At 69.3% G+C, this 114,843-nt stretch carries 97 protein-coding genes and 1 tRNA gene (2 of these 98 cut by a window edge); 41 read left to right on the top strand and 57 right to left on the bottom strand.

From position 1 onward, the window contains the following. Positions 1-347: the end of an amino acid transporter gene (locus tag WFH44_RS01540; RefSeq protein ID WP_336711206.1), read on the top strand. 1,630 nt of this gene lie to the left of the window's left edge; 347 of the gene's 1,977 nt are visible here — the last part of the coding sequence; its start codon lies off the left edge, out of view; its stop codon occupies positions 345-347. Between the two features lie 27 nt (positions 348-374). Here the strand turns inward: WFH44_RS01540 and WFH44_RS01535 are convergent, their stop codons facing one another. Both WFH44_RS01535 and WFH44_RS01530 read right to left on the bottom strand, forming a co-directional pair. After that, positions 375-1,073, bottom strand: coding sequence for a maleylpyruvate isomerase family mycothiol-dependent enzyme (locus tag WFH44_RS01535; RefSeq protein ID WP_336711205.1), 699 nt, complete (start codon positions 1,071-1,073; stop codon positions 375-377). Positions 1,074-1,162: 89 nt separating this feature from the next. Next, positions 1,163-2,617 carry an amino acid permease gene (locus WFH44_RS01530; protein ID WP_336711203.1) on the bottom strand — a complete coding sequence of 485 codons (1,455 nt, stop codon included), beginning with the start codon at positions 2,615-2,617 and terminating at the stop codon, positions 1,163-1,165. Positions 2,618-3,005: 388 nt separating this feature from the next. On the opposite strand from WFH44_RS01530, the gene WFH44_RS01525 reads away from it, so the two are divergent. From WFH44_RS01525 to WFH44_RS01515, 3 genes are all read left to right on the top strand, one after another. Next, complete coding sequence (locus tag WFH44_RS01525; protein WP_336711201.1) at positions 3,006-3,512, top strand: DUF2231 domain-containing protein; 507 nt, start codon at positions 3,006-3,008, stop codon at positions 3,510-3,512. Positions 3,513-3,633: 121 nt separating this feature from the next. Continuing rightward, complete coding sequence (locus WFH44_RS01520) at positions 3,634-3,861, top strand: hypothetical protein (RefSeq protein ID WP_336711199.1); 228 nt, start codon at positions 3,634-3,636, stop codon at positions 3,859-3,861. A gap of 101 nt (positions 3,862-3,962) precedes the next feature. Next, positions 3,963-4,199: a DUF1059 domain-containing protein gene (locus tag WFH44_RS01515; RefSeq protein ID WP_264796377.1), complete on the top strand. Its 237-nt coding sequence runs from the start codon at positions 3,963-3,965 to the stop codon at positions 4,197-4,199. Positions 4,200-4,265: 66 nt separating this feature from the next. Here WFH44_RS01515 and WFH44_RS01510 read toward each other — a convergent pair whose 3' ends face one another. Then, positions 4,266-5,528, bottom strand: a complete 1,263-nt coding sequence (locus WFH44_RS01510) for an alpha-hydroxy acid oxidase (RefSeq protein WP_336711197.1) — start codon at positions 5,526-5,528, stop codon at positions 4,266-4,268. A 51-nt stretch (positions 5,529-5,579) separates the two neighbouring features. Beyond that, positions 5,580-6,884: an MFS transporter gene (locus WFH44_RS01505; RefSeq protein WP_336711195.1), complete on the bottom strand. Its 1,305-nt coding sequence runs from the start codon at positions 6,882-6,884 to the stop codon at positions 5,580-5,582. Between the two features lie 156 nt (positions 6,885-7,040). On the opposite strand from WFH44_RS01505, the gene WFH44_RS01500 reads away from it, so the two are divergent. Then, positions 7,041-7,433, top strand: coding sequence for a hypothetical protein (locus tag WFH44_RS01500; protein WP_336711194.1), 393 nt, complete (start codon positions 7,041-7,043; stop codon positions 7,431-7,433). Positions 7,434-7,461: 28 nt separating this feature from the next. Here WFH44_RS01500 and WFH44_RS01495 read toward each other — a convergent pair whose 3' ends face one another. Continuing rightward, positions 7,462-7,821, bottom strand: coding sequence for a hypothetical protein (locus WFH44_RS01495; protein WP_336711192.1), 360 nt, complete (start codon positions 7,819-7,821; stop codon positions 7,462-7,464). Positions 7,822-8,080: 259 nt separating this feature from the next. Between WFH44_RS01495 and WFH44_RS01490 the strand changes: the two genes are divergently transcribed. After that, positions 8,081-9,244, top strand: a complete 1,164-nt coding sequence (locus WFH44_RS01490; RefSeq protein ID WP_336711191.1) for a glycoside hydrolase family 3 N-terminal domain-containing protein — start codon at positions 8,081-8,083, stop codon at positions 9,242-9,244. A gap of 31 nt (positions 9,245-9,275) precedes the next feature. On the opposite strand, the gene WFH44_RS01485 is transcribed toward WFH44_RS01490, so the two are convergent. Then, complete coding sequence (locus tag WFH44_RS01485) at positions 9,276-9,956, bottom strand: FadR/GntR family transcriptional regulator (RefSeq protein WP_336711189.1); 681 nt, start codon at positions 9,954-9,956, stop codon at positions 9,276-9,278. Between the two features lie 38 nt (positions 9,957-9,994). Next, the gene (locus WFH44_RS01480) at positions 9,995-10,459 is read right to left on the bottom strand and encodes an OsmC family protein (RefSeq protein WP_336711187.1); all 465 of its coding nucleotides are present in this window, start codon (positions 10,457-10,459) and stop codon (positions 9,995-9,997) included. Between the two features lie 116 nt (positions 10,460-10,575). Here WFH44_RS01480 and WFH44_RS01475 point away from each other — a divergent pair, with 116 nt between their 5' ends. Further along, positions 10,576-11,940, top strand: a complete 1,365-nt coding sequence (locus WFH44_RS01475) for an APC family permease (RefSeq protein WP_336711185.1) — start codon at positions 10,576-10,578, stop codon at positions 11,938-11,940. A 27-nt stretch (positions 11,941-11,967) separates the two neighbouring features. Here the strand turns inward: WFH44_RS01475 and pyk are convergent, their stop codons facing one another. The 5 genes from pyk to WFH44_RS01450 form a co-directional block, all read right to left on the bottom strand. Continuing rightward, positions 11,968-13,383, bottom strand: coding sequence for a pyruvate kinase (gene pyk, locus WFH44_RS01470; protein WP_336711184.1), 1,416 nt, complete (start codon positions 13,381-13,383; stop codon positions 11,968-11,970). After that, a complete protein-coding gene (locus tag WFH44_RS01465; RefSeq protein ID WP_336711183.1) occupies positions 13,380-14,525 on the bottom strand; it encodes a glycerate kinase in 1,146 nt (381 codons plus the stop codon). Before WFH44_RS01465 ends, pyk begins: the two co-directional genes overlap by 4 nt. Then, positions 14,522-15,997: a C4-dicarboxylate transporter DctA gene (dctA, locus tag WFH44_RS01460; RefSeq protein WP_336711181.1), complete on the bottom strand. Its 1,476-nt coding sequence runs from the start codon at positions 15,995-15,997 to the stop codon at positions 14,522-14,524. The genes WFH44_RS01465 and dctA overlap by 4 nt, the downstream gene beginning before the upstream one ends. A 158-nt stretch (positions 15,998-16,155) precedes the next feature. Continuing rightward, complete coding sequence (locus WFH44_RS01455) at positions 16,156-17,253, bottom strand: tartrate dehydrogenase (RefSeq protein WP_336711180.1); 1,098 nt, start codon at positions 17,251-17,253, stop codon at positions 16,156-16,158. 130 nt (positions 17,254-17,383) lie between these two features. Further along, positions 17,384-18,316 carry a LysR family transcriptional regulator gene (locus tag WFH44_RS01450; protein ID WP_336711179.1) on the bottom strand — a complete coding sequence of 311 codons (933 nt, stop codon included), beginning with the start codon at positions 18,314-18,316 and terminating at the stop codon, positions 17,384-17,386. A 163-nt stretch (positions 18,317-18,479) separates the two neighbouring features. On the opposite strand from WFH44_RS01450, the gene WFH44_RS01445 reads away from it, so the two are divergent. The 5 genes from WFH44_RS01445 (at position 18,480) to WFH44_RS01425 (ending at position 23,778) form a co-directional block, all read left to right on the top strand. Then, positions 18,480-19,583 (top strand): LacI family DNA-binding transcriptional regulator, encoded by a 1,104-nt coding sequence (locus WFH44_RS01445; RefSeq protein WP_336711177.1) that lies wholly within the window; start codon positions 18,480-18,482, stop codon positions 19,581-19,583. 88 nt (positions 19,584-19,671) lie between these two features. After that, the gene (locus WFH44_RS01440; protein ID WP_336711176.1) at positions 19,672-21,006 is read left to right on the top strand and encodes an MFS transporter; all 1,335 of its coding nucleotides are present in this window, start codon (positions 19,672-19,674) and stop codon (positions 21,004-21,006) included. A gap of 27 nt (positions 21,007-21,033) precedes the next feature. After that, positions 21,034-21,798 (top strand): SDR family oxidoreductase, encoded by a 765-nt coding sequence (locus WFH44_RS01435; protein ID WP_336711175.1) that lies wholly within the window; start codon positions 21,034-21,036, stop codon positions 21,796-21,798. A 27-nt stretch (positions 21,799-21,825) separates the two neighbouring features. Next, positions 21,826-22,758 carry a 3-keto-5-aminohexanoate cleavage protein gene (locus tag WFH44_RS01430; protein WP_336711174.1) on the top strand — a complete coding sequence of 311 codons (933 nt, stop codon included), beginning with the start codon at positions 21,826-21,828 and terminating at the stop codon, positions 22,756-22,758. Between the two features lie 75 nt (positions 22,759-22,833). After that, entirely contained in the window at positions 22,834-23,778 is a 945-nt protein-coding gene (locus WFH44_RS01425) for a 3-hydroxyacyl-CoA dehydrogenase family protein (RefSeq protein ID WP_336711172.1), read from the top strand. 62 nt (positions 23,779-23,840) lie between these two features. Here WFH44_RS01425 and WFH44_RS01420 read toward each other — a convergent pair whose 3' ends face one another. Next, on the bottom strand, positions 23,841-24,341 hold the full coding sequence (locus WFH44_RS01420; protein ID WP_336711171.1) for a winged helix-turn-helix transcriptional regulator: 501 nt from the start codon (positions 24,339-24,341) through the stop codon (positions 23,841-23,843). Between the two features lie 70 nt (positions 24,342-24,411). Here WFH44_RS01420 and WFH44_RS01415 point away from each other — a divergent pair, with 70 nt between their 5' ends. Then, positions 24,412-25,752, top strand: coding sequence for an MFS transporter (locus tag WFH44_RS01415; RefSeq protein ID WP_336711169.1), 1,341 nt, complete (start codon positions 24,412-24,414; stop codon positions 25,750-25,752). A 68-nt stretch (positions 25,753-25,820) separates the two neighbouring features. Here the strand turns inward: WFH44_RS01415 and WFH44_RS01410 are convergent, their stop codons facing one another. Further along, positions 25,821-26,999, bottom strand: coding sequence for an AI-2E family transporter (locus WFH44_RS01410; RefSeq protein WP_336711168.1), 1,179 nt, complete (start codon positions 26,997-26,999; stop codon positions 25,821-25,823). Positions 27,000-27,143: 144 nt separating this feature from the next. Beyond that, positions 27,144-27,464, bottom strand: coding sequence for a hypothetical protein (locus WFH44_RS01405; protein ID WP_336711167.1), 321 nt, complete (start codon positions 27,462-27,464; stop codon positions 27,144-27,146). Between the two features lie 81 nt (positions 27,465-27,545). Here WFH44_RS01405 and WFH44_RS01400 point away from each other — a divergent pair, with 81 nt between their 5' ends. After that, positions 27,546-27,680: a hypothetical protein gene (locus WFH44_RS01400; RefSeq protein WP_336711165.1), complete on the top strand. Its 135-nt coding sequence runs from the start codon at positions 27,546-27,548 to the stop codon at positions 27,678-27,680. 9 nt (positions 27,681-27,689) lie between these two features. Further along, positions 27,690-28,310 (top strand): maleylpyruvate isomerase family mycothiol-dependent enzyme, encoded by a 621-nt coding sequence (locus WFH44_RS01395; RefSeq protein WP_336711163.1) that lies wholly within the window; start codon positions 27,690-27,692, stop codon positions 28,308-28,310. 86 nt (positions 28,311-28,396) lie between these two features. On the opposite strand, the gene WFH44_RS01390 is transcribed toward WFH44_RS01395, so the two are convergent. The 3 genes from WFH44_RS01390 to ppk2 all read right to left on the bottom strand — a co-directional run bounded on the left by WFH44_RS01390 (position 28,397) and on the right by ppk2 (position 31,480). Then, on the bottom strand, positions 28,397-29,362 hold the full coding sequence (locus WFH44_RS01390) for a cation diffusion facilitator family transporter (protein WP_336711162.1): 966 nt from the start codon (positions 29,360-29,362) through the stop codon (positions 28,397-28,399). A 268-nt stretch (positions 29,363-29,630) separates the two neighbouring features. Continuing rightward, positions 29,631-30,461, bottom strand: a complete 831-nt coding sequence (locus WFH44_RS01385; RefSeq protein WP_336711161.1) for a phosphatase PAP2 family protein — start codon at positions 30,459-30,461, stop codon at positions 29,631-29,633. A gap of 83 nt (positions 30,462-30,544) precedes the next feature. Further along, the gene (gene ppk2, locus WFH44_RS01380; RefSeq protein WP_336711160.1) at positions 30,545-31,480 is read right to left on the bottom strand and encodes a polyphosphate kinase 2; all 936 of its coding nucleotides are present in this window, start codon (positions 31,478-31,480) and stop codon (positions 30,545-30,547) included. 327 nt (positions 31,481-31,807) lie between these two features. Here ppk2 and WFH44_RS01375 point away from each other — a divergent pair, with 327 nt between their 5' ends. Then, on the top strand, positions 31,808-32,395 hold the full coding sequence (locus WFH44_RS01375; RefSeq protein ID WP_336711159.1) for a hypothetical protein: 588 nt from the start codon (positions 31,808-31,810) through the stop codon (positions 32,393-32,395). A 134-nt stretch (positions 32,396-32,529) separates the two neighbouring features. Beyond that, positions 32,530-33,138, top strand: coding sequence for a hypothetical protein (locus tag WFH44_RS01370; protein ID WP_336711158.1), 609 nt, complete (start codon positions 32,530-32,532; stop codon positions 33,136-33,138). A gap of 104 nt (positions 33,139-33,242) precedes the next feature. Here the strand turns inward: WFH44_RS01370 and WFH44_RS01365 are convergent, their stop codons facing one another. Then, complete coding sequence (locus WFH44_RS01365) at positions 33,243-33,929, bottom strand: response regulator (RefSeq protein WP_336711157.1); 687 nt, start codon at positions 33,927-33,929, stop codon at positions 33,243-33,245. A 392-nt stretch (positions 33,930-34,321) separates the two neighbouring features. After that, the gene (locus WFH44_RS01360) at positions 34,322-36,397 is read right to left on the bottom strand and encodes an ATP-binding protein (protein WP_336711156.1); all 2,076 of its coding nucleotides are present in this window, start codon (positions 36,395-36,397) and stop codon (positions 34,322-34,324) included. Between the two features lie 152 nt (positions 36,398-36,549). On the opposite strand from WFH44_RS01360, the gene WFH44_RS01355 reads away from it, so the two are divergent. The 4 genes from WFH44_RS01355 (at position 36,550) to WFH44_RS01340 (ending at position 42,648) form a co-directional block, all read left to right on the top strand. Further along, positions 36,550-38,670 (top strand): amino acid transporter, encoded by a 2,121-nt coding sequence (locus WFH44_RS01355; protein WP_336711155.1) that lies wholly within the window; start codon positions 36,550-36,552, stop codon positions 38,668-38,670. A gap of 562 nt (positions 38,671-39,232) precedes the next feature. Continuing rightward, a complete protein-coding gene (locus tag WFH44_RS01350; protein WP_336711153.1) occupies positions 39,233-40,756 on the top strand; it encodes a TrkH family potassium uptake protein in 1,524 nt (507 codons plus the stop codon). Continuing rightward, positions 40,749-41,444, top strand: coding sequence for a potassium channel family protein (locus WFH44_RS01345; RefSeq protein ID WP_336711150.1), 696 nt, complete (start codon positions 40,749-40,751; stop codon positions 41,442-41,444). Before WFH44_RS01350 ends, WFH44_RS01345 begins: the two co-directional genes overlap by 8 nt. 262 nt (positions 41,445-41,706) lie before the next feature. After that, on the top strand, positions 41,707-42,648 hold the full coding sequence (locus tag WFH44_RS01340) for a hypothetical protein (RefSeq protein WP_336711147.1): 942 nt from the start codon (positions 41,707-41,709) through the stop codon (positions 42,646-42,648). Positions 42,649-42,770: 122 nt separating this feature from the next. Here the strand turns inward: WFH44_RS01340 and WFH44_RS01335 are convergent, their stop codons facing one another. From WFH44_RS01335 to WFH44_RS01325, 3 genes are all read right to left on the bottom strand, one after another. Next, on the bottom strand, positions 42,771-43,163 hold the full coding sequence (locus WFH44_RS01335) for a hypothetical protein (protein WP_336711145.1): 393 nt from the start codon (positions 43,161-43,163) through the stop codon (positions 42,771-42,773). A gap of 69 nt (positions 43,164-43,232) precedes the next feature. After that, entirely contained in the window at positions 43,233-43,853 is a 621-nt protein-coding gene (locus WFH44_RS01330) for a J domain-containing protein (protein ID WP_336711143.1), read from the bottom strand. 163 nt (positions 43,854-44,016) lie between these two features. Next, positions 44,017-44,439 carry an Hsp20/alpha crystallin family protein gene (locus WFH44_RS01325; protein ID WP_336711142.1) on the bottom strand — a complete coding sequence of 141 codons (423 nt, stop codon included), beginning with the start codon at positions 44,437-44,439 and terminating at the stop codon, positions 44,017-44,019. A gap of 110 nt (positions 44,440-44,549) precedes the next feature. Here WFH44_RS01325 and WFH44_RS01320 point away from each other — a divergent pair, with 110 nt between their 5' ends. Beyond that, complete coding sequence (locus tag WFH44_RS01320; protein ID WP_336711140.1) at positions 44,550-44,996, top strand: MerR family transcriptional regulator; 447 nt, start codon at positions 44,550-44,552, stop codon at positions 44,994-44,996. A gap of 104 nt (positions 44,997-45,100) precedes the next feature. On the opposite strand, the gene WFH44_RS01315 is transcribed toward WFH44_RS01320, so the two are convergent. The 4 genes from WFH44_RS01315 to WFH44_RS01300 form a co-directional block, all read right to left on the bottom strand. Then, positions 45,101-47,962: a GH25 family lysozyme gene (locus WFH44_RS01315; protein WP_336711138.1), complete on the bottom strand. Its 2,862-nt coding sequence runs from the start codon at positions 47,960-47,962 to the stop codon at positions 45,101-45,103. A 282-nt stretch (positions 47,963-48,244) separates the two neighbouring features. After that, on the bottom strand, positions 48,245-48,475 hold the full coding sequence (locus WFH44_RS01310; protein ID WP_336711136.1) for a hypothetical protein: 231 nt from the start codon (positions 48,473-48,475) through the stop codon (positions 48,245-48,247). A gap of 154 nt (positions 48,476-48,629) precedes the next feature. Beyond that, positions 48,630-49,109, bottom strand: a complete 480-nt coding sequence (locus tag WFH44_RS01305) for a DUF4383 domain-containing protein (RefSeq protein ID WP_336711133.1) — start codon at positions 49,107-49,109, stop codon at positions 48,630-48,632. Positions 49,110-49,225: 116 nt separating this feature from the next. Then, positions 49,226-51,721: a hypothetical protein gene (locus WFH44_RS01300; protein ID WP_336711130.1), complete on the bottom strand. Its 2,496-nt coding sequence runs from the start codon at positions 51,719-51,721 to the stop codon at positions 49,226-49,228. Between the two features lie 508 nt (positions 51,722-52,229). Between WFH44_RS01300 and WFH44_RS01295 the strand changes: the two genes are divergently transcribed. After that, on the top strand, positions 52,230-52,406 hold the full coding sequence (locus WFH44_RS01295) for a CsbD family protein (protein ID WP_336711128.1): 177 nt from the start codon (positions 52,230-52,232) through the stop codon (positions 52,404-52,406). A gap of 209 nt (positions 52,407-52,615) precedes the next feature. Here WFH44_RS01295 and WFH44_RS01290 read toward each other — a convergent pair whose 3' ends face one another. After that, positions 52,616-53,164 (bottom strand): hypothetical protein, encoded by a 549-nt coding sequence (locus WFH44_RS01290; RefSeq protein ID WP_336711126.1) that lies wholly within the window; start codon positions 53,162-53,164, stop codon positions 52,616-52,618. Positions 53,165-53,439: 275 nt separating this feature from the next. Next, positions 53,440-55,395, bottom strand: coding sequence for a hypothetical protein (locus WFH44_RS01285; RefSeq protein ID WP_336711123.1), 1,956 nt, complete (start codon positions 55,393-55,395; stop codon positions 53,440-53,442). Between the two features lie 405 nt (positions 55,396-55,800). Between WFH44_RS01285 and WFH44_RS01280 the strand changes: the two genes are divergently transcribed. After that, positions 55,801-56,514 (top strand): hypothetical protein, encoded by a 714-nt coding sequence (locus tag WFH44_RS01280; protein WP_336711121.1) that lies wholly within the window; start codon positions 55,801-55,803, stop codon positions 56,512-56,514. Between the two features lie 124 nt (positions 56,515-56,638). Here WFH44_RS01280 and WFH44_RS01275 read toward each other — a convergent pair whose 3' ends face one another. The 4 genes from WFH44_RS01275 to WFH44_RS01260 form a co-directional block, all read right to left on the bottom strand. Further along, the gene (locus WFH44_RS01275) at positions 56,639-57,619 is read right to left on the bottom strand and encodes a ribose-phosphate diphosphokinase (RefSeq protein WP_262103571.1); all 981 of its coding nucleotides are present in this window, start codon (positions 57,617-57,619) and stop codon (positions 56,639-56,641) included. Then, positions 57,616-59,124: a bifunctional UDP-N-acetylglucosamine diphosphorylase/glucosamine-1-phosphate N-acetyltransferase GlmU gene (glmU, locus tag WFH44_RS01270; RefSeq protein WP_336711119.1), complete on the bottom strand. Its 1,509-nt coding sequence runs from the start codon at positions 59,122-59,124 to the stop codon at positions 57,616-57,618. Before glmU ends, WFH44_RS01275 begins: the two co-directional genes overlap by 4 nt. A 103-nt stretch (positions 59,125-59,227) precedes the next feature. Next, positions 59,228-59,299 (bottom strand) — tRNA-Gln (locus WFH44_RS01265). 127 nt (positions 59,300-59,426) lie between these two features. After that, positions 59,427-60,050 (bottom strand): SRPBCC domain-containing protein, encoded by a 624-nt coding sequence (locus WFH44_RS01260; RefSeq protein WP_336711117.1) that lies wholly within the window; start codon positions 60,048-60,050, stop codon positions 59,427-59,429. A gap of 55 nt (positions 60,051-60,105) precedes the next feature. On the opposite strand from WFH44_RS01260, the gene WFH44_RS01255 reads away from it, so the two are divergent. Then, entirely contained in the window at positions 60,106-60,258 is a 153-nt protein-coding gene (locus WFH44_RS01255) for a hypothetical protein (RefSeq protein WP_336711116.1), read from the top strand. Here WFH44_RS01255 and WFH44_RS01250 read toward each other — a convergent pair. The 7 genes from WFH44_RS01250 to WFH44_RS01220 all read right to left on the bottom strand — a co-directional run bounded on the left by WFH44_RS01250 (position 60,239) and on the right by WFH44_RS01220 (position 71,677). Beyond that, the gene (locus WFH44_RS01250) at positions 60,239-60,469 is read right to left on the bottom strand and encodes a hypothetical protein (protein ID WP_336711114.1); all 231 of its coding nucleotides are present in this window, start codon (positions 60,467-60,469) and stop codon (positions 60,239-60,241) included. The genes WFH44_RS01255 and WFH44_RS01250 overlap by 20 nt on opposite strands. Positions 60,470-60,473: 4 nt before the next feature. Beyond that, the gene (locus WFH44_RS01245) at positions 60,474-60,656 is read right to left on the bottom strand and encodes a YegP family protein (protein WP_336711112.1); all 183 of its coding nucleotides are present in this window, start codon (positions 60,654-60,656) and stop codon (positions 60,474-60,476) included. 76 nt (positions 60,657-60,732) lie between these two features. Then, positions 60,733-61,476: an MBL fold metallo-hydrolase gene (locus WFH44_RS01240; protein ID WP_336711111.1), complete on the bottom strand. Its 744-nt coding sequence runs from the start codon at positions 61,474-61,476 to the stop codon at positions 60,733-60,735. A 66-nt stretch (positions 61,477-61,542) separates the two neighbouring features. Then, a complete protein-coding gene (locus tag WFH44_RS01235; protein ID WP_336711108.1) occupies positions 61,543-61,905 on the bottom strand; it encodes a YciI family protein in 363 nt (120 codons plus the stop codon). A gap of 308 nt (positions 61,906-62,213) precedes the next feature. Then, positions 62,214-65,153 (bottom strand): helix-turn-helix transcriptional regulator, encoded by a 2,940-nt coding sequence (locus tag WFH44_RS01230; protein WP_336711107.1) that lies wholly within the window; start codon positions 65,151-65,153, stop codon positions 62,214-62,216. A 771-nt stretch (positions 65,154-65,924) separates the two neighbouring features. Then, on the bottom strand, positions 65,925-68,903 hold the full coding sequence (locus WFH44_RS01225) for a helix-turn-helix transcriptional regulator (RefSeq protein ID WP_336711105.1): 2,979 nt from the start codon (positions 68,901-68,903) through the stop codon (positions 65,925-65,927). Positions 68,904-68,908: 5 nt separating this feature from the next. Continuing rightward, positions 68,909-71,677 carry a helix-turn-helix transcriptional regulator gene (locus WFH44_RS01220; protein WP_336711103.1) on the bottom strand — a complete coding sequence of 923 codons (2,769 nt, stop codon included), beginning with the start codon at positions 71,675-71,677 and terminating at the stop codon, positions 68,909-68,911. Between the two features lie 186 nt (positions 71,678-71,863). On the opposite strand from WFH44_RS01220, the gene WFH44_RS01215 reads away from it, so the two are divergent. From WFH44_RS01215 to WFH44_RS01185, 7 genes are all read left to right on the top strand, one after another. Then, complete coding sequence (locus tag WFH44_RS01215; protein ID WP_336711100.1) at positions 71,864-72,361, top strand: hypothetical protein; 498 nt, start codon at positions 71,864-71,866, stop codon at positions 72,359-72,361. Between the two features lie 128 nt (positions 72,362-72,489). Continuing rightward, a complete protein-coding gene (locus tag WFH44_RS01210) occupies positions 72,490-73,161 on the top strand; it encodes a TetR/AcrR family transcriptional regulator (protein WP_336711794.1) in 672 nt (223 codons plus the stop codon). A 571-nt stretch (positions 73,162-73,732) separates the two neighbouring features. After that, positions 73,733-74,743, top strand: a complete 1,011-nt coding sequence (locus tag WFH44_RS01205) for an NAD(P)-dependent alcohol dehydrogenase (RefSeq protein WP_336711099.1) — start codon at positions 73,733-73,735, stop codon at positions 74,741-74,743. Positions 74,744-74,802: 59 nt separating this feature from the next. After that, positions 74,803-75,891 carry an ABC transporter substrate-binding protein gene (locus tag WFH44_RS01200; protein ID WP_336711098.1) on the top strand — a complete coding sequence of 363 codons (1,089 nt, stop codon included), beginning with the start codon at positions 74,803-74,805 and terminating at the stop codon, positions 75,889-75,891. A 116-nt stretch (positions 75,892-76,007) separates the two neighbouring features. Then, positions 76,008-76,979, top strand: coding sequence for an ATP-binding cassette domain-containing protein (locus WFH44_RS01195; protein WP_336711792.1), 972 nt, complete (start codon positions 76,008-76,010; stop codon positions 76,977-76,979). Beyond that, complete coding sequence (locus WFH44_RS01190) at positions 76,976-78,232, top strand: sugar ABC transporter permease (protein WP_336711097.1); 1,257 nt, start codon at positions 76,976-76,978, stop codon at positions 78,230-78,232. Before WFH44_RS01195 ends, WFH44_RS01190 begins: the two co-directional genes overlap by 4 nt. A gap of 20 nt (positions 78,233-78,252) precedes the next feature. Further along, positions 78,253-79,737: an FGGY-family carbohydrate kinase gene (locus tag WFH44_RS01185; RefSeq protein ID WP_336711095.1), complete on the top strand. Its 1,485-nt coding sequence runs from the start codon at positions 78,253-78,255 to the stop codon at positions 79,735-79,737. Positions 79,738-79,964: 227 nt separating this feature from the next. On the opposite strand, the gene WFH44_RS01180 is transcribed toward WFH44_RS01185, so the two are convergent. After that, positions 79,965-80,543, bottom strand: a complete 579-nt coding sequence (locus WFH44_RS01180; RefSeq protein WP_264793779.1) for an NADPH-dependent FMN reductase — start codon at positions 80,541-80,543, stop codon at positions 79,965-79,967. A gap of 103 nt (positions 80,544-80,646) precedes the next feature. Here WFH44_RS01180 and WFH44_RS01175 point away from each other — a divergent pair, with 103 nt between their 5' ends. After that, positions 80,647-81,141 carry a MarR family winged helix-turn-helix transcriptional regulator gene (locus tag WFH44_RS01175; protein ID WP_336711093.1) on the top strand — a complete coding sequence of 165 codons (495 nt, stop codon included), beginning with the start codon at positions 80,647-80,649 and terminating at the stop codon, positions 81,139-81,141. Positions 81,142-81,249: 108 nt separating this feature from the next. Here WFH44_RS01175 and WFH44_RS01170 read toward each other — a convergent pair whose 3' ends face one another. The 5 genes from WFH44_RS01170 to WFH44_RS01150 all read right to left on the bottom strand — a co-directional run bounded on the left by WFH44_RS01170 (position 81,250) and on the right by WFH44_RS01150 (position 88,203). Next, a complete protein-coding gene (locus tag WFH44_RS01170) occupies positions 81,250-83,127 on the bottom strand; it encodes an ABC-F family ATP-binding cassette domain-containing protein (RefSeq protein ID WP_336711090.1) in 1,878 nt (625 codons plus the stop codon). Between the two features lie 30 nt (positions 83,128-83,157). Then, entirely contained in the window at positions 83,158-84,093 is a 936-nt protein-coding gene (locus tag WFH44_RS01165) for a 4-(cytidine 5'-diphospho)-2-C-methyl-D-erythritol kinase (protein WP_336711087.1), read from the bottom strand. 30 nt (positions 84,094-84,123) lie between these two features. Then, a complete protein-coding gene (gene rsmA / locus WFH44_RS01160; RefSeq protein ID WP_442892860.1) occupies positions 84,124-85,020 on the bottom strand; it encodes a 16S rRNA (adenine(1518)-N(6)/adenine(1519)-N(6))-dimethyltransferase RsmA in 897 nt (298 codons plus the stop codon). 766 nt (positions 85,021-85,786) lie between these two features. Continuing rightward, complete coding sequence (locus WFH44_RS01155) at positions 85,787-86,914, bottom strand: ubiquitin-like domain-containing protein (RefSeq protein ID WP_336711084.1); 1,128 nt, start codon at positions 86,912-86,914, stop codon at positions 85,787-85,789. A 335-nt stretch (positions 86,915-87,249) separates the two neighbouring features. Next, complete coding sequence (locus tag WFH44_RS01150; protein ID WP_336711082.1) at positions 87,250-88,203, bottom strand: TatD family hydrolase; 954 nt, start codon at positions 88,201-88,203, stop codon at positions 87,250-87,252. 127 nt (positions 88,204-88,330) lie between these two features. Between WFH44_RS01150 and WFH44_RS01145 the strand changes: the two genes are divergently transcribed. The 3 genes from WFH44_RS01145 to WFH44_RS01135 are packed head-to-tail and all read left to right on the top strand — an operon-like array spanning position 88,331 to position 93,185. Beyond that, positions 88,331-89,380, top strand: a complete 1,050-nt coding sequence (locus tag WFH44_RS01145) for an AAA family ATPase (RefSeq protein ID WP_336711080.1) — start codon at positions 88,331-88,333, stop codon at positions 89,378-89,380. A gap of 8 nt (positions 89,381-89,388) precedes the next feature. After that, positions 89,389-90,804 carry a DUF58 domain-containing protein gene (locus tag WFH44_RS01140; protein ID WP_336711078.1) on the top strand — a complete coding sequence of 472 codons (1,416 nt, stop codon included), beginning with the start codon at positions 89,389-89,391 and terminating at the stop codon, positions 90,802-90,804. Further along, positions 90,801-93,185 (top strand): DUF3488 and transglutaminase-like domain-containing protein, encoded by a 2,385-nt coding sequence (locus WFH44_RS01135; protein ID WP_336711076.1) that lies wholly within the window; start codon positions 90,801-90,803, stop codon positions 93,183-93,185. The genes WFH44_RS01140 and WFH44_RS01135 overlap by 4 nt, the downstream gene beginning before the upstream one ends. Positions 93,186-93,241: 56 nt before the next feature. Here the strand turns inward: WFH44_RS01135 and WFH44_RS01130 are convergent, their stop codons facing one another. From WFH44_RS01130 to WFH44_RS01115, 4 genes are all read right to left on the bottom strand, one after another. Further along, on the bottom strand, positions 93,242-93,826 hold the full coding sequence (locus tag WFH44_RS01130; protein ID WP_336711074.1) for a sugar O-acetyltransferase: 585 nt from the start codon (positions 93,824-93,826) through the stop codon (positions 93,242-93,244). 195 nt (positions 93,827-94,021) lie between these two features. After that, complete coding sequence (locus tag WFH44_RS01125; protein ID WP_336711071.1) at positions 94,022-95,509, bottom strand: NAD-dependent succinate-semialdehyde dehydrogenase; 1,488 nt, start codon at positions 95,507-95,509, stop codon at positions 94,022-94,024. Between the two features lie 205 nt (positions 95,510-95,714). Then, complete coding sequence (gene rsmI, locus WFH44_RS01120) at positions 95,715-96,581, bottom strand: 16S rRNA (cytidine(1402)-2'-O)-methyltransferase (RefSeq protein ID WP_336711069.1); 867 nt, start codon at positions 96,579-96,581, stop codon at positions 95,715-95,717. Positions 96,582-96,646: 65 nt separating this feature from the next. After that, positions 96,647-98,743, bottom strand: coding sequence for a transglycosylase domain-containing protein (locus WFH44_RS01115; RefSeq protein WP_336711067.1), 2,097 nt, complete (start codon positions 98,741-98,743; stop codon positions 96,647-96,649). A 183-nt stretch (positions 98,744-98,926) separates the two neighbouring features. On the opposite strand from WFH44_RS01115, the gene WFH44_RS01110 reads away from it, so the two are divergent. From WFH44_RS01110 to WFH44_RS01100, 3 genes are all read left to right on the top strand, one after another. Continuing rightward, a complete protein-coding gene (locus tag WFH44_RS01110) occupies positions 98,927-100,561 on the top strand; it encodes a dolichyl-phosphate-mannose--protein mannosyltransferase (RefSeq protein ID WP_336711066.1) in 1,635 nt (544 codons plus the stop codon). 42 nt (positions 100,562-100,603) lie between these two features. Next, positions 100,604-102,421: an AMP-dependent synthetase/ligase gene (locus tag WFH44_RS01105; RefSeq protein WP_336711064.1), complete on the top strand. Its 1,818-nt coding sequence runs from the start codon at positions 100,604-100,606 to the stop codon at positions 102,419-102,421. 113 nt (positions 102,422-102,534) lie between these two features. Continuing rightward, a complete protein-coding gene (locus WFH44_RS01100) occupies positions 102,535-103,158 on the top strand; it encodes a pentapeptide repeat-containing protein (protein ID WP_336711063.1) in 624 nt (207 codons plus the stop codon). Positions 103,159-103,184: 26 nt separating this feature from the next. Here the strand turns inward: WFH44_RS01100 and WFH44_RS01095 are convergent, their stop codons facing one another. After that, entirely contained in the window at positions 103,185-105,263 is a 2,079-nt protein-coding gene (locus tag WFH44_RS01095; protein WP_336711061.1) for a TIGR01906 family membrane protein, read from the bottom strand. Positions 105,264-105,446: 183 nt separating this feature from the next. Further along, the gene (locus WFH44_RS01090) at positions 105,447-106,439 is read right to left on the bottom strand and encodes a stage II sporulation protein M (protein WP_336711059.1); all 993 of its coding nucleotides are present in this window, start codon (positions 106,437-106,439) and stop codon (positions 105,447-105,449) included. Positions 106,440-106,558: 119 nt separating this feature from the next. Between WFH44_RS01090 and WFH44_RS01085 the strand changes: the two genes are divergently transcribed. Next, positions 106,559-107,362: an RDD family protein gene (locus WFH44_RS01085; RefSeq protein ID WP_336711057.1), complete on the top strand. Its 804-nt coding sequence runs from the start codon at positions 106,559-106,561 to the stop codon at positions 107,360-107,362. Positions 107,363-107,520: 158 nt separating this feature from the next. Here the strand turns inward: WFH44_RS01085 and ahcY are convergent, their stop codons facing one another. From ahcY to WFH44_RS01070, 3 genes are read right to left on the bottom strand one after another with little or no spacing between them, the layout of a single operon-like run. Further along, positions 107,521-109,014, bottom strand: a complete 1,494-nt coding sequence (ahcY, locus tag WFH44_RS01080) for an adenosylhomocysteinase (RefSeq protein ID WP_336711056.1) — start codon at positions 109,012-109,014, stop codon at positions 107,521-107,523. Between the two features lie 45 nt (positions 109,015-109,059). Next, entirely contained in the window at positions 109,060-109,275 is a 216-nt protein-coding gene (locus WFH44_RS01075) for a Trm112 family protein (RefSeq protein ID WP_264793796.1), read from the bottom strand. A 31-nt stretch (positions 109,276-109,306) separates the two neighbouring features. Next, the gene (locus WFH44_RS01070; protein ID WP_336711054.1) at positions 109,307-109,696 is read right to left on the bottom strand and encodes a DUF3499 domain-containing protein; all 390 of its coding nucleotides are present in this window, start codon (positions 109,694-109,696) and stop codon (positions 109,307-109,309) included. A gap of 198 nt (positions 109,697-109,894) precedes the next feature. Between WFH44_RS01070 and WFH44_RS01065 the strand changes: the two genes are divergently transcribed. Continuing rightward, positions 109,895-110,380 carry a metallopeptidase family protein gene (locus WFH44_RS01065; protein WP_336711052.1) on the top strand — a complete coding sequence of 162 codons (486 nt, stop codon included), beginning with the start codon at positions 109,895-109,897 and terminating at the stop codon, positions 110,378-110,380. Between the two features lie 173 nt (positions 110,381-110,553). Here WFH44_RS01065 and WFH44_RS01060 read toward each other — a convergent pair whose 3' ends face one another. Then, a complete protein-coding gene (locus WFH44_RS01060; protein ID WP_336711051.1) occupies positions 110,554-112,662 on the bottom strand; it encodes a DUF5719 family protein in 2,109 nt (702 codons plus the stop codon). A gap of 2 nt (positions 112,663-112,664) precedes the next feature. Further along, positions 112,665-114,843 carry the 3' portion of a glycosyltransferase gene (locus WFH44_RS01055; RefSeq protein ID WP_442892859.1) on the bottom strand. It continues 1,460 nt past the right edge of the window, so the window shows 2,179 of its 3,639 coding nt (coding positions 1,461-3,639); its start codon lies off the right edge, out of view; it ends in the stop codon at positions 112,665-112,667.

Raw genomic sequence — 114,843 nt, 5'->3', positions numbered from 1 at the left:
GCCAGCTGCCCCTGACCGACGAACCGCTCTTCCTCGAAGTGGTCGTCGACGACTCCTCCGAGTTCGAGACGGAGCTGCGGGTCAAGGGCGTGACCCGGCACGGCTACCGGATCCTCGAGGTCCACGGCCCGGGCGTCCCGAATACCATCGCCTCCGTGCTGCTCCACATCCGCGACGTCACCGGTCTGATGCCGCACATCTACTTCCGCTGGACCGAGGGCAGTCCCCTCGCCAACTTCCTGCGCTTCCTCTTCCTGGGCGTCGGGGAGATCGCTCCCCTCACCCGCGAAGTACTCCGGGAAGCGGAACCAGACGTCGCGCAGCGCCCGCAGGTCCACGTCGGCTGAGCAGCAGGCGGCCCCTCCGGGCGGGCCTTACCAGGACGGTAGTGCCGGCAGTGCGCCGTCCGCCCGGACATGTTCGGCGTCGCCGCGTGCCAGCCACTGGAGCAGGCCCTCGCGGTCGGACTCGATGCGCACGCCGCCGTCGCCGATGACCCACTCGTCGCCCTCTTCGGTCACCAGCGTCATGCCCGGCGCATCCTTGGCGGACAGCGTACCGATGACGGAGTCGAGGGCGTTCAGCAGGGAGTCCGGGTCCGCTTCCTCGATGGTCCAGGCGGTGTCCAGGTCATGATGGTGGACCACCACTTCGGCGATCCGCAGCGCGACGATGGACGTCGAGGGAAGCACCTTGGTGTGGACCCGCACCTCCTGGGCCGCGAGCTCCCCGCCCAGCCGCTGGGCCTGCTCGGCGAAGTTCCGGGCGGACTCCCGCACTTCCTGGATCAGCTCCTCCCGCGGCAGCGCCGCGAGGGCGGCGATGGCCTCGGCGCGGGCCTCCGGGGAGGCATACAGCGGTCGTTCCTCGCCCGTCGTGGCCCAGTCGATGAGGTTGAGCAGGGCGTGGCTGTTGGAGGCGACGTGGGCGATGACGTCGGCCCGGGTCCACCCCTCGCACAGGGAGGGGGCGGCCAGCTCGTCGTCGGACAGGGACCCTACGGTGGCCAGGAACATGCCGGTTTCCCGGTCGAGGCGGGACAGGTCCGAGTGCAGAAGTGATCGATTGCTCATGCCGCCAGCCTAGCCACCGGCCCGCGGCCAAACCATTATCCCTGCCGCGCTGTTCCATATCGGGCTGATATGGAACAGCGCGGACACGGTTACTTGCGGAGCGCGGGCTCCGGCTCGGCAGACTCTGCCGGCTCGGCCGCAGGGGCGTCCACCTTGATCCAGGCGTTCTCGCCGCGGCGGTAGCGCCAGACGCCCAGTGCCACAACGACGACGGCGAGCCCCACCGACAGGATCAGCGACTCGCGCGTCTCCTCGAGGATCACCATGCCGATCAGCAGCGCGATGATGCTGGCGATCGCCAGCCAGGTCAGGTACGGGAAGAACCACATCTTCAGCGTGAGGTTCTTGGCCTCGGCCCCGAGGCGCCGGCGCAGGATCAGCTGCGAGGCGGCGATGACCAGCCAGACGAACAGGGCGATGGCCCCCGAGGTGTTGACCAGGAACAGGAACACGGTGTCGGGCGAGATGTAGTTCAGGCCCACGGTGATGAAGCCGACCACGGTCGAGGCCAGCACCGCACCGGCGGGCACGCCGCGCTTGGAGATCTTGGTCCAGGAGCGCGGGGCGTCGCCGCGGGTGGAGAGGGAGAACAGCATGCGGCTGGCGGTGTAGAGGCCGGAGTTCAAGCAGGACAGCACGGAGGTCAGCACGATGACGTCCATGATGACGCCGGCGCCCGGGATCCCGTACAGCTCCATGACGGCCACGTACGGGCTCTTCGCCACGGAGGCGTCGTTCCACGGCAGCAGGGTCACCACGATGGCGATCGAGCCGATGTAGAACACCAGGATGCGCCACACGGTGGAGCGCACGGCCTTCTTGACCGCGGCGACGGGGTTGGCCGATTCGCCCGCGGCAATCGTGGCGATTTCCGCGCCGAAGAAGGCAAAGACGACGACGAGGATGCCCGACAGCACTGCGGCGCCGCCGTTCGGGAAGAACCCGCCCTGGCCGGTCAGGTTGGACAGGCCCGGGGCCTCGACGCCGGGCAGCAGGCCGAGGATCGCGGCGATACCGAACAGCAGGAAGCCGACGATCGCGGCGACCTTGATGGAGGCGAACCAGAACTCGAATTCGCCGAAGGACTTCACCGAGGCGACGTTGGTCAGGGTCAGCAGCACCATCAGGATGAGCGCCCAGACCCACTGGTCCACGCCGGGAACCCAGCGGTGCACGATCGCGGCGCCGGCGGTGGCCTCGATGCCGAGCACGATGATCCAGAACCAGGCGTAGAGCCAGCCGATGCTGAAGCCGGCCCAGCGGCCGAGGGCCTTGTCGGCATAGGTGGAGAAGGACCCGGTCTCCGGGTTGGAGGCGGCCATTTCGCCGAGCATCCGCATCACGAGGATCACCACGAGGCCCGCGGCGGCGTAGGCCACGAGGATGCCGGGGCCGGCCTGCTGGATCGCGGCGCCGGAGCCGACGAACAGCCCCGCGCCGATGACGCCGGCGATGGCGATCATCGACAGATGCCGCGGCTTCAGCGACTTGGACAGGCCGGGCGATGCGGCACCGGCCGTCTGGGTAGGCGCGTCAGAGCGCATGAAACGTACTCCTTGATTGGCAGAACTTCGGCCCCGCGGCAGCGTCAAACGGGCGCGGTCGGCCCGGCGAAGACGAGCGGCGGACCGGAAGTTTCGTAAAGGGGATCCCCGCAGCCGCTAGGACGGGCGGTCGGGGGCAGGCATCTTTGTCCCGATCAAGTATGCACCCTCACGCCCGTCAGCAAAATCGGCGGATCCTGACGGTTATCGTTCGGTTTAGCTGACGGATTGCCGCTCTCCCCCGCTGGCGGCGCCACCCGGCCAAACGCCGTCGCACGTCTCCCCGCCCACCCAAAGCTGGGCGATGCGCGTTGGGCCCTGTTGCTTCCGGGCAGGTGGTGCTTGGATTGCCGCAGGTGTATCGGAAACTCCATCCGCAGGAGGAGCCATGGCAGACCAGTCGGCCCAGCAGCAGGCCAAACAACCGAAAACCGCCCTGGCCGGACCGTACGGCCACCCGTTCCACCCCATCCTGGTCACCGTGCCGATCGGCGCGTGGATCGCCGTGCTCATCTTCGACGTGGCTGCCATCGTCACGGATGACCCGGAGGTCTTCGCCCGCGGGGCCGTGTGGCTGACCGGGATCGGCATCGTCGGTGCGCTGGTCGCCGCGGTTTTCGGGTTCCTCGACTACTCCCAGCTGGCCGCCGGCACGAAGGCCAGGGAGACGGCAACCATCCACATGTCGCTGAACCTGCTGGTCACGCTCCTGTTCCTGATCGCGTTCCTGGTCCGCCAGTTCGCCGGCTACCGGGACCTGAGCCTGGTCGGCTTTATCCTCACCGTCATCGGCCTGGGCCTGCTCTCGGCTTCCGGTTACCTCGGCGGAATGCTCGCCTACCACTACGGCGTCCGGGTGGCGGACGAGCAGACCCAGAGCGAGGGGTTCCGGTAGGTGGTGCGCCACCGCAGGAATAACGACGGCGGAGGCGGTCGGCACGCCGTCGAAAGCGTCTCTCCCCGACAGGGCGACGGTTACTATCACTGAACGACGCACCAAAGCATGGGAGAACATCATGGCTGGAAACGGGATCAAGGCCGCGGCTCTTATTCGCGATGGGGGTGCCAAGGCAAAGCTGACCGCGGCCAGGTTCTATGCCATCGCCAAGGACCCGGCTACGCAGGAGAAAACAAAGAAGCTGGTCGACGACGGCAAGAAGGTCTACGAAGCCCTGACCAGTCCTGAGGCGAAGCGCCTGTACCGCCAGGCAGCGGATCTGGTCAAACAAGCGCGCAAAAAGTAGACGGCCGGCACCCCCGGCGGGGTCAGTTAGGCTCGTCGCGCGTCGATCGTCAGACAGGCGAACACCAATATACGAAGCAGATCGCAGGAAGGGAGCCACACATGAAGACCATGACGTGCCGGCAGCTGGGAGGACCTTGCGACCTCGAACACCGCGGCGAGACCGCCGACGACGTCATCCAAGCCCAGGACCGCCATCTCAAGGAGGCAGAGAAGGCCGGTGACGCGTCCCACCAAGAGGCCCGCGACGCGATGAAGGGCCGCTGGCGCCACCCGAAGAAGTCGCTGGGCTGGTACCGCGACATGAAGGAGGCCTTCGCCGGTCTCCCCGAGGACTGATCCCGGCCCACCAGACCTGACAGCGAAGGCGACGCACCGGCCTTAGCCGGGCGCCGCCGTCGATATTTAGGCCAGGCTCCCGGCCGCGGTGACGCTGCCCTGCGACACGGGCACGAGGCGGCTGAGCTGGGTGACGTGGCGCGGTTCGAGTTCCTCGAGCGAGGAGACGCCGAGCAGGGCCATGGTGCGCTCGATCTCGCTGCGGAGGATCTCGATCATGCGGTCCACACCCTGGCGGCCGCCGGCCATCAGACCGTAGAGGTAGGCGCGGCCGACGAGCGTGAACTTGGCGCCGAGGGCGACGGCGGCGACGATGTCCGCGCCATTCATGATGCCGGTGTCGACCATGACCGTGGCGTCGCGGCCGACCTCGCGGACCACCTGGGGCAGCAGGTGGAACGGCACGGGGGCGCGGTCGAGCTGGCGGCCGCCGTGGTTGGAGAGCACGATGCCGTCGACGCCGAGGTCGATCAGCTTGACCGCGTCCGGCACGTTCTGCACGCCCTTGACCACGAGCTTGCCCGGCCACATCGCGCGGATGATCTCCAGGTCCTCGTAGGAGATGGTCGGGTCCATCGCGGAGTTCAGCAGGTCCCCCACGGTGCCGCCGGTCGACGACAGCGAGGCGAATTCGAGCTTGGGCGTGGTCAGGAAGTCGATCCACCACCACGGGCGCGGAATCGCGTTCAGGACGGTGCCGGCGGTGAGCTGCGGCGGGATGGAGAAGCCGTTGCGCTTGTCCCGCATCCGGTGGCCGGCGACGGGGGTGTCGACCGTGAACATGAGCGTGTCGAAGCCGGCGCGGGCGGCGCGTTCCACCAGGCCGTACGAGATCTCACGGTCCCGCATCACGTAGAGCTGGAACCAGTTCCGGCCGGCCGGGTTGGCGGCCTTCACGTTCTCGATGGAGGTGGTGCCCAGCGTGGAGAGCGTGAACGGGATGCCCGCTGCCCCGGCGGCGCCGGCACCCGCGATCTCGCCCTCGGTCTGCATCAGACGGGTGAACCCGGTGGGTGCGATGCCGAACGGCAGGGCCGAGAGGCCGCCGAGGATGGTGGTCGAGGTGTCGACGTGGGCCGCCGGCTTAAGGATGTCGGGGTGGAACTCGATGTCCTCGAAGGCCTGGCGGGAGCGCTGCATCGAGATCTCGCCCTCGGCCCCGCCGTCGGTGTAGTCGAAGGCGGCGGCCGGCGTGCGCCGCTTGGCGATGCGCCGCAGGTCGTACGTGGTGAGCGCCGCGTCGAGCCGGCGCTTCTTGCCGTTCAGTTCGGGCTTCTTGAACTGCATCAGTTCGAAGAGCTCTGCGGGTTTGGGAAGCTGGCGGTTCATAATACTGATCCTCTCTGGAAACTGCCTGGTCCGGAAGCGGGTCCGGATGCCTTAGCTGTCCTGGTGGGCGACGCGCTTGATGAAGAAGGACGCGGTGATCGATACCGAGGCGCAGGCGGCGACGTAGACGGCGATCGGCCACCACTGTCCGCCGCTGATCTCGAAGAGCCAGGCCGCGATGATCGGAGCGGTGCCGCCGAAGATCGCCGCGCCGAGCTGGTAGCCGAGCGAGGCGCCGGTGTAGCGGACCTCGGGGGCGAAGTTTTCGGCAATCAGCGTGCCGAGGATCGCGTTGACGCTCCCCCACAGGATGCCGAATCCGACGACGGTCGCGGCGAAGAGCGCCCAGGTCGCCCCGGTGTTGATCACCAGGTAGTAGGGCACCACGAGCAGGATCGTTGCGGTGGCGGACCAGCGGTAGAGCTTGGCGCGCGGGATGCTGTCGGAGATGCGGCCGAAGATGGGCATCCAGATCGTGGCCACAAGCGCGGCCGCCGCGACGGCGAGGAGGACGGTGTTCTGCCGCGCCCCCAGGACGCCGGTGGCGTAGGCGATGACATAGGTGCCGAAGATGTAGAAGGGGCCGGTTTCGGCGGCCTTCGCGCCGATCGACACCAGCACGGCGCCACGGTGCTTCGTGACGACCTCCTTGATCGGCAGGCGCAGCTGGGCGCCCTTCTCCCGAATCCGCTTGAACTCGGGCGTCTCGTCGAGGCCGTTGCGGATCCAGAGGCCGATGAAGACGAGCACCACGCTGCCGACGAACGGCACGCGCCAGCCCCACGTCATGAACTGGCCGTCCGGGAGCATGGTCAGGAGCGCGACGACGCCGGCGGCGAGCAGCATGCCCAGGCTGATGCCCATCTGCGGCACCGCCCCGTAGAGCCCGCGTCGATTCTTCGGTGCATACTCGTAAGCGAGCAGGAGCGCGCCGCCCCATTCGCCGCCGATGCCCAGGCCCTGCAGGATGCGGAAGGCGATGAGCAGGATCGGTGCGGCAATGCCGATGGCCGCGTAATCGGGCAGCAGGCCGATGGCGACGGTGCCGCCGCCCATCAGCATGAGCGTGATGAAGAGCGTCTTCTTCCGGCCGATGCGATCACCGATGTGCGAGAAGATGATGCCGCCCAGGGGGCGGAAGAAGAAGGTCAGCGAGAACGAGATGTAGGCGAGCAGCGTCGACACGAACTCGTTGTCGCTCGGGAAGAACAGCTTGTTGAAGACCAGGGCGGCGACCGTGCCGTAGACGAGGAAGTCGAACCACTCGATGACGCTGCCGCTGAGGCTGCCCAGCAGCACGCGGTAGTTCAGCTTCTCTGCGCTCTGGGTTTTATCTGGGGACGTAGTGACCGTCACGAATCTCTCCTATGGGAATCGGAGCATGTGTGGCCCTACCATGTGGTCCGACCACAGAAAACTGTAAAGGTGTGACTGCTGCCACGTCAAGGTGTGGCGCAGGAGACCTCCCTGCCAGCTATCGACTTCCCGTTCGGCCGCTGTCATCCTGTTGCCATGACAGCGAGCCGGAATGCGGTGGTCAAGGAACCGTCCATTGCTCTGTGGCGCCTGCTGGTGCACACAGGGGCAGGCGTACTCGTGGGCCTTGCAGCCTATGCCCTGATCGCATGGCTGGATGAGCCACCACATCAGCTGGTGGCGATCATATTTGCCGTTCTGGGCGGCGTGGCCGCGTTTGGGGTCAGCCGGATGAGGATGCGGGCCGCCGTGCAGCGCCATCTCTGGGAGAAAGCCGGCGACGCCGCTGACTTCGGTGTCCTTGCCGTCCTGCTCGGGCTCAGCCAGTCGTCCGGCGCCGGGGGCGTTGCGCCGTCCGGATTCTGGGGCGGGTCGGCCGAGGTCGGTGGCGGGTTTGACGCCGGGGGCGGCGGGGACAGCGGCTGTTAGCCTCCGCCCACCATGCCCGGCGTCCGAATTAGCGGAGTGTTCCGCCGATCACCAGCATGAGGAAGAGGGCCACCGGGAATGCCACCGCTGCCATGGCCGCAGCAAGCAGCGAGGATGCCGTCAGTGCAATGACTCGCTGACGCCTGATCCACCGGGGATTGGCGCGGTGCAGAATCAGCGCTGCGTAGAGGCCGAGCACAGCGACGGCGGCGGGGAAGCCGAGGAACAACACCGCCTGCCCCACGTTGGAAACAGGGTCGCTTGCCGTGTACATGGACGCCGCGTTGATTGTGTGCGGCCCGAACACATTGACGAGGATCAGCAGCAGCGGGTAGACCGTCAGGCTGAGCGCCATGATCGCCAGCCCGGCCTTCCTGAGCGTGATCATTGGCCCGCCCTGTCCACAACGGCCGCAAGGGCTCTGGCCCATCCGGTCCTGCGGGGACGCGCCTCCGTGGCTAGGCTCTGCATGGCAGCACTCTACCGACGTGCGGCGTTGAGGCTTGTGCCGCTGAACACACATCTGCCAGCTGCCGGCGCCCACGCGATCGTGTCCGATTTGGAACCTTTTGCCCGGCTCGGGACAACGCGCCCGCGCGTAGAGTGCTGCTTGGATCTCCGTCCGGTCCGTCCTGAGGAGCAGGGATATGTCACTTCGTTGGTCTGCGGCCGTTGCGGCCGCCGTGGTGCTCGGCCTGACCACAGCGGCACCCCAGGGACTCGCGCAGGCGAGCAGTCCGCCGTCGTCCGTTGCCGTGGAGAGGACAGCCGCGGTTCCCACACCGGCGCAGCAGCTGGCCAAGCTGACCCTGGACCAGCGGATCGGCCAGGTGGTGATGGGCGGCGTTCCGGCCACCGGTGCCAGCAGCAGTGATCTGGCCATGATCAAGCGCTACCACATGGGAAACATCTTCCTGTCGGGCCGCAGTTCCAAGGGCGTCGCCGCCACGCGCAAGGTGACCAGCGCCCTGCGCGCCACCGTATCCGCCCGTTCCACCGGTGGCGTTCCCCTGTTCATCGCCACCGACCAGGAAGGCGGATACGTCCAGGTGCTCAGCGGTCCGGGCTTCGAAACGATTCCCACCGCGCTGCATCAAGGCCGCTGGCTTCCGCGTTCGGTGCAGGTCAGCGCCAAACGCTGGGGCGCGCAGCTGCGCTCGGCCGGGGTGAACGTGAACCTGGCGCCGGTGGCGGACACCGTTCCGGCCTCTATCGGGACCAACAACCTGCCGATCGGCTACTGGAACCGCGAGTTCGGCAACACGCCCGGTCCCGTCGCCGCCGACGTGGTCGCGTTTTCGAAGGGCATGAAGGCGTCTGGAGTCGCCCCGGTGGTCAAGCACTTCCCCGGGCTGGGGCGCGTCCACCTGAACACCGATATTTCGAGCGGCGTCACGGACACCGTCACGACGCGCCACGATGCCTACCTGCGGCCCTTCAAGGACGCCATAGACGCGGGCGCCCGCTGGGTCATGGTTTCCAACGCCTACTATTCGAAGATCGACGCCCGCCACATCGGCCCGTTCTCGCCTACCATCATGCGCACCATGCTGCGCTCCGACCTGGGCTTCACCGGCATCGTGATCTCCGACGACCTGTGCAATGCAAAGCAGCTCTCCCCCTGGTCCCACAGCACTCGGGCGCGCGCCTTCTTCAACGCCGGCGGCACCATGCTGCTGTGCACCGACGCCCGCGACCTGCCGGCGATGCAGCGGTACCTGCACGACTACGCGCTGGCCCACCCGGCGTTCCGCGCCAAGATCGACGCGGCGGCGCTGAAGGTGCTCGAGGTGAAGCACGAAGGGACCTAGGCCAGTCGCTCGAACGACGCGAGCGGGCGGACTAGCCGGCTGTTTCCAGGTAGTACCCGCGGATGTGGTCCCGCACGGCTTCCGCGGCCCGCCGGCGGTCCCCGCCGCGGAGGGCGTCGAAAATCGCGCGGTGTTCCGAACGGAGCCGCCCGGCAGTAGTCGCCCAGTCCGGAAGCGCCTGGGCCCGGGCCAGGGTGTGGTCGGCAATGGCGGTGCGAAGGGCGTCCATGAGCATGCTGATCAGGGGGTTTCCGGCGGTCCGCGACATCGTCACGTGGAATTCGGCGTCCAGCTGGAGGAAATCCTCGACGGCGATGTCCGGGTCATCCATTTGCTTTAGGAGCCGCTCGGCGGAGTCCCAGTCTCCCCGCTCGGATTCGGAGTGCTCCGCCGCCCACGTCTCCAGCAGCAGGCGCATCTCGTACACGTGCGAGTGCTCGACATGGCTCGTCGCGATCTGCAGGTTGAGCAGCAGCGCCATCGCCTGCGCGGGTGCCGCGGTGACAACGGTGCCCGACCGCGGGCCGGAGCCTGTCGAGGCCTGGATGGTTCCCAGCGCCTCGAGGACCTTCAGCGCCTCGCGCAGGGAGCTGCGGGAAACCTTCAGGGTCTCGGCAAGGGCCCGCTCGCTCGGCAGGTGGTCGCCGACGCGCAGGCGGCCGCTGGAGAGCTCCTCGGTCACCCAATTCATCACTGCTTCGTGCGCTTTCATCGCCACCGATTATCGCAGGTCAGGCAGGACGATCCCGGTTACTTCGCACCGTCCGCGGCGCCGTCGATGCCGAGGCTGATGTCATGCCCGACGGCGGTGCCGTGCTCCACCGTCCGGGAGACCGTGCAGTACTTGTCGTGGGAGAGCGCGACGAGCCGCTCGACCATGCCGGCCGCCTTGCGCCCGCCGTCGTCGTCCGGGAAGGAAAGCTTGAAGGACAGGTTCAGGTCCTCCATCCGGTTCGCCCCGCCTTCCTCGACGATCTTGTTCCCGGTCGCCTCGATCCGGAATTCGGAAGGCTCGGAGCTGCGGGAGGTCGCGATGTCCACGTCGATCGCGGAGCAGCCGGCGATGGCTGCCAGCAGCAGCTCCACGGGAGAGAGCAGGCCCTCACCCTGGCCGAATTCCACCTCGGCCCCGGCGGCATTGCGGGCGGTATAGCGGCCGGTGGCGGTGCGGGACAGCTCGATGGAACGCAGGGCGGGATCCGGGTTTTGGCTCATGGGCCCATCATGCCACCGCGGCCGACGGCCGCCGGCATCGGATCCCTGCGCGGGCTTTGCCCGATCTCCTTGGCCCGACTGGCGCCACCGGGCCGCATCTGCGCCAGAATGGCCGCATGGATGTTCATGCGCCGGTTCCCGTGCCGGACTCCGGTTCCCTGAAGCGCACCCTTTCGCTGGGCCAGCTGGTCTTCTTCGGCCTCGTGTTCATCGGGCCGGCGGCCGCCGTCGGCATCTTCGGGACGCTGGACGCCAAGTCCGGCGGCGCCGTCGCGTCCGTCTACGTCGCCGCCACCCTCGTCATGGCCTTCACGGCCTCGAGCTACATGCGCATGTCGCGGGAGATTCCGCGGGCCGGATCGGTGTTCGCCTATGCCAGCGCGGGGATCGGGCCGCGGTCCGGCTACGTTGCGGGCTGGATGATCCTGCTCGACTATCTGCTCATCCCCTCGGTCGCCTACATGTTCACGGGCATCGCCCTGAACTCCCTCTTTCCCGCGGTCCCGGTCTGGGTCTTCGTCGCCGTCGCCGTCGTCGGCACCACCGCCCTCAACCTCGCCGGGGTGCGGGTCGCCTCCAAGGTGATCACCGCCGTCGTACTTTTGGAAGTCCTCGTCCTGCTGCTGGTGCTGGTCATCGGCGCCTATGTGCTGGCGACCCAGGGACCGTCCCGGCCGTGGCTGAGCCCGTTCGCCGGCGTCGGCGGGTTCTCGCTGGCCGCCGTGCTGGCCGCGGTGTCCGTCGCGGTCCTGTCCTTCCTGGGCTTCGACGCGCTGGCCACCTTCGCGGAAGAGACGAAGGGCAGCGCGCGGCTGGTCGGCCGGGCCACGCTGCTCTGCCTGGTCGCCGCGGGCTTGCTCTTCGTGGCGCAGACCTATGTCGGGGCGCTGCTCTCGGCGGCGACCCCTGCCGATCTGGCGGCCGATCCGGAGCTGCAGGGCGCCGCCTACTACACCGCGGTCCAGGACCGTCTCGGCGAATGGCTGCACTGGCTGCTCGCGCTCTCCAAGGCAGCCGGCGCCGCCTTCGCCGCCATGGTCGGCCAGGGCGCCGGCAGCCGCATCATCATGGACATGGCCCGGGAACGCCGGCTTCCGGCCGCCCTCGCCCGCGTCTCTGACCGGACCGGCGTGCCCGTGCGCAGCATCCTCATCACCGCGACGGGCAACATCGTGGTGGCGGTGTGGGCCGCGACCCGGGCGGACGGCCTCGACATCCTCAGCTCCGTGGTCAACGTCGGCGCCCTGACCGCCTTCATCCTGCTTCACCTCTCCGTGATCGGCTACTACCTGGTCCGCCAGCAGGCCGCCGAGCGCGGCACGTGGTTCGCGCACGGCGCCATCCCCGCGGTCGGCGCGCTGCTGCTGGCGCTGGTGCTGGCCTCGGCCACGCACATCGCGCTGCTGGTCGGCCTGATCTGGTTCCTGGTGGGGCTGGCCATGGCCGCGCTGGTGAACGGCCGGCGGGCCCGCTCCGCCTAGCGGCCGGCGCTCTCCCTCGGGTCTCCGTCAGTCCGCCTGCCCGACGCGGTGCACCTTGAGCAGGTTGGTGGAGCCGGGGGTGCCGGGCGGCGAGCCGGCAACGACGACGGTCAGGTCGCCGGTGCCGGCGAGGCGGAGTTCGCGGAGCCGGCGGTCCACCTCGAGGGTCATTTCGTCGGTGTGGTGCTGCGCGGGAATGAGCACGGGTTGGATGCCCCAGGCTAAGGCGGCGGCGTGCATGGTGGCCAGCGACGGGGTGAAGGCGAAGACGGGCCGGGCCGGACGCAGCCGGGAGAGCCGGCGTGCGGTGTCGCCGGTCTCTGTGAAGGCGCAGATGCAGGCGGCGCCAAGCTGGTCGGCGATGTCCACGGCGGCGCGGGTGACGGCGCCGGCCCGGGTGGCGGGTTTGCTGCCCAGCGGCGGCACCAGGTCCCGGCCCTGCTCCTCGGCGGCCTCCATGATGTGCGCCATGGTCCGGACGGCTTCGACCGGGTAGCTTCCCACGCTGGTCTCGCCCGAGAGCATGACCGCGTCGGCGCCGTCCAGCACGGCGTTGGCGCAGTCCGAGGCCTCGGCGCGCGTGGGCCGCGGGTTGCCGATCATGGACTCGAGCACCTGGGTGGCGACGATGACCGGCTTGGCCCAGCGGCGGGCCAGGGCGATGGCGCGCTTCTGCACCAGCGGCACGTCCTCCAGCGGGACTTCGACGCCGAGGTCGCCGCGCGCCACCATGATGGCGTCGAAGGCGTCGACGATCTCCTCGAGCGCGTCGACGGCCTGCGGCTTCTCGATCTTGGCGATCACCGGGACGCGGCGGCCCTCCTCGTCCATGATTTCGTGGACGCGGCGGATATCGGCGGCGTCGCGCACGAAGGACAGCGCGACCATGTCCACGCCGGTCTTCAGGGCCCAGCGCAGGTCCGCCTCGTCCTTGTCGGTCAGCGCGGGCAGGCCGACGGCGACGCCGGGCAGGTTGATCCCCTTGTTGTTCGACACGTGGCCCGGCACGGTGGCTTCCGCCAGGACCTCGGTGGCGCCGACCTCGAGGGCCCTCAGCGCCACCTTGCCGTCGTCGATGAGCAGGGTGTCCCCCGGCCGGACGTCCTGCGGCAGCCCCTTGTAGGTGGTGGAGCAGATCCGGTCCGTGCCGTCGACGTCCTCCACGGTGATGGTGAAGCGCTCTCCCTCGGCCAGGTAGTGCGGGCCGCCCGCGAAGCGCCCCAGCCGGATCTTCGGCCCCTGGAGGTCCGCGAAGATGGCGACCGGCCTGTTGAGCTCGGCGGCGGCCTTGCGGATGTGGGCGTAGGTCTGCTCGTGCGCTTCGTGGTCGCCGTGGCTCATGTTCAGCCGGGCGACGTCGGTGCCGGCCTCGAGGACGGCCAGGGTCTTGGCGTAGGTGTCGAGGGCGGGGCCGAAGGTGGCGACGATCTTGGCGCGTCTCATGAGGGGATGGCGTCCTTGCTGGGCTGTAGGGTCTGGGCGATGTCGCGGCCGAGTCCGGCGAGCAGCCGCCTGGACAGCTCGGGGTCCGCGGCGCAGTCCCGCTCGGTCATGGCGCTGAGCGCGTGGATCCGGCCGATGCCGTGTTCCGGCAGGGCATCCTGCGCCAGGGCATTGTGACCGACGACGGCGACCACCGGCGTGGGTGCCGAGCGCCGGGCCACGACCAGGGGAAGTTTTCCGGACAGGGTCTGGCCGTCGAGCTTGCCCTCGCCGGTGATGACGAGGTCGCAGCCGGCGGCGGCCCGCTCGAAGCCGAGGAGGTCCAGGAAGAAGTCGGCGCCGGAGACCATGCGGGCGCCGAGCAGCATCGCGGCGAACCCGAGCCCGCCGGCGCTTCCGGCGCCCGGCGCTTCTGCGCAGGCGGCCGCCGCGGAGCCGGCTTCCTCCAGCCTGCGGACCAGGTTGGCCAGCCCGGCTTCGAGAACCTGCACGTCCTCGGGACCGGCCCCTTTCTGCGGCCCGTACACCGCGGCCGCGCCGTCCGGACCGAGCAGCGGGTTCCGGACGTCATTGGCGGCGACGATGTCCACGCCGGCCAGCTCCGGCAGGCCGGCGAGCTCGATCCGGTCGATCAGGGCCAGGGTGCCGCCGGTCGGGGCGAAGGCCCGTCCGGCGGCGTCCAGAAACCGGGCGCCGAGGGCGTGGAGCATGCCGGCTCCCCCGTCCGTGCTGGCGCTGCCGCCCAGCGCCAGCACCAGCTGGCGCGGCCCCTGCCCGAGCGCCGCCCGGATGGCCTCGCCGAAGCCGGCGCTGCTGCTGGCCAGCGGGGCCAGCCCGCCGGCCGGCAGCATCTGCAGCCCCGAGGTCGTCGCTACCTCCACCACGGCGGCGTGTCCGTCGAAGGCGACGATGGCGGAAGCGGGGTAGCCGGTCGGGCCGGAAACCTCCACCGCCAGCGGCCGGAAGCCTGCGGCGAGCGCGGCCTGGACGCTGCCGTCCCCGCCGTCGGCCAGCGGGAGGAGGCTGCAGCTGATCTCCCCGCCGCCGGCCAGGAGGCCGGCCTCGAGCGCCTGCGCCACCTCGGCCGCGCTGAGCGAGCCCTTGAACTTGTCGGGAGCCAGCAGGATCTTCATCGTGCTCATCGGACCCCGGCCTCGGCGGGAACGGCGTCGGCCTCGGTTCTGGAGATGGCCTGGGCGTCGGCGTCAGCGCGCCGGCCGGGAAGCTCCTCCCCCGCCAGTACACCGGACGGAACGGGGCCCTCGGCACCCGCCGGGGCACCGCCGTCGTTAGCCGTTGCCGCACCCAGCGGGGGCACGTCTTCCCCGTTGAACACCCGGCGCACCCGGTCCACGTCCAGCGACTTGTCCCACCAGGCGATGAAGAGCGTGGCCACCGCGTTGCCGCAGAAGTTCACCAGCGCGCGGCACTCGGACATGAACTTGTCGATGCCGAAGATCAGCATGATGCCGGCCGCGGGAATGGTGCCCAACGTGCTGAGCGTCGCGGTGAGGGCGATGAAGCCGCCGCCCGCGACTCCGGCCGCACCCTTGGAGGTGAGCAGCATGACCGCGAGCATGCCCAACTGCTGGCCGATGGTCAGGTTCGTGTTGGTGGCCTGCGCGATGTAGACCGCGGCGAGCGAGAGGTAGATCGCGGCGCCGTCGAGGTTGAAGCTGTAGCCGGTGGGAACCACTAGGCCGACGGTTTCCTTCTTGACGCCGGCGTGCTCCAGCTTTCGCATGAGCCCCGGCAGGGCCGGCTCCGCGGTGGACGTGCCCAGGATCAGCAGCAGCTCCTCCTTGAAGTGCTTGAACATCTTGAAGATGTTCAGCTTCAGGAAGGCCATCACGCCGCCGAGGACCACCACGACGAAGATGATCGAGGTGGCGTAGAAGAGCAGGATCAGCCAGCCGAGGCTGGAGAGGGTTTCCACGCCGTACTTGCCGACGGCGAAGGCCATGGCTCCGAAGGCGCCGAGCGGGGCGGCCTTCATGATGAAGTTCAGGACCTTGAAGACGACCTTGGTCAGCCGCTGCACCACGTCCAGGATCGGCGCCCCGGCCTTGCCGACGGCGTTGAGCGCGATGCCGAAGATGACCGCCATGAAGATGATCTGGAGGATGTCGCCCTCGACGAACGGACCGGCCACGCTGCCCGGGATGATGTGGGTCAGGAACTCCCACCACTGCTGGTTCTGGCCCTTTTCAATCAGCTCGGCGGCCTTGCCGGTGGTTTCGATCTTGCTGGCGTCCGCGTTGACGCCGTCGCCGAGCCGGAAGATGTTGATGGCGACCAGGCCGATGACCATCGCGCAGATGGTGCCGATCTGGAAGTATGTCAGGGCCTTGAGCCCGGTCATGCCGACCTTCTTCAGGTCCGCGACGCTGGCGATGCCGCCGACGATCGTGAGGAACACGATCGGGCCGATGAGCATCTTCATCGCCTCGACGAACGTGGTCCCGATCGGCTGCATGGCTTCGCCGGTTGACGGGGCGAGCCAGCCGAGGAAGATGCCGACGACGATCGCCACCAGCACCCAGAAGTACAGCTGCCGGTACCAGCGCTTGGGCCGGGCCGGGCGGCGGGTGCCGCTGTCCAAAGTGTGGTCCATGGTTCCTACCTCGTTGTTGGAAGATCATGCTCCGCGGGACGTTCTGGATGCCGCGGACGGGAAGTGCGGGCCTGGGGCATGCCGGAGGACGGCGTGCCGGGCTTTGGGACGGGTCCGGCCGGCGTGCGTGCCGGCCGGCCGGACCCGGGAAGGGTGGATCAGATGGCGGCGAGCTCTTCGCTCAGCGCCGCGACAATGGACTCGGTCACGGCCTTGGTGTCCGCCGTGCCGCCGATGTCGCGGGTCAGCTGGCCGGAGGCGGTGGCGGCCTCGATGGCGGCCTCGACGCGGCGGGCCTCCTCGTGCAGGCCGAAGTGGTCCAGCATCAGCGCGGCGCTGGCGATGGCGCCGATCGGGTTGCTGATGCCCAGGCCGGCGATGTCCGGAGCGGAGCCGTGGACCGGCTCGAACATGCTCGGGAAGCGGCGCTCCGGGTTCAGGTTGGCGCTGGCGGCCAGGCCCAGGCTGCCGGCCAGGGCGGAACCGAGGTCGGAGAGGATGTCCGCGTTGAGGTTGGAGGCAACGACGACGGAAAGGTCCTCCGGGCGCAGGATGAACTTGGCGCTCATCGCGTCCACCAGCACGCTCTCGGTCTCCACGTCAGGGTAGTCCAGCGCCACGCGGTTGAAGACTTCGTCCCACAGCACCATGCCGTACTGCTGGGCGTTGGACTTGGTGACGCTGGAGACCTTCTTGACCGTGCGGGTCCGGGCCAGGTCGAAGGCGAAGCGCATGATCCGCTCGCAGCCCTTCTCGGTGAACAGCGCGGTCTGCAGGGCGACCTCGTTGCCCTGGCCGCGGCCGCTGAGGTTCCGGCCGCCCAGGCCGGCATACTCGCCCTCGCTGTTCTCGCGGACCACGATCCAGTCCAGCTCGGTGTTGTCGGCCTTGCGCAGCGGCGACTGGACGCCGGGCAGGAACTTCACCGGGCGGATATTGGCCCACTGGTCGAAGTTCTGCGTGATGTTGAGCCGCAGCCCCCACAGGCTGATGTGGTCCGGCACGTTCTCCCAGCCGACGGCGCCGAAGTAGATCGCGTCAAAGGCCTTCAGCACCTCGAGGCCGTCCGGGTCCATCATGATGCCGTGCTTGGCGTAGTACTCGCAGCCCCAGGGGAACTCGGTCCAGTCGAACGAGAACCGGCCGTTGGACTGCTCGGCGAGGGTGTCCAGGACCCGGCGGCCGGCCGCGACGACTTCCTTGCCCACGCCGTCGGCGGGGATGGAAGCGATTTTGAAAACCTGGTTGTCGCTCATGCGTATTTCACTCCTGCTTGATCTTGGTTGACCTGTGCTCCGCATCACAGCTGCGGTGTCGAAATCAATTAGACCGGCGGCCGAGTGATCGCGTCCAAGACCGGATTTGCATACGCTAAATAGGCTCTACCTATCCATCGCTGTCCGTTCCGCCCTCGTCTGCCCCGTGGTCCGCCCGCGCCGCATGCTCCGCCGCGACGGCCAGAAACGCCTGCGCGGCCGGCGTCAGCGCCGCCGCCTCCCGGCTCAGCACGGCGACATGCAGCTCCGTGACCGGCTCGATCCGCGCCACCCGCAGCCCCGACTGGCGCGCCAGCGGCGACCAGGAGGACGGCATCACCGCGTGGCCGACGCCCGCCAGCACCAGCGGCAGGATCGACGTCCGGTGAGCCACCTCGACCGCGATCTCCACGTTCACCCCGCTGGCCACGATGTCATCCACCAGCCAGCGCATCAGCGACCCGCGCTGCGAGGCAACCACGCGGTGCCCGTCCAGGTCCTCCCGCCGGATGGCCTCGCCCGGGCCGAATGTGTCCGCCTCCGGATTGATGATCAGCACCAGCGGCTGGCGCTCGAGCTGCATCACCTCCACGCCGGCCGGCCTGATCGGCCGGTCCGAACCCAGGATCCCGATCTCGGAACTCCCGCTGCGGATGGAGGCAACGACGTCGTCCGTGGTGAATGCCGCGTCCACGTTCACCACCACCGCGGGATACCTGCGGGAGAACGCCGCGATCATCGAGGTCAGCGGCTCGATCCCCGGCGACGGCATGGCGGTCAGGTCCAGCCGCCCGCTGCGCAGACCCTTCACGGCAACGACGGCGGACCTCGCCACCTCGAGGTCCCGCACCACCGCGCGGGCCGGGCCCACCAGTTCCCGGCCTGCCTCGCTGAGCACCACCCGCCGGCCGACCCGGTGGAACAGCGGCACGCCGACCTCCTGCTCCAGCGTCTTGATCGTCTGCGACAGCGACGGCTGCGCGATCAGCAGCTGCTCGGCCGCGCGGTTGAACCCCTCGTAGTCCACCACCGCAAGGAAATACTTCAACTGCCTAACGTCCACGCCCGCTCCCGGCTCGCCCTGGTCCACCTGGTCCTGCAGGTGCTGTCCGGTCCCATTATGCGGGCCGGGCCGCTCAGGGCTCCGGCCCGAGGCGCTGCCCTCGGCGAGGGCCGCGCCCGCCGGCGCTTACTTAACGTTGCTTAAGGGTTTTTGGCTTCGTAAAGTGACGGTGTTCACATCAGCACAACAGCGATCCAAGGGAAGGAGGCGGGTGCGATTGGAGACTTCCGTCAATGCCGAAAAGCCCAGGAACTTTGTTTCCGCCGCCTCGGTTGCCCGGGCCGCCGGGGTTTCTGCAGCAACAGTTTCCTACGTTATCAACGGCAAAACGGGAGTTTCCCCGGAAACGCGTCGGCGCGTTATCTCGGTGGCGAATGAACTGGGATTCCGGCCCCGCTCCTCCGGCCCGGGCCTGAATCCGCAGCGCACGCGGGTAATCGGCCTCGTTCTGCCGAACATCCTCAATCCCATGTACACCCGCTGGGCGCAGGGAGTCATCAGTGCGGCTGCCGCGGCCGGATACGAAGTCCTGACAGCTATTACGCAAGATGATGTCGACACCCTCGGCCAAACCACCTCGACGCTGGCCAGCCGGAATGTCGACGGCGTCATCATTGCGGCCGCCTTGAGGGAAGACGCATCTGCCCTGCGGACTTTGCGGACAGCAAGAATACCGTTCGTCTATCTCTCACGGAGATCCAAGTACCTCGAAGGAGACTATGTCGGCATCGACGACAGCGCCGCTGCCGCGCTGATCATGGGGCACGTCCTCGGCCACGGCTACACGGACATCGCTACCGTCATCGGACCGCGGTTCTCCAGCGCATCCCTGGCCCGCGAGAAGGGACTGGTCCGGGCCGCCGCAGAGGCCGGCCTGACGATCCCGGGCGAATGGAGGATCAGCACCCAGCTGAATAACGTGGGGGGCCGGATGGCGGCCAGGAGCTTGTTCGATTCGAAACGCCCGCCCCGCGTGATCCTGTGCGGTAGCGACGACATCGCCATCGGCATCATGGAGTACGCCGTGTCCCAGGGCCTCCGCATCCCGGAAGACATCGCCATCACCGGGGCGGATGGCCTCCCCCACAGCATTTCGGGACTCATCAATCTCACGACTATCGTCCAGCCGCAGCAGGAAATGGCCAGCGAGGCATTTGCAATGTTGCTGAAGCGGATGGAAAACCCTTCGACCTCGTACCAATCGCTGATCTGTGCGCACAAACTGCACATCGGCAGGACCTGCGGCTGCAATCCAGCGGCCGATTAATCAAATTTCCTAAAGGCAATCCAGCACAAATATGCGGCGGCAATGAGGCCGTGTAATTTTCCGCGACCAAATCCATGTGAGGAAAACTATGCCCAATTCCACTACAGCGGTGATGCGCTCACCCCAGGAAATCAGCAGCCTTATCCTGCGCAAGCTGATGCCCCTGCTCATCATCGCCTACATCATGAGCTTCCTGGACCGCACGAACATCGGCATCGCCAAGGAACGCCTGGAAATCGACCTCGGCATTTCGGCGACCGCCTACGGCATCGGCGCGGGCCTGTTCTTCCTCACCTACGCCCTGTCCGAGGTGCCGTCGAACCTCATCATGCATAAGGTGGGCGCCCGGTTCTGGATCACCCGGATCATGGTGTCCTGGGGTTTGATCTCCGCCTGCATGATGTTCGTCCAGGGGGAATGGTCCTTCTACATCATGCGGATGCTTTTGGGCATCGCCGAGGCCGGTCTTTTCCCGGGAGTCATGTACTTCCTGACCCAGTGGTTCGTCCGCAAGGAGCGGGCCAAAGCCAACGGCCTGTTCCTGCTCGGGGTGTCCTTCGCGAACGTTATCGGTGCGCCGCTCGGCGGGGCACTGCTGAACATGGAGGGAGTCGGCGGCCTGCACGGCTGGCAGTGGATGTTCCTGATCGAAGGCATCCCGGCCTGCTTCCTGGCCATCGTCGTCTGGAAAATGCTTCCGGACCGCCCGACCCAGGCAAAGTTCCTGACCTACGAGGAAGCGGCGTCCCTGGAGGCCAGGATCGCCGCAGAGGATGCGGCGGGCGCCGAAGCCTCCGGCACCCACAAGCTGACCGGAGTCTTCAAGGACAAGCAGATCCTCCTGGTCGTCGGTATCTACCTGTCTGAACAGATTGCCGTGTATGCCCTCTCGTTCTTCCTGCCCTCAATCATCGGCACCTACGGCGAATTGTCTTCGTTCGAAATCGGCCTGCTGACAGCCGTTCCCTGGATCTTCGCGGCGCTCGGTTCCTACTTCATTCCCCGCCACGCAACCAACGGCACCAAGGCGCGGAAGCTGGTCAGCACGACGATGATCGGCATCTGCGTGGGGTTCACCCTGGGAGCGGTCTCGGGTCCGGTGGTGGGGCTCATCGGATTCTGCCTCGGCGCGTTCTGCTTCTTCGCCATGCAGCCGATCCTGTTCACCTTCCCGGCGAGCAGGCTCAGCGGTTCGACCCTTGCCGGCGGCATTGCCTTCGTGAACACCATCGGCCTCTTCGGCGGCTTCCTCGGCCCGTACGTCATGGGCTTCATGGAAGACGCCACGGGCAGCAAATTCGCCGGCCTCTGGTTCGTCGTCGCCGTCTGCGCCGTCGGAGCGTTCCTCTCCTTCTTCCTGAAGTACGGAGAACTGGACGAGACGGAGTCCGAAACGGCAGTCGTGGCCGCCGCCGCGAAATAGAACCAACACAGAATTTAGGAGACACGCATGGATTTCACCGGACGCAAGGTACTGGTCACGGCCGGAGCAGCCGGAATCGGACGCGCCATCGCTGACCGCTTCCGCGGCCTCGGAGCGGAGGTCATGGTCAGCGACATCAACCCGGAGGCCGTGGACGCCGCCAAACAGGATGGGTTCGCCGTCGCCCTGAGCGACGTCTCGGACGAAGCCCAGGTCCGCAGCCTCATGGAGGAGGCCGGCAACCGGCTCGGCGGACTGGATACCCTCGTGAACAACGCCGGGATCGCCGGCCCCACCGGGCCTATCGAGACGCTCGATTCCCAGGCGTGGAAGACGACCTTCGACGTCAACGTGCACGGACAGTTCTTCTGCATCAAGCACGCGCTGCCGCTGCTGCGTGAGGCAAAGGACGCCAGCATCATCAACCTCTCGTCGGCCGCGGGCCGGCTCGGCATGGCCGGACGCAGCCCCTACTCCGCTTCCAAGTGGGCCGTTGTCGGGCTGACGAAGACGCTCGCCATCGAGCTCGGCCCCGAAGGCATCCGCGCCAACGCGATCTGCCCCGGCGCCGTGAACGGCCCGCGCATCGACGCCGTCATCGAGGCCAAGGCGGCCATGCTGGATCGTCCGGTCAAGGAGGTGTCGGAGCTGTACCACAAGCAATCCTCGCTGGAACGGCTCGTCGAGGCCGACGACATCGCCAACATGGCCGTCTTCCTGGCCAGCGACCTCGCCCGCAACGTCAACGGCCAGGCGATGGCCGTCGACGGCAACACCGAAAAGCTTTACTGACCCGCCTGCAGCAACCGAGGAGCCACCATGCCCACCAAACGCAAAGTCATCATCACCAGTGCCGTCACCGGCGCCATCCACACCCCCTCGATGTCGCCGCACCTGCCGGTTACTCCGGAGGAAATCGCCGATGCCGCGATTGGCGCCGCTGAGGCCGGCGCCGCCGTCGTCCACATGCACGCCCGCGACCCCAAGGACGGCCGCCCCTCGCAGGACCCGAAGCACTTCGAACCCATCCTGGCCAAGCTCAAGGCCAATACGGATGCGGTCATCAACATCACCACCGGCGGCTCCCCGCACATGACGGTGGAAGAACGGATGCTCCCGGTCGCCACGTTCAAGCCCGAACTCGCGTCGCTCAACATGGGCTCGATGAACTTCGGCCTCTACCCCATGCTGGACCGCTTCCCCGAGTTCCAGCACGAATGGGAGCGCCAGGCCTTGGAGAAGTCCCGCGACCTGGTCTTCAAGAACACCTTCGCGGACATCGAGACCATCCTCGGCATTGGGAACGGCAACGGCACCCGCTTCGAATTCGAGTGCTACGACATCTCGCACCTGAACAACCTGGCCCACTTCCACGGCCGCGGCCTGGCCCGGGGCCCGCTGTTCGTCCAGTCGGTCTTCGGCCTGCTCGGCGGTATCGGCTCGCATCCCGAGGACCTGATGCACATGCGCCGCACGGCGGACCGGCTGCTCGGCGATGACTACGAGTGGTCCATCCTCGGTGCGGGCAAGAACCAGATGCCGCTGGCCACGATCGGCGCCGCCATGGGATCCCACGTGCGGGTGGGTCTGGAGGACTCGCTGTGGATCGGCCCGGGCCAGCTCGCCGCCTCCAACGCGGAACAGGTCACCCGCATCCGCACCATCCTCGAAGCGCTGAACTTCGATATCGCTACCCCTGACGAAGCGCGCGAAATGCTGCAGCTCAAGGGCAGGGACAACGTCGGTTTCTAGTCCAGCAAGCACGGTTCCGGTGACGGGTTCGCCTGGCGCGAGCCCGTCACCGCCCCACATCATTCAGGAGCTCAGATGAAGATTGCAGTCGTAGGATCCGGGTACATGGGCGGCGGCATCGCCCAGACATTCGCGCTGAGGGGTCATCAGGTGTCGATCGCTGATGCAAGCGTCGAGATCGCGGACCGCAACCTGGCCAGGCTGTTGGAGGAATCGGCCCTGTGGGAAAGCCGGGGCCTCTTTGACCCGTCCAGCACGGCGCAGCTCTCCGCCTCCCTGTCGGCGGCCGCCATCCCGGAAGCTGTCGCGGGCGCCGAGCTGGTCATCGAGGCCGTCACCGAAAGGGTCGAGGTCAAGGAGGGTGTGCTGCGGGATATCGCGGCCTCGGCGGCACCGGACTGCATCATCGGGACCAACACGTCCACCATCTCCATCGGCACGCTGGCAGGATTCGTCGCAGGCCCCGGCCGCTTCCTCGGCCTCCACTATTCGAACCCGGCGCCGTTCGTGCCCGGGGTCGAGGTGATTCCCCATGCGGACACGGACCCCGCCGTTGTCAGTCGTGCCCGGGACATCATCGAAGACACGGGCAAGACCACCGCCGTCGTCAAGGACGTACCCGGCTTCGTGCTGAACCGCTTGCAGTTCATGCTGTTCCAGGAGGCCGCGAAGATCGTGGACGAAGGAATCGCGTCAGCCGAAGACGTGGACAAGGTCGTGCGGTCGACCTACGGGTTCAGGCTGCCGTTCTTCGGCCCGTTCCAAATTGCCGACATGGCTGGCCTGGACGTCTATGGCATGGGTTTCGACACGCTCGAAGCCGCATTCGAGGAGGGGAAGTTCTCGAAGCCGGAGGCACTCAGGAAGCTGGTCGAGTCCGGACACTACGGCACCAAGTCGGGAAAGGGGTTCTACGAAACGACCGAAGCGGGCGCCACGGAACTCGCCCTGTTCCGGAACGACGCCTACAGCCGGCTCGCCAGGCTGCTCGGTTCCGTGGGCGGCAGCCCGACCGCGTAGCCAATTCCGCTTGGGCCGGGCATGGTCCGATTCGGACTGTGCCCGGCCGTTGGGCACCCGCGTCACAGTCCGGACAGCACCCCGGCGGGGACCAACGTATCGCGGGTGTTCTTCCACGGCTTGACCCACGTCATGTCCTCAGGGACAAGCACTTCGCCGCAGGCACTGCATGCCTCCCCGCGCGTGGTCTCGTTGCCGCACGTCCGGTGGATCATGGCCATGTGTCCGCCGCCGGCAGGCATGGAGGTGTGCCGCTCCCCCCACAGCGCGAGCTGTTGAAGCACCGGCAGCAACTCCGCCGCGGCCTCCGTCGCCGCGTATCCCTGGCGGGTGCGGCCGCCGTTGTCGTAGTCGACGCGCACCAGCAGGCCCGCCTCGACCATGCCCTGCAGGCGGCGGCTCAGCACGGCCTCGGAGATGCCAAGGTTCTCCCGCAGCGAGTCGAACCGGCCGCGGCCGTGCAGCACGTCCCTGACAATCACCAGCACCCAGGGATCGCCGAGCACGTCGAGGGAGCGGCGGATCGGGCACACGTCGTCGGACCAATCGGATCGCAGCGGCATTCTTTTCGCCACCTCACTTCTCATGTAGGGTTACCACCAGCTTATAACTTCCTTCAAGAAAGTCAGAGCCATGGCGACAAGAATTCCGGAACCCGCTCCCACGTCCCGCCGGCCCCGCGTCCATCCCGCATGGTGGGTCGCGGGTGCGGCCTTCGTGGCGCTGCTGGCCGCTGCGGGCTTCCGCGGCGCACCGGGTGCCCTGATGGTGCCGCTGCACGAGGAGTTCGGATGGTCCATGAGCATCATGTCGCTCGCGGTGAGCATCAACCTGGTGCTCTACGGGCTCGTGGCCCCCTTCGCCGCCGCCCTGATGGACCGCTTCGGCATGCGCCAGGTGGTCTCGAGCGCCCTGTTCCTCGTAGCGCTCGGCGCAGGCGGAAGCGTCGTCATGACGGCCTCGTGGCAGCTGCTCGTCTTCTGGGGCCTGCTGATCGGCACCGGCACCGGAGCGATGGCGCTGGTATTCGCCGCGACGGTCGCCAACCGATGGTTCGTCAACCGCCGCGGCCTCGTGATGGGGGTGCTCACGGCCGGGGCGGCGACCGGGCAACTGGTGATCCTGCCTCCCGTGGCAGCCATGGCCGAGGGTATCGGGTGGCGGCCCGCTTCACTGGTGATCGGGGCGACCGCCCTGGCTGCCGTGCCGCTGGTGTGGCTGGTCATCCGCGACTATCCGGAGGACCGCGGCGTCCGGCCCTACGGAGCCGACCCGAGCTCCTACGTCGGTCCGGCCCGCGCAGCCGGCGGCGCGCTGAAACGCGCCACCGAAGGGCTTGCCTACGCCACACGCCAACGCGCGTTCTGGGCCCTAGCGATCGCCTTCGCGATCTGCGGCGCAACCACCAACGGGCTGATCGGCATCCACTTCATCCCCTCCGCCCACGACCACGGGATGTCCGCCACCACCGCAGCGGGACTACTGGCCGCCGTCGGAATTTTCGACATCGCCGGCACCATCGCCTCCGGCTGGCTGACCGACAAGTTCGACCCGCGCAAGCTCCTGGTCGCGTACTACGCCTTCCGCGGCGTCAGCCTGCTCATGCTCCCCTGGCTGCTCTCGGACCAGGTGCATCCCAGCATGATCCTGTTCATCGCCGTCTACGGCCTCGACTGGGTGGCCACCGTTCCTCCGACCGTGGCCCTCTGCCAGAGGATCTTCGGCGACCGCGGCACGATCGTCTTCGGTTGGGTCTTCGCCTCGCACCAGATCGGCGCCGCCGTGGCCGCCTTCGGCGCAGGCATGGTCCGGGACGTGTTCGGGACCTACACCTACGCCTGGTGGGGCGGGGCCGCGATCTGCGCCATCGCCGCCGTGCTGTCGATCAGCGTCACCGCCACGCGCCGCCGTCTCCCGGCGCAGCCGATCAGCACCCAAACTCCGGACCCCGAGGCCCGCGCCGAAGCACGCTGACCGGCGCCGGCACGTTCATGGGCCGGCAGCGTCCCGCCCAAGGGGCATCGCCCCGCCAGCTGGCGGACCTACGGCGCCTCGGCCCTGGACTCGGGCTCAGGATCCTGCTCCGGCTCGGCCGACTTTTGCACCAGCGCGGGCTGTTTCCGGCTGTCCGGCCGCGGCGGCCGGCTCGAGATGAGGATGTTGATCCAGCTGGCCCGCGGGTCCGCGTCCACCAGCAGCGCCTTCAGCAGCAGCGTCGCCGGCAGCGCGAGCAGCGCGCCCAGCCAGCCGAGCACCCAGTACCAGAACAGCAGGGACAGGAAGGACATCGTCGCGGTGACGCCCACGGCTTCGCCGGTGAACTTCGGCTGGATGATGGACTGCACGGAAAAGTTGAGGAGGCTGTACGCGGCGACCACCGCGATCGCGGGGCCCGGCCCGCCCTCCAGCAGGGCGAGCAGGGCGGGCGGCACCAGGCCGATCACAAACCCGATGTTCGGAATGTAGTTGGTCAGGAACGCCAGCACGCCCCAGACCCAGACCAGCGGGACGCCGATGATGGCCAGCGCGGCGACGTCGAGCAGCGCCACGATCAGGCCGAACACCGTGGTGACCACCCAGTAGCGGCGGACGCCGCGGCTGAAGGTCACGATGGCCGCGGTGAAGCGCGGATTGACGGGCTTGATGGAGGCCAGGCGGCGGCGGATCTGGGTGGAATCCATCGCGAGGAAGAACACCGTAATGATCAACGTGACCAGCACCGACATGACCGAGGTGACGTTGCCCAGCAGCGGGCTCACAACGCTCATCACGTTGCTCGCGTCGATCTGCCGCAGCTGGTCCAGCAGCATCGACTGGCTGATGCCCACGCTCGCCAGCAGCCCGATGACCTCGGACCACAGCTCGGTGAACTCCCGGTTGTACAGCGGCAGCTCGCGCAGCAGTTCGGTCGCCGCCCAGGTGGTGGCCCCGAAGAACACCAGGATCAGCGCCAGCACCACCAGCAGCGTGATCACGGCCGCCAGGTAGCGGTGTATCCGGCGCGTCAGCAGCAGCTGCAGCGGGTAGGCCACGATCATCAGGTTCAGCCCGAGGAAGACCGGCGCGATGATGCTGCTGAGGTCCCGCACGAAATAAAGGAACACGGCCAGCCCGGCCAGCCCCAGGCAGATCAGCACGAAGCGGGGCATCGGCGCCCTGGCCGGCGTCGGCTCCTTGGCGGGCGGCTCCCCCGCAGCGGCGTCCGGCGTTGTCGGTTCCATCGTGTTCTCCTCCAGTGCTCCGCGGCCCAGTGTACGGGGCCGCGGCCGCAATTTCGTGGCCGGCCGGGGTGCCGAAATGGCGTTGCCGTTCAGCCGTAGTTCGGGGAGAACGACGGCGGCGCCCGGGTTGCGCTTCTTCGGCGGCTACAGCGACCCGTAGATTGTGCCGGCAAGACCGACGACGGCGAGGGCCGCCACCGCGCCGACGCCGTACTTCCACGCCGAGGACCCCGGCCGCAGCACGCTCCACCCCACCAGCACCGGGCCCGCCATGAGAAGGACCGCCGCGCCCGCGGCCAGCGAACCCGCCCACGGGTCCGGCTCCGAGCACTCCAGGAAACAGCCGCTGAAATACACCATGGCAGCCACGCCCAGCAGGAACACCGGATAGCCGACGATCACCCAGCCGAGCAGCACGGCCAGCATCGCCGAGACCACCCGCGCGCCCTTCCCTTTTACCCCCACCCCGCCATTCTCCCTGATGAGGAGCCATTTCGCCGCTTGCCGCTCTGCATCACGCCTGCCGCAGCGGGCATACTGGGACGCATGGAAACCACCGCTGCCCTCGTGTTGCTCGGCTTGGCCCTCGTCTTCAGCCTGGTCGCCGTCCTCGTCGTCAACAAGCGCAGGCAGGCCGCCCGCCCGGATCCGGCCGACCAGGGCGACGGGCAGGTTCCCTAGGCTGTCGGCATGGACTCCCTGTGGCCGCTGATCCACGCCGAGCGGAACGCCCTGTACCGCGACCTAGCTGACCTTCCCGACGGCCGGTGGGCGACGCCGTCGCTCTGTTCCGGGTTATCCGTACGCGAAGTGCTGGCCCACCTGACCGCCGCGGCCAGCCTCAATCCGGTCCGGTGGATGGCCGGGGTGATCCGCTGCCGGTTCGATTTCGACCGGCAGGTAGCCATGCGCCTGGCCGAGCACCTCGGAGCCACTCCTGCCGAGACGCTCGCCCGGTTCCGCAGCGTGCTGGCCAGCACCGTTTCACCACCGCTGCCGCGGATCGCCATGCTCGGCGAGACCATCGTGCACGGCGAGGACATCCGCCGCCCCCTCGGCCTGCGGCACCCGTACCCGCCGGAAGTCCTCACCAAGGTCGCCGCCTACTACCAGCAGTCCGACATGGTGGTCGTCGCCAAGAGCCGCGTTGCGGGACTCCGGCTGGCCGCCACGGACGGCCCCTTTGCCGCCGGCACCGGCCCGCGGGTCGAAGGACCCACGCTCGCCCTCATTATGGCGACGACCGGCCGCTCCGCCTACCTCGACGACCTCAACGGCGACGGCGTCGCCCTCCTGCGTGAACGCAGCTGACGGCAAGCCGGCACCAAGGTGAAGTAGCCGCCCGCGGGGAGCGCCGCCGTCGTTGTTTGGGAAAGGGCCGGGCAGCGGCCACCGGGTCAGCGGCCGGGCCGCAGCGAGGGCTCGTCCGACGTGGCGAGCGTCAGGACGGCCTCTTCGATCAGGTCGCGCGATTCGAGCTCGCGCTCGACCAGGCGCAGCGCGAGGGCTACCTCCCTCTCGCGGCGGTTGCCGGCAATGTCGACGGCGGCGACCAGGTAGAGCCTGTCGGGTCCGACGAACTCGAGGTGGAGGTAGGTGACCCGCTCGATCTCCTCGTGGGTCAGCAGCATTTCCAGCGCGAGCTGCTCGGTCTGCCCGGAGACGGACTGGCCGACGAGGAAGCGGCGGTTGCGGTCGATCAGGATCACGGCGATGACGCCGAGCAGGATGCCGACCAGGATGGAGCCGACGGCGTCCGGCACGGTCGAGCCGGTGACCTGGTGCAGGAAGATGCCGGCGAACGCGATGGCGATGCCGATCAGGGCGGCGGAGTCCTCGGCGAACACGGCCCGCAGCGTGGGATCCGAACTCTTGACGACGTGCTCGAGCGTGTTGCGGCGGTAGCGTCCGGCCATGGTCCTCGCCTGCCGGAATGCCTGCACGAAGGAGATGCCTTCCAGCACGAACGCGATCGCCAGAACGATGTAGGCAATGTGGAAGTCGCCGGCCGGTTCGGGCGCAATCAGCGTCTGGATGCCGTGCATGATGGACACGACGGCGCCGGCGGTGAAGAGCCCGAAGGCGGCGAACATCGACCAGACGTAGGCCTCGCGCCCGTAGCCCATCGGGTGCGTCTTGTCCCGCGGCTTGTCCGAGCGCTTCTCCGCGATGTACAGGAAGACCTGGTTACCCGTGTCGGCCCACGAATGCGCCGCTTCCGCGGTCATCGAGGCCGAGCCCGTGAGCACCGCGGCGCCGGATTTCGCCACGGACACCAGGAAGTTCGCGCCCATCGCGATCAGCACGGTCAGTATGCCCGCGTCGCGCTGCTTGGTGCCCATCGGGGCCTGCGCCGAAGCCATAGGCACACAGTACTCGCGGGCGGCGGAACTGTGGACGGAGTCCGGCATATGCCGCCCGCACCTGCCAGCCCACACCTGCCCGCCCACACCCGCCAGCCGCCCGGCCCCGTCTGAAACGATTGGCCTGTAATGGCTCTTTAGGACCCTCTATCGAGCCATTACCGGCCAATCGTTTTCCTGGCGGGTCCGAAACGGGGCGGCCCGGCACCCTGACGGGTGGAACAGGCCGGCCTGACTCCCCGAGGGGTCGGAAACGGGGCGGCTCGGGCTATTTAGGGGCTCGGGTCTTGTGCCGCACCGTCAGGTACATGCGGTGGGCGGTGATGACGACGGCGAGCCAGGCGGCGCCAAGGGCCCAGGCGGCGAGGACGTCGGTGAACCAGTGGTGGCCGAGGAAGACCCGGCTCAGGCCCATGAGCAGGGCGAAGCACGCGGCGGCGGCGATGGTCAGGTACTGGCTGCGGCGCGAGCGCAGCCGCAGGATGATCAAGTAGGCGACGATGCCGGCGATGACGATCGAGTTCAGGGCGTGCCCGCTGGGGAACGACGCCGAGTGTTCGTAAGGCGGGACGGCGTCGCTGAGCGCGGGGCGGGACCGGCCGAAGAACGGCTTGCCGGAGACTGTCATCAGCAGGGACCCCAAGGCCGCGGCCGGGATGAGGATGACCGGCGTCCAGGAGCGGCGCCGCCAGGCCAGGGTGATCGTCGCCAGGACGGCCAGGATCGGCATGCCGACGGTGCCGCCGAGGTCTGTGTAGGCCGTGGCGAGCAGGTCGAGCCCGGGCGACCGGAGGGTCTTCGCGAACGCCAGCAGCGGGTGGTCCAGCTCGGCCACGCCGTCGCCCTCGGTCACCGCGTCGTAGACTCCGGCGAACGCGGTGGTCAGGACGACGGCGACGATTAGCCCGCCGGCGAGCAGCAGGATCAGCGTCGGGATTGAGCCGAGCCGGGTCCCGACCGCCTCGGCGGCGCCGGCCAGGAAGCGCCCGAACCGGCTGTGCCAGCTGGCTGGGTCCCGCCCGCCGGGCAGCCTGTCGCCCCGCAGCTCCCCCTTTACGCCTTGCCCGCCCGGCGGTTCATGGTGGTTCCTCGACTCCATTACCAAAGGATGTCGCACGAAGCTGGCAAAGTGCGGTCAACCCCCGAATTCGTGCAGCGCTCTGCGGGTCCCCGGGCCGTGAATCAGTCGCCGACGGCGTCGCGGCCTCGGCGGATGATCTGTGGGTCCGCCGCATAGACCACGGAGGTGTCCTTGCCCTCGTAGTCGAACTGGTTGAGGAAGAAGCGCATGGCGTTGATGCGGCCGCGCTTCTTGTCGTTGGACTTGATGGTGGTCCAGGGCGCGTGGTCCGTGTCCGTGCGCAGGAACGTGGCTTCCTTCGCGTTCGTGTAGTCCTCCCAGCGGTCGAGGGACGCGAGGTCCATCGGCGAGAGCTTCCAGCGGCGCACCGGGTCGATCTGCCGGATGGCGAAGCGGGTGCGCTGCTCGTGGCGGGTGACGGAGAACCAGAATTTGGTCAGGTGGATGCCGGAGTCGACGAGCATTTTCTCGAAGACCGGGGCCTGTTCCATGAACGTCTCGTACTCCTCGTTGGTACAGAATCCCATGACGCGCTCGACGTTGGCGCGGTTGTACCAGGAGCGGTCGAACATAACGATCTCGCCCGCCGTGGGCAGGTGCTGGATGTAGCGCTGGAAGTACCACTGGCCGTGTTCGCGGTCCGAGGGCTTGGTAAGTGCGACGGCGCGGGCCGCCCGGGGGTTGAGGTGCTCGGTGAAGCGCTTGATGGTTCCGCCCTTGCCGGCGGCGTCGCGGCCTTCGAAGACGATGACGTGCTTATGCCCCACGTCCTGGCCCCAGTACTGGAACTTCAGCAGCTCGATCTGCAGCTTGTACTTCTCCACCTCGTATTCCTCGCGGGTCATCCGATGCTCGTACGGATAGTCCTCGCGCCAGGTTTCGACGGCGGAGCCGCCGGGGTTGATGAGCTCGGGGTCCTCGCCCTGGCTGCCGTGGACCTCGTAGCCGAGGTCGACGAGCTGGTCGATGAACTCACGCAGGTTGTCGCGGACCAGCCAGCGGTCTTCCGGCGTCCATGTCCTGCCACCCTCGGTCATCGGGACCTCCTCCTGGTCGCGGCGGCCTCCCCAAGACGTCTCTGATGCGCCGGGCCGCCCTTGCCCGCATTTTAACAGGGCCTCTTGGCCGGAAGGTGAACACTGTTGACGTCTTCCTCAACGGCGATTGCCCCGCTGCAAGAACTATGCGTCCGACGCCGGGGATGTGTCCGATTCATAGGGAGCCCGGTGCCGGCGCCGCCTGCCGTTTTCGCGCCAGGTCAGGACCACCCTGACCGCGCCATGGGCACGAGGCGGCTGTACCGCGACGGCGCCCGGCCTCGGCAGCTGTGGCCAACCCGTCCGGCGGCGTGTGAGGATTACGGCATGGCGAAGAAGACTCAGTCGAAGAAGAACATCCGCTCGCTCCTCGAACAGTCTGCTAAGGAGTCGCTGCCACTGCGCATCAGGCGCGGCGTCCAGAAGAACGAAGTGGTCCACGGGACGGTGCTGGAGATCGGGACGGACTGGATCCTGCTCGCTTCCCTCCGTGACGGCGGCTACCTGGACGGCTACACGGCGCTGCGGATCGAGGACCTGCGCCTGGTCGAAGCGGAGGAGACGTTCCTTCCGGTCCTGAAGAAGGACGCCCAGTGGCCGCCGAAGAAGCCGTCGACGCTGGACATCGCCAATCCGCGGACCATCATGGAAACCGCGGCGGCCAAGGAAACACTGGTCGCCGTCTTCCAGGAAGCCAGGCGTCCCGACACCTGCCTGATCGGCGCGCCAATGGACTGGGGCAAGAAGTCCGTGTGGCTGTTGACCGTCGACCCCGCGGCCCAGTGGGAGGACTTCCTGGTCAAGCTGCCGTTCAAGGACATCACCAGGATCAGCTTCGGCGGGGACTACGAGACGGCCCTGCTGCGCGTGGCCGGCGCGGCACCCAGTCCCAAGACGCTGGACAACGGGCAGTAGGCAGCCGGCAGTAGGCGCCGCCTTCCCGGCAGCGGCCCGCTCCCCCGTTCCCATTAAGTGCGCCAGCCCATAGACTGTGAGCTCCGGAAGATCATCAGCTTCCTTACTATCCAAGAGTGCGAAGGAGAACAACAGTGTCGGGAAATCTCATTGCACGCTCCGTCCACGATCTGACCGCGGGGGCTTGGTTCGGCGGATCCCTCATGGGCGCCATCGGCCTGAATGGGGCGACCGCGGAGGCCAAGGACCCGAGGGAGCGCACACGTCTGTCCAGCCTCGGCTGGAAGAAGTGGGCCCCGGTCCAAACGGCTGCTTTTGCCGCCCACCTCGGGGCCGGCATTCCGCTTATCCTCAAAAACCGGGATCGGCTTGCTGAACAGCATGGCGTCATGCGGCTCACCACCTACAAGGCCGTCGTCACCTTGGTTGGCGCCGCGGTGACCCTGTACGCGGGCCTGGTGGGCCGCAAGGTCGACCTGCTTTCGGCCGAAGGGGCCGAGGGTGCAACCGAGCCTTCGCCCTCTTCGTCCGAGGAACTGGCGTCGGCCCAGAAACAGCTCAAGGTCCTGCAGTGGACCATCCCGGTCATCGCCGGCTGGGTCATGGTCCTGGGCGCCAAGGAAGGCGAGATGCAGCGGGTGCAGAACGTTGCCCTCGGCGTGAAAAAGGCGCAGGCCGCCAGCGGCGTCATGGCGCTTCCCGGTCTGAAGATGCTGGCCGCACGCTCCGCCTGCAGGCATTAGCGGTCCGGCTGGAGGCTCCTGCTTCGTTAGGCTTCCAACGATGCAGGAGCCTCCGCTTTGCGACTGGGGCGACGGAGCCGCTGGCCCGCCAAGGCCGGAACCGGTCAGACAGCCGGGCCGGGCTCGAAGCGGTAGCCCATCCCGGCTTCCGTCAGGAGGTAACGCGGCTTGGCGGGATCGGGTTCGAGCTTCCGGCGCAGCTGGGCGATGTAGACGCGCAGGTACTGGGTTTCCTTGAGGTACGCCGGCCCCCAGACGTGCGTCAGGATCTGCTGCTGCGAGACGAGGCGTCCGGGGTTGCGTGCGAGCAGTTCGAGGATGTTCCACTCGTTCGGGGTCAGCCGCACGGCCTGCCCGTCCCGCATGACGCGCTTGTCGTTGAGGTTGATCTCGAAGTCCGCGGTGGCCACGGAAGGTCCTTGCGCCGTGCTGCCGATCCGGCGGTCGGCCGCGCGCAGCCGGGCGAGCAGCTCGTTGAGGTCGAACGGCTTCGTCACGTAGTCGTCCGCACCGGCGTCCAGGGCTTCGACCTTTTCAGCGGAGGCGTGCCGGGCGGAGAGCACGATGATCGGGACGTCGCTCCAGCCGCGCAGGTCGCGGATGACGTCCACGCCGTCCATGTCCGGCAGCCCGAGGTCCAGGATGACCAGGTCGATCGGCGACTTGGCGGCCTCCGAGAGCGCGGCCCCGCCGGTGGCCGCTGTGTAGGTGCGGTAGCCCCGGGCGGCGAGGTTCAGCTGCATGGCGCGAAGGAGCTGCGGCTCGTCGTCGACGATCAGGACATTGGCCATCCCTGCGGCATCCTCCCTGCTTTGCCGGCTGCTACGCCTATTCTGCCCTGCCTGCCCGGCTCCGCGCCGCCGTCACCACCACTTGGACCTTCTCTTCTCATGGAGCAGGGCGCGGACCAGCAGCCACAGGACGGCTCCCCCGGTGGCGAAGAGTCCCGTCATCTCCCAAAGCTCGAGCTCGTTCATCAGTTACAGGTCTCCCCCGTCAGGCGGCATCGAAGGTGCGTGCGCATGACTCCAGCAAACCGCAGATGCAGGCCGCCGCCGTCGTTCTTGACGCTTTCTTCACGCCTGAGGGCCGGATCTTTACGGGATCGCAACGGCCGCGGACGGGAAGCTAACGACGGCGGCGGGCCGGCGTTCTGCCGGGGCTGCCTGCCGCAGGACTCGTGTCACGCGCCGGTGGACAGCGGCAGCTTGATCACCATGGTGAGTCCGCCGCCGGGGGTCTCCTCCGCCGCGAGCCGGCCGCCCATCGCGTCGGTGAAGCCCTTCGCGACGGCCAGGCCCAGGCCGATCCCGGTGCCGGCGGGTTTGTCGTCGAGGCGCTGGAAGGGGCGGAACATGCTGAGCACCTGGTCGGCGGGGATGCCGCGGCCGTGGTCGATGATCCGCAGTTCGCCGGCGGGGCTGCCGTCCACGGTGGCGCTGCCCATGCCGGTGGCGGAGCCGGTGATGACGACCTCCGGGCCGGCGTACTTCAGGGCGTTTTCTACGATGTTGGCGATGACCCGCTCGAGCATCCCGGGGTCCGCGTCCACCGGCGGCAGGTTGTCCGGAAGGTCCACGCGCACGCCCTCCGCCGGCAGCCCGCGCAGCGCGTCGCCGATGGCGTCGGTCCAGTAGGTGGGCTGGATCAGCGGGGTGACGGAGTCGGCGGTGAGGCGGGACATGTCCAGCAGGTTGCCGACGAGGATGTCGAGCCGGTCGGTGTAGTCCTCGATGGTGGCGAGCAGCTCGGCCTCGACCTCCGGCGGGAACTGCACGGCGTCCTGGCGCAGGCTGCTGACGGCGAGCTTGATGCCGGCCAGCGGCGTGCGGAGGTCGTGCGAGACGGCCCGCAGGATCGAGGTGCGCATCCGGTTGCCCTCGGCGAGCCGGACGATGTCGCGTTGGCTCGCGCGGAGTTGTTCCCGCTGGAGCAGGGCGAGCAGGTGCGCCCCGAAGGCGGCGAGCAGGTGCCGCTCCTCCTGGCTGAAGGGGCGGCCGGACAGGGCGAGCGTGTGCTCCGGGTCGAGCGGCTCGATGATGTCGTTGCCGCTGGGTTCCGGGGCGGGCTTGCCCGCGGCGGCGGCGAGGCGCCAGCGGCTGGCCGCGCTGTTTTCGGCGGCCGCGCCGTCGGGACCGTCCGGATTGTCCGGGTCGTCCGGGTTCCCGCCGGCCTGCTTGAGGACGTACAGCCCGGCCCCCTGGCTCTGGAAGTACTCGCGGATCCGCTCCATGAACTCGTCCACCGTGTAGTGCTGCGCGAGGGTGCTGCGGCTCAGTTCGCCCAGCGCCGCCGCCTCCGCCCCGGCCGCGTCCGCTTCCCGGCTGCGCCGCGCGGAGAGCCCGACGACGAGGGAGACGGCGATCGCGACGGCCAGGAAGATGAGCAGCGCGAGCACGTTTTCCGGATCGCTGATGCCCAGCGTGCCCACCGGATGCACGGCGGAGAGATTGACGACGGCGCTGGACAGCACGGCGGCAAGGACCGCGGGCCAGAGTCCGCCGACGAGGGCGACGGCAATAGTGCCGCTCAGCTGGACGAGCATGTCCGTGGCGAAATGGCCGTGCTCGAAGAGGCCGAGCACGAACTGGAGCAGCACCGGCAGCAGCACCGCCAGCACGAACCCGGCGATGAGGCGGCCGCGGCCCAACGGCGAGCGCGGCCTGGGAACCGCCGTGGTGGCCGGGCCCTGCCCGTGGCTGACCAGGTGCACGTCGATGCCGGCGGCCAGGCGCAGCAATCGCGCGCCGACCCCTCGGCGCAGCAGCGGAAGCCGTCCGTGCATAGGGACACCGACGACGATCTGCGTGGCGTCGATGCCGCGGGCGAAGTCGGCCAGCGTCGCGGCGACGTCGGTCCCGCCGACCGAGTGGTAGCTGCCGCCCAGCCGCTCCACCAGCGCGCGCTGCCGGTCCAGCTCCCCCTGCGAGCCGCCGCCGGCCCGGGAGGTCCGCACGTGCACGGCATGCAGTTCGGTCCCCTCGCCCCCGGCAAGGATCCGCGCCGCCCTCCGCACCAGCAGCTGCCCCTCGGGCCCGCCGGACAGGCCGACCACGGCCCGCTCGCGCACGCTCCGCTTGGCCTGCGGCACGTGCTTGCTCCGCTTCGCCGAGGCGGGCTCGCGCGCCGCGCCCTTCGCCCCGCCGGCCGGCTGCCTAAATCCTGTCCGCGGCCGTTCGCCCGGACGCGCCCGCTCGCCCGGCCCGGCCTGCTCCCGCGGACCGGCCTCGCCGCCGGTCCCCCGGCTCCCTGTTTCCATGGCTCCATTGTCGGCGCAACCCGGGCCCCCGCCGTCGTTATTTTTGATGTTTTCTTAACGCCAAACCGCCCGTCAGGCCTGCCGGGCCGGAGTAGTGTGGTCAATCGCTTCGGAAACCGGAGCCCTTGCACCGCACCAGAAAGAAGACCGCTTTGGGTGCCTCAACCCAGTTCTTTGTCCCCTCCAGCGTCCCCCGCCCCACCGGGCACGGGAAGCCGGGCGGGACGTTCACCCGCTGGCTCATGGAGCACCGGGTCCAGCCTGTGGGGCCGGAAAGCGCCGAGGCCGGCGCGCACGAGCACCCCTGGTGGAAGGTCATGTGCCTGACCGGCGTCGACTACTTCTCCACACTCTCCTACCTGCCGGCTATCGCCGCCCTGGCCGCCGGCGCGCTGTCGCCGCTGGCGACGCTGCTGATTGTCATCCTGACGGTCTGCGGGATGCTGCCGATGTACCGGCGGGTGGCGCAGGCAAGCCCGCACGGGCAGGGGTCGGTGGCGATGCTGGAGAAGCTGCTGCCGTTCTGGCGCGGCAAGCTGTTTGTGCTGATCCTGCTGGGGTTCGTGGCGACATCGTGGATCATTACGATCACGCTGTCCTCGGCCGACGCGACGGTCCACCTGCTGGAGAACCCGCGGGCGCCGCAGTTCCTCGAGGGCCAGCAGCTGCCGGTAACCATCGGGATGCTGCTGGTCCTGGGCGGGGTGTTCCTGCTGGGCTTCACCGAGGCCGTGGCGGTGGCGATCCCCGTGGTGGCGCTGTTCCTGGCACTGAATGCCGTGGTCATCGGGGTGGGAATGTACGACGTCGTTGCCACCCCCGGTGTGATGGCGGACTGGACCACGGCGCTGACCGCGAGCTCCGGCGGCCCGGGCGGGCTGATCCTGCCGGCGCTGCTGGCGTTCCCGCTGCTGGTGCTGGGGCTCTCCGGGTTCGAGACGGGCGTGAGCATGATGCCGCTGGTCGCCTCCCGGGGCGCGACCCCGGCCGAGCGGATGGCCTCCCGGGTGAAGAACACCCGCCGCCTGCTGACTTCCGCCGCCGCGATCATGAGCGTCTACCTGCTCGGCAGCAGCCTCGTGACCACGCTGCTCATTCCGGCGGCCGAGTTCCAGGAAGGCGGGGAGGCGAACGGACGCGCCCTGGCCTACCTGGCGCACGAGCGCTTCGGCGAAGGCTTCGGCACGATCTACGACATCTCCAGCATCCTGATCCTCTGGTTCGCCGGAGCATCAGCGATGGCCGGGCTGATCAACATCGTGCCGCGCTACCTGCCCTCCTACGGCATGGCCCCGGAATGGAGCCGCGCCATCCGGCCGGTGGTCCTGGTCTACACCGGCGTCAGCATCATCATCACCATCGCGTTCAAGGCGGACGTGAACGCCCAGGCCGGGGCCTATGCCACCGGCGTACTAGCCATGATGGTTTCGGCCTCCGCCGCCGTCGCCATCTCATGCTGGCGGGCCGCCGGCAAAGGTTCCCCCACAGAACCGTCCACAACCGGCGGCCCGCCTTATCCTTCCCCCGCCCGGCAGGCCGATGACGCCCCGGCCGGCCGGCATCCCGGCGAGGCTCAGGAGCGGCAGCCTTCCCCGCCTGCCCCCGCCCGGCGCCGGATCCCCGTCGTCGCGTATTCCCTCCTGACGCTCGTGCTCCTCTACGCCCTCGTGGACAACATCCTGGAGAAGCCGGACGGCCTGATGATCTCGCTGCTGTTCATCGGAGGCATCGTCGCCATTTCGTTGGTTTCCCGCGTCACCCGGACCACGGAGCTGCGCGCCGACCACATAGTGTTCGACGACGAGGCCCGGCGCTTCATCCGGGACACCCTCGAGTACGACGGCCGGATCAACCTGATCGCGCACAAACCGCGGGCGACCGGCACCTGGGCCTATGCCGACAAGGAGGCGACCCAGCGCCGGATCAACCCGGTCCCCGGGCTGGCCGACGTGATCTTCCTTGAGATCGAGATCAACGACCCCTCCGGCTTCAGCGACACGCTGTACGTGCGCGGCGAAGAGGCCGGCGGCCACCGAATCCTGAGGGCGCAAAGCCCCGCGGCACCGAACGCCCTCGCCGCCATCCTGTTCGCGCTGCGCGACGCCACCGGCGTGATGCCGCAGGCCTACTTCGAATGGTCCGAGGGCAATCCGCTCACCCATCTGATGCGCTACATGCTCCTCGGGCAGGGCGACACCCCTCCGGTGGTGCGCGAGATCATCCGGCAGAACGAGCCCAACCCGCTCCGCCGCCCCGGCGTCCACGTCGGCTGACCCCGGCCTCGCCGTTCACACAGCACCCACCCCCTCTTCCCGACGTCGCCCTCCACCCAGCGCCCGCCCTTCACCACGACACCCGTCCTTCCCCCGACCTCGCCCCTTCACCCAGCACCCGCCCTTCACACAGCACCCAGCCCCTCTTCCCGACCTCGCCCTCCACCCAACACCCAGCGCCTCTTCCCGACCTCGCCCTCCACCCAACACCAAGCCCCTCTTCCCGACCTCGCCCTCCACCCAACACCAAGCCCCTCTTCCCGACCTCGCCCTCCACCCAGCACCAACCGCCGCCCCACGCCATCCCTGCAAACGATTGGCCGGAAACGACCCCTTTAGAGGATCTATCGAGCCATTTCGGGCCAACGGATGAGAGGCCAACGGATGCGGGGCCAACGGATGCGGGGCCGGGCCATCCCGGCGTTCGGGGCGCGGCGGAGCCGAGTTGCTCGGATCTGCCAGCCAGCGCCGCCCCGGAGCCTTGGATGCCGGCGCTCTCCGGCAGCCTCTGCCCCAGGACCCGGGCGGGCTCCAATCTGCAGCACAGGAAAGGAAGAACCCTATGGCCGCCAAGGCCCCACCGGCCCGCCGGGCCTGCAAGGCGCGCCGGCAGCAGCTGGCCCGCGGCGCCGTCGGGGTGCGGGGGAAACAGCTGCCCCGGGGCGCCGGCATGGCAGGACGCGCCGACCGGCCCTGGCTCCCCCGGCTGACCGCAGCGCTGGCACGGCTGGCGCGCGCCGCCGTCGTCCTTGGCGCATGGCTCCGCCCGCGGCACCCGGCGCAGGTGATCGCCCTCGGTTTCGGCGGCGCTACCCTGGCCGGCACCGCGCTGCTGATGCTGCCGATCTCGAAGCAGGGCGAGGGCGGCGGCACTTTCCTGGAGGCGCTGTTCACGGCCACCTCCTCGGTGTGTGTGACCGGTCTGATCATCGTGGACACCCCGGTTTACTGGACCACGTTCGGGCAGGTCGTGATCATGGTCCTGATCCAGCTGGGCGGGTTCGGCGTGATGTCCTTCGGGGCGCTGCTCGGCGTGCTGATGGCCGGGCGGCTGGGCCTGCGGGCGAAGATTTCGGCCGCCGCAGAGACCAAGAGCACCGGGTTCGGCGACGTCCGCACGGTCCTGCTGGGCGTCCTGAAGGTCTCGCTGCTCACGGAGGCCGTGCTGGCGCTGGTGCTCACGGCACGCCTCATGGCCGGCTACGGCTACTCGCCCGGCAAGGCCCTTTGGAACGGTGTGTTCCTCGCCGTCTCCTCCTTCAACAATGCCGGCTTCGCGCTGTACTCGGACAACCTGATGGGGTTCGTGTCGGATCCGTGGATCTGCCTGCCGATCGGCGCCGCCGTGATCGTCGGCGGGCTCGGCTTCCCGGTGCTGTTCGAGCTGGCGCGGCAGTACCGGCGCCCGATCCACTGGTCCATGAACACCAAGCTGGTGCTGGCGGGGTCCGGCGTGCTGCTGGCCGGCGGATCCGTCTTCCTCACCGCGGTCGAGTGGACGAACAAGGCGACGCTCGGCGCGCTGGACCCGGGCTCGCGGGTGCTGGCCGGGTTCTTCCAGTCGGTCATCACGCGCACGGCCGGGTTCAACAGCATCGACATCGGCCAGATGCACCCGGTTTCCTGGCTGGGCATGGACATCATGATGTTCATCGGCGGCGGTCCGGCGGGCACCGCGGGCGGCCTGAAGATCACGACCTTCGGGGTTCTGTTCTTCATCCTTTACACGGAAATCCGGGGCGAGGGGGCCGTCAACATCTTCGGCAAGCGGCTCTCCCGGTCGGTGCATCGTGAGGCCATGACGGTGGTGCTGCTGGCAATTGCCCTGGTGGTCGGGTCCACGATGGCGCTGATGTTGATGTCCGACGCCGGGATGGAGCGTCTGCTGTTCGAGGTCGTCTCCGCGTTCGCAACCGTGGGGCTGTCGACGGGCATCACCGCCGGCCTGCCGCCCGCGGGCCAGGTGATCCTCATTATCCTCATGTTCGTCGGCCGCCTCGGCCCGGTCACGCTGGCGTCCGCGCTGGCGTTGCGGCAGCGGCCCATCCTGTACGAATTCCCGAAAGAGAGGCCGTTGATTGGCTAGGACCCCCTTCCCCGCACGCTCCTTTGACCGCATCGCGGAGGCGGACTCCGTCGTCGTTATTGGCCTGGGCCGCTTCGGCGGCGCGCTGGCCCTCGAGCTCGAGTCGCAGGGCACTCAGGTGCTGGGCATCGATGCCGTGGAGGACACCGTGCAGGCGTTCAACGGGCGGCTCACGCACGTGGTCCGCGCCGACTCGACCAAGGAGGAGGCGCTGCGGCAGCTCTCCGTGCACGAGTTCGACCGGGCCGTCGTCGGCATCGGCACGGACGTGGAAGCCAGCATCCTGACCACGTCGCGGCTGCTCAAGTTCGCCAAGCCGGTGATCTGGGCCAAGGCGATCAGCGAGCCGCACGCGGAAATCCTGGAGCAGCTCGGCGTGCACCACGTGATCCGGCCCGAACATGACATGGGCCGCCGCGTGGCCCACCTGGTCCGCGGCGCGATGCTGGACTACGTCGAGTTCGAAGACAACTTCGTCATGATCCGGACTACTCCGCCCAGCCTCGCCCAGGACCGGCCCCTCGAGGTGCTGCAGCTCCGCTCGAAGTTCGATGTCACCATCGTCGCCGTGAAGCGCCAAGGCGGCCATTGGGAACACACAACCCCGCAGACCGTGCTCTACGACGACGACCAGATCATCGTCCAAGGCACCAAGGAGAAGGCCGAGTCCTTCAGCGCCCTCATCTGACCCTGCCTCTACAAATTCAGGAGACGCTCAGTTTTGGCTATGGCTGTGGCGGTGGCCGGCTCCCCACGGACGCCCTGGGTCCACTCCGACCCGTCCCCTCTTTGGACCAGCCCCTGACCCCGACCTCCCGTGCCCGCCCCATCCCTACAAACGATTGGCCGGAAACGACCCCTTTAGAGGATCTATCGAGCCGTTTCGGGCCAATGGATGAGGCTGTGGACAACTTCTGCAAGGAACCCGACAGCGTCGGCATACTGTCGGCATGCGCAAGCCATATCCGCTTCCCAGCCATCTGCAGCAGTCAGCCTTCACCCTCGAGGACGGAAGGAAGGCAGGTCTGAGCCGCGGCCGGCTGCGCAACGACACTGTCGTGAAAACGAGCCGCAGCATTCGGTCGCCCAAGCATGCAGAGCTGGATTTCCCCGGTCGGCTCAGGCCGTACACCCGGATCAACGAGCGCAGCTGCGCATCCCACGCCAGCGCGGCCGCCATCTGGAACTTTCCGGATTCCGGCGGCGGCTACCCGGTAGAGCCCATCCACCTCACGCGCCCCTCCGGAGCCGCCCGAATCCGTCGGAAGAACATCGTCTGCCACCGCTCGCGGCTCTTTCCGGATGAGGTCCAGCAGCTGGACGGCATCTTCCTCACCTCGCGGGCCCGCACCTGGCTCGACCTGGCCGAATGCTCGGGCCTTGATCTGCTCGTCGTCGTCGCCGACCATCTGATCCGCATACCCCGGCAGCGGTTGGAGAACCGGAGGAAGCCCCACTGCACTCTCGGTGAGCTCGCCCTCCTGATCGAGCGCCATCCGGGAAAGCCCGGCATCCGGCTCGCCCGCGAAGCCCTCAATCTTGCCCGCGTCGGCGCCGATTCCCCGCCCGAGACCCGCCTCCGGCTTGCCCTCGTCCGAGCCGGCCTGCCCGAGCCGCTCCTGAACTGCCCGATCGTGGACGACGCCGGAAAGGAATGGCACAGCCCGGACATGTCGTATCCGAAGTACCGGCTCGCCATCGAATACGAAGGCGAGCCCCACACCCAGCCCCTGCAGGTGCGCAGGGACATCCGCCGGGCCGAGAACGTCGCTGCCGCCCGGTGGGACGAGATCCGGATTTCCGGCGACCACATGCTCCACGGCGCGCGCGAGGCCGTGGCGAAGATCAGGACGGGGTTGATCGCGAAAGGCTGGGACGGTTCCAGCGCGTAGAGGCAGGGCCGTCCGCGACGCCCAAGATCCGGCCGGCCCCAGCGTACAAAGCCAGGAGCCGGGCGATCGAATGAAGTTATCCGCCACCCGGTGCCTGGGCGCTAGCCCAATTCAACGGCCGCTCAGTCCTGGCTGTGGCGGTGGCCGAAGATGAATTCCTCGGCATGCGCGATCGCCTTCTTGAACGAGTCGTTCCGCAGCGCAACCTGGTCGAAGCCGCCGTTCGCCTCAGCCTCGACGTAATCTGTGAAGCCCGGACGAAGCGCCCAGATCCCGCCCGCCGGAGGCAGGTAGAACACGGCGAAGGAGCGGTGCTCGCGGTCGTCTTCCCACACGGGAACGACGGCGACGGCGGCACCTGTGTCCACATTGATCCATTGGGCGCGTGGCCGGGGCTGGTCCTCCTCGTAGACGCTCGGGTCCAGGAAGGGCGCCGTCCCGGGCCCCCAGCGCTCTTCGAACCTCTCGTGGAAGATCGGGAAGAGGTGGTAGTCATAGCGGCGCCAACTGGACATTGGTCCTGCTCCTTTCTGTAGTGCTCACGGGATTCTTGGGTGTCGATCGGAAACCGGGCTGCTACCCGGCTACCGGAAGAACCAGCGCCACAGCAGGCGCTCGAAGACGTCGGGCGGCGGGCGCAGCGCCGATTCCTCCGGACACAGCGAGATGGCGTCGTCCTGCCGCGGCCGGAGCCAGGCCTGCGAGACCCAGACCTCGTCCTGGCGTTGCCGCACATCGTCCGGGACAACCCAGACCCCGTCCTGCCGCTGCCGCGGATCGTCCCGGACAACCCAGACCTCGTCCCTTTCCGGCGGCTCCGCCCCGGCGGGTTCGGTCTCCGCGGGCGACTCGGGCGTCCCGGATCGCCGGGGCGTCCCGGATGGCCGAGTCGGCCCGGGTGCGCCGGCCGCGTCACCGCTGCGGTGGACCCGGACATGGATGTTCCGGCCCCGCGGCACCGGCTTGGCCTGCGGACGGCGGCGCCACCGATCATAGGCTGCACGCCGGAGGGGGTCCGAGAGGACCTCGTAGGCGTGGTGGATCGCCGCTACGTTCCGAGCCAGCCGACGGGCTTCGACGGCGTCGCGCGGTTTGTGCATGTCCGGATGGTGTTTCCGCAGGAGCGCACGGTAGGCACGGCGGATGTCCTCCGGGCCCGCGGTCGAAGGAACCTGGAGGATGTCGTAGAGATCCGGCTCTTCCATGGCAACCTCGCTGATGCGGCGGACGCCGGCCGGAGTCCGGTGTAGAGACCCGCACCGATAGACCCTCCGATCGGTGCAGGTCTCTCCTGTGGACGGCAGGCCGGGCCGCTAATCCTCGGCCCGGCCCGGGGAGTCGCCGGCCGTGTCCGCTTCCATCTGCAGATCAGGCGTTGATCTGCTGTGTCGTATCGCTGCTGCTGATCTCGATCTTGCGTGGCTTGGCCTGCTCACGGATGGGGATGCGCAGTGTCAGCACCCCGGCGTCGTAATTGGCCGTGACCGCATCCGTGTCCAGCGTGTCGCCGAGGATCAGCTGGCGGCTGAAGGTGCCCGCCGGCCGCTCGGCCGCTACCACGTCCTGGCGGTCCTCCACCCGCGACTTGCGCTCGGCGCCGACGGTCAGGACATTGCGTTCAACGTCCAGATCGATCGTCGAGGGATCGACGCCGGGCAGGTCCAGTTCGACGACGAACTCGTCGCCTTCGCGCCATGCATCCATCGGCATTGCCGCGGGCCGGCCCTGCGTCCCGAAGACCTGCTGAGTCAGGCGGTCCAGCTCACGGAAGGGATCTGTCCTCATCAACATGACTGCCTCCTTCAGTTCTTCTTGTAGATGCCGGAAAGATTATCTATGTCTTCCGACACAGAAATTATGACTCGGGAGTATCCTGCTTTCAAGTGGTTTTGGAGGACGAATTGGCTGAAGAACGGCACAGCGCCGACCGCGGCGTTTATGGCATCTCCGTCGCTGCCGATCTGCTCGGCGTCGGCGAGCAGACCCTGCGGCTTTATGAGCGCAAGGGCCTGGTGGAGCCGGCGCGGACCGACGGCGGCACGCGCAGGTACAGCCAGAACGATGTGGACCGCATGCGCAGGATCGGCGAGCTGGTCGGCGACGGGCTGAACCTGGCGGGCGTGGGCAAAGTGCTCCGGCTCGAGGAGGACAACGCCGCCCTGCACCGGGAGCTGGAGGCCGCTAGGAAGAGGGCCGGCAAGCGCGCCGCACAAAGCGGCGGCGTCACACCCAGCGGGGGCAACACACCCAGCGACGGCAGCACACAGAACCACGACGACAAGCCCAGCGACGGCAGCACACACAACCACCGCGACAAACCGAACGATGACGGCGGTCCCGAGGGCTGATTACCCTCGCCTGGTGGAGAGGTTTCCACAGGCGAAACGTACGAGGGCCCCGCCACGGAATGAGATCCCGTGGCGAGGCCCTCGCCAGTGAGTGGTTGGTGTAACTAGAGCGTGTCGGTGTTGATGCCGGACTGGACGGCATGTGACACCTTGAACTGCGTGCCGGCGTAGAACCAGGCCGAGCCGTCGGAGCGGGTGCCGACCATGTCCGCCTTGGCGTCGCGGTTGAAGTCGCCGGTGCCCACCACGCGGGTGTAGACGTTCCAGCCCGAGCCGATCCGCCGTTCGCTGGACAGCCAGGCGCTGCCGGAGCGCTGGGCCAGGCCGGTACGCAGCCAGATGGTGCCGTCGGCCTTGCGGAACACGACGTCCTTGGTGCCATCGCCGTCGTAGTCCCCTACCGGTGCGACGCCGGTGTAGCCGGTCCAGCCGCTGGCTATAAGGGTGCGCGGTCCGTGGCTCTTGCCGGTGCCCGGGCCGGCGTAGAGGTAGACGTTGCCGTTGGGCTGGACGGCCAGCAGGTCGTTCTTGCCATCGCGGTTGAGGTCGCCGACGCCCTCCAGGTAGGAGAACGCGGCCCAGCCGCTGCTGCCGATCTTCACCCGCGGGCGCAGGCCCTCGCTGCCGGAACCCACCTTGCCGGTGCCGGCATAAAACCAGAGCACGCCGTTCTTGTCCACGGCCGCCAGGTCGTTGCGCCCGTCGCGGTTGTAGTCCCCGACCGCCAGCAGGTGCTTGTAGGTCTGCCAGCCGCTCTTGCCGATCAGGACACGCGCGCCGTAGCCGCCTTGGCCGTCACCCGGCGCGAACCACAGCTGGCCGTTCGGCTTCGAACCGATGAGGTCGGCGACGCCGTCGCCGTTGTAGTCGCCCGGCGCGACCATCTGGCTGAACTCGTCCCAGACCGGGTCGCCCTTGGCAACCGCCCGCTTGTAGCCCTCCGGCTCCGAGAAGCCGGTGCCGGCGTAGAACCGCAGTGTCTTGTTCGAGTAGACGCCGAGGATGTCGCTCTTGCCGTCGCGGTTGTTGTCGCCGACGCCGAGCACCTGCTGGAACGCCTGCCAGCCGCTGCTGCCGATCTTCTGCGAGGTGTTGAAGAGCTTGCCGGAGCTGGTCGCCGCACCGTTGCCGCGCAGCAGCCAGAGCGAGCCGTCCGCCTGCGTGGCGGCGACGTCCTCGCGCCGGTCGCCGTCGAAATCCTGCATGGCGATCAGCTGGGTGAACTTGCCCCAGCCGGTGCCGGCGGTGCTGCGGGTGCCGAGCGAGCCCGTCCCCTTGCCGGAATACAGGTAGGCAGTCCCATTGGTGTGCTGGGCCAGTAGGTCCTGCCTGCCGTCGTCGTTCAGGTCGCCGGTAACAACGACGTCGGTCATCGAGTTCCAGCCACTGGAACCTACCTTGACGCGGGCCTTGAACTTGCCGTCGCCCGTGCCGGCGTAGAACCAGAGCGAGCCGTCGTTGTGGCGGGCGAGCAGGTCCGGGTACTGGTCGCCGTTGAAGGTGCCGGCGCCGATCAGCTTGTTGTAGACCTGCCAGCCGCTGCCGATCCGGACCGGCGTGCCGTAGCCGCCGGAGCCGTTGCCCGGGTAGAACCACAGGTAGCCGTCGGTGCGGCGGGAAACCAGGTCGGCGTGGCCGTCCATGTTGAGGTCGCCCGGCGCGGCCGAGGTGGCAGTGGTGCTGATGGGCTTGGGAGTCGGTGCCGGCGTGGGTGTCGGCGCCGGGGTCTGCGTTGCAGCCGGCTTGACGCCGGAGGGGTACTTGGCGAAGTCCTTCAGCTGGGTCAGCGTGCCGCGCCACAGGTTCGAGTCGCCGAGGAACGGGCCGGATTCGCTGTACTGCCAGATGTCGAACCGCTTCCAGCCGGCCGGCAGGTACGGGGAGGTGATGTTGCCGTAGGAGAAGTGCGCGACGTGCAGCGGGTGGTCCTTGAAGGCCGTGCTCGAGCCCAGGCACTGGTTCCACCAACTGCCGGTGGTGTAGATGGCGGGGACGCGGCCGGTCCGGGCCTTGATCTGGTTGGAGAAGTCGCGGACCCAGTTGACCAGCTGAGACGGGCTCATGTTGTAGCAGGTGTTGCCGAGCGTCGGGTACGGGTTGTACTCGATGTCCAGCAGCGGCGGCAGCGTCCGGCCGTCAGCCGACCAGCCGCCGCCGTTGTTCACGAAGTAGTCCGCCTGGGCTTTGCCGCTGGTGACGTTCGGGATCGCGAAGTGGTAGGCGCCGCGGATCATGCCGACGTCGTACGAACCGGTGTACTGGTTGCCGAAGGACGGGTTCTTGTACGTGGTGGACTCGCTGGCCTTGATGTAGGCGAAGCGGGCACCGAGGTTCCACTCGTACTGCCAGTTCACCGTAGGCTGCCAGCCGGAGACGTCCATGCCCTGGACGCCCGAGGGCTTCCAGTGGCTCCGGTCCGTTGCGGCGGCGATAGTGACGGCGGCGGTGCGGTCGATCTCCAGGACGTCGAGGGTCTCGGCCAGCTTCTCCTGGCCCTCCTCCGTCTTCAGTTCCGCCTCGGCCTCCCGGCGCATCTCCAGGCCCTTGCCCATCTCCGCGCCGTGCTCGCCCTGCACCTTTTCCAGCAGGGCCAGCTTCTGCGCCTGGGTCATCTCATCCAGCGGGATGTCCTCGACCGTGGCCTTGTCGGTTTCCTCGGCCGGGGCCGGCTCCTCGGTGGGAGCCGCGGGTGCCGGCTCGGCGGGTGCCGGATCGGCAGGCACGGTGGCCTCCGGCGCCGCCGGCTGTGTAGGAACAGTCGTGGCGGGGGCGGGAGAGGCCTCCTCCGGTGCGGGCTCGGGCAGCGCGCTGCTGGTCGGCTGGGCGGTGCCCTGCGCGGCCGGCGCGGTTTCGGCGGCCTGCTGCGGCGCGCTTTCAGTGGCGGATGCCGGCGCCACGAGAATACCGCCGACGGCCACGGACAGGACCGTGGCAGCGGTCAGCACACGGGTGCAGGAGCCGGTCAAACGTTTCTTCCAAAAAGGCGCAGAGGTCTGGTCTAAGGTTGAATGTTTCATGAGGAAGCGCTCCCCCGGGCGCGCGTGAAATATGAGGCTGCAGTGACGGCTGTGGTTAAAGGGTAACCCAGACCGTCAAGCCCGTCCCCGGGACTAAAGTCCTATGCAAGGCCGACACGCCGCAACGTGTCTGACGTCACCCTGCAACTGAGAAATTGATCTGCAAGCGTTACATTCATCCGCCCACGTCAGGGGCACGCAGCCTTGGCTGCCCCTCCCCGCGGTGGCCTCTCAGTCGCGGACTTCGTCCGGCGGCTCGGTCCCGTCCGCAGGGGCGCGGATGTCCATGCGCCGCTCGTCCTCAATGATGCGCAGCATCTGCCGCTCGATCTTCGCCGCGGCCACGGGGCCGATCTTCGCGCGCAGCCGCCGCAGCTCCTCGGCAGCGATCCGCCGGCGCAGGGCATCGCGGTCGGCGACGCTCGCCGCGTTCTCCAACGCCCAACGGTGCTGCTCGAACATGTGGCTGTCCCGCTCTCCCTGCCGCCGCCCGCCCCGCCGAACCGCCCTGCGGCAGCCGGCTCCCCGGCGTCGTTCCTGGCTGTGGTTATCCCGTTCCCGGAACGGGCACAGAGTTGGGCCGGCTCCTCCCTAATGGGACAGCCGGCCCGTTCGATTACGGATGCGCCGTCCGGTGTCCGTGACCTTCGACCTTGCGGTCGCCGCTGGTGAGCAGCAGGCCGATGGCGATCATTGCGACGCCAAGGACGAAGTGCAGCCAGTCGTCCGCGGTATTCAGCGGGACGAAGTTGGCCGTGGCCTCGGGGCCGACGATCAGGCCGTAGATCCACAGCGCGAGGTACACCGCGCCGCCGTAGACCAGGTAGTTGCGGGCTCCCCAGGCGTTCCGGGCCGCCGCGACACCGACGATGCCGTACAGCAGGTGCACGATGTTGTGCAGGACGGAAACCTGGAACACGCCAAGCAGCATGGCCCCGGACATGTGCCCGGCGAAGGCCATCTCGTCATAGTTGGTAGTGATCCCGGGGATGAAGCCGAGGACGCCGACTACCAGGAACACGATGCCGACAGTCATCGCTGCCGTCCGGACTGCCGGATGCGCGCCGTGTGCATGAATGCTTTGTGATGCGGTCATAGCCGTCTTCCCATCTGTGGCCGCCTCTCCTGTCAGGATGGGCAGGACCCATGAGGCGTCCGCTGCTTTAAGGATAGATTCTGGCGGCGCGGGTGCAAGGGCAGGCGCCGCGCGGTCTACCGAGGGCTGCCTGCGTTTTCCAAACCGTTACCGGGAATGGCTGCACATGCACGGGCGGTGACGGTCCGTTCCAGCGTGGCGGTGTTCGCCAGCCCGGTGCGGTTGCCGCCGAAGCAGTCCAGCGCGGCGGCGGGCGTCTCCTTGTCGACGCGGATGCGCACGTCGATCAGGTAGACATGGGTGTCCATCACGCCGATGGTGCGGTCCAGCGCCAGCAGCTGTGCGGGATTCCGCAGCGGCCGGATCCACTCACCGGCATTGTCCGAGCCGAGCAGCATCCACTTCGCGGAGATGATGTTGATGCCCGGCCCGAAGTCCAGCGTGTCCATCAGGTTGTAGTTGGTCCCGGACATGACGGACGGGTTCTGCACGGCGACCTCGTAGGACACGTCCCACACCCCGTCGCCGGCCTTCTCGGACCGCACCGGTTCGCGGGCGCTGGTGGTCACGCGCAGCTTCGGCGCGTGCCAGTCGCTGGCCACCTGGCAGGCGATCTGCTGGCCGTAGCCGGGCGTGACGGAGGTTTCCCCGTACACCAGCTGGCCCGTCCCGCCGGTCAGCTCGCAGTTCCAGCGGCCGGGCGAGAATTCGGCCCCGCCGACAAAGCGCGGGCTCTCCCCCAGGTTGTACGTGGTTCCGGCGGCCACCTCGGCGGCGACGCCTGAGGTGCCGGCGACGGCGGGGTTGGCTTCCCCGCGGGGCGTCGCGGAGAGGTTCCAGTCGGCAGGGCTGACGCCGCGGACGGGTTCCGCCGAGGGGACCTTGACCAGCGTCAGCAGCTGCTGGCACTTCACCGAGGCAACGATGGTGACGGTATTGATCGACTTGAGCCGGCCGACCCGCCCCGCGCCGTCCATGCCGGCGGCCTCGCAGCCGGTGGGAAGCTCAAGGTCCTCGGCCAGCGAGACCGGAGTGCCGCCGTCGTACGCGTACCACGCGCCCCACTCTCCCTTGGCGACGCCGCCAGGACCGGCGGGCATCAGCAGCGCGGAGTCGAACCCCTTGGGCTGGGTGCCGCCGCGGTAGTGGGTGCCGTTGATGTTCCAGTCCTGTTCGACGGCGACACGCACCGGCAGCGGCTGGCAGGCCTTGGCCGTGAGGCCGTTGAGCTGCGCGCTGCTGGTCAGGCCGGTCCCGCGGCCGGAGTTGAAGCGGCAGTCCAGGTCCGCCGCGGGGGTCCCGGACGGGACCGAGACGACGGCCTCCACGTGGTAGGTGTGGACGATGTCGCGGTCCGTGTCGAAGCCGAGTTTCGTGCCGGCCGGAGCCAGCGTGGCCGTCCGGTTGGTGTCCGGCGCGGGCCAGATTCCGGACGCCGACGGCCCGTCTCCGGTGCGCTCCCAGCTGGCCGAGATGATGCTGACACCGGGGCCGAAGTCCAGGGTGTCCCGGAGGCCGTAGGGCTCGCCGGCGTCGTCCGAGGTATTGGTGACGGTGATGTCGTAGCCGACGGTCCAGACACCCGGTGCGCGTTCCTCCGGCGTGCCGGCGGTCTTCATCAGCTCCAGGTCGCCCTCGCTTTGGCCGCACTCGAGGTTGTTGCGGATGGTGTAGCGGTTCAGGCCATCGTCCAGTTCCGTGGTGAGGCCGGCGTCCGTCATGGACTCGGTCCCGTCGCCGTCGATCATGCTGCGGGAGACCAGCCGGCACTGCTTGCCCGTGGAGATGCTGCCCTTGATGGCGACCTCGCTGCCGTCCTCATAACCGGACTGCGCGACGCCGACGCGGGCGGGGTTGTTGGGGTCCGGGGAAATCAGCAGGCCGCCGTTGACGCCGAGGCTGGCGACTTCCTCGGAGGTGGCGGCGCGGCCGTTGATCTGCCAGGCCAGGTCGACCAGCAGCTGCGCGGCGGGACCGTCGCTGCCGGAGTCGTCCCCGGCGGCACCGTCCACGACGTCCGGGGCCTCGGTGACGGGCTTCTTGATGACGTCCGGGGTGCTGCCGTCCGGGTCCTCGTCGGAGCCGGGCTGGCCGCCGTCGTCCTTCTTGCCGTCCTTATCCGGATCTGCCGGTGTCGGCGGGTCGGCCGGATCCGCCGGTCCCGCGCCGGGATCGGTCGGCTCTGCCGGCGGGACACCCGGGTCCGTGCCGTCGGTGCCCGTGGCCGGCGGCACGACCGGCGGGTCCACGGCCGGCGGCGTCGTCGCAGGTGGAGTGGTGGCCGGCGGGGTGGTGGCCGGCGGAACCTCAGGGGCGGTCGACGGCGGGACCTCGGCCGGGGCAGGTGCGGGCGTCTGCGTTGCCGGCGGCGTGACCACGGGGTCGACGGCGGGCGGCTGCGGCGACGGGGATGAGGCCGGCGGTGTGACACCGGAAGGCGCGGGCGGGGCGGGAGTTGGCGAGGTGGACTGCGTCGGCGCAGAAGAAGCCGGCGCAGAAGACTCGGGCGCCTCGGGCGGCGACGGAACTGCCGTCGCCGATGCCGAATCGTCCCAGTACTCAGCCTGTTCCGTCGGCTCCGCCTCGGTGGCGCCGGCCCCCTGCCAGCCCATCAACAGCAGGGCACACGTGAGCAGAGCGGCGAGTACGGCCCTTAAGCCGAACGCCGAACGCCGTCGTCGTTGCCTCATGTACGCCCCCAACTGGCTGTACGTCACCCAAGTCCTGCAACGCCGTCGCCGGCGCCGCTGGCCCAGGCCAACCTCTACCTCTTCAAGACCCGGCGGTCCGGGTTCTCCGCCGCTTCCCCAAGGGGCCGCGGCGGAAATGGTGGCCGGAACGGTGCGCGTTCCCGGTCCACACCAACTGGTGCCGCCCCAACACCTTCGTGCGAGCCTTCCCGCCCCCAGCGGGAAATGCGTAGGTCCAAAGTATCAATGCGCCCTTGCAAACACCATAGGACCAGCTGGTGGGCCGCGGATTGGGGACAACATTTCCCTTCACCGAGGGCCCGGATCGAATTTCGGCCTTCGGACCACAGCGGCCGATCCTCCGGTTAGAGTAAAAACTAAGCCGACTGACAAACCGCCAGCCGGTACGACCAAACGAAGGGAGAAAACCATGGGTTTGGACGACAAGATCGAGAACGCAGCGGAACGCCTGGGCGGCCAGAGCAAGGAAGCCGCCGGCAAGGCCACCGACAACGAGAGCCTTGAAGCCGAAGGCAAGACTGATCAGAGCAAGGCGGACCTGAAGGACGCCGGCGAGAAGATCAAGGACGCCTTCAAGAAGGACTGATCCTTCCGGGCTCCGGATGAGGGGGTGCGGCCAGCGGGCCGCACCCCCTCATTTGTGTCCGTTTGCGACGGCGGCATCCCGGCTTCGCGTTCGTCCGCGACGGCCGCATCCCGGCTTCGCGTTCGTCCGCGGCGGCGGTGTCCCGGCTTCGCGTTCGTCCGCGGCGGCGGTGTCCCGGCTTCCCATCCGCATGCGACGGCGGGCGCGGCCTACGGCGCGTCAGCTGCGAGGCGCCGGACCCACTCTTGTGTCGGGCGGCCCAGGCGCCGGTCCGCCGCGACCTGCAGCTTCGCGGCGCGCCGGACAATCCGGTCCTCAGTCTCAGGCGACCAGTCCTGGCGCTGTTCCCGGTCCGGCCCCGGCTCCCGGTCCGGCCCTTGCTCTTTGTGGCCTAGCCCGTGCTCCGGCAGGGCCGACGGCCGCGACGCCCGGGCTAGGGGTTGTACCGCCGCCACCGAGAGGATTTCGATCTCCTCGTCCGTGGCGAGGCTGCTCGTGGCCAGGATGCCCAGGATGCCGAGTCCGGTTTCCTTCAGGGCCGGGTCCTCGGAGAGCGCCGCATTCAGCGCCCACTGCGCCCGACCCCACCACTCGCCGCGGCGGTCCGCCAAAGCCCGCTGCTTCAGGGCCTGCCACGCGATCGTTCCGGCGATCGCCGCCGCCAGCAGCGTGGCCAGCGGCGAGAGCGCACTCACGACCTCCCACCAGGCGACGTCTTGGTCGCCTGCGGCCTGCGCGACGATGATCAAGTTGTCCACGGCTCCATCATGCCCCCTCCGAACCGATGGCTGCGCCCGACTCCCCACCAGAAACCGTTGGCCTGTAATGGCTGGATAGGGGGCTCTATCCAGCCATTACAGGCCAACGGATTTATATACGAGTTTCCCGCTGCATAAGCGGGCCCCGGCACGCCGAGGCCGCCGGCCGGTTTCCCGGACGGCGGCCTCGGTTCTCGAAAGGCCGGCTCACGCGAGCCGGTCAGGCCGGCTCCGCAGCGTCGGCCGTTCCCCGGCCGGCCGCGGAGCCGGGTTGATCAGCCTTTCCTGCGCGACAGCCGCGTCGCCGCAGCACCGCCGAGGATCAGCAGCGCCGCGCCGGGCACCAGCCAGAGGCTGTCCGTGCCGGTCTGCGCGAGCTGCGGCCGAACCACCGGGGCCGGCTGCGGAGCCGCTGCACCGGGCGCCGGGGCGGCCGGGGCGGGAGCGGGCGACGGAGCCGGGGTCGGGGCCGGCGACGGAGTCGGCGCGGTTTCCTCTTCCTCTTCCTCGCCGTGCTCGTACTCCTCTTCTTCCTCGCCGTGTTCGTACTCTTCCTCCGGGACCTCGACTTCGGCGCAGGCCTCGGCCTCGTACTTGTGGTTCAGCACGGCGCGGTTCAGCAGGCCGGTGCCGTCGTCCCCGTTCAGCTCGCAGTCCAGCTGGTCCTCGTCCGCGTCCTCATCAACCTCGACGCGCACCCAGACGTTGTAGGTGTGGACGGAGTCGGCCTCGATCTCGCGATCGTCCGCCAGAGTCGCCGTCGGGTCATCGGACGGATCGGACCAGACGCCCTCCTCGTCGTCGGAATCCAGGAGCCACGCCGCATCCGTGGCGGTAATGCCCTCGCCGAATTCCAGCGTGTCCGCGAGGTCATAGTCGCGGTCGGCGAACTTGGACGGGTTGGTCACGGTGACCTCGTAGTCGATCTCCCAGATGCCGGCGCCGACATCGATGGCGTCCCCGGCGCTCTTCTCGATCTCGAGGTGCTTGGCATGGAGCTCGTTGGTGGCGGTGCAGGTGACGCTCTGGCCATGATCCGGGCTGACCGTGTCGCCGTCCTGCCGCACCTCGCCGTAGTCGGCCTCGCAGGACCAGCCGCCCTCCTCGAACTCGTCGCTGCCGTCGAAATCGGCCTCCTCGTCGAGCGTGTAGGTGGTCCCGGCGTCGACGCGAGCGGACACCCCGCTGTGGCCCTCGACGGTGGCATCCTCGCCCTCGACGGTGGCGGTGAGCCAGAACCAGCCCTCTTCTTCCGAGTAGCCGTACGGCTCGATCTTCTTGACGAGCTTCAGGGTCGTTTCGCAGTTGACTGTATTGACGACGACGAACTCGTTGGCGCCATGGTCCAGCTCGAAGGTTCCGACGCCGTCCTTGCTCTCAAGCCAGCAGCTGTCGGGGAGGTCGGTCTCCTCCTTGATCGTCACGTCCTTGCCGTGCCGGTAGTCGCCGTAGGCGTAGCCCCACTCGGCGTCGCTGAACTGATCCTCGTCCTTCGGCTGCGAGAGCTTCAGGTCGGCGTCGAAGCCGTCCGGCTGCTCGCCCTCGGCATAGTACTCGCCGTCGATGTACCACTTCTTGTCCACGCGGACGGAGGCCTCTTTGCCGTGGCCGCCGGACTCGTCGTGCTCGGATTCTTCCTCGTGCTCGGACTCTTCCTCGTGCTCGGACTCTTCCTCGTGCTCGGCTTCCTGCTCGCCTTCGGCCTCCGACTCCGTCTCGGCCTGCTGCCCGGAGTCCTCGCCCTCGGCGCCTGCTCCGGCGGGGCCCCCAGCCTCGTCGACCGCTGCCTCGGGCGCCGGGGCCGTTTCCGGCTCTGCCGCGTCGGGTCCCGGTGTCTGTACAGCCTCCGGTGCGGGCACTGGGTCCGCCGGCGCGGGAGCAGGAGCCGGTTCCACCGCGGCCGGTTCCGCAAAAGTCTGTGCCGCCGGGGCCTGCTGTGCCACAGGCTCGCTTGCAGCCGCCGGCGCGGCCGGCTCTGCTGCCGCGGCTTCGGCAACCACGGCTCCGGCCGGTGCGGCCGCCGCCTTTTTGACCAGCTCGGCCGCACTGTCGACGGGAGGTGAGCCCCCGCCGTCGTCCGCTATAGCCGCCGGCATCACGCCGCCGACGGTCAACGCGCACACCGCCGCGGCGCCAAGCGCCCCTCGCAGCCGCCTGCGCGCCGTAGTGCCGCCGGACCGGCTTCCACCGTCCCCGTCCGGCCGGCCGTACCAATGCATGGAATCACCCATATCGAAGTTCCCTCTCGCCGGCCCGTCAGCGGGCCGTCCCAGGTGCGAATGTGCGGACCCGTTCCCCCGTCCGCCTGACACATGAGCGCGCCGAAGCACGCTGCGGCCGCCCCTCCGGCCGGCCGCACCACGCAGCCTCCCCCAGGGGCTGCGTCCCCGACGGCCGCCTCCGCCCGCACTGCAGTGCGCGCAGAAACCACCGACCGCCGGCCGTCCTGACGGAGAGGATCCGGCGAGGATCCGGCGGTATTCGAAAGCGTAGTGGCGCACCCGCGGCGGGGCTAGGTGAATCCATTAGTTAGTTGGCCGCGGGGCCGGATTCCCAAGGATTTTTCAAGGTTCCGCCCGGCCCGGGCGGGGCAAAGGGCCCATGACACCCGGGGCGCCGATTGGAATACTGGGGCCATGCAGGCGAGCGGCAAGGACCAGCGCGGGATGTCGGACCGGAGCCTCGGCCTGCTGGCCGACGGCTTGCTCGCGGCCGTGGGGTACGACGCCGTGCTCCGCCCGTGGATGCGCAACTGGGGAAGCACAGCCGCCGAGCGGGCAATGCGGCTGGCGGGCGACGACGTACCGGCGGACGTGCCCGAGCACTACACGAAGGGCGTGACCATCGAGGCCGACCCCGAGGACGTGTGGCCGTGGCTGGTGCAGATCGGCGACCGGCGGGCCGGGTTCTACAGCTATGACTGGCTCGAGCGGCTCCTCTTCCCCGGGCTGGTGCACTACGCGGAGCGGACGCATTCGGCGCGGCGGATCCACCCGGAGCTGCAGGACCTGCGGGTCGGCGACCGGATCAATACCGGCTCCGTTGGGAAGCTGTCGGTCGGCACCGAGGTTACCGTGCTCGAGCCCGGCCGGGCGCTGGTAGTGGGAACGTGGGCATTCATCCTGCAGCCGATGCGCGGCGGCCGGACGCGTTTGCTGGTCCGGGACCGGGACACCGGCTGGCTCAGGCTGCTGGTGCCGCGGCGGTTCGCGCTGGCGCGGCTGGGGCTGGGCCTCGTCGACTACCTGGTCGGCGATCCGCTGCACTTCGTCATGGAGCGCCGCATGATGCTGGGGCTCAAGCAGCGGGCGGAGTGCAGCCGCCGGCTCGAGACCCTGCTGAGCGCGTAGCGGCAAAAGGGCCGCTACCTCGGACGAATCCGCCCGGCAAAGGGCCCAACGACTGAGCAGCTGAGGCCCGCTTTCCGTTCAGGAAGGGGCCTCAGCTGCTCAATCGATGCGGTGTGGCAGCCTGTCAGGCCTTGCCGTCGAACAGGCTGGTGACGGATCCGTCGTCGAACACTTCGCGGATGGCACGGGCGATCAGCGGGGCGATCGACAGCACGGTCAGCTGCGGGAACTGCTTCTCCGCCGGGATCGGCAGCGTGTCGGTCACGACGACCTCGCGCGCACCCGATTCGGCGAGGCGGCGTGCGGCCGGGTCCGAGAACACGGCGTGCGTGCAGGCGATGATGACGTCCTTGGCGCCGGCGTTCTTCAGCACCTGCACGGCGCCGGAGATCGTGCCGCCGGTATCGATCATGTCGTCGATGAGCACGCATTCGCGGCCCTCGATCTGGCCGACGACCTGCTTGGACACGGCCTGGTTCGGCACGTTCACGTCGCGCGACTTATGCACGAAGGCCAGCGGTGCCCCGCCGAGCCGCTCGGCCCACTGTTCGGCGACGCGGACGCGGCCGGTGTCCGGGGAGACGACGGTGACGTTGTCCAGGTCCACGCGGGTCCGCATGTAGTCGGCCAGCAGCGGGATGGCCATCAGGTGGTCCACCGGACCGTCGAAGAAGCCCTGGATCTGCGCGGTGTGCAGGTCCACCGAGATCAGCCGGTCCGCGCCGGCCGTCTTGTAGAGGTCAGCCACCAGGCGGGCGGAAATCGGCTCGCGGCCGCGGTGCTTCTTGTCCTGCCGCGCGTACGGGTAGAACGGGGCGACCACGGTGATGCGCTTGGCCGAGGCACGCTTGAGCGTGTCCACCATGATCAGGTGTTCCATCAGCCATTCGTTGATCGGGGCCGGGTGCGCCTGGATCACGAAGGCGTCCGTGCCGCGCACGCTCTCTTCGAAGCGGACGTAGATCTCACCGTTGGCGAAGTCGTAGGCGCTGGTGGGGAGCAGATCGATCTCCAGCTCCTTCGCGATCTCCCTGGCGAGCTCGGGGTGGGCCCTGCCCGAGGCAAGGACGAGCCTCTTTTCGCCTTGGGACTTGATTCCGGTCATGAATGATCACTTTCTGATGGGGTGGGGGTGGGGGAAGTCTGCTGGGCGGATTGCGCTGCGTCGGCGGCCGTCGCGGCGGCGGTTCCGGCGCGGTTCTGCTGGACCCAGCCCTCGAGGTTGCGCTGGGCGGCCACGTTCAGGGCCAGCGCGCCGGGCGGCACGTCCTTGCGGATCACGGCGCCGGCACCGGAGTACGCGCCGTCGCCGATCTGCACCGGTGCCACGAACACGGTGTTGGAGCCGGTGCGCACCTCCGAGCCGATGACCGTGCGGTGCTTGTTCACGCCGTCGTAGTTGGCCGTGATGTTGCCGCAGCCGATGTTCGAGTTCTCCCCGATTTCGGCATCCCCGGCGTAGCCGAGGTGGCTGAGCTTGGAGCCCTTGCCGATGACCACGTTCTTGGTCTCATAGAAGGCGCCGATCTTGCCCTTCTCCCCCAGCTGCGTGCCCGGCCGCAGGTACGTGAACGGGCCGACCTTGGCGTTCGGACCGATCCGGCTGTCCGAGCCGTGGGTGCGGGTGACGGTGGCGCCCTCGTCGATGACCACGTTGGTCAGCGTGCAGTCCGGACCAACGACGGCGTTGCCCGCCACGTGCGTCGCCCCGTGCAGCTGGGTGCCGGGCAGCAGCGTCACGTCCGTACCGAAGGTCACGGTGGAATCGATCCAGGTGGTGGCCGGATCCACGATGCTCACGCCGGCACGCATTGCCGCCTCGCACACGCGGCGGTTGTGCTCCGCGCCGAGCTGGGCCAGCTGGACGCGGTCGTTGGCGCCCTCGACCTGCCACCGGTCCGTGGTGACCACCGCGGCCACCCGGCCCCCGGCGTCGTTGGCTATGGCCAGCACGTCGGTGAGGTACTTCTCCCCCTGCGCGTTGTCCGTGGTGATCTGCTTCAGCGCGTCGCGCAGCATCTTCGCGTCGAAGGCGTAGATGCCCGAGTTGATTTCGCGGATGGCGCGCTGTTCCTCGGAGGCGTCCTTGTGCTCGACGATCCCCTGCACGGTGCCGTCCGCGCTGCGGATGATCCGTCCGTAGCCGGCGGCATCGTCCAGCACCGCGGTCAGCACGGTCACGGCGTTGCCGTCCCGGTCATGGGTGGCGACAAGTTCGCGCAGCAGGTCCGTGGTGAGCAGCGGCACATCGCCGTAGGTGACGACGACGGTGCCGTCCAGCTCCGCGGGCAGCGCCTCGAGGCCCACCTCGACCGCGCGTCCCGTGCCCGGAACCTCGTCCTGGTCCACGATCAGCGCGTCCGCGTCCAGGTCCTGGATGTGCTCGGCGACGCGGTCCCGTTCGTGGCGGACGACGGCGGCGAGCACCTGGGGTACCAGCCCGCGGGCTGCGGCGAGGGCGTGGCCGACCATGGAGATGCCGCCGATCTCGTGGAGGATCTTCGGCTTTTGCGACTTCATCCGGGTGCCGGCGCCTGCGGCGAGAACGATGACCGCCGCCGGATTCTGCGCCGGCGCTGGGTTGGCTGGACTGTTGTCTGTGGGGCTCACTAAGTGGCACTCCTACCCGGATAGGGATCCGTCTTGAAGCTCAGCAGGGACTAAAGCCATGCTACTTGCCGGAAGCGGCACCGCCCGCGGCGGGCCGTCCGCGTTCCGCCCCTAGGACTCGAACCTAGACTCCACGGCTCCAAAGGCCGGGGTGCTGCCATTACACCAGGGCGGACCGTGCCGCGCTGCGCAGGGCGGCACACCCCGTGCTGCTTGGCACAAGAAATCATTTTGCCACGTTTGCCGAGCCCGATGCGACTTGGGACCGGCGCGGCGCAGATACCGGGCCGGCCGGATCCGGGTCAGTTTACGGCGCCGGGATCATCGGTGAACTGCGCCGTGGCGACCGCGACGCCCTGCTCGATCTCCTCGGCCGTCGCGGTGCCCGAGGCTTCGGCGGCGGCGGCCCAGGCATCGATCGACTGCTGCGAGGCCTCCCGGACCTCCCGTGAGTTCTCCCACTCGCTCGGATCTCCGGTGAACCTTCCGGCGAGGAACAGGCCGAGGGCCACGAGCGCCAGGTCCCAGCCCGGTCCGACGAAGAGCGCGCCGGCACCGCTGCCTGCGGTTTCCAGGTCCACGGTGTGTTCGAATTCCAGGGCCGTGTGGCTCCCGCGCTCGGCGAGCCGGATCTCCACCACGCTGGTCGGGCTGCCGAAGGTCAGCCGCAACAAAGCCGGAGCCTCGCATTTGAGGATGTTGCCGGCTGCGTTCCCCTCCAGCTGGAAGGTTCCGCCCGGCTCGAGCTCGCCGGAGACCGGCAGGAACCAGCGCCGCAGCATCGCTGGATCCGTCAGGGCCTTCCACACGTCCTCGGCGGCGGCCTGGTACTCACGGCGCAGCAGCAGGCCGATCCCCTCGAGGCCGTCGGCCCGGATCTGGTGGACGGAACGCTGCAGATCGTTGAGTTCGCTGGTGATATCCATGGTTCCATCCAAACATGCGGCACTGACGCCAACGCCGGCAAGGCATACTAAAACCATGAAGCAGCTGCTCATCTTCCTGGCCATTGCCGCAATCGTCCTGCTGGTCCTTGGCCTCGCTGTGCAGACGGTGCGGCTGCTGGTCTACCTCGGCACCGGCGTGCTGATCGTGGCCGGAATCCTCTACTTCCTCAGGCGGGACCGGGACTGACCGAGCGCTCCAGGTTGCGGACCGAGAGTTCAAGTTCCACCAGCGACTGCCGCAGCAGCGTCTGGTCGGAGGCGATGCCGGCCCGGCCGTTGCATTCCCGGAACACTTCCTCCTGCAGCCGTCCCGCCAGCTGCTCCAGCTCGGCGTTGGACAGCGCGGCCAGGTCGGTGGGGAACGGGTCCTTCGGCGTCAGTGCCCTGCCTTTGTTCACCGTGCTACCTGCCCGTCCGGTCCTTGATCAGGGAGCTGGCGGCGCAATTGCGCGTGATGTCGATGGCATCGACGGCGTCCGATTTTGACGTATGGGGAACGGATTCGGCGACCAGGCGGCCGTCGTCGTCGATGATCCTGAAGCGGAACTTTGCATCGGAGTCCTGATACAGCTCGAATGCGCCCATGTCGGACCTTTCTTCGCGTACTCGCCGGTGAGTAGGGGAAGCCTAGCACTACCCACCGGTAGCTCCGCTAGGGGCTCTAGCTGGCGCCGCGTTGCACGGCCTGTTCGACGGCGCCTGCCACCCCGTCGCGCCAGGGTTCGCCGTGGCCGGGCAAGGCGGCCCGGGCGCCGGTCGCGGCCAGCGCCGCGAGGGATTCCAGCGCCCGGCGGGTATCGGCCGTCGCCGCCGCCGAGACGATGTGCGCCCCCTTCGTTCCGGTGTAAGGGTCCAGGGTCACCAGGGCGTCGCCGGTCAGGACGGCGTCCCGATCGGGAAAATGCAGGGCACAGTGGCCCGCGGTGTGGCCCGGCGTGTAAATGATCCGGGGCCTTCCGGGCAGGCCCCCGACAGCCTCGTCCTGCAGCCGGCGCACCTTGCCGACGCCCTTGACGTTCAGCGCGCCGCCGGCCGCCATGCGCGCCAGGATGGGAATACAGCGCGGGTACCTCAATGGGTACAGCAGCCGGCTCGTTTCGTGCCTGTAGCGGTAAGGATGGGCGGCTATGTAGGCGTCGCCGGAGTGGACATAGATGGGGATGTCGAGCTCACGCTGCAGCCTGGCGGCGAACCCGACGTGGTCGAAGTGCCCGTGGGTCAGGATGAGCGCTTCGACGTCCCTCGGCGAGCGCCCGAGTTCGCGGATCGCCTGTCCGGTCATCCGCCACATCGCGGGCAGGCCTGCGTCGACGAGGAGCAGGCGGCCTCCGTCCTCGACGATGTAGCAATTGACGTCTGCATGCTCGATCAGGTGGATGCCGTCGGCGACGCTGCGGTGGAACATGTGCTTCTCCTGCTTCCCGGGGTGTGATGGTGCAGCCTTCTCCCCATCGTGGCAGCAGAGCGGGCTCTAGGGCAGATGATCGAGCATCTCGCCTTGGAACTCCCGGACCTCCACCGGGAGCGTGGTGGCCCGTGCAAGCTTGCGTGCCCAGCCGAGGGCTTCCTTGAAGTCCCGCGCCTTCAGGATGGTCAGCCCGCCGACATGTTCACGCCCTGGATCGTACGGCCCCTCGGCTATCACGACTTCGCCCTCCCGGAGGCGGGCGACGGCCGCGGCGGCGGGCGGCTGCAGGCCCCCGGCAAAGACCCAGGCGTCCGCGGCCTTGAGCTCGGCATTGAACGTCTCGACGTGCCGCATGATCGGCTCCAACACCTCGGGCGCGGGCGGACCGCCGTCGGGCTGCTGGATGGCGAGCAAAAAGTGCTTCATGCGTGCAAAGTACTCCTTCTTGCTTGGAGCCACCTTGCTCGTGCCGGCCGGCCGTGCTGCCGCCATGATTCCCGCCCGGGGGTATGGGCGGCAGGACCGGCGGTGCTGGGGCAAAAGTCTCGGTCTCAAGAGACTTCGTACACCGCCGGTCCTGCCACGTTATGGACTGCGTGAGCTGCGGCTGCCCCTGCCGGCGCAGTCCATAAGGAGGCCCGCCCGCGCCAACGCGCGGACAATTGCCTCCGGCCTGAAGAACGCGGCCATGAGGCCGCCTGAGTGAGGCCTGCGGATCCCGGCCATCGGCGTACCTACCTCGCCCCGGAGACTTCGCGGGCGGGCTCAACCGCGGCCTGCCCAACCGCGGCCTGGCCAACAGCGGCCGCCAGCGCCGGCACGGGCACCGCGAGGGCGGCCTCGGCCCGGTCGATGGCAGCCGCGAGCGCCGGTGCCGGGTCGCTCAGCGCGGCGGCGAGCGCCCGCCGGCTTCTGACGTGCAGCTTGTCATAGATGCGGTAGAGGTGGCCTTCCACGGTCCGCACCGGGCTGCCGAGCTGCTGGGCGATGTCCGGGGCGCGGAGCCCGCAGGCCGCGTGCATGGCAACGGCCCGTTCCCGGACCGTGAGCCGGCCAGGGGCATAGACCTCATCCAGCTGCAGTGACGAAACCACCCCGGGCAGCTGCCGGCGCAGTTTCTGCAGCAGCCGTACCGCATCCCCGGAACGGCCGTCCATCCCCTGCCCGGCCAACAGCCGGGCTGCGTGCCGGGCCGCCTCCGCCGCCAGCAGCAGGTAACCGGAGGCCGCTGCCGCCTGCGCCATCTCCAGCAGCGCCTCGGCGTCCCCCGCCAGCAGGGCCTCGGCAAGGACATGCAGCAGACCCTGCTCCGTCCCGCCTGCGCCGGCGGTGATGTCCCGCAGCCGCGGCAGCGCATCCGCATCCCCCAGGCGAAGGCGCAGCAACTGGACCTCGGCCTCTTCGGTGATCCGGCCGGCGCCGGCCAAAGCGGCGGCCAGGACGGCCAGCTCCCGTTGGCAGTCCGGCCCTGCATCGGCCAGGGCCCTCTCCGCGGGTGGAGCTACCGGCGCGGTTTTGGGGGCGGAAGGAACACCTGCCGCGGAACCGGCGGCAATGATCCGTGCACGGGCCGTCACCGGCATCGCCGCGTGGACGTTCCGGCGGCCGTGCAGGAGCAGATCGTGGAACGCCTCGGAGCTGACCGCCACGATGTCCGGTTCGTCCAGCTGCCCGGCCGCATCGGCGGTCAGCCCCAGCGCATACTGCAGCAGCTGGTGGGGATCCTGCAGCCGCAGGGCCTGGACGACGGCGGTCAGCATCTGGAGTGCCTCCTGCAGCCGGCCCTGCCTGAACGCGATCCAGGCGCGCAGGAATTCCACCGTGCCGCCGAAAACCCCCAGCGACTCGATGCGCTGGTGCTCAAACCGGTCCAGCTGCGCGGCCGCCGCCGCCAGGTGCCCGGCCCGCACCAGGCACCGGATGTTCCGCAACGCCAGCGAGTTGTGCAGGATGGCCTCCGTCCCGGCCGGCGCCTGGAGCCGCCAGAGAGTCTCCGCGGCGAGCTCGGCCGCGGCGGAGTGGCCGCCGATGGCGAGCTCGGCTTCGGCGAGCAGGGTGCGGGCGACCAGTGCCGGATCGCCGTCGTCGTTGGTTTCCGCGGTCACCTGCCGCAGCCCGGGGATGCTCTCCGCGTAGCGCCCCTCCAGCTGCATGGCGTGGTGGCGCAGCAGCCGCCCGATGCAGCGCTCCCCCCGCAGCTCCGGCGTGCGGGCCGCCGCGCGGGCCCATGCATGGTCCAGCCGCTCCAGCTCGGCGGTGCCCCCGCCGCTGCGCACCACGGCTTCCTGGCCCAGCAGCGCCGCCCGGCGGAGCAGCTCCGGCTCTGTTGCCCGCGCCAGCACGTCCACCAGCCGCACGGCCGCCCGGCCCGCGTAGCCCTGGCGGAGGTAGAGCCGGACGATCTCGACCTCGGCAGCCGGCCTCAGCCCCGGCGCCGACACGAGCGCCGCACTCCGCAGCGCCAAGGCGGTGTCGCGGCTCCGGTTGGCCTGCCGCGCCGTCTCGACCAGCACAGGGTCCGGCAGCGTCAGGTGCAGATCCAATGCCCAGCGGGCCGGCCCGACACCCTCCGCCGCCAATTCCGGGGACGCCGAGACCGCCGCACCATACCGCTCGAAGAGTTCCCGGCTCAGCTCGGCGGGCACGATCCGGCGCAGCGGCGGCGCCGGGAATGCCGGCGCCAGCCGAACCGCCGGTCCCCGGACCAGCTGCGCGTCGTCGTCCGCCGGCTCGAAATCCAGGACGCCTTGGGCCTGCAGCGTCTCGAACAACCGAGGCCCGGCAATCCTGGCCAGCAGCGGCAGCCGCAGCGGGCCGGCCAGGGCTACCGCGTAGACGGCGCGGCGCTGGGCAGCGGACAGCCGCTCCAGCTCCCGGCGCAACACGTCCTGCAGCACTCCGCCGGACTCCGGCAGCACCCCGGCCGGCACCCAGCAGCCATCGCGCTCGACCAGGCGGTGCTGCCGCCGGCTTTCATCGAGCAGCGCCACCAGATTCCGCGGCGACCCGCCGGCGGAACGGGACAGCAGCAGCGCGACGGCCGGCAGCACCGGTCCGCCCAGGACCTGCCGGCACAGCGCCAGTGCCTCCCGCTGGTCGAGCGGATCGAGGGTGTGGCGGCTAAGCAGCCCCTCGTTCGCCAGTTCCGCCAGCCCGTCGTGCAGTTGCGTGCCCGGCCGGGCCGACAGCAGGACCTGGACCGCGCCGCTGCCGGCCAGCCTGGCCAGCAGTTCGGCGCTTCCCTCGTCGAGCTCTGCCGCGTCGTCGACCACCAGCACCGGCGCCTGCGGCAGCCCGGACAGGTGGTCGAGCATCTGCCGCAGCACCGCCAGCGAGGGCACCGCGTACGCGGGCTTCCGGTCTCCGAGCAGCGGGGCCAGGGTGCCGAACGACGGCGGCACAGGTGCTGGTGCAGGCGCCTCCGCTGCCGGACCTGACGGACGGGCCGAGCCAGCCGGCCCTGCCGGGACGGGCCCCGGCACCAACTCCGGCGCCGGCGGGGACCCCAGGCGGATGAACCGGAACTCGCCGGCCAACTGCCCGGCGACGTGCCGCAGCAGGGTTGTCTTGCCCGCCCCGGGTGCCCCGACGATCAGAGCGCCCCGGACGGCGTTATGGTGCAGGCTCGCGGCCAGTTCCGTGGCCGCGCGAGCACGCAGGATGTGCTCCCCCATGATGATTCCCCAACATTCCCCTTCGAAGATGCGTGCCGCCCGCCGTCGTCGCTTTGAAGCCGTACCGCGGCCGGCGTGCCTCCCCCGGATTCAGGTGGACGGACCGGCCGATGGAGCCGGCGGTCCAGCCTGCAGTTTCCGATAGTTCCGCGGCAGTTGGTCCGCCGTGCTGGTGGGCAGCTGCCGCCGTGCCGCGATGGCCGCGTTGCCGGAACACTCCGCAGCGGCGGCGGCGTGCCGTTCCCGTCCGCCCGGCGTGTTCCGCGTGCTGCCGGCCCGCGGGGCACATTCCCGCGGCCGGCCCGACATCCTGTTCGCCGCACGCAGGAGCCGGCGCGCGGAGTGCAAAAGCTGGTCCTCCTGGAACCGGCCGATGGCCCCGCCCCGGGCTCCGAGGGTGGGCGGGGCCATCGCGGCGAGGATCCGGATCCCGCGCGGGAGGCGTGAGGATCCGGGCCGCTGCGCCGGTTTTTCGGGAGAGGCCTGAACCCGCCCGCCCACCGGTAGGAGAACCGGGGGCAGGCCGGGCGGCATGGATGGTGGCTGTTGTGGGTGCGAGTGGTTGCTCAGCATCGTACGACCCCAATGGCTAAAGCTCTGTGTTTCGAGCCTAGGACCGGCAGGGCACCACGTCTTGCGTATGACCTACCGGTCCTTGGAACCGATGGAAGCACGGTACTCGGCAGTTCTTGCAAAAACCCGGGCGCCGCCGCGGGCCGGTACTCGACCGGATACCTGCGGTCCGGCCGGCAGCGCGGGCGAGCGCGCCCGTCAACCCAGATGCGCCACATCGAGTTCGTCCCGGCTGCCGATGTGCAGCTTGGCGAACATCCGGTAGATGTGGCCCTCCACGGTCCGCACGGAGAGGCCCAGCCGCTCGGCGATGTCCGCGTTCTGCATTCCTTCCAGCACGAGCGTGCCGATCTCGTGCTCCCGCCGGGTCAGCTTCACGGGCGGGGCCTGGGGCATGTCCCCGGCGCTCCCGGCGGCCACGGTTCCCACGGCTCCGGCGGGGGCCGCGGTCCTCCGTCCGGGGTCCGGACGCCCCGCGCTGCCGGCCCCGGCAACGCCCGTTCGCCTTGCACCGGCCATCCGACGGCCCGACCCGGCCCGTCCTGCCCAGGCGGCCCCTGCTCCCGCCGCGCCGGTTCCCCCGGCACTGGCTGCAGCCGCGCCGGTTCCAGCGGCAGCGCCGCCAGCAGCACCGCCGCCGGCAGCTTTAGATGCGCCGCCAGCGGCTCTTGCCCCGCCGCCCTTGCGCCCGCCGCCACCAGCACCGGCCGGGCCCGCGTCCGGTTCCACAGGCAGGGACTTCTGCAGCTGCCGCCTGGCCTGCGCCAGGAACTCCCGCTGGCTCGAAGTCCCCCGGGCTTCCTCGGCCGCCAGCACCGGCGAGCGCAGGCTGAGCAGCGTCGCGTGGAGCAACGGGCGGGACGCTGCGCCGTCGATCATCCGCAGCAGGGCGGGCATGTCCTCGTCGCGCAGGGCACGCACCAGCGCGGTCAGCTGAGCCGCGGCGGCTCCCTCGGTGAACTCGGCCAGCTTGACAAGCTGGTCGAGCCCGCGCAGGCTGCCCAGCCGCAGCGCCAGCACCCGCAGGTCCAGTTCCTCGCTGAAGTAGCCGCGCCGCCTGGCGTCCTCGACGAGGTCGAACAGCCGGTCCAGTTCCGCAGGCTCTTTCCGCAGCCGGAACCCGGCGGCCGCCGCAAGCCCGTCGCACATCAGGCGCACGCGCTGCCGCGGCTGGTCCGCGACCTCCGCGTAGCCCGCCAGGTATCCTTCCGCCAGCCCGTTCCGGCCAGCGGCAGCGGCGGTGTGGGCGCCGGCTGCGAAGGCCAGCGGCAGCAGGTGCTCAAGGTCGAGCTGGCGCAATCCCTCCACCGCCGCGGCCAGCAGGGCCAGTCCCGGCACCGGCCTGGACTGCAATATCTCCAGCGCGGCGGAGGCCAAGGCGACCGTGCCGCCGAAGTAGAAGAGGCCGCGCAGTCCGGTGCCGGCGTAGCGTTCCAGCTCGCGGGTGGCGTCGTCGTACTCCCCCAGCCGCAGCAGCGCGGTCAGGTGCGGGACCAGCACGAATTCGTAGTACCCGAGCAGCGCGCCCTCGTGCGCGTGCAGCAGCTCCAGCCCGCGCCGTGTCAGGGCCGCCCCGGAAACCAGCCGCCCGGTGGCACCGTAGACCTCCGCCAGCAGCGTCCGCGCCACGAGCTCGATCTCGGGGTCCGGCTCCGGGCCGTCCAGCACCTGCAGCAGCTCCGTTTCGGCGCCCGCCAGCTGCTCGTCGCCTACCATGCCGCGGATCCGCAGCAGCCGGCAGCCGGTACGGGAATGTACGACGGCGGGTGTCCCGGCCAGGCGCGGGTGTTCGGCTTCCAGCCGGTCCAAGGTGGCGGACCACTCGTCGGCGAGGCCCTCCAGCCCGGCGGCCCCTCCGCGCCGGAACAGCAGCAGCTGCGCACTGAGGACGGCCGCCGACTTCGCGGTCGCCGGATTCCGGGCACGCCGGAGCACCCCTGCGAGCAGTTCCTCGGCCCGGGCGAATTCGCCGTTGTGGTAATGCGCCCAGGCCATTTCCACCTGCGCCGCCGCCCGGTAGGGTCCGGGCTGGACGGCGGCGGCGGCACGGAGGGCGAAGCGCGAGTTGAACAGGCCGTTGGCCAGCCGCGCCGCCTCCAGCAGCCGGCTCGCCGGGACCGGGAGTCCGCACTCGAGCGACCAGTCGACCTGCCGCAGCAGCGACTGGAGCGTGTGCCGGCCGGAAAACAGGCGGGGAGTCAGCTGCTGCCGCAGCCGCAGGCTCCGGGATGCCGGCACCATCGCCCGCAGCACCTGGCCGTACAGCGGGTGCGCCACCCGGACCAGCCGCTCCGCGTCCTCGCCAACGGTCACCAGCCGCGATTCCACGAGCCCATCCACCAGGCCGCCGTCGGCCGAGTCCAGCAGCAGCCGAAGCGGGATCGGGTCGGCCAGCGCCACCGTCTCCAGCACTTGCCGCTGCTGGGGCGTGCAGCCGCTGAAGTGTCCCTTGATCAGGTCGGTCAAACGCCGGTCCGGCCGTGGCGGTTCGCCGGTGAGCAGCCAGACGCCGTTGCGTTCCACCAGCGTTCCGTCGCGGCGCTCCTGGGCCAGCAGCGCCAGCATGAACATCGGGTTTCCGCCGGAAGCCTCAACCAGTGACTCGCTCAGGCAGGGCAGGATCTGCCCGCCCAGGGCCTGCCGGCAGAGCTCGAGGGCCGCGCCCGAGTCCAGCGGCTGGAGCGGCCGGCGCACGATCAGGCCGTCCGAGGCCAGCGACTCCAGTTCCGGCGGCACCGCCGGTACCGTCCGGCTCATCGCCAGCAGCTTCACCGCCCCGGAGGCAACCAGCTGCGCGGCCAGCATGGCGCTGGACTCGTCCAGGTCGTGCGCGTCCTCGACCACCAGCAGCACCGGCGTCTGTCCCGGCGCCAGGGCGTTGATGTGCGCAAGCACCGAGCGCATCGCGGCCAGCACCGAGTTGGTCTGGTCTTCCTGCAGCGAGGCCAGGTACGGCGCCAGCGCCCCGAACGGTATCCGTGACAGCGTGGGGCTTGCGTGGATCCACAGCGGAAGGACGCCGTCACCCAGTTCGGCCAGCACGGCCTTGGACACCGCGGTCTTGCCCAGGCCCTGGTCCGCCACCAGCAGCGCACCTCCGGTCCCGGCGACCGCGTCGACGACGGCCCGGACGTCAGCATCCCGGCCTACCAGAGAGAATCCCCCGAATCCCTCCATAACGCCTACGTCAACAACTCGGCGAGTTCGGCGCGGCTGGAAACGTGCAGCTTCACGTAGATCTTGCCCAGGTGCCAGTCCACGGTGCGCGGCGAGAGGTTGAGCTCCTTGGCCAGCTCGGAACTGCTCTTGCCGCCCGCGGCCGCCATGGCCAGCTGCTGCTCGAACCGGCCCAGCATGGTGAACCGGCGGCGCAGTCCGTGCTCCGGGCGCAGCCGGCGGAAGCTGGAGTTGGCCAGCTCCCGCGCCTGCCGTGCGGCCAGCTGGTCGGCCGCGTGAGACTGGGCCGCGGCAGCCGCCTGGCAGGCGAACAGGTCGTTGCCCTCCGCGGAGGCGAGCCGCGCCGCCTGCAGCAGCGCGCCGCCGTCGTTGCGCAGCAGTCCCGCTGCGAACAGTTCGCCCAATTCGCCCGCCGGCCCGCAGTCCTGCGGGCCCCCTGCGAGCAGCCGCGCCGCGGCCTCGGTGTCCCCGAGCCGGGCGGCCGCGGTCAGGAACGCGCCGCTGGAGGCGGGAAGGCCGAGCCGGGCGGCGTGTTCGGCCTCAGCCAGCAGTCTGGCCGTGAACCGGCCGGCGCCGGAGGCCTCGGTTGCCTTGGCCTGGCGGGGGCCTTCCCCCGCCACCCCGAAGCCGACGAGCGCCGCCCGCGCCAGCACCTCGAAATACCGGGTCCACGAGCGGATGCTCCACGCGAGCTCCTGCTCCGAACGTTCCAGCTCGTACAGGCAGCGCTCGGCCCGTCCGGCGTCTCCCTGGAGCGCGCTGGCGTAGGCCGCAGCGGCCAGCGCGAGCGGTGCCGTGCCGGCGGGGTCCCGCCGCTTCAGCTTGGCCAGCGCCGGCAGCAGCAGCTCCAGCGCCTCGTCCGGATGCCCGCAGGCGGCATGCAGCAGCCCGGCCGCCAGTTCCCCGGCCGTACCGCGGGCCGCGCCGACCCGGCCGGTGCTCGGCTGCGGGGCCAGCAGCTCCCGGCAGCGCCGCCACTGCCCGCTGGCGAGCAGGACCTCGAAGATCCGGACCAGCACCGTGTCGCGCATCGAGGGCGAAAGGGAGGGGTTGGCGGCGCCTGCCTCCAGCCAGGCCACGACGGCCAGGGCGTCCCCGCAGCGGCCGGTCAGGACCCACGCCTCGGCCAGCAGGCAGCCGGCATAGAGCCGCATGCCCAGCGGCAGCGACTCGTTGCCGTAGAGGTCCTCCAGTTCGGGCGGGAAGTGCGCGTGCCGGCCCTCGAACGCGGCGAACTCCGCCTCCAGCAGCACGGCCTCCCAGGCCAGCGGGGCACCGCCGTCGCTATTCCCCGGCGCGGTGGCCACGGCCCGGCGGATGGCGGCGACGGCGTCCGCCGCCTCCCGCGCCCGGCCCGGCAGCCGGCGCAGCACGCGGTGCCGTTCCACGCCCAGGCGCACCCAGAGCCGCAGGTCCGCCTCTGTCCGCGGCTGCGCGGCCTCGAGCACGGCCGCAGCTTCCTCGAGCCGTCCCAGGGCGTGCAGCGCGGACGCTTCCTCCAGCACCAGTTCCGGCTCCAGGCCGTAGCTTGGCACATTGCGCACGAACCGCAGGGCGCTGGCCGGATCCTGCAGGTGCCGGGCGCGGCGGGCCGCGCGGAGCGCGGTCGGAGCCGTCAGCGGCACTCCGCACGCGATGCTCCACGCCGCAAAACCCAGCAGTGTCCCGGCGGGAATCTCCACGGCGCTGACGACGGCGGCGAGCGCCTCCCACAGCTCGCGGCTGCGGGCCGGCGGCACCGATTCGCGGACCACTACCGCCATCAGCCGCTGGTTCAACTGGACCGCCGGCGGGATGCTGGGCAGGACGCGCAGGTGCCCGTCCTCCTCGAGCTGGTCCAGCTCGAAGGGGTCGGACAGCCGCAGCAGCACCTCCAGGGGCAGCTCGCCGGCGAAGGCCAGCAATTCGATGATCCTGCGCTGGCCGGGCTGCAGCCGTGCCACCTGCGCGCGGACGACGTCGGCGATCTCGCCCGACCGCACCACCGGCGCGACCAGGTCCCACACCCCGTCCTGCAGGACCAGCGACCCCGCCTCGCGCTGCTCGCGGACCAGCAGGCGCAGGTACAGCGGGCTCCCCGCGGTCTGGGTCCACAGCTCTTCGGCGGCGCTGCGCGAGACCAGGCCGCCGAGCAGGCGGGACGCGAGTGTTTCCGCCTCCGCCGGAGTGAACGGCGCCAGGTCGAACCTCTTCAGCCGCCCGTCCGACCACAGCTGCACGAACCCCTCGGCCGCGCCCGTGAGTCCGCGGGCCAGCACCAGCAGCCGGGCCTGGCCCGACAGCGCCAGCTGGATCACAGCCGTCACCGACATCGCGTCCAGTTCGTGGGCATTGTCCACCAGCAGCAGCACCGGGCGGCCCGTAGCCTTCCGGCGCAGCAGCCGCGCCAGCCCCTGGTAGGCCAGTACCGGATGCGCCAGCGCGGGTTCCGGAAGTTCGCTGAGCAGGTAGCCGAGCGCGCCGTAGGGCAGCTTCGACGACACGGCGCTGCCGCGGACGTGCACTATATGGTGTGTCTCCTGGACGGCCTGCACCGCTTCGAGGGCCAGCACCGTCTTGCCGATGCCGGCACCGCCGAGCAGCAGGGCGCCTAGCCGGGCCGGGTCGCGCAGGGCCGCGGAAACGCCGTCGAGCTCTTCTCCGCGGCCGATGAAAACGCCGCGCGGCCGCGCCGCTCCGTGGCTCCGGCCGGTCGCATCCGCAGCCGCGGCGGGATCGGCCGCGGCCCCCAAGGCACGGCTCTCCACGGATCTTTGCACTGGTTCACTGCTCACACCTGCCACACATTCCCCAACGTCGGCGCTGTTGCATCTGCGCGCTAGCATACTGACCGCGCGCCGAAGTGGCCAGTGGTCTGCTTAAAGCTGTAACGCAATAGTGACACGGGAATCCGCGTTTGGGGAGCCCGGGCGGGCCGCCTCCAGTTCACAACCGCCGGTTTCGGCCCATAGGCTGGGCGCATGTCTGATCCAGCCTCACCGACCACCGTGAACGAACGCGAAATTGCCGACCCTGCGGACCAGGCTCCGGCGGAGCCTGCCCAGCCGCTCGGGAATCCCGGCCCGGCGGAGTCCGAAGAACCGCCCACGGACCCTGCCGCGGCCGCCGCCGTCATCGACGGCAGGCAGTTCGCCCCCGTAGTCAACACCGCCTCCGGAGAGGTCGGCGCCACCACGGTCTTCCACTACCACCAGGACGGCAAAGTCATCTGGGCGGAGTACTCCGGAGGCGCCGTCGTGCGCGGCTACCTGGTCGGCACCCGCAGCGGCGACCGGATGAGCTTCCGCTACTCGCACCTGAACATCGACCTGCAGACGGCCAGCGGCGTCTGCGAAACCCGCATCGCGGTACTCGACGACGGTCGGGTCCAGTTCCGCGAGACGTGGCAGTGGGAGTCCAGGCCGGAACACGGGACCAGCGTCGTGGAGGAGCTTGCCGTATCGGGAGAACGGCAGTGAGGTTCACCATAGTTGGCCCCCTGACCGGGGGTTTTGCCGCCGGCGGGCTTGGCTGGCCGCGCAAACACGATACTCTACAGCGGTAGAGTTGATCGAAGATGCCCGCACCATCAGGAGAACACTTGTCCGTGGAACCTTTATTGTCCGCTGCCCAGGCGCGTGCCGCCGCCTCGGTCCCCATCCCCGCTTCCCCGGAGCCGGAGCCGCGCACGGAACGGCGCACCCTGATCGCCGAGGCCGGGACTGAAATCATCGCCCATGAAGGCCTTCGCTCCCTGACCCACCGCGCCATCGACACGCATCTGGAGCTGCCGACCGGCTCCACCAGCTACTACTACCGGACCCGGGACGAATTGCTGGAAGCCATTGTCGGCTATCTGCGCACGCGTTCCGCCGCGGACTACGAGAGGGCCACCCTGGAGGTGCCGAACTCGATCCACGGCGGCCGCGACATCGAAGACATCGCCTCGCACATCGCGCATTACTTGAACATCCAGCTCAGCACGCGGCCGCACCACATCAAGGCGCGCATCGCCCTCACGCTGGAACTGTCCGAGCGCGACGAATTCGCCGGCATCATTTCCGACGTCCTGATCTCCCAGCGGCAGATGCGCGAGCTGTTCGACGCCCTCGGCTCGGCCGAACCGGACATGCTCGCCAAGGGCTTCACGGCGCTGGTCGAAGGCCTGGCCTTCCGCAGCCTGCTGGAGTCGGACCACGAGGAACCGGACGCCCGGACACGCAGGGTGTCCATCTTCCGCGAAGCCATCGCCTCGTACCTGCTCGGCGTCGGCGAGTAATCGCCCCGCACGGCCGTAACAGGCCTGACCTGTTACGGCGCCCGCCGGCGGAACCGGCCTTCGCGAATCAGGTCAGGGCGAGAATGATGCCCCACGTCAGGGCAGCCGCCCCGAACACAATCAGCACGACACCCACGGCCAGCACCAGCCGCCGTCGTGCTTCCTGACGCTCACTCACCTGGAACTCGACCCTTTCACGCGAGTCAACCTGCATAACCCCGTCCTCCCCATAGTATTCCCCCGGGAATAGCGGCGCCGCGCCGCCCTTCCCCCTGCCCCGAGCGTACCGGCGTTCGCGCAAAACCGCGGGACGCTTTCAACAGTGCCGCCCGGTGTGGCCGCCCGCGGTTCCGCCGCCGGCCCTTGGCCGCCATGCTCCCGGGCCACCCCTTGGAAAACCTTGCCCCGCCGGGCAGCCTTCAAGCCGTTCCTCCGCCCCGCACAACTTTGACCTGCGATGTTATGTAGCCGCGGCCCAGCTGCGGGGTTAGCATATGCGTGTGCATGTGCGCTGAATCACACGTGTTGGCGGGACCGCCAGGTTCCGTGACGGCTCGAAGAGGAGTCCTGAATGGGCAACGCCGCCGCAGTCATGACCGGTCTGAACAGCATCGAAATCCAAGAGCGCCCCGTACCCGAACCCGCGCCGGGCCAGGCCGTCATCAGGGTGGAAGCCGTGGGGGTCTGTGGCTCGGACGTCGCGTACTACCGCTACGGCAGGATCGGCCCGTTCGTCGTCGACGGCCCCTTCGTCCTGGGCCACGAGGTCTCCGGACAGGTGGTGGCCGTCGGTGAGGGAGTCGAAAATGTCCGCGTCGGCGACCGGGTGGCCGTCGAGCCGGGCACACCGGACCGCACCTGCGACCAGTGCCGGGCCGGGCGCTACCACCTCTGTCCCGACCTGGAGTTCCTGGCGACGCCGCCCTACGACGGCGCGCTCCTGCAGTACCTGGCCATGGACGCCCGCTGCTACTTCCCGATCCCGGACTCGATGAGCTACGAGGACGGCGCGCTGATCGAGCCGCTGTCGGTGGGGCTGTGGGGCTGCCGGCGGGCAAACCTGCGGCCGGGCGACGACGTGCTGGTCACCGGCGCCGGGCCGGTCGGCCTCCTCGCCGCCGAAGCGGCACGGGCCCTTGGCGCCGGCAGCGTCACGCTCACGGACATCTCCGACTACCGGCTCGGCGTCGCCCGCGACCACGGGTTCGGCGTGGAGAAGAGCGATGCCCCGTCCTCGCGGACCTTCGACGTGCTGCTGGAGTGCTCGGGCGCCAACGGCGTCCTCGCCTCCGGGCTCGGCCGGCTGCACGAGGCGGGACGGGCAGCCGTCATCGGGCTGGCCAAGACCGACGAGGTCCCGCTGCCGCTGTCGATGCTCAATTGGAAAGAGATCACCATTTCCATGGTGAACCGCTACAACAACACCTGGCCGCTGGGCATCGCCCTGGTTTCCTCCGGCCGGATCAACCTGGAGGGCCTGGTCACGCACAGCTTCCCGCTGTCCCAGACCGCGGCCGCCCTGGAAAACACCTCCACCGAACCCGAATCGCTCAAGGCGATGATCTACCCCCAGCGGCTTTGACCGCGGGGCGCCAGCGCAACAAACGGCAACGGGGCAACCACCAGCAAAGAGGAGTTCCGATGAAGAAGCACCTACGGGGAATCCTGGGCCTCACCACTGCCCTGTTTCTGGCCGCAGGAATGACCGCCTGCGGGGACGGCGGCGGAGGCGGCGGGGAGACAGGAGGCGGGGGCGGCGAAGCCTCGGGCAAGATCGCCTTCCTGATGCCGGACCGGGCCTCCACCCGCTACGAGCAGCAGGACAGCCCGCTGTTCAAGGCCAAGGTCGAAGAGCTCTGCAGCGAGTGCGAGGTGCTCTACCAGAACGCCGACGGCGACGCGAACAAGCAGCAGCAGCAGGCCAACGCCATGATCACCCAGGGCGTCAAGGTCCTGGTGCTGGACGCGGTGGACAGCACCGCGGCCGCCTCGCTGGTCAGCACCGCCAAGGGCCAGGGCATTAAGGTCGTCACCTACGACCGTCCGGTCCCGGACACACCGGCCGACTTCTACGTCTCGTTCGACAATAAGAAGATCGGCAACCTCATCGCCACGGACCTGGTCAAGAAGCTGGACGCGGACGGCGACAAGACCGGCGGCGTGCTGATGGTCAACGGCTCCCCCACGGACCGGGCGGCGCAGCTGATCAAGGAGGGCGCCCAGGAGGCCATCGATGCGAGCCAGCACCCGGTGCTGGCCTCCTATGACACCCCGGAGTGGCAGCCGTCGAAGGCCCAGGACTGGGTCGCCGGCCAGATCACCCAGTTCGGCGAGAAGATCACCGGCATCGTGGCCGCCAACGACGGCACCGCGGGCGGCTCCATCGCGGCACTGAAGGCGGCCGGCGTCTCCCCGTTCCCGCCGGTCACCGGCAACGACGCCGAAGTCGCCGCCATCCAGCGCATCATCAGCGGCGACCAGTACAACACCATCTCCAAGCCGATCAAGATCGTGGCAGAGAAGGCCGCCGAGGTCTCGGTGCAGCTGCTGAACGGCGAGACGCCGGAGCCCGACGCCACGCTCTTCGACACCCCGTCCGCGCTGTTCGTGCCGACCGTGGTCACCAAGGAAAACGTCAAGGAAGTGATTTTCGACAGCGGCATCTACCAGGCGTCGGAAGTCTGCACGGGCGAATACAAGAAGGGCTGCGACGAGCTCGGCATCCAGTAGCTCAGCCGCGGCCGGCGGTGCCGCGCCCACCGCGGCACCGCCGTCGTTACGGGAAGGGGAAGGCAGTGTCCACTCTGTCAGCGGAACGGCCGGAGGCAACCGCGCCGGTGCTGTCCATGCGGGGCGTGAGCAAGCACTTCGGTGCCGTTGCCGCCCTGACCGACATCGACCTGGACGTCCACGCCGGCGAGGTCGTCGCGCTGGTCGGGGACAATGGCGCCGGGAAGTCGACTTTGGTCAAGATCCTGGCCGGCGTGCACCCGCAGGACGCCGGGACGGTGAACTTCGACGGCAAGGACGTGACGATCCACTCGCCGGTTGATTCCATCCAGCTGGGCATCGCCACGGTCTTCCAGGACCTGGCGCTCTGCGACAACCTGACCGTCGTGGACAACCTCTTCCTCGGGCGGGAGCTGGGGCCGTGGCGGCTGAACGAGGTGGAGATGGAGGTCCAGTCCTGGAAGCTGCTGCGCCAGCTCTCGGCGAAGATTCCGTCGGTCCGGATCGCCGTCGCCTCCCTCTCCGGCGGGCAGCGGCAGACCGTCGCGATCGCCCGGTCGCTGCTCGGCAGCCCCAAGCTCATCATCCTCGACGAGCCCACCGCGGCGCTCGGCGTGGCGCAGACGGCCGAGGTCCTGAACCTCGTGGAACGGCTGCGTGAAAACGGCCTCGCGGTGATCATGATCAGCCACAACATGCAGGACGTCAAAGCGGTCTCCGACCGCGTGGCGGTGCTGCGGCTGGGAAAGAACAACGGCACGTTCCGGATGAAGGAGGTCTCCACCGACGACCTGATCGCCGCCATCACCGGCGCCACCGACAACGTCGTGACGCAGCGGGCGGCACAGGCCGGGGCGGCGGCGGGCGCGGGGGCCGCGGCTGGTTCCGTTGCCGCGGCGGACGCGGCCGCGCCGGACGGCGCGCGGGAGGCGGGCCCGGCCGACTGGCCCGGCGAACCCAACGAAGGACCGGGCGGGCAAGGGCAGGGCGGGCATGGACCCGGCGGGGGCGGCCTTCCGCCCGGCCAGGCGGGCAACGCAGGGCAACCGGGACCGGGAGCAGCACCGGAAGAAGGGACCGCACCATGACAACGAACCCAACCAGCGAAGCCGTGCCGGTGGCCACGGACCTGCAGGACGAACGGCTGATCCGCACCGAGGGCTTCAAGGGTGCGGTCAAGGTCGGCATCAACCGGGTCCGCGGCGGCGATCTGGGCGTGCTGCCCATCATCGTCGGCCTGCTGGTCATCTGGACCATCTTCCAGCTGCTCAATCCCTTCTTCCTCTCCAGCGCCAACCTGGTGAACCTGCTGCTGGAAAGCGCCGCCGTCGGCGTCATCGCGCTCGGCATCGTCTGCGTCCTGCTGGTCGGCGAGATTGACCTGTCCGTAGGCTCGGTCAGCGGCCTGTCGGCGGCGATCGTCGGCGTCACCTACGTGAAGCAGGGCTGGCCGGTCGGGATGGCGATCCTGGCCGCGATCGCCGTCGGTGCCGCCATCGGGTTGCTTTATTCGTTCGTCTACACCAAGTTCGGCGTGCCGTCCTTCGTCATCACGCTGGCCGGCCTGCTGGGCTTCCTCGGCCTGCAGCTGTGGGTCCTCGGCGTCGAGGGCACCATCAACCTGCCGTTCGATTCCTTCCTGGTCTGGTTCGGCCAGCAGGCGTTCGTGCCGGCCTGGCTGTCCTACGTGCTGGCCATCCTCGGTGTGGCCGGCTTCTTCCTGAGCCAACTGACGCTCTCCCGCCAGCGGGTCAAGGCAGGCCTCTCCGGGCGGCCGATGCGGCTGGTCGTGGTCCAGACCATCGTGCTGGCCGTGATCCTGCTCTTCGCGGTCTGGTACCTGAACCAGGCCCGCGGCGTGGGCTGGATGTTCGTCTTCTTCGCCGCCCTGGTGCTGGTGATGCACTACGCCTTCACCCGCACCAAGTGGGGCCGCTCCGTCTACGCCGTCGGCGGCAACCGCGAAGCGGCGCGCCGGGCCGGCATCAGTGTGAACCGCATCTACGTCACCATCTTCATGCTCTGCTCGACGTTCGCGGCGGTCGGCGGCATCCTCGCCGCCGGCAGGCTGGCCGCCTCGGCGCAGAGCAGCGGCACCGGCGACGTCAACCTGAACGCCATCGCCGCCGCGGTCATCGGCGGCACCAGCCTGTTCGGCGGGCGCGGCTCGGCCTTCTCGGCGCTGCTGGGCATCCTGGTCATCCAGTCCATCTCCAGCGGCCTGACCCTGCTGAACCTCGAGTCGTCCTTCCGCTACATGATCACCGGCCTGGTCCTGCTGCTGGCCGTGATCCTCGACGCCGTTTCGCGCAAGTCCCGCACGTCGCACGGCCGCGCCTAGTGGCGGGCCGTCGGAGCGCCATGTTCCTGGGCATCGACATCGGCACGGGCAGCAGCAAGGCGGTGCTGGCCGATGCCGAGGGCCGCGTCCTGGACAGCGCCACCGTTACGCACGACGTTTCCTACCCGCGTCCCGGCTGGGCGGAGTTCGACGCCGAGGGCGGAGCGTGGGCGGAGGTGGTCCGGCTGTGCCGGGAGCTTTTCGCCAGGAACGACGCCGGGGCTGTCGCCGGCATGTGCGTCAGCGCGATGGGTCCCTGCCTGGTCGTCACCGATGAGAACCTGGTGCCGCTGCGCCCGGCGATCCTGTACGGGATCGACGCGCGCGCCGTCGCCGAAATCCGCGAACTCACGGAGGAGTTCGGCGCGGAGGCGATCTTCCGCGATGCGGGCAAGGTCCTGTCCTCGCAGGCCGTGGGGCCGAAGCTCCGCTGGCTGCGCAACCGGGAACCGGAGGTGTTCGCCCGCGCCCGGAACTGGCACAGCCTGAACTCCTTCATCCTCGCCAAGCTGACCGGCGAGCTGGTCCTGGACCACCACACCGCCAGCCAGTGCGACCCCCTGTACGACCTGCGCGGCAGCCGCTGGCACGACCAGCGGTACGCTGCCGTGGCGGGCCACCTGCCGCAGCCGCGCCTCGCGTGGCCGGCCGAAGTCGGCGGCCGCGTCCACCGCCGGGCCGCCGAAGCGACCGGGCTTCCGGAGGGTGTCCCGGTCTGCGCGGGCACCGTGGACGCGTGGGCCGAAGCCTTCAGCGCCAGCGTGCGGCGTCCCGGCGACCTCATGCTGATGTACGGCTCCACCATGTTCTTCGTGCAGGTCCTCGGGGAATTCCGCGCCGAACCCAAGCTCTGGACCACGGCCGGGGTGGACCCGGGCTCCCTGACGCTGGCGGCCGGGATGTCCACCTCCGGCAGCCTGACCACCTGGCTGCAGCGGCTCTTCGGCGAGGTCCCGTTCGAGCAGCTCGTCGCGGAGGCGGCCGCGGTGCCGCCCGGTTCGGACGGCCTGCTCCTGCTGCCGTATTTCGCCGGCGAGCGGACACCGGTGTTCGACCCCGACGCCCGCGGACTCGTCACCGGGCTGTCGCTGCGGCACGGCCGCGGCCATCTGTTCCGCGCCGCCTACGAAGGCATAGGTTTCGGCATCCGCCAGATCCTGGAGTACCTCGAGAACGCCGGCGAACCCATCCGGCGCGTGGTTGCCGTCGGCGGCGGCACCAAGGCACGGCTGTGGACGGAGATCGTCAGCAGCATCACCGGGCGTGAACAACTCGTACCGGAACAGACCATAGGGGCCAGCTACGGAGATGCCCTGCTCGCCGCGATCGGGACCGGGGCGGTGCCCGCCGAGACCGACTGGGCGCGGACGGCGGCGGTGGTCGAGCCGGATCCGTCCACCGCGGCGCTATACGAGAAGCTGTACGCGACTTACGGACAGCTCTACCCCTCCAACCGGGAACACATGCACGTGCTCGCCGCCCTGCAGGAGCCAGCGGACGGGTAGACCCACCGCTGCCGTCTGGATTCAGGTGACATTGCGTTTTTGCTGCGTTCCGGAAATCTGCCGCGGGTCCGATTCGTCGGCAGATGTACGAAACGCAGCATTATCGGTCCACGCAGGATTATCGGTCCGCACAGGCACGAAAAAGCCGCAGGCCCCGTCCCGAACCACGTGGTTCGAATCGGGGCCTGCGGCGCGCCGGCTCTGCGGCGCTGAAGTTCCCTTGGAACCTAGTTGGAGGCGACGGCGGCCTCGGCGCGGACAGCCTCCATGGCGCGGGTCCACGGGATGAGCTGGTCCAGCATCGGAGCCAGGGTGCCGGCGTTCTGCTCGGTCGGCTTGAATTCGGAGAAGTTCTCGAAGTCGGTGAAGAGGGAGAACATGACCTGGTTGCGGACATGGGCGATCTGCAGCTCGGAGAGCACGTTGCGCAGGTGCTCGGCGGCGCGGGCGCCACCCATGGAGCCGTAGGAAACGATGCCGGCGGCCTTGTTGTTGAACTCGACGTTCAGGTAGGACAGGGCGTTCGCCAGGGCCGGGGTCAGCGTGTGGTTGTACTCGGCGGTCACGAAGATGAAGCCGTCGAACTCGCTGATCTTGGCGGACCATGCCTTAGTGTGGTCATTCTGGTAGTTCTGGTAAGCGGCCGGGTAGGCCTCGTCCAGCAGCGGGAGGTTGAAGTCTGCGATGTCGACAAGTTCGAATTCGGCGTCGGTGCGGCCGGCGGTCTGGGACAGAACCCAGTCAGCTACGCCCTTGTTGTTGCGGCCCGGACGGGTGCTGCCGGTGACAATAGCGATCTTGGTCATGTGGTAAACCCCTTCAGGTTGTTGACACGTCATCGGTTTGTTGACATGTCAATCATGCACGAAGGAAACTTGAAATGTCAACCATAAAGAAGGGAAGCCCATCGTGAGCTCCGACACCCGATGGCTCAGCGAGCACGAGCAGGAGGTCTGGCGCGCCCTGCGCGAGCTGCTGTGGGGCTTCGAGTCCGCCATGGACCGGCAGCTGATTCGGGACTCCGAACTGTCCGCGGTGGAGTATTCCGTCCTCGCTGCGCTCTCGGAGGCCGACGACGGCGTCCTGCGGGCCCGCGACCTCGCCCGGCAGCTCGACTGGGAGCGCAGCCGCCTCTCCCACCTGCTCAAGCGCATGGAGACCAAGGGCCTGGTCATGCGAGCCGAGTGCCCCTCCGACCTCCGGGGCTACAACATCATGATGACCAAGGCCGGCCACGACGCGATCGTGCAGGCCGCCCCCGGCCACGTGAGCTTCGTCCGCGAGAACGTCTTCGACCCGCTGACCGATGAGGAACGCGAGGCACTCTTCTCCGCGGCCACCAAGATCCAGGCCTCGATTCGGGATGCCGGCCTCTGGCAGAACCAGGGCGCCCAGAAGGGCTGACCTGGCGGTACCGGGCGGTCCTACCCCTCGGGGCCCCGCTGCGCTTCCCTGGGCGGCCGGCCAGCCGGTTCACCACAGGGCTCCCGCAAGTTGGAAACGGTGCTGCTTCTACTCGAGGATTTCGGAGGCCTCGAGCCACTCCATCTCGAGCTCTTCCTGTTCGGATGAGACATCCTGCAGCTTCGCGTTCAGGTCGGCCAGCAGCGCGAAATCGACGTCCGCCTTGGAACCGGCGTCGTTCATCTGTTCCTTGAGCTTGTCCGCCTGCTGGGCGAGCTTGGTCAGCTGCCGCTCGATCCGGTTCAGGTCCTTCTTAGCCTGCCGCTTCTCGGCCTCGCTGTGCGCGGACTTTGCGGACTGGGCCGGGGAGCCGCCTGCGGCAGTACCGGACTGCCCTTGGCCCGAGCCTGCGCCGGTCGTCGTCGTTCCCTTGGCCTCCCCCGATGCGAGCGCCTCTCCGCGAAGCTGCAGGTACTGGTCGACGCCGCCGGGCAGCCCCCGGAGCTTGCCGTCGCCAAGCAGCGCCATCTGGTGGTCGGTGACGCGCTCGAGCAGGTAGCGGTCGTGCGAGACGACGACGAGCGTGCCGGGCCAGCCGTCGAGCACGTCCTCGACGGCGGCGAGGGTGTCGGTATCCAGGTCGTTGGTCGGCTCGTCGAGCATCAGCACGTTGGGCTCGCCGACCAGCAGGCGCAGCAGCTGGAGCCGCCGCCGCTCCCCGCCGGAGAGGTCGCGCACCGGCGTCCACTGCTTCTCCTTGGAGAACCCCAGCTGTTCGACCAGCTGCCCGGCGGAAAGCTCGCGGCCCCCCACGTTGAAGACCTGGCGCTCGCGCTGGATGACTTCGGTGACGCGCAGGTCCAGCACGTCGTCGAGCTCCCGGACGTCCTGGGTCAGGATGGCGGTCTGGACGGTCTTGCCGCGCTTGAATTTGCCGGAGTCCGGCTGGATCTCACCGTTGAGCAGGCGCAGCAGCGTCGTCTTGCCGGCGCCGTTCACGCCGACCAGGCCGAGCCGCTCCCCCGGCGCCAGGCGCAAGGTGATGTTGTCGAACAGGGGCGCACCGCCGTCGTTCTTTGCGTCCCCCTCGCGCGGCGGCGGCGTGTAGCTGACCTTCTCCAGGTCGAGGACGTCCTTGCCGAGCCGGGCCGTGGCCATCTTGCTCAGCGCCACCGTGTCCCGCGGCTCGGGCACGTCGGAGATGAGCTCGTTGGCCGCCTCGATCCGGAACTTCGGCTTGGAGGTCCGCGCGGGCGCGCCGCGGCGGAGCCAGGCCAGTTCCTTTTTCACCAGCTGCTGGCGCTTGCTTTCGACGACGGCGGCCATCTTGTCGCGTTCGGCGCGGGCCAAAACGTACGCGGCGTATCCGCCCTCGAACGGATCCACGGTCCCGTCGTGGACCTCCCAGGTGCGGGTGCAGACCTCGTCGAGGAACCAGCGGTCGTGGGTGACGACCAGGAAGGCGCCCTCGTTGGAGCGCCAGCGTTCCTTCAGGTGCCGGGCCAGCCAGGCCACGCCCTCGACGTCCAGATGGTTGGTGGGCTCGTCCAGCATGATCACGTCATGCGGCTCGATAAGCAGCTTGGCCAGGGCCACACGGCGGCGCTGCCCGCCGGAGAGCGAGGAGACCTTGGCGTGCCACTCCACGTCCTCCACCAGGCCGGCCATGATTTCTCGGATCCGGGGGTTCGCGGCCCATTCATGGTCCGCTGCCTCGCCGACGATCGCGACGCCGACGGGCAGGTCCCCGTCGAGCACGTCCTGCTGGTCGAGATAGCCGATGTTCACGTCGCCGCGCTTGGTCACGCGGCCCTCGTCCGGCGTCGTCCTCAGGGCAAGCAGGCGCATGAGGGTGGACTTGCCGTCGCCGTTGCGCCCGACCATGCCGATCCTGTCACCCTCGTTCAGGCCAAGGGAGACCGAGTCCAGGACGGTGCGGATGCCGTAGGAGACGCTGACGTTCTCAGCGCCGAGCAGGTGGGCCAATGTCTATCTTTCTGTCGATTGCAGGGCCGGTCAGGCCATGATGCGGGCGCCGTGCACGGGCCCATGGACGGCCAGGGCCGCGACGCCGGCCACGTCCGACAGCCGCTGGGACAGCTCCTCCGCGTCCAGCCGGTCCGCGGCCAGGAAAGCCAGGGTAGGGCCGGAACCGGAGACCAGTCCGGCCAGCGCGCCCTCGGCGATGCCAAGGTCCAGAATATCCGCCAGCTCCGGCGCGAGCTCAATCGAGGCGGCCTGCAGGTCATTGCCCAGGGCGTTGGCCAGGCCGTCCACGTCCCCGGCGTGCATGGCCTTCAGGATGCGGGGGTCCACGTTCTCGGGGTCCGTCGCGGTGAAGCCGGCCTCCTCGCGTAGCCGGTCCGCGGTGGCGTAGACCTTGGGCGTGGAGAGTCCGAACGAGGCCGGCACCAGCACCCAGTGCAGGTCGCGCCGGGCCAGCGCCGGGGTCAGCTGGTCCCCCACGCCGAGGCCCACCGCCACGCCGCCGAGCAGGGCGAAGGGCACGTCCGCGCCGAGGTCAGCGGCGATCCGCACCAGCTCGTCGCGGGAGAACCCGGTGTCCCAGAGCGCGCTGCACGCGACCAGCGCCGCGGCGGCGTCCGCGGAACCGCCGCCCATGCCGCCGGCAATCGGCACGCGCTTGACGATGTCGAGGTGGACGCCGGTGGACTGGGCGGTCAGGGAACGCATCAGCTCCGCCGCCTTGACCGCGAGGTTGGACGAATCCAGCGGGATGTCCTCCACGTCCAGAGGCAGCGGCGAACCGTTGCGGACGCTCACGGTGACCTGGTCGTCGTCGCGCCGGGTCGCCGTGACCTCTTCGTAGAGCGAGACAGCCAGGTACACGCTGGCGACCGAGTGGTAGCCGTCCGGCCGCAGCGGCCCCATCCGGAAGGACACGTTGATCTTGCCCGGGGCCATCACGCGGACGGATCGGGTCTTGCTCATCAGGCTGCCTCCACAGTGCGAATTTCCAGCTCAGGCCACCGGGGGCCGCTTGTATTCGGCGATCCGGGCGAACGCCTCGACATCCAGCACCTCGCCGCGCGCTCCGGGATCCACATTAGCCGCGCGCAGGGCAGCCTCCGCCTCAGCGGCGCTCCCGGCCCAGCCCGCCAGCGCCGCGCGCAGCGTCTTCCGCCGCTGGGCAAAGGCCGCGTCGATCACCGCGAAGACCTCCTGCCGCGTTGCCCGGGTGGCCGGCGGCTCGCGCCGCGTGAACCCGACCAGCCCGGAGGCGATCTTCGGCGCCGGCCAGAACACGTTCATGCCGATCACCCCGGCCTTGCGCATCTGGCTGTACCAGGCGGCCTTGACGCTGGGCACGCCGTAGATCTTCGAGCCCGGCACGGCCGCCAGCCGGTCCGCCACCTCGTCCTGCACCATCACCAGTCCGTGCCGCAGCGACGGGAAATGTTCCAGCAGGTGCAGCACCACGGGCACGGCCACGTTGTAGGGCAGGTTGGCCACCAGTGCGGACGGCTCCCGCGGCAGTTCCGTCACCCGCATCGCATCGGCCAGAACGACGTCGAGCCGTCCGTTCGCGTCGGGCCGGAACTTCTGCGCGGTGTCCGGGAGCTTCGCGGCCAGCTTGGGGTCGATCTCGACCGCCACGACGTGCGCGGCCGCGTCCAGCAGGCCCAGCGTCAGGGAGCCCAGCCCGGGCCCGACCTCCAGCACCGTCTCGTCCGGCTCCACGCGGGCGGCCGCGACGATCCTGCGGATGGTGTTGCCGTCGATCACGAAGTTCTGCCCCAGCGTCTTCGTCGGCCGGACATCCAGTTCCTCCGCCAAGCGGCGGATATCCGCAGCCCCCAGCAAAGGCAAGGTTCCGCGCTGCGTCCCGGACCCGCCGTCGTGCCCGGAACCCGCCACGGGGACCCCGGCACCGGCCGCATCGGTGGCCGGGCCCTTCGCCGACGGCCGTTCCCCGGCCGCATCGTCGGCAGGCCCCCGCCCGGAATCGGACTGGGGCTGGCCGGGCTGGCCGGAGGCATTAGCATCTGTCACTGTGCCATCGTAGCCATACAACCCCGCCCGCCCGTTAACCGGCCTGTAACCCTCGGCGCCGCCGGACACCCGCGGGGCGGCAGCGAACCAGGGCCTTCGAGCCCTCCGGCCTTCGCGCCCGGGGCCGGCCGGACCGGGCCACGCCTCGAGGACGCGGCCGCGCCGCGCAGGCCTCGCCGCCACCCGCAGTGCAGGCCCGCCGCCACCCGCAGTGCAGGCCTCGCCGCCAGCACTGGGCCTGTCTTCCGCTCCGTTCCCGTCCGGGTTTTGGAAGAATCTCCGGCATCGTCGACGTCGGGCAGCCGCGAGCAGCCAAAACTTGGGCTGCAAGTCCTGAACTTGGGCTCAAATTCCCTCGCTTCCCAGCGGGCTCCCGCGTCGGCCCATGTCAGGGGCTTGCTTGAAGCCTAAAGCAGGAAACGAGTGCCTAATCGAGGGAAGTTGGGACACGATGCCTCGTCGCCGTGGCAGGTGGAACGGGCAGATCGGCCTTCCTGCCACAAGTACAGTCGCCCGGCAACGGCTCCCCCGACCCGTCCGTTAAACGCGTCGGACCCCCGGTTTCCCAGGGGTCCAACGCGATGAGCCAAACGGCAGGGGCAGACGTTCCCGCCCGCGCCCCTCGGGGTGCCTAGAGCAGCCCGAGCTTGGCGGCGCAGGCCGGCCAGTGGCCCCAGCCGCCGTTGCTGCGCAGCACCTCGGCCGTAGCGATCTGCTCAGCCGCGCTGGCCATGTGCGGCAGCGGGGCGTACTTGCCGCCGCCGGCGCCGAGCCAGGAGCTCTGGTTGAACTGCAAACCGCCGTAGTAGCCGTTGCCTGAGTTGATGGACCAGTTGCCGCCGGATTCGCACTGGGCGAGGGCCTGCCAGGCTCCTCCGACGTCGGTCTTGTCGGCCGCCTTGGGCTCCGGCTTCGGCCGCTCCTTGGTACCGACGGAGACCTTCTCGCTGACCGGCTCGGTGGTGACGCGGTCCTTGACCAGCTCGCGCTCCGTTTCCTTGCCGTCGACCAGCACGAGCGCGTAGGTCTTGGTTCGCTCGCCGGCGATGCCGGTGCGGGTGACGACCTTTTCGTCCTCGTACATCGAGGAGTCCTTCTTGGTCTCGGTCTCGAACGCGATCGGCTCGGTGATCTCGATCTTCTGGTCGCGGTCGATGCGCGTGATCTTGAGCTTCAGCTTCTCTTTGACCGGCGTGGACTTCGGCTTGGAGAGCTCGTCGTCCTTGCCCAGCGTGATCTTCTGCTCCGTGAGCAGGTCGCCGACGGTCGCGGCGGTGGTGATCTTGTCCTTCGTCTTGCCGTCCACGGTGATGGTGACGGTCTTGGGCGTGGAGATCACCACGTTGCTGACGGAGGCTAGGTCGGCGTCCAGGGGCGCGGAGAGTTCGGAGTCTTCCTCGACGCCAAGTTCGTTGATCAGGTCCTTGACCGTGGCGGAGGTGGATTGCACTGTCTTGCTGGAGCCGTCCAAAGTCAGCTTCACGGGCTTGGCGGTAATGACCTGGATGCTGCCGCCGTTGCTGATTTCGGTTGCGACGGCGGGAGTCACCTCGTCGTATCCGTCCACCTGGACGCCGGCTTCGTCGAGCACGTCCTGCACCGTGGTCCCGAAGGTGGAGATGTTGCTTGCCTGTCCGTCGACGGTCAGGGTGACGCTCTTGTTGTTGCCTACGAAGGCCACGAGGCCAAAAACGAGTGCGGTCATCACGACCACCTGCCCGGTGATTTTCACCCAGCGGTTCTTCAGTGCGTTTGCCACGGTACCCAACTTTGTCTCGAACATCCGGGCACGGGGACATGAAGACACGAGCAGTAGCGCGCCGAATCCCACGGCACGATGCGTTGTGCAGGCAAACCAAACTGGAGACTGTTTGGGCGTACGAACGGAACGTCCAACCAACCTCGGTGCGGAGTGTACTGTCCGGATGCCTTCCCCGACCCCGGCCAATAGTCCCCTACCGTAATCGAACCGTGACTTGCCGCAAAACCGGATCGGGGCAAATGTCACGGATCGGACACGCGGCGAAGACCCAAGTCAGCGCCGGTGAAACGCGTGAAACGCCGAGCTGACTAGGAAAGATACCGACCGGTAGTTTAGTCGTTCCATCGTCCGTAAATTTTTTCCGTGTTGCCCGCCACTTGCTCGCACAACAAGCCAAGGTCCTTGTCCAGGACCGCCGCCATCGAGCGCAGGGTGTAGGGAACCATGTAGCTGGCGTTGGGCCTGCCGCGGTATGGATGGGGGGTCAGGAACGGAGCATCGGTCTCCACCAAAACCAGCGCCGGATCGGCCACCAACAGGGCATCCCGCAGGTCCTGGGCGTTCTTGAACGTGACGGTACCGGCGAAGGACATCATCCAGCCGTGCTCGTTGCAGATCCGGGCCAGCCCGGCGTCGCCCGAGAAGCAGTGGAAGACCACCTTCTCCGGGGCACCCTCCTCGCGCAGCACCCGCACCACGTCGTCGTGCGCGTCGCGGTCATGGATCTGCAGGGCCAGCCCCAGCCGCTTGGCGATGTCGATGTGCCGGCGGAACGAGTACTCCTGCGCCTTGAGCCCCTCTCCCTGGGTGCGGAAGTAGTCCAGCCCGGTTTCGCCGATGGCGCGGACCCGCGGGTGCGCTGCCAGCTGCTCGATCTCGGCGAGGGCCTCCTCGAGCTGGCCGTCCGCGGCGAGCGGCGGGGCGTCGTTGGGGTGGAGTGCGACGGCGCCGAGGAGCCGGGCGTCCGCCTCCACCGCCTGCACGGTGAAGCGGGAGGACTCCAGGTCGCAGCCGACCTGGACGGCACCTTTGACTCCCAGCGCCTCGGCGGCGTCCAGCGCGTCCCGCACGGTCACGGAGACGTCGCCATCACCGAAGTCCAGATGGGTGTGGTTGTCCATGACCGGCACCGGCAGCGGTTCCGGCGCGGGCGGGTATTCCAGGCGGCGGCGCCGGCCGCTCTTCTCCTCTTCGGCGCTGCGGGTGCGCCCTCCTTCCGGCGCTGCCTCCTCCGGGAGGTAGGCGGCGGGTGTCTCTCCGGGCACGGCTAGGGCGTTCTCAGGCATGATTCAACAGTACGGCTGCGGCGCCAACGATATGCGAAAGAGTCGTTTCAGGCTCTACCGCGGTGAAACTTCTGCCAGTACTGTGGTTACATCCCGCCTGCGGGGAAGGCGATGCGGAAGGTTCGGCATGGATATTCAGCACACTGCAGCCACCGGCTCCGTCCGCTCCGGATCTTCCGAGGAAGACACCGGCGGACCGGAGCCTGCCGACCGACTGCCGCTGGCTGATTTCCATGACGCCTGCGGGCGCATCCTCGCCTCGATCAACACCGTGATCGAGGGCAAGCAGGAAGCCGCGCGGCTGGCGCTGACGGTCCTGCTCGCCCAGGGACATCTGCTGGTTGAGGACGTACCGGGCGTGGGAAAGACCATGCTGGCCAAGACGCTGGCACGGACCATCGACTGCAGCGTCCACCGGATCCAGTTCACCCCGGACCTGCTGCCCTCGGACGTCACCGGCGTCTCGATTTACAACCAGGACAAGCACCACTTCGAGTTCCGCCCCGGGCCGGTCTTCGCCAACATCGTGATCGGCGACGAGATCAACCGGGCCTCCGCCAAGACACAGTCCGCGCTGCTCGAATGCATGGAGGAACACCAGGTCACCGTGGATGGCCGTTCCTACACGCTGGATGCGCCGTTCATGGTGGTCGCCACCCAGAACCCGATCGAGATGGAGGGCACCTACCCGCTGCCCGAGGCCCAGCGCGACCGGTTCATGGCGCGCATCTCCATGGGCTACCCGGATCCGCGCGCCGAGATGCTGATGCTGGAGACCCACCAGTCGACGTCGCCGCTGCGGGAGATCCGCCCCGTGGTGGGCGTCGGGGAGGTGCGGGCCATGGTGGCGACCGTGCAGGACGTGTACGTCTCCCCCGCGGTGAAGGAGTACGTCGTCGGCATCGGCCGCGCCACCCGCGAGCACCCGCACCTGCGGCTGGGCGCCAGCCCGCGCGCGCTGCTGCAGCTGCTGCGCGCCGCGAAGGCCGCCGCCGCGCTGGACGGCCGGGACTTCGTGCTCCCGGACGACGTGGGCGCGGTGGCCGAGTCGGTCCTGTCCCACCGCCTCATGCTGGACCGCAAGGCCATCACCGCCGGCGAAAACGCCTCCGGGATCGTCGCCGGCATCCTGGCCAAGGTTCCGGTGGGAGCCGAAGCCCGCCGCACGGCCTCCTAGGCCAGGCCATGAACAGGCTCGGCTGGCTGCCCACCCGCTACATCACGCCGCGCGGCTGGGGCATGGTCGCCACCGCCGTCGCCGTCCTGCTGCTGGCACAGATCCTGGGCCGGCGGGACCTGCTGACGCTGGCCGTCTTCCTGGCCGCGCTGCCCCTCACCGCCGCCGCGGCGATGGTCCTGCTTAAGCCGCGCTTCGCCGTCGAACGCAGATTCCGTCCGCAGTCGGTGGAAACCGGCCTCGTGACGCAGGTCCACCTTGTCCTGCGCCGGAACAAGGGCTTCGGCACGGCATACATGGAGGAGCAATTGCCCACGCGTTTCGGCCGCCCGCCCTCCTTCCGGTTCCCGGCCCGCTTCCCCTCGGCCGCCGGCGAGAGCGTCTACGAATACCGGCTGCGCTCGGCCCGGCGCGGCGTGTTTGCGATCGGGCCGGTCACGGCAGACTTCCAGGACCCGTTCGGGCTGGCCCGGCACCGGCATAGCCTCGGCGAGGCCTCCCGCCTGGTCGTCACGCCGGCCCCGCTGGAGCTGCCGGCCACCTCGCTCACTGCCGCCCGCGGCACCGACGGCACAGCGACAACGCGCCGGCAGGCCAACCCGAGCGACGATGATGTGATGACGCGCGAGTACCGGCACGGCGACCCGATGCGCCGCGTCCATTGGCCGGCCACGGCGCGGCAGGGCGAGCTCATGGTCCGCCAGGAGGAATCCGTCACCACGCCGCAGGCCACCATCATCCTGGACCAGCGCGCCTCACTCTTCGAATCCGGCTTCCTTCCCTCGCACGCCGGCGCGCATGAGGACAATGGCGATCTGCTGCACACCTCGCCGTCGTTCGAATGGGCGATCACCGCCGTCGTATCCGCCGCCCACGACTTCATCCAGCGCAACTACACCGTCCGCCTGCTGGACTGCCACGGCGATCCGGGCACGCTCCGGTCGCCGTCTGCCCCCTGGCCCGGGGACGAGAGCTTCACCGGGCTGCCGGGCTACCAGAACCTGGCCGAGGGGCTGGCCGCGCTGGGGCTGGCCGGGGAACCGCACCGGCGGACCGAGCGTCCGCACGCGGAGACCGAGGCGTTCAGCGACCGGCTCATGGACAAGCTCGCTGCGCACAAGCTCAAGGGCCCGCTGCTGGCAGTGCTGGGCAACATCGGGCCGGAGGACGCTGCACGGCTGGCACCCGCGGCGGAGTTCGGATCGCACGCCTTTGCCCTGATCGTCTGCGACCACCCGCACGATTCGCCAGCGCTCCAGGCACTGCGCGACGCCGGCTGGCGGGCCGTGGCGGTGAGCGCCAAGGCATCGCACGCCGCGGCGTGGAGCAATTTCGACGGCGTATCCCCGGTCAGTGCGGCCACCGCCCGCGGCGGCTGGCGCCGGCACGCGGCGGCCGCCGACCCCTCCGAGGTGGCGCGATGACTGCCATGCTGGAACGGCCCGTGGCGCCGGACCGGCCGTCCCAGGGCGGCGAACGACGACGGCGCGTTCCGGGGTTTGCACCGTGGCTCATGTCCGGGGCGGTTGCCCTGGCCACGGTCCTGGCGGCGACCAACATCCACGGTGTCATCGAACACTGGAGCTGGCTATGGCCGGTGATCATTACCGTCTTGGCCGTGGAGGCAGGACCGGGCCTGGCCAGGGCGATGCGCTGGTCCCCGGTCGCAGGAACGCTGCTGGGCCTGGCCGGGCTGGTCGGCTCCGTGACGGCACTGTTCCTGTCCTCGACGAGCGTCCTCCTCGTGATCCCCGGGCCGGGAAGCCTGCGGGCGCTGGAGTTCCTGATCGCCGACGCGCAGGACGCGGTGATCTCCCAGGTGGCGCCGGTGCTCGCCTCCCCGGGCATCGTCATGGTCGCCTGCGTCGGCGTGGGCCTGGTCGCCCTGCTGGTGGACACCATGGCCGTGCCGCTCCAGCTGCCGGCTGCTGCCGGGTTCGCCCTGCTGGCCATCCTGGTAGTGCCGGCGATCATCAAGCCCCACAGCCTCGGCCCGGCGGGCTTCCTCGCGGCGGCCGCGGGGTACCTGGCGATCCTTGCCGCGGCCCAGTGGCTGGACGGACTGGACGAGGCGCCGCCCGGCCGGACCGCCGCCGGCCAGTTCGGCCGCGCCGCCGGCATCGGCGCCGGCGCGCTAGCCCTCGCCCTGCTGCTGCCGCTGGGCATCCCCGGCTTCACCACCGGCGCCTTCCCGCAGGGTTCCCGGCTGGACTGGCTCGGCGCGCCGACGGGCCTCAACCCCATCCTCAGCCTCGGCGACAACCTGCGCCGGCCCGGCGCTTTCGGTCGGATAACCTACGCCACCGATTCGAAGACGCCGCTGTACCTTCGGACCGTCACCCTGGAGAACCTCACGGGCGCCCGCTGGAGCCCCACGGACACCCGGGATGATCAACGCGAAGGGGTTGAAGAAATGGGCACCCCGCGGATCCGCGAGCTCCTGGACGAGGGCACCGTGACGACGACCGCCATCGAAACCCGTTCCTTCACGAGCCCGTGGCTGCCGGCCCCCTATGCCCCCACCGAGATCAGCGGTCTCGACGGGGACTGGTCCTGGGACCCGAGAACGCTTGCGGTCCAGGCGTCGCTGGGCACCAGCAGCGCCGACCAGGACTACCTCGTCCGCAGTGTTACCCCGGACCTGACCCGGGAGAACCTGCAGGACGCGGATCCACTGGAGTCTCCGCGCGTGGACGAGATCTTCACGAGGCTGCCCTCGGACATGCCGGACATCATCGTCGATACCACCGAGGAGGTCCTGGACGGGCTGGAGGAGCCGTACGAACAGGCGATGGCGATCCAGAGCTACCTGCGCGGCCCCGGCTTCGTGTACTCCGAGCAGGCGCCGGTGGACGGCGGGTATGACCAGAGCGGCTTCGAAGTGGTCGCCGCCTTCCTGGAAGAGAAGGCCGGCTACTGCGTCCACTACGCCGCCACCATGGCCATCATGGCCCGCGAGGCCGGCATCCCCAGCCGCATCGCCGTCGGCTACGCTCCGGGCCGCGAAACCGGCGAGACCGTGGACGTGGACGGCCGGGAACTGACGGAGCACGAGGTCGACTCCCGCGATGCCCACGCCTGGCCCGAGCTCTTCTTCGAGGACATCGGCTGGGTCGCCTTCGAACCCACGCCCGGCCGCGGCGCCGTCCCGGCCTACGCGCAGCAGCCCACTGTGCCGGTCCCGGACCAGGCCGAGCGCGAGAACCTCAACCCCGGCGGCAACCGCGCTCCGGTCCAGCCCGAGCTGCCCCGCACCGGGGAATCCCGAGGCGGTTCGGCTGCCGCGCAGGACGCCCCGGCTACCGGGCTGTGGACCGCGGCCGGCCTCGGCATCCTGGTGCTCGCGCTGGCCGCCCCGGGCCTCGTCCGCCGCTCCCGCACCCGCCGCCGTCGAAACCAACTGCTCGCCGCGGACAGTCCCAGCCGCGATACGGCCCTCGTGGCCTGGCGCGAGGCCCGTGACGCCGCCGCCGACTATGGCGTCAGTGCCGCGCCTCAGGAGTCCGCCCGCGCCTTCGAGCGACGGCTCGGACAGGAGCTCGACGGCGGTGCTGCCGCCGCCCTATCCCGGCTCCGCGAGGACTACGAGGTCGCGGCCTACGCCAACCCGGCCGCTGTGCGTCTTAGCTCCCCCGCTGCCGGTGGCGCCGCCCCTGGTGCTGTTCCGGATGCCGGGGGTGGACCCGGCGGCCGGCGGCAATGGAGCGACGTCGAGTCGGTCGCGAGCGGTCTGCGCAGGCATAGCCCGTGGCGGCAGCGTGTACTCGGCCTGCTGTTCCCCCGCTCGCTGTTCGTCCGCCGCTGACGTGCCTCTGCCAATCCGGACGGCAGCTGCAGCACCGGATCGGCTGCTGCACCGGATCAGATACTGCGGACGACCTTGGCGGGGTTGCCGACGGCGATGACGTTCGCCGGCAGGTCCTTGGTGACGACGGCCCCGGCCCCGATCACAGTGTTCTCGCCCACGGTGACTCCGGGCAGGACTATGGCTCCGCCGCCGATCCAGACGTTGTCGCCGATGACAATGGGCTTGGCCGCTTCCAGCTTCTCCCGCCGCAGCTCCGCCTGCACCGGGTGCGTGGGCGTCAGCAACTGCACGTTCGGGCCGATCTGCACGTCGTCCCCGATGGTAATGGGGGCGACGTCCAGCGCGGTCAGATTGTAGTTGATGAAGGTCCGGGCGCCCACGGTGATGTACTTCCCGTAGTCGACGAACAGCGGCGGCCTGATCTCGGTGCCCTCCCCCAGCGCCCCGAGAAGTTCCTTTAGCAGTCCCGCCGCTTCCTCCCGGTTGCCCGGCCAGACCCGCGCATACCGGTCCGCCAGCTCGATGGCGCGCACGCTGTCCGCGCCCAGTTCCGGGTCGTCGGCGATGTACAGGTCGCCGGCGAGCATCCGCTCCCGCATCGACCGGTCGTCGCCATCAAAATACTCGTCCACGTCCATGCGTCCTCCTGCACCTGCCAGTTCACGGGCCAGTCTACGCACCCGCAGCCTTCCCCGCCCGGGTGGGCACCGCCGTCGTCCGCCTCCGGACCGCCGGTGGGCACCGCCGTCGTCCGCCCCGTGATGGCCGCGGCGGGCTTAACGACAAGCGGGGCGGCAGGCCCGTGGCCCGCCGCCCCGCCCGGTGCAGGTCGGTTACTGCTCGTCCGCGTACGGATCGGCGATGCCGACGTACTGGGTGTAGAGGTACTCCTCGATGCCCTCTTCGCCGCCCTCGCGGCCCAGGCCGGACTGCTTGACCCCGCCGAACGGTGCCGCGGCGTTGGAGATGACGCCGGCGTTCAGGCCGAGCATGCCGGTCTCCAGCTTCTCGCTCACGCGCAGGCCGCGGTTGAGGTCCTTGGTGTAGACGTAGGCGACCAGGCCGTACTCGCTTGCGTTGGCCAGCCGCACGGCGTCTTCTTCGGTGCTGAAGGTGACGATCGGGGCGACCGGGCCGAAGATCTCCTCGGCCAGGATGCGGGCCTTCGGCGAGACGTTGGTGAGCACGGTCGGCTGGTAGAAGTAGCCGGGGCCGTCCACCGGAGCGCCGCCGGTCACGGCCTTGGCGCCGTGGGAGATGGCGTCCTCGACCAGCTCGTGCACGCCGTCGCGGGCCTTGCCGTCGATCAGCGGGCCGACGTTGGACTCGGGCTCGGTGCCGCGGGCCGGGGTCAGCTCGGCGATCTTGGCGGCGAACTTCTCGGCGAAGGCGTCGGCGATGGAATCCTGCACGATGAAGCGGTTGGCCGCGGTGCAGGCCTCGCCCATGTTGCGCATCTTGGCGGCCAGCGCGCCGTCAACGGCCTTGTCCAGGTCCGCGTCCGCGAAGACCAGGAACGGGGCGTTGCCGCCGAGCTCCATCGAGGTGCGCAGGACGCGGTCGGCCGAGTCACGGATGAGGGCCTGGCCCACCGGGGTGGAGCCGGTGAAGGAGAGCTTGCGGAGCCGCTCGTCCTTGATCAGCGGGCCGGTGACCTTGCCGGCGGTGGAGGTCTGGATGACGTTCAGGACACCGGCGGGCAGGCCGGCTTCCTGCATGACCTGGGCGAAGAGCAGGCTGGTCAGCGGGGTGAGCGTGGCCGGCTTGAGGATGGCGGTGCAGCCGGCGGCGACGGCGGGCGCGATCTTGCGGGTAGCCATGGCCAGCGGGAAGTTCCAGGGGGTGATGAGCAGGCAGGGGCCGACCGGCTTCTTCTGGACCAGCAGGCGGTTCTTGCCGTCGGGCGCGGTGGCGTAGCGGCCGCCGACCCGGACGGCTTCCTCGGAGAACCAGCGCAGGAACTCGGCGCCGTAGGCCACCTCGCCGCGCGCTTCGGCCAGGGGCTTGCCCATTTCCAGGGTCATCAGCAGCGCGAAGTCTTCGGCGCGCTCGGTCACCAATTCGAAGGCACGGCGCAGGATCTCGCCGCGCTCACGCGGAGCGGTCTTGGCCCAATCGGCCTGGGCGGCCGCAGCTGCGTCCATTGCGGCGGCACCGTCTTCCGGCTGCGCGTTGGCAATGGTGAGCAGGACCTTGCCGGTGGCGGGGTCCTCGACGTCCAGCGTCTGGCCGCCGGCAGCGTCGCGCCACTCGCCGTTGATCAACAGACCGGTGGGAACCTTTGCCAGCAGTTCCGCTTCGCGGTTGGCGGTTTCAGCCATAGCGGTGCCTCCAATGTTGGTAAGTGATTGGTCGGGCTTCAGTGCCCTACTGCATCCACCGTAGGTGCTGAACCTCACGCCGGTAAATGCGGTACTGCACTACATTACATCCGAGGTGCTGTGCAGATAGACAAAGGATCTTTGTACGATCCTGTGTGACGAAACGGCCCTCCGCACGGGGCCCGCGCCGGGGAAACCCGGGGGCTCAGGCCTTGGGCGGCCGGGCGGCGAGGACCGCGGAGTAGAGCTCCCGCTTGCTGATCCGGGCGTCGGCGGCGACCGCGGCGACGGCGTCCTTCAACCGCGATCCCTGCCCGATCAGCTCGTTGACCTCCGCGACGTGGTCCTTGGCCTGCTCGGGCGGGGCATCCGGGGCTCCCGAGACGACGACGGCGATCTCGCCGCGGACCTCGGAGGACTCGGCCCATTCGAGCAGCTCGCGGACGGGGCCGCGCAGGACCTCCTCGTGCAGCTTGGTCAGCTCCCGGCACACGGCCGCGCGCCGCCCCTGGCCGAAGGCCGTGTCCAGGGCCCGCAGCATCGGCTCGAGCCGGTGCGGAGCTTCGAAGAAGACCATCGTGCGCTTCTCGTCGGCGAGCTCGGCCAGCCGGGCCTGCCGCTCGCCCTGCTTGCGCGGCAGGAACCCTTCGAAGGTGAAGCGGTCGGTCGGCAGGCCGGACAACGCGAGGGCGGTCAGCACCGCGGACGGACCGGGGACGGCCGTCACCACCAGGCCGTCGGTGACCGCGGCCTCCACCAGGCGGAAGCCCGGGTCGGAGACGGCGGGCATGCCGGCGTCCGTCACCATGACCAGGGTGCTGCCGGCGCGGACCAGGTCGAGCAGCTCGGCCGTGCGCGTGGCTTCGTTGTGCTCGTGGTAGCTGATGATGCGCCCGCTGGCCGTGATGCCCAGGGCGCTCAGGAGCTTATGCAGCCGGCGGGTGTCCTCGGCCGCCACGACATGCGCGGTCTGCAGCAGTTCAACCAGCCGCGGCGTGGCGTCGCCGATGTTGCCGATCGGCGTTCCCGCCAGGACGATCTGGCCGGGGCCGCCGGCTGCCTGCTCATTCACAGCATCAACCCTACCGGTCGGGGCTGCGGCCCGGAGCCCGCAGCCGGCGCCCGCGGGCAAAGCGCCTACGGGTAGAGCATGTTCGCGGGGACGCTGCCGAATCCGCCGGTGTTGTAGTACTTCGCCACGTTCTTCATGTAGCCCGTCCACTGCGCGCCGGCGATCGAGGAGCCATCCACGAACTCGCGGGCGACCCCGTTGACCGGAACGTAGTTCAGCGAGGAGTAGGACTGCCAGGTGCCGACCCAGGACGCCGTCGAAATGCCCTGCGTGTAGCCGACGGTCCAGGTCTGTTCGGACAGGTCCGTGGTACCCGTCTTCGCGGCCGCCGGCACACCGATCGGCTCGATGCTCCCGGGCGAGTTTTCCACGAGCTTCTGCAGCGGCTTGCTGATCGCGGCCGCGACCTCCTTGGAGATAGCCTGGCTGCACTTCTGGTCCGGCACGTCGTACTTGGTGCCCTGCGAGTCCGTGACTTCCAGCAGCGCAATCGGCTCGCAGTAGCGGCCGCCGGAAGCGAACGTGGCATAGGCCGCGGCCATGGTCATCGGCGCGACCTCCTGGCCGCCGATGATGAAGGACGGGCTGGCGACCGACAGCGGTTTGCCGTCGACGGCGCGGTGCACGCCCATCCGGGTGGCGGCGTCCTGGATGTCGCAGAGATCCAGCTGAGCCGCCTGCGCGGCGGTGGCGGAGTTGACCGAATTCGTCAGGCCCTCGCTGACCGTCATCGGCCGGGCGTAACCCGGCAGCGCGTTCTTGAAGCTCCATTGGCTGAACACGGTGTTCTTCGGGGCGCAGGTGGCCTTCCAGTCGTAGCCCTCCGGGTAGAAGGTCCGGCTGGCGTCGACCACCTCGTTCAGGGCCCGCCCCGCTTCCAGCCACGCGACAGTGGTAAACGGCTTCATGGTCGAACCTGGCTGGAAGCCGTAGGGGGTGCCGCCTTTGGAGGCGTCCACGTTGAAGTTCAGCTCGGTGTTGGTGGCCGCGGGCTCCGGGTTGTACTTCGTGTTCTGCGCCATCGCCAGGATCTTGCCGGTGCCCGGTTCCACGGAAACCATCGAGGACCCGGCACCGGACTCGTCGCCCATCGGCACCTGCTTCTCGATCTGTGCCTGGGCCTCCTTCTGCAGCCGGGAGTCGAGCGTGGTCTTGATGGTCAGTCCGCCGCGGGCCAGCAGCCTCGCCCGCTCGGTGGCATCTTTGCCGAACACATCGGACTGCAGCACCAGGTTCTCCACGTAATTGCAGAAGTAGTCGCCCATCGTCGCGGCCGTGCAGCCGGAATGGATCGGCTGCGGGTCCAGGTCCAGCTTGGACGCCTTGGCCTCCTTGTATTCGGCCTCGGTGATCTTGCCGTTCTTCAGCATCGCCGCCAGGACCATGTCCCGGCGTTCCTTCGTGACGTCCGGGTTGGTCACCGGGTCGAAGTAGTTCGGCGACTGCACCATGCCGGCGAGCATGGCCGACTGTGCGATGTTGAGTTCTTTCGCGGGAATCCCGAAGAACGACTGGGAGGCCGCCTCCACCCCGTAGGTCTGGCGGTTGAACAGCACGATGTTCAGGTAGCCCTGCAGGATCTCGTCCTTGGAGTACTCGCGCTCCACCGTGACGGCCAGCTTGGCTTCGCGGACCTTATCGGCCAGGGACTTCGTGCCGCTGATCGTCAGTTCCTCGACCGGCTTGCCCGCCTGGACACCGGCGTCGATCAGGACGTTGTTGACGTACTGCATGGTGATTGTCGACGCGCCCTGCAGCCCGCCGCCCGCAGCGTTGTTCACCAGCGCCCGGGCCATGCCCTGCAGGTCGACGCCGCCGTGGTCGTAGAACCGGGCGTCCTCGATCGAAATGATCGCATCCTGCATGTGCTGCGAAACGTCCTCCAGCTTCACCGGCTCGCGGTTCTCGGCGTAGAAGGAGGCGATCAGCTTCCCGTCGGCGCTGTAGATTTTCGACGGCGCATCCAGCGGTCCGCGCTCCAGCTCGCCGGGGAGGTGCTCGAAGAGTTCCGCGATCTGGCTGCCGCCCGACGCCGCCACCGCCGTGGCCGGAACCAGCAGTCCCGCCGTGAGGACGCCACACAGCATGCTGACCGCCAGGAAGAGGGCGATCTTCCCGCGCTTGGTGAGGGAATCCGGCAAGGACAGACGAGGCTTAGGCACGCTGTAAACGTTATGGCAACCGGCTGAGAGGATTCTGGAAGCCACGCCACCCCGGAAAGCGGCGTGCCTCCACAGACCGCCAGATGCCCTAGAGTCGGAGGGTGGCTTCATCCGTCCCCGGGTCGATCCGCCGCCCTGACGGCGGCTCCCCGCGGCGCACTCCTGAGGTTACCGGCGGGTAGGATGGCGGACGTGAATTACGCCACCAGCGCCGCGCGGGCCGCCGAACGGCGCTGGATCGAGTCCCCCGCCCGCGCTTTCTCCGAAGCCGTGCTGACGCGGCGCCTGCTCGGTTCCCCCGCGTTCTTCGGGACATGGGGCTGGCTGGTCCCCGTGCTCGTAGCGGCGATCGGCGGCGTCCTCCGCTTCTACCGCCTCGGCGAACCCGGCTCCCTCGTCTTCGACGAGACCTACTACGTCAAGGACGCCTACTCCTACCTCCATTTCGGCTACGAGCGGGAGTGGCCGGACGACGCCAACGATGCCTTCAACGCCGGCAGCCCGGGACAGCCCCGGGACGAGCCTGAGTACGTGGTGCATCCCCCCGTCGGCAAGTGGATGATCGCCTTCGGCATGGCGCTCTTCGGCACGGACAACGCCTTCGGCTGGCGCTTCGGCGCGGCCCTGACGGGCACCGTGTCGATCCTGCTCATCGCCCTGATCGCGCAGAAGCTGTTCAAGTCCACGGCGCTCGGCGGCATCGCGGGGCTGCTGACCGCCGTCGACGGCCATCACCTGGTGCACTCGCGCACCTCCCTGCTGGACATCTTCCTCAGCTTCTGGATCGTGGCCGCGTTCGGTGCCTTGCTGCTGGACCGGGAACACGGTCGACGGCGGCTGGCCGCCGGGGTGGCGGCCCTCGCCCGGGGCGGGGGTACTCCCCGGGAATCGGACCTGTTGTACGGGCCGCCGGTGCTGTGGCGCCCCTGGCGGCTCGCGGCCGCGGTGTGCCTGGGCCTGGCGGTGGGCACCAAATGGTCGGCGCTGGCCTTCCTTGCGGCCTTCGGGCTGATGGCGGTGCTGTGGGACATGAACGCGCGCCGCGTCGCCGGCATCCGGCACTGGTTCGCCGCCGGCGTGGTGCGGGACGGGCTGCCCGCGTTCCTCACCATGATCCCGCTCGCCGCGGCCACCTACCTGGCCACGTGGACCGGCTGGTTCCTCTCGGACGACGGCTATGACCGGCAGTGGGCCCGCGACCACGGCGGCGGTATCTGGGGCTGGGTGCCCGACCCGCTCCGTTCGCTGGCCGAGTACCACCGCAGCGCCTACACGTTCCACAGCGGACTGGATTCCTCCCATCCGTACGAATCCAGCCCGTGGACCTGGTTGTTCATGGGTCGGCCGACGTCCTTCTACTACCAGGGCGAAGAGCAGGGCGTGAACGGCTGCCCCGTGGCGGACTGCTCCACCGCGGTCACCGTGGTGGGCAACCCGATCATCTGGTGGGCGGCCGCCCTGGCGCTGATCGCCGTCGTCTTCGCCTGGCTGGGGCGGCGCGACTGGCGGGCCGGCGCCATCCTCTCGGGCATCGCCGCCGGATACCTGGTCTGGTTCCTCTATCCGGAACGGACCATGTTCTTCTTCTACGCGATCGCCTTCGAACCCTTCCTCATCCTCGGGCTGACCTACGTGCTGGGGCTGGTGCTGGGGCGGAGCACCGACCCGCCGTGGCGGCGCCGGCAGGGCCTGGTCATCGTGGGCCTGTTCCTGGTCGCCGCGCTGCTGGTGGCCGCGTTCTTCCTGCCCGTCTGGACCGCGGAGCAGATTCCGTACCAGGACTGGCGGTGGCGGATGTGGATGCCAAGCTGGGTGTGACCGGCGTACTAGACCAACTCCTCAACGACGAAAGGCGCGCAGATGCGGGAAGCAGCAACTGAACTTCTGGCCCGGGTGCCCGAGGGCACCAACATCACCGACCTGCTGGTGTCCCGGCAGCGGCGCGAGCCCGCACGCGCCCTCTACTCGGTCAAACGGGACGGCGCCTGGACCGACGTCTCCGCGGCCGAGCTGCACGGCCAGGTCAGCGCGCTGGCGAAGGGCCTGATCAATGCCGGCGTCGAGCCGGGCGACCGGCTCGCCGTCATGTCCAAAACCCGCTACGAGTGGACGCTCGTCGACCTGGCCAGCTGGTACGCCGGCGCCGTCGTCGTCCCCATTTATGAGACCTCCTCGCCGCACCAGGTCCAGTGGATCCTCGCCGACTCCGGCGCCAAGCTGGTCTTCGCCGAGGACGCCGCGCGGGCCGGCACCGTGGAGAGGTCGATGGCGGAGCTGCCGGAGCGGCTGCCGGTGTGGACGATGACCGGACCCGGTTCCGGGCTGCTGGAGCTGCAGGCCAAGGGAGCGGACGTCACGGATGACGAGCTGGAGCAGGCGCGGACGTCGCGCACCCTGGAGGACCCGGCGTCGTTGGTGTACACCTCCGGCACTACGGGCCGGCCCAAGGGCTGCATCATCACCCACGGCAATTTCGCCGAGCTTGCCGTCAACACCACCGAGTTCCTCGCCGAGATCCTCAAGGAACCCGGCGCCAAGTCGCTCATGTTCCTGCCGCTGGCCCACGTGCTGGCGCGGGCCGTGCAGGTCATCTGCCTCGCCGCCGGCGTCAAGATGGGGCACACGGCCAACATGGGCGAGCTGATCGAGGACCTGGGCACCTACAACCCGACGTTCCTGCTGGTAGTGCCACGCGTCTTCGAGAAGGTCTACGCCACCGCCCGGCAGAAGGCCGAGGACGGCGGCAAGGGCAGGATCTTCGACGCCGCCGCGGCCACCGCGATCGCCTGGTCCAAGGCCGTGGACGCCGAAGCCCGCGGCGAGGGCATCGGCCCCTCGCCGCTGCTCAAGGCCAAGCGGGTCATGTTCAACAAGCTGGTCTATGCCAAGCTCCGCGCGGCCTTCGGCGGACAGGTGGGCTTCACCGTCTCCGGCGCGAGTGCGCTGAGCCCCGAGCTGGCGCACTTCTTCACCGGCATCGGCATCCCTGTGCTGGAAGGCTACGGACTCACGGAATCCACGGCCCCCGCCACGGTCAACCTGCCGCACCGCAATAAGATCGGCACCGTCGGGCTGCCGCTACCCGGTACCACCGTGCGGATCGCCGACGACGGCGAGGTCCTGATCAAGGGCATCGGCATCACCCGCGGCTACCACAACAATGACGAGGCCAACGCCGCGGGATTCGCCGACGGATTCTTCCGCACCGGCGACCTCGGCCGGCTGGACGACGACGGCTTCCTCACCATCACCGGCCGCAAGAAGGACCTGCTGGTCACCGCCGGCGGCAAGAACGTCGCGCCGGGTCCGCTCGAAGATGCCCTGCGCGAGCATCTGCTGGTGGCGCAGGGCGTGGTGATCGGCGAAGGCCGGCCCTTCGTCGCCGCGCTGCTCAGCCTGGACCCCGAGGGCCTGGCCCGCTGGTGCCGCATCCACGGCAAGCCGCACCTGGACATCGGCGCCGCAGCCACGGATCCCGACGTCCTCGCCGAACTGCAGCGGGCCGTGGACCACGCCAACCGCCTCGTTTCCCGCGCCGAGCAGATCCGCAAGTTCAGCGTGCTGCGGCAGGAGCTGACCGAGGCCTCGGGCCACATGACGCCGTCGCTCAAGCTCAAGCGGAACCAGGTGATCGAGGACTTCGCGACCGAGGTCGAGAGGCTCTACGGGAAGCCTTAGCCGGCGAGGAAACGGGCACTTCGGCACTGGGGCCGAGGTTTCAGCCGCGCCACAATGACTGCACCGGTTCGCCGGGCTCGCACCTCCCTACGGCGGTTACTGGAGGTACAGCGATGTCCGATCGCACAGAGCGCAACGAACGCCTCAGAGACGACGTGATCATAGGCCTTGTAGTCGGGCTGGCGACGGGAGGTGCTCTGTTCCTTCTGGGGAACTACGCCGAAAACAGCCTGGCTGACCAGCAGCAACGAATAGAAAACTTACGGTTCGTGCGGGAAAGGTCTTCCACGGACGTGGATACCAACAGGCCATTCAGGGGATTGGATCTTCAAGGGCAGAATCTGTCCGGTCTTGACCTTCCGGAAGCCAAAATGGTCAGCGCTGACCTCGAGAAGTCGGACCTGCGTTTTATCCATCTGCAGAGAGCTCAGCTTCACACCGCGGATCTTCGTCAAGCGAACCTCACCAGTTCGAGCCTCTTCGACACCAAATTCATCGATGCCAATCTCCAGGATGCTCAGGTCATGCACTCCTTCGCTCAGGAGGCCGAGTTCACGGGCGCCGATTTGAACGGTACCGACTTCGACGGGACGGCTCTCCAAGCGGCCGATTTCAGAGGAGCCAAAAATCTGGACAAGGCCACGCTCCAAGGGAGCTGCTGGGATCGTACGACGAAATGGCCAGACGGCTTCCAGCCACCGCCGTCGGCCGATCCTGGTTCCTGCCCACGGCCCTGAACTGACTAGTCCTGTGCGACAGCCGGCTACGGCCGCTCCCGCTGCTCCGGCTCCCCCATGTACCGCGCACGGGTGGCCTCGAGCTTCTCCGAGCTGCGCACCCGGCGCGACTTGGTCGGCCAGGTGAAGGCCAGCACCAAGGACGAGACCACGAACACCAGCAGCCCGATCACGATCCCGGCGTCCATCCAGAACTGGCCCGGGAACAGCCGGATCAGCGTGTCGTTGGTGAAGAACGTCCAGGTCCCCTCGGCGAAGAAGATCCGGTGGAACTCGGTGAAGAACATCTGCCAGTTCAGCGCGCCCAGCACGCCGAGGACCACGATCAGCAGCAGCGTCGCCACCGACCCGGCGAACAGCCCGCGCCGGATGCCTCCGGGGTAGTGCCGCGCCAGGTAGATCGCGCACAGGACGGCCAGCACCAGCAGCACGGCTCCGCCGATCCAGGCTCCCATGATCACGGTCTTCACGTCCGCCATGTGGCCCACTTCGGTGTCAAGGAAGAGCTGCCGCCCGTCCGTTCCGACGAGGTCGCCGAGGTACCGCGGCCCGGACCAGTTCAGCAGGTAGTCGACGGCGTACGATCCGTAGGTCATCCGGTCATCGGTGCTGAAGCCGAAGCCGTCCGCGGGGAAACCCGGGCGGTTGTACTCGGCCCACAGGAACAGCGGAGTGCATACGAGCCGGATCGCACCGATCAGCAGCAGGAACGGGAAGCAGACGGCGAGCACAACCTGCAGGATCCGCCCCGCCACCGGCTTGGCCCGCAGCGCCTCCTCACGCTGGTTGGCCCGCTTGATGACCTCCGAGCGCGGGGGGCTGGTGGACAGTGAGCCGGTATCCGGGTTGGCCTCGTCGGAGGGGGCGCCCTGCGGAACGTTGCCGGTAGCCCGGGGGCTCCGAGCGGCCCCGGCTGCGTAGGCGGGACTGTCGGCGGAACCGGGTTGGCCGGACTGGCCGGGCCGGTCACCTTGCGCGGGCTGGCCGGACTGGGCCGGGTTCCCTGTCTGTGCTGCGTCCCTGGCTCCGCTGGTTCCTCCGGCTGTGCGCGGCTCTCCGTCCCGGGGCGGCTCACCGGCTTCGCCCGGTTTTCCGGTGGTTCCCCGCTTGGCGGCCTGTGCGGCTACGGCCGCCGCGCCCGCGACGCCTGTCGCGGCGGCGCCTACCGCCACGCCCGAGGGCTTCGTAACGGACGACGACGGCGTTCCGCCCGCCGGTGTCCCCTCGCCCTTGGTTTCGGGGCGGCCTTCGCTGCCCGGTTTCACTTCCTCGGCCCGGGTTTCCGGACGGCCTTCGCTGCCTGCCTTCTCTCCCTCGGCCGGGGTCTCGGGGCGGCCTTCGCTGGCCAGCTTCTCTCCCTTGGCTGGAGTCTCGGGACGGCCTTCGCTGGCCGGCTTCTCTCCCTCGGCCCGGGCCGAGGTGGCAGGACGCGTCGAAGCGGAGGTGAAAGCCGCTCCCCCGGCCGCGAGCCGGGCAGCCTTCTTCAGGTCAGCATCACGCGATTCCTCCCGCGCGGCAGAGGACGGGGCACTTGGCCGGCCCGGCCGCCCCTGGCCGGCCTGGTCGGCCGGTCCCTCCTGCCCAGCCTGATCGTCCGCTCCCGCCTGCCCAGCCTGATCGGCCGGTCCCTCCTGCCCGGCCTGGTCGGCAGGGCGTTCGGCATTACCGCCGCCGTTCCGGCGGCCGTCGCGTTCGGCCTTCGACTGTTCCCGGCCCGCCCCGAACATGCCGCTGAGGAAGCGGATCTTGTCGGCACGGTTCGATCCGGTGGAGTCCTCCGGCTCTTCACCTCGACCGGGAGCTCCCCCGGCTTCCGGACCGCTCGCCGCAGCGGCGGCGCCTGCTACCGGACTTGCCGCCATTCCGGGAGGCGTCGGCTCGCCCCAGCCGGGAACGGCGTCGGGGCAGAAGCCTTCAAAGGACCTGCCGCTCCGCGGCGCCTCGCCCAGCCCGGCCTTGACCCCCTCGTTCGACCCGCCCGTCCGTCCGGCGGCCTCCGGCGTAACTGGGGCGGACCCGGCGCTGCCATCGGACAGCCGTCCGGCATCCCGGTCCGGCCCGCGGTTCACCTCGAACCTGTCGGCTTTCCTGTCCTCGCGCGCCACGTTGTCCTCTTTCCTGGAATTTCCTTGCTGACCCTCAATATCGACAGTACCCGCGTCACCCTCGGCGGCTGCGGAATGCCACCCCGGAACTCACCAAGCCATTCCGCGGGACCCGCGGCGCCGCCGTCGTTGCCGCCGTAAGCGAATGCCGCCGCCGCACGCTCCGGGACGCCCGGCGCTGCATCAGCTCGTCCGGGCGACCTCGCCGGCATCGAAATGGCCCAGGTCCCCGCGTTCGCCCGCCGCGTACGCGCGCCGGCCGAGCACCAGCGTGTACGCCCAGTACCCGGCAAGCACCAGCGCGCCGATCCCCAGCCGGGCCCAGTGCGGCAGCCCGCTCGGCGTGACAAAGCCCTCGACCAGGCCGGACACGAAGAGCACCAGCACCAGGCCGAGCGCCACCGTGATCAGCGAGCGGCCCTCCCGGGCAAGCGACGCCGACCGCTTCATCCGTCCCGGCGACACCCACGCCCAGAAAATCCGAAGCCCCGCGGCGCCGGCAATGAAGATGGCGGTGATCTCCATCAGCCCGTGCGGCAGGATGTACAGGAAGAAGGTGTCCAGCTCGCCGTAGGCCGCCATCATGCCGCCGGACATACCGACCCCCTGGGCGTTCATCCACAGGATGAGCGGCACCCACACGCCGGTCACGCCGAAGGCCACGCACTGGGCGGCGATCCAGGCGTTGTTGGTCCACACCATCCCGGCGAAGGACGCGTGCGGGTTTTCCGAGTAGTAGTTGACGAAGTCCTGCTCCACGTAGCGGCGCAGCTCTGCGTCCGAGCCCATCGCCTTGATGACCTCGGGGTTGCCGGCCACCCAGGCGCCGAACAGCCAGGAGACCAGGATGAAGGCGGCGCCGATGATGACCGTCAGCCAGCGCAGCCGGTAGAACGCCGCAGGCAGCGCGAAGACGAAGAAGTTGGCGACGTCCTCGGTGAAGTTGGAGCGCGCGCCCGTGAACCGGGTCCGGGCGCGGGAAATCCGGGTGGACAGTGCGGCCGAGAGCTGGCTTTCGGGCGCGATGGAGCGGATCATCGACAGGTGCGTCGAGGCGCGCTGGTAGAGGACCAGCAGCTCGTCCGCCTCGGCGCCGGTCAGCCGGCGTTTGGCGCTGAGCTCATCCAGGCGCTTCCAGTCATGCTGGTGCACCGCGGTGAAGGCATCGATATCCACGTTCCCAGCCTATCGGCAGGCGTGCCGCCCGAGGTGCCGGGTCCCCCTGCGTCCGCCGCGCGCCGTCGTCGTTGTTTTTGAGACGCTGCACGCGCGCGTAGCGCCGCTAGAGTAAACGTATGAGCAACATCGTCACGGGCGAGGCCGTTGTCCTGGAGCTGCGGCCGGCGTCCTTCGGCGTGCGCGCGGTGAGCTCGATCATCGACTGCGGCACGAACTTCCTGCTGCTGGTGCTGGCCATCGCGTTCCTTGCCGAGACGCTGCAGCTGAACTTCGATGCGGCCGCGGTGCAGGCCCTGAGCCTGACGCTGTTCGTGTTCTTCCTGGTGATCGTGCCGGTGGGCGTCGAGACCCTGACGCGGGGGAAGTCGCTGGGGCGGCTGATCATGGGGCTGCGGATCGTGCGCGACGACGGCGGTGCCATCCGCTTCCGGCACGCCCTGATCCGGGGACTTGTGGGGGTGTTCGAGCTCTACCTGCTGCTCGGGTCCGTCGCGTTCCTGGCGGCCCTGTTCAATGACAGGTCCAAGCGGGTCGGCGATCTGCTGGCCGGCACGTACAGCATGCGGGAGCGGGTCGGAGTCATCCACCAGCAGCTGCCGCACACGCCGCCCCAGCTGGAGCCGTGGGTCAAGCTGGCGGACATGGGCCGGCTGCCGGAATCGCTGGCGCGGCGCGTCTCGCAGTTCATCACGCAGGCACCGAAGATGATCCCGGCCTCGCGGCAGCACCTGGCCGTCGACCTGGCCACGGAGACGGCCCAGTATGTGTCGCCGGCGCCGCCGCCGGGGACCGCGCCGGAGATGTTCCTGATCGCAGTCATGGCCGAGCGGCGCGAACGCGACTTCGCCCGGCTGAGCCGGCAGTACGAAAGCTCCCAGCAGCGCAGCCAGCGGCTCCACTCGCTGCCCTTCCGGGACTAGCCGGTCCGCGGCTCTCCTTCGGGGACCGTCGAACCAGCCGGTGAGGAGAGCCCGCGGGCCGTACGCCAACGCCCGACCAGACGCGAACGGCGGGCCGGCCACGCGAAGGTGACCGGCCCGCCGTCGTGGGCGGAAACCCGGAGGCGGAGCGCCTCGGCTCAGTAGCGGTAGTGGTCCGGCTTGAACGGGCCGGCCGCATCCACGTCCAGGTAGGCGGCCTGCTCCTTGGTGAGCTGGGTCAGCTCGACGCCCAGCGCGTCCAGGTGCAGGCGGGCGACCTTCTCGTCCAGGATCTTCGGCAGCACGTAGACCTGCTTGGCGTACTCGGGCTCGCCGGTGGTCGAATCCGCAGCGGGCTTGCCGGCCTTGGTGAAGAGCTCGATCTGCGCGATGGTCTGGTTGGCGAAGGAGTTGCTCATCACGAAGGACGGATGGCCGGTGGCGTTGCCCAGGTTCAGGAGGCGGCCCTCGGAGAGCACGATGATGGAGCGCTCACGGTCGGTACCGGCGTCGAACGTCCACTCGTGCACCTGCGGCTTGATCTCGACCTTCCGGACGCCGTCGATCTTCTCCAGCCCGGCCATGTCGATCTCGTTGTCGAAGTGGCCGATGTTGCCCACGATGGCCTTGTCCCGCATCTTGGCCATGTCCGCCGCCATGATGACGTCCTTGTTGCCGGTGGTGGTGATGAAGATGTGGCCCTCGCCAACCACCTTGTCCAGGGTGGTGACCTGGTAGCCGTCCATCGCGGCCTGCAGCGCGCAGATCGGGTCGATCTCGGTGACAATCACGCGGGCGCCCTGGCCGCGCAGCGCTTCGGCGGCGCCCTTGCCCACGTCGCCGTAGCCGCAGACCACGGCGATCTTGCCGCCCATCAGCACGTCGGTGGCGCGGTTGATACCGTCCGGCAGCGAGTGGCGGATGCCGTACTTGTTGTCGAACTTGGACTTGGTGACCGAGTCGTTGACGTTGATCGCCGGGAACAGCAGCTGGCCCTGCTCGGCCAGCTGGTAGAGGCGGTGCACGCCGGTGGTGGTTTCCTCGGTCACGCCGAGGATGCCGTTGGCGGTGCGGGTCCACTTCTGCGGGTCGGCGGCGAGGGACTTGCGCAGCACGTCGAGGATGATCGTGTACTCGTGCGCGTCCTCGGCGGTGGCCTCCGGCACGGCGCCGGCGGCTTCGAACTCCACGCCCTTGTGCAGCAGGAGGGTGGCATCCCCGCCGTCGTCAAGGATCATGTTGGGGCCCAGGTCAGGGTTCTCGGCGGCGCCGGGCCAGGTCATGATCTGCTCGGCGGTCCACCAGTATTCCTCGAGGGTCTCGCCCTTCCACGCGAACACCGGGACGCCCTGCGGGTCCTCCGGAGTGCCGTTGCCGACGACGACGGCGGCGGCGGCCTCGTCCTGGGTGGAGAAGATGTTGCAGGATGCCCAGCGGACCTCCGCGCCGAGCGCGGTCAGGGTCTCGATCAGCACGGCCGTCTGCACGGTCATGTGCAGGGAACCGGCGATCCGCGCGCCCTTGAGCGGCTGGCTGGCGCCGAACTCCTCGCGCAGGGCCATCAGCCCCGGCATTTCGTGCTCGGCGAGCCGGATCTGGTGGCGTCCGGCCTCGGCCAGGGAGAGGTCCTTGACCTTGTAATCGAATGACATGTGGGCTCCTGGGTAGTGGTGCGGAAAGTCAGGCGTGGTCGGTGTTCAGGCGCTGTGCGAGGTGCGCGGATTCGCCTCTCGCGCGGCGGCCAGCAGATCCGGCGGAAGCAGCAGCGGGATGCCCTGATCGATCGGATACCGCCGCTTCTGCCCGTCGGCGCCGACGCCGGTGGTCACGAGTTCGCTGCCCTCCTGCACGAGCGAACTGCCCGTGACGGGACAGCGCAGGATGGCGATCAGCTCCGGGGAAAGGTTGGCCATGGGGGGGTCCGTTCTTGTTGGTCTTCGGCGCCTACTGCGGCTCGCGCAGGATACGCAGGTGCCCGCGCCGTGCGCCGCCCGGTTCTGCCGGCGGTTCCAGCGGTTCGCGGTGGCCGCGCTGCGCGGGCGGCTCTTCTGCGGGCGCCGGCTCCGAGCCCGCCTCGCGGACGGCCTTGGCTAGCGCCATCAGGTCATCCGTGTTGGGCACCGGCGCCTGGTCCGGCAGTGCCAGCCGCAGCACCTCCCAGCCCCGCGGGACGGTCAGCCGCTGCGCGTGGTCGGCGCACAGATCGTAGCTGTGCGGTTCGGCGTAGGTGGCCAGGGGCCCCAGCACTGCGGTGGAATCGGCATAGACGTACGTCAGAGTTGCGATGGCCGAACGCTGGCAGGCCGAGCGTGAACATTGACGTATGGATCCCACGACTAAGCATCTTACCTGCCAATCCAGCCGGGGCGGGAAAGCGGCACGGCCAAGGCTGGAATAGGCCGAGGGTTCTTCGCGGCCTTGTTCCGTGCAGGGCCGTGCGGACGCCGTGCAGGCGGCCGGGCGCCACGTTGACGACGCCGGTCCCTCCCCTGCCGTCGTGCGTTCGGCCGGGTGCGGGGCTAAAGTCGGTATATGGAAAACGGACCTTCACTCAGCATCAGAGTGGGCGATTCGGCGGAACCAGCAGCCACGCCGCGTTCGTTTGGGGAACGACGGCGGAACCGCCACGGGCGCGGACTGCGCGGTCCCCTGCTGCCTGCCCATCTGCCGGGCAACCTCAGCCGGGCCGAACGGTTTGAAAGCTGGGTTTCCGATTCCGCGGAACGGCTGCACTACTTCTGGGGCGACCCGATCGAAGCCGCGCAGTTCGTGGTGGCGGATATCCCGCCGAACCTGGAGGTTCTCGTCGCGCGGGGCGACCCTGCCCCGCTCGGAAGCTTCACGCCTGCCGGACCGGGGCGGCCCGCCGTCGTTACCGTGTACCGCAGGCCGGTGGAGATCGCCGCCCACAGCCGGGAGGAGCTGCCCGAACTGGTGCACGAGGTCGTCGTCGAACAGACCGCGCACCTGCTCGGGGTGTCCCCCGAGGCTGTCGATCCGGGCTACGGGCGCTCCTGACCCTTCCGGACGCCGGCGGCGCGCGACGGCTTTCCGCAGGCTTTGGCGGAGACAGCAGCGCTTTACCTCTCCGAGTACGTCGCTGGCCTGGGGCGACGTGTGGGCCCCCTCTGAAAGAGGGCCAGTTTCCGTCATGGCCCCGCAACGGGGGCGGTCCACGCCCCTGCCGCCCGTCAGTAGCCGATGACGACCGGCACGCTCTGCTGGCCCTGGGTACCCTGCGGGATCGGCAGCACCGAAATGTCCGGCTTCGATCCGTTGGTGACAATCTGGGAGCCGTAGACCGCGTCGCCTGTGGCACTGACCAGGAGCGCGGCAGGGTCCCCGCCGTTCTTGGCGTCGGCCGTCACTGTGGTCCCCGCAGGCACCGCAACCTTCCGCGCCGCGCCGATGTTGCCCTTCGCGTCCACCGGGCGCAGGCTGATTTCGGCATCCCCGTCCGGCGCGGTGAAGGACAGCTTGGAGCTCCCGGCCGGCGGCAGGACGGCGAGGTGCTCGCTGCCGAGCCGCCCGGACGAGGGCGCCCAGCCGAAGTCCACCGGTTTGCCCGTGCCCGTGCCGCGGCTGACACGGGCAGCAGCGTTGATGGAGACGTTGGACGAGATGTCCGCCGAGTATGTCCCGGCGGGCAGCGAGTCCAGCGGGATGGAGAGGATGCTGCCCCCCGCAGCGGTCAGCACACCGCCCCCCGGCAGCTCGACCTGGCCCTTCGGACCGAACAGGCGGACCTCGAGCGTGGCATCGCCGCCGCCCGGAACCACCACTTCGAGGGCCGGCGCTGCGTTCTCGTACCCGCGCTGGCCGCGGATCTGCCGGGCCACCTTCGCGTCCTGGACCTCGATGCCCGTGACTACCTCGCGCAGACCCGGCCCGTTGCCCGGCTGCAGCAGTTCGACGCCGCCGGGGGTCAGCCCGCGCAGCACGCTCTGCTGGATGGTTCCGGCGACCGCCCCGCCCGAAGAACTGACGTGCACGGCCAGCGATTCCTGGCCCGCGGCTAGCCCCGCAAGCACCCAGGAACGGCTCTCCCCCGGCGCCAGCAACAGTCCTCGGCTTCCTGCGGCCTGGATGGGGCCCTTGGCTCCGATCAGTTCAAGGTCCACGGTGGACGGCGTTTCGCTCGCGTTGTAGAGGTTCAGCACGGAGCTGGCCCCCACGGTGGTGGAGGCGCCGAGCAGCCAGAAGTCGTTCGATGGGGTGAGGCAGTTGGCCGCCGCCAGGCCGCGCAGGTCGCCGTCCGAAGCGGTGTAGCTCATGGCGGCACCGGCGCGCGCATGCTGTTCGCCCAGCGGTTCCACCGACAGCACCGTCGGGGCGGTAATGTCCTGGCCGGCTACCACCTTGGCCACAACCTTTGTCTCCCCGGCCTCGTTGCTGCCGCTGGAGCCGGCCTTCCCCGTGAAATCCGCGATCTCCACCAGCGGCGCATCCGCGCCGAGCTCGGTGAGGGCGCTTCCCGGGATGGTTCCCCCGAGGTCGCTGAACACCGTGGCGCGAGCCTTGGTGACGGCGGTCTTCGAGACGGGGCTGAACTCGGGGTCCACTTCGTCGGCGGCGCTGTCCAGCAGCTTCAGCGGCTCCGGGCACACGGCGGTGAGGTTGCCGGCAGGCACTGCGGCGGAGATGGGATCGAGTTGCGCGGCGCCGCGCGGCGGCTCGACAAGGCTGCCCGCTGCCACGGCACCGACGCCCAGCAAGAGGACTCCGACGCCGGCCGCAGCCCCGAGCAGGGGTCGTTTCCGCCTGGCGGTTTGGGTTTCGCCTCCGGCACCCGGCATCGCCGAGGAGCCGGCGGCACCGGCCGTCTGGGCCGGGGACGGGTCAGAGCCCGCGGGACCGGCCGCCGGCGCCGTAGCAGACGGGGTCCCGGCCGGGTCGGAACCCGCGGGACCGGCTGCCGGCGCCGTAGCAGACGGGCTCCCGGCCGCCGCCGCGGTGGCAGCCTGCCCGGCCGCCTCCGTGGGACCCTGCTCCGCGGGCGCCGCCGGGACAGTCGAGGTTCCGGCGGCAGCAGTCGTGCCAGCGGCCCCGGCCGCCGTCGCCTTCTCCGCCTGCCCGGCCGCCAGGGCCTTGTCGGTTTTGCCGGCCTTGCGGGCCTTCTTTGCTTCCTTGGCTTCCTTGGCGGCCTGTGCCTTATCAGCTACTTTTGCGGCCTTGTCGCGGGTAGCTTCCCGCGCCGCCCGGGCCTTCCCGGCTTCCCGCGCGGCCTTCCGTGCCTGGCGCCCTCCGACCGGAGCGGCGTCCGGCTCCGGCAGTGGCTCTTCTCCTGGCTTGTCCGCCATGGCTATGTGTCCTTCCCGGCCCTGGCAGGCACGGAGTCGTCCCGGCGGTCATCGTCAGCACGCTCGTTATCCCGCGCCGCTCCACTCCCGGAGCCGGCCGCCGGGCTTTCCTCCAGGCGGTTGCCCGGACCTTCTCCCCGGCTGTTGTCCGGCCTCTTCTCCCGGCCGTTGCCCGGGCCCTCTGCCCGGCCTTCGTCCGCGGCCTCAGCCTGGCCGGCGCCCCGGTAGTCCTCGATGCGGTCGATCTCGTGCGCCGCCACCTGCAGTTCGCCCGGGCTGCTGTCCGAGCCCGTGGTCTTCACATGGTCGATCCGCCGCGGGACGAACCGCCGGCGCGCAGGGATCGGCACTGCCAGCAGCACGGTAATTCCGATCAGCACCAGCTGAACGGTCCCGATCCAGACGCCCCAGGGGTTGCTCAGCCAGATCCTCAGCTCGCCGCCGGCATTCTCGGGAATCCTGAACCCCTGGGCCCACCCGTTGTCCGCCACGTCCAGCTGCTTGCCGTCCAGCGTCGCCCGCCAGCCCGGGTTGATCCTCTCGGCCAGCATCACCGTGCGCCCCGATGGACCTTCCGGGACGTCAGCGCCGGCGGAAACCCAGGATGAGTCGATGGTCTGCAGCAGCTTGCCGTTGGCGTCGACCACCCGCGCCCGGCTGGTCAATGTCCCGGCCGCGGGTTCTTCCTCCGATCCTTCCGGAACCACGCGCCAGAGCCATCCCGCGTCCGTGCGGCCCACGGCGGCCAGCCCGGGGACCGAGTCGATCTTGTGGGCCAGCAGCTCCGCAGCGGTATCCGACTGCTGCAGCACGACGAAACCTACGCCGAGGCGTGCGAGCTCTTCACGCGGATCGGCGCCGCTGGCGGCGGCCAGGATCGCCACCGTGTCCCGCGTCGCCGCGGCCGCACCGTCATCCTCGCGCCGGGCCGGGTCCAGCAGGCCTCCGGTGATGGGCCGGGCGGCGTAAATGCTGGACAGCTGGTCCATGGTGGTGCCGCCGCTGTGCATCACGGCGGCCGTAATTTCCCCGCCCTCGGTGCCCAGCACCAGCGTGCGGGTCCGCTCCGCCGACAGGCCTCGGTCCGTCGCGGTCGCCGGCAGGATCCGCTCGCCGCTGGGGGCCACGAGCATCTCCGTGCCGAAGTCCGTCAACGTCCGGCCGTCGGCGGCCACCGTCTCCTCCTGGATCAGCTGCGGCAGCAGCCAGTGCGCCAGGCTGAGGACCGGACCTGCGGCCAGGACAACGACGGTGAAGGCTGCGACCGCGCGGTAGGCGCCCTGGCGTGTGCGGGCCAGGCCGTCGAGCCGCGCCAGCCAGCGGTCTGCCCCGACAAGTGCCGCGACGGCCAGCAGGAAGAGCGCAAGCGAGACGAAAGGCCCGGTGAAGGGCGTGACCATGGTCCCCGGCGCGATGCCTGTGGCCACCGTAGCGGAAAGCCAGCTGGCGGCCAAGGTGGCGGCTGCACCCAGCCAGGCCAGCCGCGCCACGCCGCGCCCGGGACCCGGCAGCAGCGCTCCGGCCACCGCCAGCACGAGCAGGGGCACCGCAGTGAGCAGCGCGACAACCAGCGCCCAGGGCGCCGCAGCCCACGACTCCAAGAGACCGAAGGCACCCAGTCCGGCACCGGCGTCGAACTCCACGGGGAAGCCCATCACCTGCTGCCAGAGCGGAGCGGCGTCGAAGCCCAGCGGCACGCCCGGGTCCCCGAGCAGTGCGCGCGGCGTGTCCAGTGCGGAAATGACCATCGGCAGTGCCAGGGCCAGGGGCGGCACCAGCGCCCACCAGACGGTCCGGGCGCGCCGGCCCAGTGTCAGGCTGATGACGCCGACGAAGACAATGATGACCGGCAGCAGCGCCGGCGCGGACGCGGTGATGACGGCGAGGGCCAGGCCGGTGGCCGCCGCGGCAGTCCAGGACGGGATGCCGTTGATGCCCGGCTTGTGCACGATCTCGGGACGCGGTTTCAGCGGATCCGGATTCTGCCGCTGGAGGGCCGACCCCGTCGCGCGGGCCAGGCCGAGCACGGCCCACGGGATCATCAGGTGGGCAATGAGTGCACCGAGGCGGCCGGAACCGAGCGCCACCTGCAGCACGGGCAGCGCGGCCCAGAAGAACGCGGCCCAGAATCGCAGGGCGCGCCGCTGGGTGAAGGCTCCGGCGGCCATCCACGCGGCGACT

It is taken from the genome of Arthrobacter sp. USHLN218, from assembly GCF_037144715.1.
Taxonomy (GTDB): Bacteria; Actinomycetota; Actinomycetes; order Actinomycetales; family Micrococcaceae; genus Crystallibacter.
This window is presented reverse-complemented; position numbering and strand designations above follow the sequence as displayed.

Coding starts and splice junctions, on each gene's coding strand:
- WFH44_RS01430 (WP_336711174.1), top strand. CDS start 21,826: ATGCCCACCAAACGCAAAGTCATCATCACCAGTGCCGTCACCGGCGCC.
- WFH44_RS01200 (WP_336711098.1), top strand. CDS start 74,803: ATGAAGAAGCACCTACGGGGAATCCTGGGCCTCACCACTGCCCTGTTT.
- WFH44_RS01285 (WP_336711123.1), bottom strand. CDS start 55,395: ATGGGTGATTCCATGCATTGGTACGGCCGGCCGGACGGGGACGGTGGA.
- WFH44_RS01145 (WP_336711080.1), top strand. CDS start 88,331: ATGGATATTCAGCACACTGCAGCCACCGGCTCCGTCCGCTCCGGATCT.
- WFH44_RS01215 (WP_336711100.1), top strand. CDS start 71,864: ATGTCTGATCCAGCCTCACCGACCACCGTGAACGAACGCGAAATTGCC.
- WFH44_RS01375 (WP_336711159.1), top strand. CDS start 31,808: ATGGCGAAGAAGACTCAGTCGAAGAAGAACATCCGCTCGCTCCTCGAA.
- WFH44_RS01440 (WP_336711176.1), top strand. CDS start 19,672: ATGCCCAATTCCACTACAGCGGTGATGCGCTCACCCCAGGAAATCAGC.
- WFH44_RS01390 (WP_336711162.1), bottom strand. CDS start 29,362: ATGGCTTCGGCGCAGGCCCCGATGGGCACCAAGCAGCGCGACGCGGGC.
- WFH44_RS01300 (WP_336711130.1), bottom strand. CDS start 51,721: ATGGGCTGGCAGGGGGCCGGCGCCACCGAGGCGGAGCCGACGGAACAG.
- WFH44_RS01395 (WP_336711163.1), top strand. CDS start 27,690: ATGGACTCCCTGTGGCCGCTGATCCACGCCGAGCGGAACGCCCTGTAC.
- WFH44_RS01130 (WP_336711074.1), bottom strand. CDS start 93,826: ATGGACGTGGACGAGTATTTTGATGGCGACGACCGGTCGATGCGGGAG.
- WFH44_RS01295 (WP_336711128.1), top strand. CDS start 52,230: ATGGGTTTGGACGACAAGATCGAGAACGCAGCGGAACGCCTGGGCGGC.
- WFH44_RS01530 (WP_336711203.1), bottom strand. CDS start 2,617: ATGCGCTCTGACGCGCCTACCCAGACGGCCGGTGCCGCATCGCCCGGC.
- WFH44_RS01280 (WP_336711121.1), top strand. CDS start 55,801: ATGCAGGCGAGCGGCAAGGACCAGCGCGGGATGTCGGACCGGAGCCTC.
- WFH44_RS01310 (WP_336711136.1), bottom strand. CDS start 48,475: ATGTTCGAGCAGCACCGTTGGGCGTTGGAGAACGCGGCGAGCGTCGCC.
- WFH44_RS01495 (WP_336711192.1), bottom strand. CDS start 7,821: ATGATCACGCTCAGGAAGGCCGGGCTGGCGATCATGGCGCTCAGCCTG.
- WFH44_RS01255 (WP_336711116.1), top strand. CDS start 60,106: ATGAAGCAGCTGCTCATCTTCCTGGCCATTGCCGCAATCGTCCTGCTG.
- WFH44_RS01525 (WP_336711201.1), top strand. CDS start 3,006: ATGGCAGACCAGTCGGCCCAGCAGCAGGCCAAACAACCGAAAACCGCC.
- WFH44_RS01425 (WP_336711172.1), top strand. CDS start 22,834: ATGAAGATTGCAGTCGTAGGATCCGGGTACATGGGCGGCGGCATCGCC.
- WFH44_RS01365 (WP_336711157.1), bottom strand. CDS start 33,929: ATGGCCAATGTCCTGATCGTCGACGACGAGCCGCAGCTCCTTCGCGCC.
- WFH44_RS01150 (WP_336711082.1), bottom strand. CDS start 88,203: ATGCCTGAGAACGCCCTAGCCGTGCCCGGAGAGACACCCGCCGCCTAC.
- WFH44_RS01260 (WP_336711117.1), bottom strand. CDS start 60,050: ATGGATATCACCAGCGAACTCAACGATCTGCAGCGTTCCGTCCACCAG.
- WFH44_RS01195 (WP_336711792.1), top strand. CDS start 76,008: ATGCGGGGCGTGAGCAAGCACTTCGGTGCCGTTGCCGCCCTGACCGAC.
- WFH44_RS01455 (WP_336711180.1), bottom strand. CDS start 17,253: ATGAGCGACAACCAGGTTTTCAAAATCGCTTCCATCCCCGCCGACGGC.
- WFH44_RS01510 (WP_336711197.1), bottom strand. CDS start 5,528: ATGAACCGCCAGCTTCCCAAACCCGCAGAGCTCTTCGAACTGATGCAG.
- WFH44_RS01465 (WP_336711183.1), bottom strand. CDS start 14,525: ATGAGCACGATGAAGATCCTGCTGGCTCCCGACAAGTTCAAGGGCTCG.
- WFH44_RS01360 (WP_336711156.1), bottom strand. CDS start 36,397: ATGGAAACAGGGAGCCGGGGGACCGGCGGCGAGGCCGGTCCGCGGGAG.
- WFH44_RS01415 (WP_336711169.1), top strand. CDS start 24,412: ATGGCGACAAGAATTCCGGAACCCGCTCCCACGTCCCGCCGGCCCCGC.
- WFH44_RS01060 (WP_336711051.1), bottom strand. CDS start 112,662: ATGGCGGACAAGCCAGGAGAAGAGCCACTGCCGGAGCCGGACGCCGCT.
- WFH44_RS01420 (WP_336711171.1), bottom strand. CDS start 24,341: ATGCCGCTGCGATCCGATTGGTCCGACGACGTGTGCCCGATCCGCCGC.
- ppk2 (WP_336711160.1), bottom strand. CDS start 31,480: ATGACCGAGGGTGGCAGGACATGGACGCCGGAAGACCGCTGGCTGGTC.
- WFH44_RS01305 (WP_336711133.1), bottom strand. CDS start 49,109: ATGACCGCATCACAAAGCATTCATGCACACGGCGCGCATCCGGCAGTC.
- WFH44_RS01245 (WP_336711112.1), bottom strand. CDS start 60,656: ATGGGCGCATTCGAGCTGTATCAGGACTCCGATGCAAAGTTCCGCTTC.
- WFH44_RS01065 (WP_336711052.1), top strand. CDS start 109,895: ATGGAAAACGGACCTTCACTCAGCATCAGAGTGGGCGATTCGGCGGAA.
- WFH44_RS01335 (WP_336711145.1), bottom strand. CDS start 43,163: ATGTCCAGTTGGCGCCGCTATGACTACCACCTCTTCCCGATCTTCCAC.
- WFH44_RS01535 (WP_336711205.1), bottom strand. CDS start 1,073: ATGAGCAATCGATCACTTCTGCACTCGGACCTGTCCCGCCTCGACCGG.
- WFH44_RS01100 (WP_336711063.1), top strand. CDS start 102,535: ATGTCCGATCGCACAGAGCGCAACGAACGCCTCAGAGACGACGTGATC.
- WFH44_RS01410 (WP_336711168.1), bottom strand. CDS start 26,999: ATGGAACCGACAACGCCGGACGCCGCTGCGGGGGAGCCGCCCGCCAAG.
- WFH44_RS01205 (WP_336711099.1), top strand. CDS start 73,733: ATGGGCAACGCCGCCGCAGTCATGACCGGTCTGAACAGCATCGAAATC.
- WFH44_RS01340 (WP_336711147.1), top strand. CDS start 41,707: ATGCGCAAGCCATATCCGCTTCCCAGCCATCTGCAGCAGTCAGCCTTC.
- ahcY (WP_336711056.1), bottom strand. CDS start 109,014: ATGTCATTCGATTACAAGGTCAAGGACCTCTCCCTGGCCGAGGCCGGA.
- WFH44_RS01490 (WP_336711191.1), top strand. CDS start 8,081: ATGTCACTTCGTTGGTCTGCGGCCGTTGCGGCCGCCGTGGTGCTCGGC.
- WFH44_RS01435 (WP_336711175.1), top strand. CDS start 21,034: ATGGATTTCACCGGACGCAAGGTACTGGTCACGGCCGGAGCAGCCGGA.
- WFH44_RS01275 (WP_262103571.1), bottom strand. CDS start 57,619: ATGACCGGAATCAAGTCCCAAGGCGAAAAGAGGCTCGTCCTTGCCTCG.
- WFH44_RS01475 (WP_336711185.1), top strand. CDS start 10,576: ATGGATGTTCATGCGCCGGTTCCCGTGCCGGACTCCGGTTCCCTGAAG.
- WFH44_RS01105 (WP_336711064.1), top strand. CDS start 100,604: ATGCGGGAAGCAGCAACTGAACTTCTGGCCCGGGTGCCCGAGGGCACC.
- WFH44_RS01190 (WP_336711097.1), top strand. CDS start 76,976: ATGACAACGAACCCAACCAGCGAAGCCGTGCCGGTGGCCACGGACCTG.
- WFH44_RS01140 (WP_336711078.1), top strand. CDS start 89,389: ATGAACAGGCTCGGCTGGCTGCCCACCCGCTACATCACGCCGCGCGGC.
- WFH44_RS01135 (WP_336711076.1), top strand. CDS start 90,801: ATGACTGCCATGCTGGAACGGCCCGTGGCGCCGGACCGGCCGTCCCAG.
- WFH44_RS01325 (WP_336711142.1), bottom strand. CDS start 44,439: ATGTTGATGAGGACAGATCCCTTCCGTGAGCTGGACCGCCTGACTCAG.
- WFH44_RS01230 (WP_336711107.1), bottom strand. CDS start 65,153: ATGGGGGAGCACATCCTGCGTGCTCGCGCGGCCACGGAACTGGCCGCG.
- WFH44_RS01110 (WP_336711066.1), top strand. CDS start 98,927: ATGGCGGACGTGAATTACGCCACCAGCGCCGCGCGGGCCGCCGAACGG.
- WFH44_RS01400 (WP_336711165.1), top strand. CDS start 27,546: ATGGAAACCACCGCTGCCCTCGTGTTGCTCGGCTTGGCCCTCGTCTTC.
- WFH44_RS01515 (WP_264796377.1), top strand. CDS start 3,963: ATGAAGACCATGACGTGCCGGCAGCTGGGAGGACCTTGCGACCTCGAA.
- WFH44_RS01480 (WP_336711187.1), bottom strand. CDS start 10,459: ATGAGCCAAAACCCGGATCCCGCCCTGCGTTCCATCGAGCTGTCCCGC.
- WFH44_RS01485 (WP_336711189.1), bottom strand. CDS start 9,956: ATGAAAGCGCACGAAGCAGTGATGAATTGGGTGACCGAGGAGCTCTCC.
- WFH44_RS01240 (WP_336711111.1), bottom strand. CDS start 61,476: ATGTTCCACCGCAGCGTCGCCGACGGCATCCACCTGATCGAGCATGCA.
- WFH44_RS01180 (WP_264793779.1), bottom strand. CDS start 80,543: ATGACCAAGATCGCTATTGTCACCGGCAGCACCCGTCCGGGCCGCAAC.
- WFH44_RS01165 (WP_336711087.1), bottom strand. CDS start 84,093: ATGAGCAAGACCCGATCCGTCCGCGTGATGGCCCCGGGCAAGATCAAC.
- WFH44_RS01225 (WP_336711105.1), bottom strand. CDS start 68,903: ATGGAGGGATTCGGGGGATTCTCTCTGGTAGGCCGGGATGCTGACGTC.
- WFH44_RS01500 (WP_336711194.1), top strand. CDS start 7,041: ATGACAGCGAGCCGGAATGCGGTGGTCAAGGAACCGTCCATTGCTCTG.
- WFH44_RS01385 (WP_336711161.1), bottom strand. CDS start 30,461: ATGGAGTCGAGGAACCACCATGAACCGCCGGGCGGGCAAGGCGTAAAG.
- WFH44_RS01185 (WP_336711095.1), top strand. CDS start 78,253: ATGTTCCTGGGCATCGACATCGGCACGGGCAGCAGCAAGGCGGTGCTG.
- WFH44_RS01125 (WP_336711071.1), bottom strand. CDS start 95,509: ATGGCTGAAACCGCCAACCGCGAAGCGGAACTGCTGGCAAAGGTTCCC.
- WFH44_RS01085 (WP_336711057.1), top strand. CDS start 106,559: ATGAGCAACATCGTCACGGGCGAGGCCGTTGTCCTGGAGCTGCGGCCG.
- dctA (WP_336711181.1), bottom strand. CDS start 15,997: ATGGACCACACTTTGGACAGCGGCACCCGCCGCCCGGCCCGGCCCAAG.
- WFH44_RS01520 (WP_336711199.1), top strand. CDS start 3,634: ATGGCTGGAAACGGGATCAAGGCCGCGGCTCTTATTCGCGATGGGGGT.
- WFH44_RS01350 (WP_336711153.1), top strand. CDS start 39,233: ATGGCCGCCAAGGCCCCACCGGCCCGCCGGGCCTGCAAGGCGCGCCGG.
- WFH44_RS01330 (WP_336711143.1), bottom strand. CDS start 43,853: ATGGAAGAGCCGGATCTCTACGACATCCTCCAGGTTCCTTCGACCGCG.
- WFH44_RS01235 (WP_336711108.1), bottom strand. CDS start 61,905: ATGAAGCACTTTTTGCTCGCCATCCAGCAGCCCGACGGCGGTCCGCCC.
- WFH44_RS01075 (WP_264793796.1), bottom strand. CDS start 109,275: ATGGCCAACCTTTCCCCGGAGCTGATCGCCATCCTGCGCTGTCCCGTC.
- pyk (WP_336711184.1), bottom strand. CDS start 13,383: ATGAGACGCGCCAAGATCGTCGCCACCTTCGGCCCCGCCCTCGACACC.